This window comes from Microbacterium sp. BE35, from assembly GCF_031457705.1.
GTDB lineage: Bacteria > Actinomycetota > Actinomycetes > Actinomycetales > Microbacteriaceae > Microbacterium > Microbacterium trichothecenolyticum.
Map to the genome: position 1 here is coordinate 1 of NZ_JAVDXD010000006.1, position 112661 is coordinate 112661.

Genomic DNA, 112661 nt, shown 5'->3' on the forward strand with positions numbered 1-112661 from the left:
GTTCAACCATGACCAAAAACGAATATCAAACTGACATCCATGAATTGATCCAAAAAAGACCCCCACCAACCAAAAAATGGTCGACAGAGAAAAAATTGGCATTTGACAAGTGCACGCTGTTGAGTTCTCAAAGATCGGACGCACCAACGATCCGGCTTCACAGCCATCACCGCAGGGCAACTTCACCATCTTACACATCCGGTTCTGCTTGTCAACTCGACTCAGTCAGGCGCAAGACCTCACCGCAGCCGGAGGCCAGCAGTCACAGAAGTGGAAGAAACCCATCCTAAACCGGAACCCGGCTCGCTCGCCAGGAGCAGTTCGGATGGGGTGGTTCGCTACTTGAGGGGAGACAGACCCTGAGGCCTTCCGCTCTACCCTTTGGGGCGAACAGCAAGAAGATTACGCGGATCCCACCCGGCGGTCGAATCAGCCCCACATCCCGGGCGTGTCGCGCCGCTCCTCGCCCGGAAACACGCGGAACTTCAGCTGGCCCCGCGCGCTAGCGTTGAAGGCATGACCGATGAACGATGGGTGTGGGGCGTCGGCCTCGCGACGACCGCCGAAGACGGAACCGTGCTCGACACGTGGTTCCCCTCCCCCGCTGCCGGACGCATTCCACTGGGCTACGACCCTCAGATGCCGCCGGACGAACTCGACCGCCTCGCTGTGGCCGACGAACGACGCGCCGTCACGGCGGAGGTCGTCGCGATCGAGACGGACCTCGATGCCGCGCCGACCTCGACTCCGGACGCGTATCTGCGCCTTCACGCACTCTCGCACCTGCTCGTGCGACCCAACGAGGTGAACCTCGACGGGATCTTCGCGCACCTGCCGAACGTGGCGTGGACCAATGCGGGACCCATCCATCCCGACGCGCTGACGCGTCTGCGTCCGTTTCTCGCTCGCGAGGGCATCCAGGTGCAGGGACTCGACAAGTTCCCCCGCCTGCTCGACTACGTCACGCCGCCCGGCGTCCGCATCGCCGACGCGTCCCGCGTGAGGCTCGGTGCATACCTGTCGCCCGGCACCACGGTCATGCACGAGGGCTTCGTGAACTTCAACGCCGGCACCCTGGGCCAGAGCATGGTCGAAGGACGCATCTCGCAGGGGGTGGTCGTGGGCGACGGCAGCGATATCGGCGGCGGCGCCTCGATCATGGGCACGCTCTCCGGCGGCGGCACCCACAAGGTGTCGGTCGGCGCCCGCACGCTGCTCGGCGCGAACGCCGGCATCGGCATCTCGCTCGGCGACGACTGCATCGTCGAGGCCGGGCTCTACGTGACCGCGGGCACCAAGGTCGTCCTGGCGGACGAGCCCCGTCGGGCCGACGGGACGCTTCCCACGGCGAAGGGTGCGGACCTGTCCGGCAGCGATGGGCTGCTCTTCCGCCGGAACTCGCTCACCGGAGCGGTCGAGGCCGTGCGCCGCGCAGGCGTGGGCGTCACGCTCAACGAGGCGCTCCACGCCTGAGTCCTGCACGCCGAGACCGCTCCGTCACCCACGACGGGGCGGTCTCGTCGTTGCGGGCACTGGTCGACACGCACGCACGTGGGCCGGACACCTCAGCGGCGGATGGCGTTGATCGCGAGATTGAGAACGCGTCGGCGCTGAGCCTCGTCGTCGAACGAGGCTACCGCCGCGACCCCGGAGACGAGCTTCACCACGTCGCCGATCGAGATGTCGGGGTCGACGTCGCCTGCCGCCTGCGCCCTCTCGAGCAGCGGCTCCCCTGCGGAGAGCATGATGGTGCGGCACTCCGCGAGCACGGGTGAACGTCGGTTCAGCCCATCGAGCAGCGCGTGTTTGGTGCCGACGTACGCGACGAACCGGTCGAGCCACGCGCGCAGCGCCTCCCACGGCTCGAGGGCGGAGACCTCGTCGGCGGCCCTGACGAGCGCGTCGACCTCGCCCAAGTAGAGCGTCTCGATGAGGTCGTCGCGGGTCGGGAAGTTGCGGTACAGCGTCCCGATCCCGACGCCGGCCCGGCGGGCGATGTCTTCGAGCGACGCACCGGATCCCTCTTCGGCGAACGCCTCACGTCCGGCGGCCACGAGCGCATCGAAGTTCCTGGCGGCATCGGCCCTCTGCGGACGACGTGCATCCAGCGCAGACACCCCTTCGACCACTGCCATGACTGCACCATTCCGATCTGTACCCGAGCCGCGCCCTCCGGCGTCGGCGAACCTCGTGGTTGCGAAACGGAGGGCCCCTCCGCTAATGTCAAAAAGCGGAGGCATCCTCCGTTCGGAGACCTCCCTCCACTTTATCCCGCATTCATCGGATCCGCACCCATCGGAAGGCCCGTCGATGCCCACCGTCCCGTTCACACCACGCGCGGCGTTCGCGGCGATCGCTCTCAGCGTCGCGTCACTCGCACTGCTCCAGAACCTCGTCATCCCCGTCATCCCCCTCATCGCCGCCGACTTCGGCGTCACGGCGGATGCGGCATCCTGGACCAACACGTCCTGGCTCATCGCCGCGGCCGTCGCCACTCCCCTGCTCGGACGGATCGGCGACCTCCGTGGCCGCCGCAACACGTTCCTGGCGGTCCTCGCCGTCGTCGCGATCGGCGACGTCGTCGCATCGTTCGCTCCGACCCTCGAGGTGCTCATCCTCGCCCGCGTGCTCCAGGGCGTCGGCGGCGCGCTGTTCCCGCTCGCGTTCGGCCTGCTCCGCGATGTCATGCCCCGCCACCAGCTCACCGGCGCGATCGGCGCCACCAGCGCCATCATCGGCATCGGCGGCGCGGCGGGCAGCGTGCTCGCAGGCCCCCTCGCCGAGCTCCTCGGGTGGCACGGGATCTTCGCCGTCCCGTTCGTGGCAGCGGTCGCTGGCATCGTGCTCACCATGATGCTCGTCCCGCCGGCGGGCCTGCGGGCAGTCGGCCGCGTCAACGTCCTGTCGGCCGTTCTGCTGTCGGGCTGGCTCATCGCGCTGCTCGTTCCGCTCAGCTCCGGTGCACGCTGGGGCTGGACCGCGCCGCTCACCCTGGCGCTGTTCGCTGCGGCCGCGCTCCTCATGATCGCGTGGGTGGTCTCCGAGCTCCGGTCTTCGGAGCCGCTCGTCGACCTGCGTCTGATGGCCTCGCGCGCGATCTGGCCCGTCAATGCCGCCGCGCTCCTCATCGGCGCAGCCGCGTTCGGGTTCTGGGGCTACCTTCCCCAGTTCCTCGAGACGCCGGTGAGCTCGGGATGGGGTCTCGGCCTCGGCGTCCAGGGCGCCGGAGTGGCACTGCTCCCGCTCCTCATCGGAATGTCGAGCGTCGGATTCGCAACGGGTGCGATCGCCCGGGTCATCCCGCTGCGGCTCATGATGGGACTCGGTGCGCTGCTCATGGCGGGCGGCGTCGTGTTCGCCGTCGTCGACCACCAGACCCTTGTCACGCTGGCGATCGCGGGCGGCGTGTTCGGGCTGGGCATCGGCCTGGCGTACGCGTCGACGGCGAGCATCATCGTCGAGAGCGTGCCCGCCGACCGGACTGGGATCGCGACCGGCGTCAACGCCAATCTGCGCACCATCGGATCGGCGATCGGCTCCGCGTTCACGACCGCCGTAGTGTTCGGCGCGGTCGAACCCGGCGGCACCCCCGCGCTCGACGGCTACGCCGTCGCCTGGCTGACCCTGGCCGCGGGAGCGGTGGTCGCCGCGGCCCTGGTGCTGACCGTTCGGCCACGTGCACGGACGGATGCCGCGGCCCAGGGCTCGCTCGAGAACGCCGACGAAGCGGCGCTCTCCGAGGTCGGCTGACTCACCGGATCACGACCCCGCTCGACGACGATGCCGCGCCCCCACTCGGGGGCGCGGCATCCGTCACTTCCTGGTCAGGAAAGACCCGGGTAGTTGCGCTCCGCTGCGCCGATGTACAGCTGCTGCGGGCGGCCGATCTTGGTCTGCGGGTCGCTCGCGGCCTCGCGCCACTGCGCGAGCCAGCCGGGCAGGCGCCCGATGGCGAACAGCACCGTGAACATGCGTGTCGGGAAACCCATCGCCTTGTAGATCACGCCGGTGTAGAAGTCGACGTTCGGGTACAGGCGGCGGTCCTGGAAGTACGCGTCGTTGAGCGCGATCTCTTCGAGCTCCTTCGCGAGGTCCAGCAGCGGGTCGCTCACGCCGAGAGCCGACAGCACCTCGTCGGCCGACTCTTTGACCAGCTTCGCGCGCGGGTCGTAGTTCTTGTAGACGCGGTGCCCGAAGCCCATGAGCTTCACGCCGTCTTCCTTGTTCTTGACCCGCTCGACGAAGCGCTGCACGCTCTCACCGGAGTCGCGGATGCGCGCCAGCATGTCGAGCACGGCCTCGTTCGCGCCGCCGTGCAGCGGACCGTAGAGCGCATTGATGCCGGCCGAGATCGACGAGAACTGGTTCGCACCGGTCGAGCCGACGAGGCGAACCGTCGACGTCGACGCGTTCTGCTCGTGGTCCTCGTGAAGGATGAGCAGGCGCTCGAGAGCACGCGACATCACCGGATCGACCTCGTAGACCTCCGACAGGACGCCGAAGTTGAGCTTGAGGAAGTTGTCGACGAACCCCAGCGAGTTGTCGGGGTACAGGAACGCCTGGCCGATGCTCTTCTTGTGCGCGTACGCCGCGATCACAGGCAGCTTCGCGAGCATGCGGATCGTGTTCAGCTCGACGTGCTCGGGATTGTTGGGGTCGGACTGGTGCTCGTAGTACGTCGAGAGCGCGGAGACCGCCGACGACAGCACCGACATCGGGTGCGCGGTGTGCGGCAGCGCCGAGAAGAAGCGCTTGAGGTCCTCGTGCAGCAGCGTGTGCCGCCGGATCTTCTCGTCGAACTCGGCCAGCTGGTCGGCGGTCGGGAGCTCGCCGTAGATGAGCAGCCACGCGACCTCGAGGTACGTGCTGTTCTTCGCGAGCTGCTCGATCGGGTAGCCGCGGTAGCGCAGCACGCCCTCGTCGCCGTCGATGTACGTGATCGCGGACTTGGTCGCCGCGGTGTTCACGAAGCCGTAGTCGAGAGCCGTGTAGCCGGTCTGGCGGGTGAGGGTGGAGAGGTCCACGCTCGGTGTGCCGTCGGTGCCCCGCAGAAGCGGGAACTCGGCGGTGCTGCCACCGATCGTGAGGGTGGCCTTCTCCTGGTGGGTGCCCGCGTCGCTCACGGCGCCTCCTCGCGATTTCTGGTCGTACCGGGGGTGTCGTCCAGTCCTGTGCGGCGCCATGGAACGGGCTGCAGCAGAACGGAGGGGCGGGACGGGGGATGCCGCGTCGCCGCGTTCTTACAGCCTAGTGCGCCGCCGCGCCTACTGTTGACACGGCCAAAGGCCTGCGGCATCCGATAGAGGAATCCTCAGATCGAGATGTCTGATGCCGCGCGCAGGCGTTCGGCGGCCGCGGCGATGCGTTCGTCGGTCGCCGTGAGGGACAGCCGGACGTGCTGCGGGAAGTGCGTGCCGTAGAAGTGGCCGGGGCCGGCGAGGATGCCGAGATCGGCGAGACGCCCGAGGCTCTCCCACGCGTCGCGCCCCTCGGTCGCCCACAGGTACAGACCCGCCTCGCTCGCGTCGATGCGGAATCCGGCCGCCTCGACCGCGGGGCGCAGCACGTCGCGTCGCCGTCGGTACAGCTCCTTCTGCGCCGCGACGTGGACGTCATCGTCGAGGGCGGCGGTCATCGCCGTCTGGACCGGGAGCGGGAGCATCAGTCCGAGGTGCTTGCGCGCCGTGAGCAGGCGCGCGATCACGACGGGATCGCCGGCGAGGAACGCCGCCCGATAGCCGGCCAGGTTCGACTGCTTGCTCAGCGAGTAGACCGAGAGGATGCCGCGCAGGTCGCCTCCGGTCACGCGAGGGTCGAGCGCCGAGGGCACCGGTTCGGCGTCCCACGGGGCATCCCACCCCAGTTCTGCGTAGCACTCGTCGGACGCCAGCACGGCCCCGAGCTCACGGGCACGTCCCACCGCCGCGCGCAGGGTGTCGACGTCCAGCACGCGGCCGTCGGGATTGCCCGGGGAGTTCACCCACACCAGACGGGTGCCCTCGGGCCACTCCGCGGGATCGTCGGCGGCGACGGGCGTGGCGCCGACCAGCCGCGCGCCGACCTCGTAGGTCGGATAGGCCGCGCGGGGATGCACGACGACGTCGCCGGGCCCGAGGCCCAGCAGCAGTGGGAGGAGCGCGACGAGCTCCTTCGATCCGACGGTCGGGAGCACGTTCTCGGGGGTCAGCCCGGGGACGCCACGGCGACGGTCGTACCAGTTCGCGATGGCCGCCCGCAGCGCGGGGGTGCCGACCGTCTGGGGGTACGCATGCGCGTCGGTTGCGGCGCGAAGCGCGTCCGCGACGACGGCGGGCGTCGCATCGACCGGTGACCCGATCGACAGGTCGACGAGGCCGTCGGGGTGGGAGCGCGCGCGGGCGGCATACGGCGCCACGGCGTCCCAGGGGTAGTCGGCGAGGTCAGCGACCCCCACGTCAGTGTTCCTGCGGCGGGAGCGCCTCGATGATCGGGTGATCCTTGTGGATGACGCCGACCTTGGCGGCGCCGCCCGGGGAGCCGATGTCGTCGAAGAACTCGACGTTGGCCTTGTAGTAGTCCTGCCACTCGTCAGGCAGGTCGTCCTCGTAGTAGATCGCCTCGACGGGGCAGACGGGCTCGCAGGCGCCGCAGTCCACGCACTCGTCGGGGTGGATGTACAGCGATCGGTCGCCCTCGTAGATGCAGTCCACGGGACACTCGTCGATGCAGGCGCGGTCCTTGACGTCCACGCAGGGAAGGGCGATCACGTACGTCACCTGGCCAGTCTAGCCGCGACCTCCGATCAGGATCCGCCGTGCGACGAGCTCACTCCGTCCGGGGGATGCGATCCGGCCAGGCCACGGCCAGCGCCACGAGGATCGGAACCGCGATCGTCCACACCAACCCGAGTTCGGACTGCGGCACGACGACCGAGCCGCCGGGGCCGCTGCCCGAGAAGACGAGGGTCGACAGCATCATTCCGGCGCCGGTCGCAAGGGTCGCCCAGCGGTCGGAGGTGAGCAGACGGACGGCGACGAGCAGGGCGCCGGAGCCGATCACAGCGAGGATCAGGCCCAGGGGGAACCAGCCGATCGCGTACGCGTGGGCGACCGTGCCGGCGACGCCGTACACCAGTCCCACCAGCAGGGCGACGATCCAGCTGCCGATGCGGGCGGGGACGGAAGGGCGCATGCCCTGATCGTACCGACCTCACCTGTGCGCCTCTCCCCTCTCGACGGCGATCGGGGCCGAGGCGCCCGCTACGCCGCCCAGCCCCAGAGGCGCAAGAGTGCCGCGACGAGCGCCGCTGCGACCACCACGACGAGGAAGGGCGCCCGAAGCATCAGCAGACCGGCGGCGACGAGCACCGCGGGGACGCGTGCATCCACCACCACCGCCTGCCCTGCGCCGAGGGTCTGCACGGCGACGAGCGCGGCGAGCAGCGCCACGGTGAGGAGATCGGCGATGCGCATCGGCGTGGGGGCCTCGACCCACCTCGCGGGAATGAGGTACCCGACGGTCTTGAGCGCGACGCAGATGATCGAGGCCACGAGGATGGCCGTCCACATGTTCACGGCAGCCCCTCCCTCTCGGCGACGTCGTCGGGTTCGGACTCGACCCGGTCGTCCTTGCCGAGCCAGTTCGTCCAGCCGACCACGATTGCGACGAGGGCCGCGATGATGACCGGGAGACCGGGCATGAGCACGGGCGTGAGGACGGGCGCGACGACAGCCGCTGCCACGCCCACCACGATGGGCTGGCGGGCGCGCAGGCGCGGCCACAGGAGGGCGAGGAACGCCGCCGCGGCGGCGGCGTCGAGTCCGTACGCCCGGACGTCGCCGAGCACGTCGCCGAGCAGCGCGCCCGCGAGCGTCGACAGGTTCCAGCCGATGTAGATCCCGATGCCCGTCACCCAGAACCCCAGGGTCCGGGCGTGCGGTGAGCGCTGAGCGAGCGCCACCGCGGTCGACTCGTCGATGGTGAACTGCGCCGCCGCGGCGCGGCGCCACAAGCCCGCACCGATCACCGGAGACATCCGGATGCCGTAGGCGACGTTGCGAACCCCGAGGAGCGCCGCGGATGCGATCGCCGCGGGCACGGCGGCCAGTCCTCCGGCGCCCACGATGCCGACGAAGGCGAACTGGGATCCGCCGGTGAACATCACGAGGCTCAGGACGCATGTCTGCCAGACATCGAGCCCCGCCGTGACCGCGAGAGCGCCGAACGAGATGCCGTACGCACTCGTCGCCAGCGCGACACCCAGCCCCTCGCGGACGGCCCTGCGGCCTTCGCCGACGCTGGGGGCATCGTCGAAGTGCGGGTCGAGGGTCACCTCGTCATGCTACCGACCGTCCCACACGGGGCGCCGGGCCGCGCTCGGGTCGGTGGCCTCGTCTGGCGGGACGGCCGCCCACGGGGAACTCTCGGGGACGCAGCATCCGGGGATTGCGCTTTCCGATTTGGCTTGCCATGCTGGGCGGTGAACCGCAGAAAACGCTTCCTCAGCTTCACAGCCGCCCCGCGTCGTCCTCATCACGGATTCTGCACAGGACGAGGGAGTCCCATGCGAACACCGTTCCCCCTGCCCGAGCGCGCCGCGCCGTCGCCCTTCCGACGACCGCGGGCACTCTCCGTCGTCGCCGCCGTGGGCCTGGCCGCAGCGCTCGCGCTGCCCGCCTCACCGGCGACCGCTGCAGCCGCGGAATCCGGTACGGCACCGTCCGTAGACCTCGGCCGTCAGGTCATCGCGCCCGACGATGGCTGGGCCTCGTGGAGCGGCGACACGTACCCCGAGCGCGCACAGCGCCTCGCCGCGCCGACCACGGGGGGCTCCGCCGCCTCGCCCGCGGACGTGTACGTCGCCGGCACGTGGCAGGAGCTGCGCGACGCCCTCGCCGGCAGGGCGAGCGGATCGCAGAACGACGCGCGCTACAACACCGTGCCGCGCATCGTTTACATCACGGGCACGCTCGACCCGTGGCTGCGCTCCGACGGCACGCGGACGACCTGCGACGACATCGCCGCGCAGATCACCGTCGCGGGATCCGGCGCGCCCTTCTCGATGGACGACTACATCGCCGCGTTCGGACCCGGGGTCGATCCCTCCGGCCCTCTCGAGGCCGCTCGCGTAGAGGCCGCGGCGCTGCAGGCGAGGCTCACGCTGCAGCACATCGGCTCGAACGTCACTCTTGTCGGCGTCGGCGACGACGCGCATGTCGTCGGAGCGTCGCTGCGAATCCGCGACGCCTCGAACGTCATCGTGCGCAACCTCTCGCTGTCCGACGCGTACGACTGCTTTCCCCAATGGGATGCCAATGACGCGGGCGGCAACTGGAACTCGGCGTACGACAACCTCTCGGTGTGGACATCGACGAGCGTGTGGATCGATCACAACACGTTCGGCGACGGCGACCACCCCGCGGCGAGCCTCGACACGGTCTACGGGCGTCCGTTCGAGGTGCACGACGGGCTCGTCGACATCACCCACGGCTCCGACCTCGTCACCATGTCGTGGAACTGGCTGCAGCATCACGACAAGACCGACATCATCGGCTCGTCGGACTCGCGCCTGCAGGATCGGGGCCAGCACCGCGTCACGCAGCACCACAATCGGTGGACCGACATCGGCCAGCGCGGCCCGCGCGTGCGCTTCGGCGACGTGCACGTCTACAACAACCTGTACGAGCAGACGGATGCCACGACCCGGGGCTCGTCGGAAGGCTACGACTTCTTCCAGTACTTCTGGGGAGCGGGTCGCGAGAGCAGCATCGTCGCCGAGTCCAACGCCGTCGAGCTGATCGACCCCGCGAGCGCCTCGCGGATCATCGCCGGCTGGGGCGGCACCGAGCTGTCCGCCACCGACACGCTCGTGAACGGGGAGATCGTCGACGTGCTCGCGGCGTACAACGCCGGCGCCGCCGCCCCGCTGTCCCCCGCGGTTCGGTGGGATCCCGCTGACGCCTACGCGTACACGCTCACACCGGTCGGCGACGTCGCCGAGACGGTGCGTGCGGGAGCCGGCGCGGGCGTGCTCGCCTCGGGCACGCCCGTCGCCACCGGCGCGCCGGGCGCGTTCACGCTGTCGCACGACAGCGGCTGGGACACGGGCCTGCGCGACGGCGACTACCGGGTGACGGCCGACCTCTGGTGGGGTCAGAACGCCACGGTGGTCAAGCTCTACGAGAACGGCACGCTCGTCGGCGCGCAGTCGATGGCCGGGGCGTCCCCCGCCGCGCAGCGCACCGCGTTCGACATCGCCGGCAGGACGAACGGCATGTACGCGTACGAGCTCGTCGCGCTCAACCCCCACGGCGAGTCGCGGTCGCGGAAGCTCACGGTGACGGTGACGGATGCCGCACCCGCCATTGCGGCACTGAGCGTCTCCGGCGTCCGGACCGGCGACGTCACGATCACGGCGAACCTGTGGTGGGGCACCAACGCGAGCGAATACGTGCTGTTCCAGGACGGCGTCGAAATCGATCGTCAGGCTCTCACGACCGCGACACCCAACGCCCAACGCGCGACGACGTCGCTCGGCGCACTGTCTCCCGGCACGTACGAGTTCACGGCGGTGCTGTCCAACGCCGCGGGATCGACGACGGCGCGACCGATCACGGTGACGGTGAAGGGCTGACAACGACGGATGCCGCGACCCCGCGCATCGAAAAGGCGCAGGGCCGCGGCATCCGTGTCACTGCTTACGCGTTGGCGTCCTGGCGCTTGAGGCGCGAGGCGGCGCGGCCGCGCTCGGTGGCGTCGAGGATCACCTTGCGGATGCGCACCTTCTCGGGCGTCACCTCGACGCACTCGTCGTCGCGCGCGAACTCGAGGCTCTCCTCCAGCGAGAGCAGGCGCGGCGGAGTCATCGACTCGAACGCGTCAGCGGTCGACGACCGCATGTTCGTGAGCTTCTTCTCCTTGGTGATGTTCACGTCCATGTCGTCGGCGCGCGAGTTCTCGCCGACGACCATGCCCTCGTAGACCTCTTCGGTGGGCTGCACGAAGAAGCTCATGCGCTCCTGCAGGGCGATCATCGCGAACGGCGTGACGACACCCGAGCGGTCGGCGACGATCGAGCCGTTCTGGCGGGCGACGATGTGGCCTGCCCAGTCGTCGTAGCCGTGCGAGATCGCGTTGGCGATGCCGGTGCCGCGCGTCATCGAGAGGAACTCGGTGCGGAAGCCGATGAGACCGCGCGAGGGAACGATGAACTCCATGCGCACCCAGCCCGTGCCGTGGTTGACCATCGTCTCCATGCGGCCCTTGCGCGACGCCATCAGCTGGGTGATCGCGCCGAGGTACTCCTCGGGGGCGTCGATGGTGAGGTGCTCGAAGGGCTCCTTGATCTTGCCGTCCTCACCCTTGCGCGTGACGACCTGGGGCTTGCCGACCGTGAGCTCGAAGCCCTCGCGGCGCATGTTCTCGACGAGGATCGCGAGGGCGAGCTCACCGCGACCCTGCACCTCCCACGCGTCGGGACGGCCGATGTCGACGACCTTGAGCGAGACGTTGCCGATGAGCTCGCGGTCGAGGCGGTCCTTCACCATACGGGCGGTGACCTTGTGACCCTTGACCTTGCCGACCAGCGGCGACGTGTTCGTTCCGATGGTCATCGAGATGGCGGGGTCGTCGACGGTGATCGCCGGGAGCGGGCGGACGTCCTCGGGGTCGGCGATCGTCTCGCCGATCGTGATCTCCTCGATGCCGGCGATGGCGACGATGTCACCGGGGCCGGCCTCTTCGGCGGGGTAGCGCTCGAGGGCGCGGGTCTTGAGCAGCTCGGTGATGCGGGCGTTCGAGTGCGTGCCGTCGTGACGCACCCACGCGACCGTCTGGCCCTTCTTGAGCGTGCCGTTGAAGACGCGAAGGAGGGCGAGGCGGCCGAGGAACGGGCTCGAGTCGAGGTTCGTGACCCACGCCTGCAGCGGCGCCTCGTCGTCGTATGCCGGAGCCGGAACGTGCTCGAGGATCGCCTCGAACAGCGGCTCGAGATCGGCGTTGTCGGGCAGCTCGCCATTGGCGGGACGGGTGCGGGATGCTGCGCCCGCGCGCCCGCTCGCATACACGACGGGCACGTCGAGCAGGGCGTCGATGTCGAGGTCGGGCACATCCTCGTGAAGGTCGGACGCGAGGCCGAGCAGCAGGTCGTGAGCCTCTTCCTCGACCTCGGCGATGCGCGCGTCGGGGCGGTCGGTCTTGTTGACCAGGAGGATGACGGGCAGCTTCGCTTCGAGCGCCTTGCGCAGCACGAAGCGGGTCTGCGGGAGCGGGCCCTCGCTCGCGTCGACGAGGAGCACGACGCCGTCGACCATCGACAGGCCGCGCTCGACCTCACCTCCGAAGTCGGCGTGGCCGGGCGTGTCGATCACGTTGATCGTGACCGGGACGTCGGTGTGGGCGCCGTTGTAGGTGATCGCGGTGTTCTTCGCGAGGATCGTGATGCCTTTTTCGCGCTCGAGGTCGTTCGAGTCCATCGCGCGCTCTTCGACGTGCGCGTGCTCGCCGAACGAGCCGGTCTGGCGGAGCATCGCGTCGACGAGGGTGGTCTTGCCGTGGTCGACGTGAGCGACGATAGCCACGTTGCGGAGGTCCGGACGGAGGGCGCGCGCCATGAGGGAATCCTTGAAAGAGAATGGGGATGCCGGAATGCCGGCATCCCCATTCTATTGGGCGCTGCTGTGTATCGCCTTTCGGCGGCGGATCAGCCCTCCAGGCCCGCTTCGAGCAGCGCTGCACGCGCCTCGCGGCGCACGCGCTGCTCCTCGGGGTCGGGCACCGGGATGGCGGCGATGAGGCGACGCGTGTAGTCCTCCTTGGGCGCGCGGAGGATCTGCCCGGTCGCACCCTGCTCGACGATCTTGCCGTGGTGCATCACGATGATGCGGTCCGCCAGCGAGTCGACGACCGCCAGGTCGTGGCTGATGAACAGGCACGCGAAGCCCATGTCGGCCTGGAGCTGGCGAAGCAGCTGCAGCACCGTCGCCTGCACCGACACGTCCAGCGCCGAGGTGGGCTCGTCGGCGATGAGCAGCTTGGGCTGCAACGACAGGGCGCGCGCGATGCCGACGCGCTGCTTCTGACCGCCCGACAGCTCGTGCGGGTAGCGGTTGCGGTAGGAGCGCGGGAGCTCGACCGAGTCCAGCAGCTCCTGCACACGCACGTCGAGCTGGCGGCCCTTCGCGACGCCGGCCAGCAGCATCGGCTCCCCGATCGACTGGCCGATGGGCAGACGCGGGTTGAGCGACGACGACGGGTCCTGGAAGACGATGCCGACATCCTTGTGCACCTTGTGGAGGAGGCGCCGGTCGGCCTTGGAGATGTCGGAGCCGACGACCTCGGCCCTGCCTTCCGCGATCGGCAGCAGGCCGATGGCGGCGCGACCGACTGTGGTCTTGCCCGAGCCGGACTCGCCGACGAGGCCCGTGACCTCACCCGGGTAGATCGAGAAGTTCGCATGCTCGACCGCCCGGAAGGCGGGCACGCGCCCGCGCTTCGGGTAGTCGATCGCAACGTCCTGGAAGTCGAGCACGGGGGCGCCCAGGCCCTGGCGGCGCTCAGCGTCCTGGCGCGCGGCGACCTCGGCCAGGCGGATCACCGACGTGTCGCCGGCGAGGGCGGCCGTGGTGTCGATCGACTCCCCCTGCGCGTCGCCGATGCGGGGCACCGCTGCGAGGAGCTGCTGCGTGTAGGGGTGCGTGGGGCGGTTGAACACCGCATCGACCGAGCCGCGCTCGACGATCTCGCCCTTGCGCATCACGACGATGTCGTCGGCGATATCGGCCACCACGCCCATGTCGTGCGTGATGATGAGGATCGCCGAGTCGAGGCGGTGCCGGAGGTCCCGCATGAGGTCGAGGATCTCGGCCTGCACGGTCACGTCGAGGGCCGTGGTCGGCTCGTCGGCGATCAGCAGCTGAGGATCGCACGAGATCGACTGCGCGATCATGGCGCGTTGACGCTGACCACCCGACAGCTGGTGCGGATACGAGTTGAACGCCTTCAGCGGATCGGGCAGCTCCACCATGTCGAGCAGCTCCAGCGCGCGGGTGCGCGCGGCACTCGGCGTCATGCCCTGGTGGATGCGCAGGGTCTCGATGATCTGGAATCCGACCGTGAACACAGGGTTCAGCGCGGTCATCGGCTCTTGGAAGATCACCGCGATCTCGCGGCCGCGCACACGACGCAGGTCGTCCTTGCGGAGGCCGAGGATCTCGCGCCCGGCGAGCTTGACGCTGCCGGTCACCCGGGCGTTGGACGGCAGGAGCCCGAGCATCGCCATCGAGCTCGCGCTCTTGCCGGAGCCGGACTCGCCGACGATCGCGAGGGCCTTGCCCGACTCGACGGAGTAGTTCAGCTTCTTCGCTGCCGGCACCCAGTAGTTGTCGACGGCGAAGTCCACGGACAGGCCGCTCACTTCCAGCAGCGGACTGCCGGTCACGGGAGTGGGGGACGCGTTCATTTCATGGTCCTTGTGGGATCGATTGAGAGAATGAGGGGGTGACCGACCGTGCGATCCGCATCGACTCCCGTTTCAACCGCATTGCTGCCGTCATCGTCTGGAGTCTTGCGGCGCTCGCAGTGATCACCGCCGTATGGAGCGCGGACCCGCGGCTGACGTGGGTCTACGCCGCAGCCCCGCTGGCGGCTCTGCTCGGCTGGATGGCGCTGTGGCGCCCCTGCGTCGAGGTGTCGGATCGCGGTGTGCGCATCGAGAACGTGAGCCACGACGTCGATGTGCCGTGGGAGGCCCTCGTGCACGTCGAGACGGCACGCGCACTGACGCTGCACACGCCGTCCGGCAGCTTCACTGCCTGGTCGGCGCCGGCGCCCGGCTTCTTCACCACGATGATGGGCAACGCGAGGGCCCGCCGCGAGGCGAGCGCCGCCGGTGGCGACGCCCGCCCGAGCGACCGCATGGGCACCGACTCGGGCAACGCGGCTCTCGTCGTGCGAGAGTCGTGGCGCAGCCGCCTCGATGCCGGTCAGGTGGAACTCGGCGTGGCCGATGAGACGCCCGTCAAGCGCCACTGGCACGTGACGTTCCTCATCGCGTCGATCGTGCTCGCCGCGGCGTCGATCGCGCTGATCATCGCCACCGGCTGAGAGCCTGGCGCGCATCATCCGCGGCGATCCGGGTCGGGCGCGATCTCGTCGTCGAGGACATCGTCGGGGCGGTCGCTCGTGACGCCCTCGACGATCGCCGCACCGCCGGCCGTGACCAGCGCACCCTCGGGCACGTCGGCGGTCGTGCCGGCCACGATGACCGCATCCTCCGGGAGATCCTTGACCTTGCGGAAGACGATGCGCTTCTGACGCGGGTCGAACGCATCACGCAGGCCGTCGCCGACGAAGTTCACGAGGAGCGACAGGATCACGATGAACGCCGCCGGCCACCAGAACAGCCACGGGCGCGTCTGGAACGCCGACTCGTTCGCCGAGATCAGCAGACCCAGCGACACGTCCGGCGCGCGCACGCCGTACCCGAGGAACGACAGGGACGTCTCGAGGATGATCGCTGCAGCGATCAGCAGTGTCGTCGCCACGATGACCACGCCGATCGCGTTCGGCAGGATGTGCTTGAAGATGATGCGGACATCCGATGCGCCGGCCACGCGTGCCGCCTCGACGAACTCGCGCTCACGAAGCGTCAGGAACTCCGCGCGCACGAGTCGGGCGATTCCCGTCCAGACGAAGAATCCGAGGAACAGCGCCAGCAGCAGCGGACCGAGGTTTCCCACCGCCGATCCGACGACCGCGCCGATCACGATCACCGGGATCACGATGACGATGTCGGTCAGGCGCATCAGCACCGCGTCGACCCACCCACGGTAGTAGCCCGCGAGAGCACCGACCACGACGCCGAGGAAGGCGCCGATGAGGCCGATGATGAACATCATGTAGGACGAGTTGACGAGGCCGCGCATGACCATCGCGAAGTAGTCCTTGCCGACCGTGTTCTGGCCGAACGGGTGATCGCCGAGCGAGAACGGCCAGAGCGTCAGCGTGGGCTTGCCGCCGTTGCTGATCGGGATCAGCTCTTCGTAGTTCCACTTCCACCAGCCCGGGATGGGGCCGATGCCGGTCGCCGAGATGGCGAAGCCGACGATGAGGACGAAGAGGATCGCGCTGACCACTGCCGGCTTGTGGGCGATGAAGCGCCGGAACGTCAGGCGTCCCTGGCTGATGCCGCGTTCGTCGGCGGTCTGGACGTGCACGCCTCCGTCGGAGGGGGCGGTAGGTGGCTCGAGGGCCGGATCGATGGGGATCGACATTACTTGACCCTCACTCTCGGGTCGATCGCCGAGTACGCGAGGTCGGCGAGGAAGTTGAACGTGATGGCGAACACTGCGATGACGACGAAGTACGCCATGACGGGGTTCGGGTCGGCGTGCTGCAGACCCTGGTTGAACAGCGCGCCCATACCGCTGAACGCGAAGATGCGCTCGGTGATGATCGCACCACCGATCAGCGCGCCGACATCGGCCGCGACGATCGTGGTGATCGGGATGAGCGAGTTGCGGAACGCGTGGCGCACGACCACGGTCCGTTCGGGGAGACCCTTCGCGCGAGCCGTGCGGATGTAGTCCTGGTTCAGCGTCTCGAGCATGCCGCCACGCGCATAGCGCGTGTACGCCGCGAACGAGATCAGCATGAGGCTGATGGTGGGCAGCAGCAGGTGGGTGAAGGTGTCGATGCTCTGAATCCACCAGTCGCCCTGCAGGTTGGGCGTCTGCGAACCGATGGTCGCGATCGGGCGCCCGTTCACCTTCGGGTTGTTGACGTACGAGTTCCAGTTCTGCATGAACTGATCCAGGACGATCACGCCCATACCGAGCAGACCCGAGAGCACGCCGATGCGGATCGCCTGGCCCTTGTCGTACTCACCGAGGAACCAGCCCGCCGCCGCGCCGACGAGAGCCGCCGCCACGAACAGGGCGAGGACCCCCCAGCCGTTGAACGACTTGAGGAACGGCTGCAGCACGAAGTACGCCGCGATGAGCACGATCGCGGTGACACCGGCGGTGCGCCACGCGTAGCGCGCACGGGGTCCGGCGATGATGAGGACCATGCCCGCCGCGAACGCCGCGATCAGCAGCGGCGTGAGGATCGGTCCGAGCGACGGGTTGAGGAACCACGCCGTCACACTCATGCCGTAGAGCATCGCTCCGCTGGTCACCACGGAGGCGGCGAAGACGATCAGGCGGCGCTGCCTGGGTCCGCCGATGATCGCCTGCCAGAAGACGCCGGAGACGAGACTGAGTGCGATGATCCACGGCCATGTGAACACCGGACTGTCGAGCCAGTCGTTGAAGCCGAGGGCGAAGAAGACCTTGAGGAGAACACCCATCACGAACGACGGCAGCGAGTAGAACAGGAAGCTGGCGAACGTGAACGAGTAGTCGATCGCGCTGTACTGGCGAAGCGCCGACACGATGCCGACGAGCACGCCGAGGACGATGGCGAGGATCGTCGAAGCGGTGACGAGCTGGAGCGTCGCGCCCATCGCACGTGCGAGGACGATCGTCACCGGCTGGTTCTGGATGGTGACGCCGAGGTCGCAGCCGCCGAACGGGATGACGCAGCGTGCGGCGCCGAGCAGCCAGTTGAACCAGCGGACGGGGATGGGCTGGTCGAGGTTCAGCCACGCGATGCGCTGTGCGATCAGCGCGTCGCGGTTCGGGCTGTTGGAGGCGTACAGGTCCTCGAGCGGGTCTTTGGCAAGAGCCACGAGGGTGTACATCAGGAAGGATGCGGCGATGAGGATCAGGATCGAAACCCCGATGCGCCGCAGAACGAAGCTAAGCACTGGGCTGGCCCTTCATGCAGAAAAGGTAGCAGGCGGGCGACGACGGCAGCAGAGGCCGGGCGTCGGGTTCGCCGGCTGGGGACGGGAAGACACACGCACGGGGCGCCGGGCTGTTAGCACCCGACGCCCCATGGCGTGGTGTTTCAGATCGTCACCGGATTAACCGGTGACCGTCCACTCCCAGAAGTTCCAGAACACACCGGTCTGGTTGCCCATGAAGGTGATGCCCTCGACGCGGTCGGTGTGCGCCTCAAGGCCGGGGCCCTGGAAGAGCGGCAGACCGTACGCGTCGGAGAACAGCTCGGTGTCCGCCTCGATCGTCATCTCGTCGATCTTGTCGGTGTCGAGCGTCTGCGGGATCGTGCGAGCGATCTCGTCGACGGTGTCGTTGGCGTACTTGTTGAAGTTGCTGCCACCGAAGCTGGCGAAGATCTGCGGGATGGTGCCGTTGCCGACACCGGGCGAGATCCAGCCGAAGATGACGGCGTCGTAGATGTCCGAACCGAGCTGCGCGCTCCAGTCCTCACGGCCCACATCCTCGATCACGAAGCCGGCCTGCGAAGCCGAGGCCTGGATGGCCTCGAACGCCGCGACGCGGTTCGGGTTGTTGATGTTGTACATGAGGCGGATCGTCGGGGTCGCACCGGCGAGGAGCTCCTTGGCGCCCTCGATGTCGACGTCGGCGTACGCGTCCGAGCCGTTGGCCGCGACAGCGTCCTCGTACGGCTTCTGGGCCGGGATGAAGAGGTTCGAGTTGAGAACCTCAGCCTCGGGGTTGACGGGCTTGATGAGCGTGTCGACGAGCTGCTGACGCGGGATCGTCTTGAGGAACGCCTCGCGGACGTTCTTCTCGGCGAAGGGGCCGGCGAACGTCAGGTCGAGGTGGTCGTAGTTGAGCGCATCGCCCTGGAGGACCTCGACGCCGTCGATCGCCTGCAGCGCGGTGAGGGTGTCGCCGCTCGCCTGCGGGGCGATCACGTCGACCTCGCCGTTCTGGAGGGCGGTCACCTGAGCCTGAGCGTCACCGATGAAGCGGATGACCATCTCGGAGAACTGCGGCTTGAGGTCACCGGTGTACTTGTCGTTGAGCTTCAGCGTCATCGACTGCGTGGGCTCCCACGAGTCGATGATCCACGGGCCGCTCGAGAGGTACAGCGACGGGTCGTCCGGCAGCGACGTCATGTCGAAGCCCGAGTTCCAGAAGTCAGCCGCAGCCTTGAGCGTCTCGTTGACCGGAGCCGGAGCAGCGGCGTCGCCGCGCGGGCTGGTCAGGATCGTGTCGATGAGCTCCGCCTGGTCGACGCCGGCCTTCTCGGCGACGACGTGGACCGGCTGGTCGATGAGACCGACGATGTTCCAGTCGACGAAGGGGACGTCGTACTCGAGCGTGAGCGAGAGCTTGTCATCGGCGACATCCGTGATCGTCGAGGCGTTGACACCCTCGGTGCTGCCCGCGTACGCGAAGTACTTCGTGCCGCTGACCGGCTCACCCGACTCGGGGTCGAGCGTCGCGTCGTCGAAGATGCCCGAGGTCGCAGCCCAGCCGAAGATCAGGTCGTCGGTCGTGATGGGCTCGCCGTCGGACCACTCGAGGCCGTCGTTGAGGGTGTACTTGACCTGGAGGGGGTCCTCGCTGACGACCTCCATCTTGCCGAACGACTCGTCAGGGACGACCTCGTAGGTGTCGCTGACGTAGTAGAAGCCGGCGCGGGTCAGGTAGTTGACCTTGCCGTTGATGTCGAGGTTGCCGTTGTCGCTGTTCGAGTTCGTACCCGTGAACTCGTTCACCTCAGCGATGGTCACCGCGGCGTCGGCGGTGTCCCCGGTCTCCTCCGTCGCCGGTGGGGTCGTCGAGCAGCCGGCGAGGACCAATGCGGTCACGCCGACGCCCGCCGCGACTCCGAGTGCGCGCATGCGCCACGTCGTCTTGTCAGACACTTGTGTCTCCTCTGTGCAGGGTAATGCGCGCGGATCCGGCCGGAAGCCGGACCTGCGCGCGGATGGGAAAACGATAAGCACCGGTTGTGAGATGGTCAAAACGATCGGCGAAAACGTTACAGAGCCTTAACTCAATCGACGCGGAGTGTGACAATCTGACAAGATGACGCCGCCGAACCGGCCCACAGGTCAGAGGGATTCGACTACCCTTTCGCCCCTCACGCCGTATGACCGCCGACGCCTCACGTGGGAGGTCTGGATCGTCCTCGCGATCACGGTCGGCCAGTCCGCGCTGTACTCGGTGCTGTCGCTCGTGCGCAAACTCCTCGCGCCCGTTCCGCTCGGCCAGCAGCAGACCCAGGTGAACCCGTCGAGGGACGCGCAGGCGGTCTGGGATGTCGTGTACCAGGTGCTCGCCGTCTTCTTCGCGCTCGCCCTCGTGGCGCTCGTCGTGTACCTGCTGTGGGAGCCCGGCAGCAATGCGCTGCGCCGCATCGGGCTGGACTTCTCGCGGTTCGGCGGAGACCTCGGCCGCGGCATCCTCCTCGCCGCGGTCATCGGCGTGCCGGGGCTCGCGCTCTACGCGGCCGGGCGCGCGCTCGGGATCACGGTCGCAGTGGTCGCCTCTCCCCTCGACGCGGCGTGGTGGACCGTGCCGTTGCTGGTGCTGTCGGCACTGCGGGCGGGATTGACCGAAGAGGTGATCTTCATCGGCTACCTCTTCGACCGGCTGCGACGGTTCGGCTGGAACGACTGGGCCATCATCCTGACCTCCGCCGGCTTGCGCGGCGCTTACCACGCCTACCAGGGCATCGGTGCGATCGTCGGCAACTTCGTGATGGGCGTGGTCTTCGGCTGGTGCTATCGGCGCTGGGGTCGCATCATGCCGCTCGTGATCGCGCACACGCTCCTCGACGTCGTCGCATTCGTGGGGTATCCCCTGGCCGCGGCGCTGTGGCCCGGCGTCTTCGCCCCGATCCCGGCCCCCACCCCCACCCCGACGCCCACCCCGACCCCGACTCCTGTGTCCTGAGCTCTGCGCGAGCCCGGCCCCGCAGCATCCGTCCGCGCTGCCTCATCTCCGCGAGAATCCATCGGGAGGACGAGAGCTCGGGCAATGCCCACAGCTTCGTCCGCCCGTTGGATTCTCGCGCTGGGGGCGATGGTGCGCAGGGCCTCCTCCACAGGGGGCGGGGAGGCGGCGGGGGCCCACAGGTAGGCGTTCACCGGCGCGCGAGACCGCCGGGGGACGCGATCGTGGACGGATGCCGATAGTCGAGGGCGCGCTCGCTGCCCGGCCCAGTCCGGTACCGCTGTTCCGAACTGAGGAGGTGCCCCATCCGGAACGTGCGATCGCGCGGGGCGAGCTCCAACGTGTGCGGGCAGGGGTCTATGTGCCTGCCGGCGCGTGGGCCCAGCTCGCACCATGGGATCGTTACCTCGCCCGAGTGCACGCCGCGCTGCTCCAGCACCCCGGGCTGATCCCGACGCACGAATCCGCCGCCGCACTCTACGGCGCAGCGGTCTTCGGCGATCCCCTCGTCGTCCATGCTCTTGCGGCCTCGCGGACATCCTCGCGCCTGGTCGGCGGCATCCGTTGGCACACGACGACCGACGAGCGCGAACTCGCCGAGATCGGCGGGTTCACAGTCTCATCGCTCGCGGAGTGCGCCGTGGATCTCGCCCGCGCACGGCACCCCGCGATCGGTCTCGCGGTGGCGGATTCGGCGCTTCGCCTCGACTCCGCATTGGACCGGGCGGGTGTCGAGAGGCTCAACGAAGCGCGCGCGAGCAGCCGCGGCCGACGGCTCGCGCGTTGGCCGCTCTCTCGGGCGACGTCCTCGTCGGAGACGCCCTTCGAGTCGGTCAGTCGCGCGGTGATCGAGTGGCTCGGGTACCCGGCGCCAGAGCTCCAGCGGACATCGATGTCATCGTCAGGAATCGAAGACCGGGCGGACTTCGCATGGCCGATCGAGTCGGTCCTCGCAGAAGCGGACGGCGATCTCAAGTACGACGGCCGATTCGGCGACCCGCGTACCCTCCTCCGGCGTCAAGCAGCCAGGGACACGCGTCTTCGCGAGCAATGGCGCGTTGTCGTCCACTGGGGCTGGACCGAGGCCACCACCATCTCGCCGCTGCGCGGCATCCTTCGCGGAGCGGGCCTGCGACCGTGCGCCCCCGAGAACGCTGCGGCGCTGCTCTCGCTGAAGCGGGCCATCGCATCGCGCGCGCCTCACCCGACATCCCCGACCCCCGACGCCTGAACGCCCGCCCTCGCTCCGCTGCGCGGCCGTCGCCGTCGTCGTCGCCGTCGTCGTCGTCGCCGTCGTCGTCGCCGTCGCCGTCGTCGCCGCCACCGTCGTCGCCGCGAGAATCCATCCGGAGGACGAGACCTTGGGCGTTCTCCGAGGTCTCGGCAATCAGATGGATTCTCGCCGCCCGGGGGGGGTGGGGCGGACCCAGCGTGAGCGGGCGGGCCCGGTGCGCCGGTGCCCAGGCCCGGGCACCGGCGCACCGGCGGGCCGGCGCGGCGGAGGCGCCGGCGGCCGCCGCCCGGGCCCGAGCGGGCGGCGGGCGCGTGGGTCGGGGCAGGGCGGCGGCCCACGGCCCACGCCTAGGCACGGACACCGGTGGGAGGGCGCGAGCGCGAGGGGACAGGGGGACGACAGAGCGACGGGATGCCGCGGGCACCGGCATCCCGTCGCTCGGGGTTCGTCAGGCGAAGGCCTCGATGGGCGGGCAGGCGCAGACGAGGTTGCGGTCGCCGTAGGCCTGGTCGATGCGGCGGACGGGGGGCCAGTACTTCGTGCGGACCAGGGTGTGGATCGGGTACACGGCGGTCTCCCGCGAGTACGGGTGGTCCCACGAATCGGAGACGACAGACTCGGCGGTGTGCGGGGCGTTCGCGAGGGGGTTGTCGCCCTGGGGCCACTGGCCCGCGGCGACGCGGTCGGCCTCGGCCTTGATCGCGATCATCGCCTCGATGAAGCGTTCGATCTCGCCGAGGTCCTCGGACTCCGTGGGTTCGACCATGAGCGTGCCCGCGACCGGGAACGACATCGTCGGGGCGTGGAAGCCGTAGTCGATGAGGCGCTTGGCGACGTCGTCGACCGAGACGCCGGTCGCCTCCTTGAGTGGACGGAGGTCGAGGATGCACTCGTGGGCCACGAGCCCGTCCTCGCCGGTGTAGAGCACCGGGTAGTGGTCGCGCAGCCGCACCGCGATGTAGTTCGCGGCGAGCACGGCAGCCGCGGTGGCGCTGCGCAGGCCCTCGGCGCCCATCATGCGGACGTACGCCCACGAGATCGGGAGGATGCCGGCCGAGCCGTGCGGTGCGGCCGAGATCGGTCCGCCGTCGAAGACGCCGCCGGCGTGGTCCTTGCGCTGCGACAGCGGATGCGACGGGAGGTGGGGCGCGAGGTGCGCCTTCGCCGCGACCGGCCCGACGCCAGGACCGCCGCCACCGTGCGGGATGGCGAACGTCTTGTGCAGGTTGAGGTGCGAGACGTCGCCGCCGAGGTCGCCGAAGCGCGCGTAGCCGAGCAGTGCGTTGAGGTTCGCGCCGTCGACGTAGACCTGGCCGCCGGCGTCGTGCACGGCCTGCGTGATGTCGAGCACGTCGTGCTCGTAGACGCCGTGCGTCGACGGGTACGTGATCATCAGCGCCGCGAGCTCGTCGGCGTGCGCCGCGATCTTCGCGCGCAGATCGTCGAGGTCGACGTTTCCGGCCTCGTCGCACGCGACGACGACGACGCGCATGCCCGCGAGCACCGCGGACGCCGCGTTCGTGCCGTGCGCCGACGACGGGATGAGGCACACCGTGCGGTCGAGGTCGCCGTTCGCACGGTGGTAGCCGCGGATCGCCATGAGGCCGGCGAGCTCGCCCTGCGAGCCCGCGTTGGGCTGCAGCGAGACCGCGTCGTACCCGGTGACCTCGGCGAGCCACACCTCGAGCTGCTCGATCATCGCGAGGTAGCCGTGCACGTCGTCCTCGGGTGCGAACGGATGCACGCGCGAGAACTCGGGCCACGACACGGCGGCCATCTCGGTCGCCGCGTTGAGCTTCATCGTGCACGAGCCCAGCGGGATCATGCCGCGGTCCAGCGCGTAGTCGCGGTCGGACAGCTGGTTGAGGTAGCGCATCATCGCCGTCTCGGACCGGTGCGAGTTGAACACCGGGTGCGTGAGGAACTCCTCCACGCGGTGCAGCCCGGCCGGCACGCCCGCCAAGGGCGCAGCATCCGTGAAGGAGAGCACGCGCTCGCCCTGCTCGCCCGCACCGAGGAACTCGTTCTCGGGCAGGCCGAACGCCCACGCGACCGCGGCGAGATCGTCGGCCGTGGTGGTCTCGTCGACCGAGACCCCGACCGTCGCATCGTCGACCCAGAAGAGCTGGTAGCCGCGCTCCCGGGCGCGATCGATCACGCGGCGAGAGGCCCCCGGCGTGGCGACGCGGATGGTGTCGAAGAACGCGTCCGACCGCAGCGACAGTCCGTACGAGCGCAGCCGGGCGGCGAGCGCCTCCGCCTTCTTCGCGACATCGGTCGCGATCGCGCGGAGGCCGTCAGGGCCGTGGTAGACGGCGTACATCGAGGCCATGACGGCCAGCAGCACCTGCGACGTGCAGATGTTGGACGTGGCCTTCTCGCGGCGGATGTGCTGCTCACGGGTCTGCAGCGCGAGGCGGTAGGCGGGGTGCCCGGCGGCGTCCTGCGAGACGCCGACGAGGCGGCCGGGCAGCTGCCGCTCGAGTCCCTGGCGCACGGCCATGTAGCCGGCGTGCGGACCGCCGAAGCCGAGCGGCACGCCGAAGCGCTGTGTCGTTCCCACCGCGACGTCCGCGCCGAACGAGCCCGGCGAGCGCAGCAGCGTGAGGGCGAGGAGGTCGGCTGCCGCGACGACGAGCGCGCCGGCGACGTGGGCGGCGTCGACGACCCCGGAGGGGTCCCACACGTGGCCCGACGCGCCCGGGTACTGCACCAGCACGCCGAACAGCTCGTCGGGAAGGGTCGCACCCCGGGCGAGGTCGAGCTCGACGAGCTCGATCCCGACCGCGGCGGCACGATGCGCGAGCAGCGCCCTCGTCTGCGGCAGCGCGTCGGCGTCGACCACGAACACGTTCGAGGCGGACTTCGAGCCGCGCCGCGCGACCAGCATGCCCTCGACGACGGCGGTCGACTCGTCGAGCATCGACGCGTTCGCGGTCGCGAGCCCGGTGAGGTCGGTCACCATCGTCTGGAAGTTGATGAGCGCCTCCAGACGCCCCTGCGAGATCTCCGGCTGATACGGCGTGTACGCGGTGTACCACGACGGGTTCTCGAGCACGTTGCGGGCGATCACCGACGGCGTGAGCGTGTCGTAGTAGCCCAGCCCGATCATCGGCCGCGCGGCGCGGTTCTGCGACGCGAGCACGCGCAGCTCGGCGAGAGCCTCGGCCTCGGTCGCCGCAGGCGGGATGTCGCTCGTGGCACGGGGCTTCACCTGGATGGATGCCGGAACCGCCGCCTCGACGAGCGCGTCGACGCTGTCGTAGCCCAGGGCGTCGAGCATGATGCGCTGGGCCGCGGCATCCGTCCCGATGTGACGGTCGGCGAACAGGCCCGTCATTCGGCGCCGCCCGTGAGCGAGATGTACGCGTCGCGGTCGAGGAGGTCGGCCACGGACGCGGGGTCGACCGTGATCTTGACGAGCCAGCCGGCGCCGAACGGGTCCGCGTTCACGAGCGACGGATCGTCGACGACGGCGTCGTTGACCGCGACGACCTCGCCGGTCAGCGGCGCGTAGAGCTCGCCGACCGACTTCGTGGACTCGATCTCGCCGACGACGGTGGCCGCGGTCACCGAACTGCCCACGGCCGGCAGCTCGACGAACACGACGTCGCCGAGCTTGTCGGCGGCGTACGAGGTGATGCCGACGGTCGCGACGTCGCCGTCGAGGGCGACCCACTCGTGCTCGGCGGTGTACTTGAGGGCGGTGAGATCGGTCATTTGTTCCTCCGGTAGAAGGGCAGGTCGGTCACTGTCGCGGGGATGCGGGTCCCCCGCACGTCGATGAAGAGCTCGGTGCCGGGAGCGCTCGCGGCCGGCGAGACGAACGCCATCGCGATGGGATGCCCCAGGGTCGGGCTGAGCGCGCCGCTCGTGATCTCGCCCACCGGGGTGGCGGTGTCGGCGCTGTCGAACACGGCGTAGCCGGCGCGGCCGGCGCGGCGTCCCTCACCGGCGAGCCCGACGAGCACGGGGGCGTCGGATGCGACCACCGCGGACAGGCCCGCCTTGCCGACGAAGTCCTCCTTGCCGACCGCCACGACGCGGCCGAGGCCGGCCTGGGCGGGGACGATGTCGAGCGACAGCTCGTGGCCGTACAGCGGCATGCCGGCCTCCAGGCGCAGCGTGTCGCGCGCGGCGAGTCCTGCGGGGACGAGGCCTCGCGGCTCGCCGGCGGCGAGCAGGGCGTCCCAGAGCGCGGCCGCGGCACTGTTCGGCACGAGGAGCTCGAAGCCGTCCTCGCCGGTGTACCCGGTGCGCGCGATGAACAGGGGCTCGCCATCGAACGTCCCGGACGACCACGCGTAGTAGCCCAGGTCGGCGAATGCGGGGGCGACACCGGCGATGCCCGCCGTCGCCTCGACGATCTCCCGCGCGGCGGGTCCCTGTACGGCGATGAGGGACATGTCGTCGGTCTGGTCCTCGAGCTCGACCTCGAAGCCGTCGATGCGGTCGGCGAACGCCGCGGCGACGGCATCCCGATTCCCGGCGTTGGCGATCACGAGGAACCGGTCCTCGGCGAGGCGGTAGACGATGACGTCGTCGACGATGCCGCCGGACTCGGCGAGCACCAGCGAGTACTTCGCCTTGCCGACGCGCATCGGCGAGAGGGCGCCGGCGAGCGCGTAGTCGAGGAACGCGCCCGAGCCCGACCCGCTCACGAGGAACTCGGCCATGTGCGAGATGTCGAACAGGCCCGCGCCGGTGCGCACGGCGTGGTGCTCGGCGAGGTCGGAGCTGTAGCGCACGGGCATGAGCCAGCCGCCGAAGTCGGTGAAGGAGGCGCCGAGCGCCTCGTGGCGGTCGTGCAGGGCAGTCGTACGGAGTTCCGTCATGAGTTCTCCCGGTCGCGGACGGGCAGACGCCGAGCGACGTCTGTGAACTCCCCCTCTGTCATGGGCCTGAGAGTTTCACCCGTCCTGCGAGGGAGCGGGTTTTCACCGTCGGCGGATTCATCACGACGAGCTGGAGACGCGGAGCGCTCATCTCACGAGAGTGGTTTCGATGCGGCGCCGGGGCGCCTTACTCAACCGGATTCTCGCTTCGCTGGAATCACTTTCCAGAGTCGGCCTGCCCGAACGGTACGCGTACCTGAGAGATTGGCGGGGAGGCTTGCTCCTTCGGTGCTCGGCGATCACGCTGCCGAGGCTCTCCCGCCCGGGTGATGGGCCGTTATTGACTTGCGCAGCAAGCATACCGGTCGGCGCCGTCAGCCGACGCACGAGCCCGTCGACACGGTGTTCGTGAGCGAGGGAGCACGATCGGCGACCGGGGTGAGCTCGGCCATCGTCATGGCGTAGCCGACGTCGTCTTCGTCCTCGGCGCGCGCGAACACGACCCCCGCGACTTCGCCGTCGCCCGTCAGCAGCGGGCCGCCCGAGTTGCCCGGGCGCACGACCGCCTGCAGCGAATAGATCTCGCGCGGGTTCCACGATGTGTCGTACACGTCCGGCACGTTGGCGACACCCACCGACTGCACGCTCGCCGGCACCATCGTGAACGGGCCGCCGTAGGGGTAGCCCTGCACGACCGCGGCGGCACCCGCCGCGAGTGTGGGCGAGAACGGCAGGGCTGTTCCGCCGAGGTCGTCCACGGCGATCACCGCGAGGTCGTCGATCGGGTCGAAGTAGACGATGCGCCCCTCCCGTGCGGGCACCCCCGGCAGCTCGACGATGGGCGTGTCGACGCCGGCGACGACGTGGGCGTTGGTGACGACCCGGTCTTCGGCCACGACGAAGCCGGTGCCCGAAGATCCGCGCCCGCACGCGTACGCATTCCCCGACACGCGGGCGACGGATGCTGCCGCCCGCTGCAGCTCGGGATCGTCCAGGGCGACCGGGGGCGCGGGCTCCGCGGTCCCCGGTCCGAGCAGCAGCCCGAGCCCCGGCAGGCCGTCATCGAGCACGGCGCCGCGCAGCTGTGCGAGGGCGGCGGCGACGGGGTCGGGGGTGGCGGCCTCGATGCCGCGCAGGATGGCCGAGGACGCCACGGCCGACGAGATGACGGGGATGCCCGCCACCGCGATCGCCGGTGCGACGAGCGCCAGGGCGAGGATCGCCGCGACGACCGACGCGATGCCGCCGAGAAAGCGCTCGATCCCCCGGAGCTTCAGCCGGTCGGCGCCGGAGCGCAGGGCCGAGCCGATCGCCGAGCCGACCGCCGCGCCGGCGAAGACCAGCCCGAGGGCGGTGAGGAGCACGGCGGGACCGCGCCACACCGGCGACGGCACCCACGCGCTCACCAACGGGGTCAGCCAGAAGGCCGCGAAGGCGCCCGCCGCGAGGCCCGCCAGGGTGCCGATGCTGGCGAAGAAGCCACGCTGGACACCGGCTACGCAGGCGGCGACGAGGAGGAGGACGACGATCACGTCGACGACGATCATCCCCACCCCTTCCGCCCGACGGGATCCGTCTCGTCAGGCTACGCATCGAGGCTGGGAGAGGACCCCGATCGGCCGCCCGGGCGTGTCGGGAGCGCCAGCGCGCGAGGGCGGGTCAGCGGCGCTCGGCGGCGAGCTCCCTCCGCACCTCGTCGCGCAGCATCCCCTGGTTCTCGGGATCGGGCGCGGCGCCCAGGAGCGTGCGTGTGTACTCGTGCTGCGGATCGAGGATCACGTCGTCCGCGCGTCCTCGCTCGACGATGTCGCCGCGGTACATCACCAGGATCTCGTCGGAGAAGTGCCGGGCCGTGGCGAGGTCGTGCGTGATGTACAGCACCCCGAGATGGTCCTCGCGCTGCAGCTGCGCCAGCAGGTTCAGCACGCCCAGGCGGATCGACACGTCGAGCATCGAGACCGGCTCGTCGGCGATGATGAACTGCGCTCCGGGCGCGAGCGCCCGCGCGATCGCCACGCGCTGGCGCTGACCGCCCGACAGCTCGTGCGGACGCCGCTCGGCCATCTTGTCGGTGGGCGTGAGGCGCACCCTCTCGAGGAGCTCGAGCACGCGCTGACGCACCTCGTCCCTGCCCATCCCCGGGTTGTGGATGCGCAAGGGACGCTCCAGGTGGTGCTCGATCGAATGGAACGGGTTCAGCGACGCGAACGGATCCTGGAAGACCATCTGCACGTCGCCGCGATACGCGGCGACGTCACGGCTGCGGCCGCCGGCGGGTGTCCCGTCGAGCAGGATCCGCCCGCTCGTGGGCGTCTCGAGCCGGGCGAGCATCTTCGCGATCGTCGACTTGCCCGACCCGGACTCCCCCACCAGCGCGATGGTGCGGCCGGCTTCGAGCGTGAACGACACGTCCTTGACCGCGTGGAGGGTGGAGAACTTCAGGCCGCTGCGCAGCCGGAAGTCCTTGACCAGGTTCCGCGCCTCGAGGGTGCGCGGTGCCCGCGCGGCCGGGTGGTGGGCGCTCATGCGGCCCCTCCTTCTGCTGAGGCCGCGCCCAGCGTCGCCGAGATGGGCTGATGGCCGGTGCGCACGAAGTCGCCGCGGTCGCCGCGCAGGCTCGGGAAGCTCGACAGCAGCTTCTTCGTGTAGTCGTGCTGCGGCGTGCGGTAGATGTCGGTCGCGGTGCCGAGCTCGACGATCTCGCCCTGCAGCATCACCGCGATGCGGTCGGAGATCTCGATCAGCATCGGCAGGTCGTGCGTGATGAAGATGACGGCGAAACCGAGCTTCTCGCGCAGGCGCATGATCTCGCGGATGATGCCGCGCTGCACCACGACGTCCAGTGCGGTGGTCGGCTCGTCCATGATCATGACCTGCGGGTCGAGCGCGAGCGCCATCGCGATCATTACGCGCTGTCGCATGCCGCCCGACAGCTCGTGCGGGAAGCTCGTGAGCCGTTCGGGGTCGACGCCGACCAGTTCGAGGAGCTCCTCGCTGCGCCGCTGCTTCTCGCGCTTCGACATCCCCGGACGGTGCGTCGTGAACACGTCGAACAGCTGCGCCCGCACGTTGATGACCGGATTCAGTGAGTTCATCGCCCCCTGGAACACCATCGACACCTTGTCCCACCGGAACCGGCGCAGGTCCTCGTCGGCGAGGCCGACGACGTCGATGTCCTCGCCGGAGCGGTCGTGGAACACGATGTCGCCCGCCGTCATCAGCGCCGGCGGCTTGAGCAGCCGGTTGATGCCGTACGCGAGGGTGGACTTGCCACAACCGGATTCACCGGCGAGGCCGAGGATCTCACCGCGGTTGAGGGTCAGCGAGACGTCGCGCACCGCCTTGACGGGCGGATCGACCTCGTACTCGATCGAGACGTTCCTCGCGGTGAGGACGGCGTCGCCGCTCATGCCTCGGCTCCGTTCGTGAGATGGACAGACTCGACGCCCCGCCCGGCGCGCTTGGCCCTGCGCACCCGCCGGGCGTTCTCGGGTGCGAGCCGCAGCTTCGGGTTGATGATCTCGTCGATCGAGAAGTTGATAAGCGAGAGCCCCGCGCCGAGCAGCGCGATCATGAGGCCGGGCGGCACGAACCACCACCACGCACCGGTGCCGAGCGCCTGGCCGGTCTGCGCGTCGTTGAGCATCGTGCCCCACGTGATCGAGCCGGTCGGCCCGAGTCCCATATACGACAGGCCCGCCTCGCCGAGGATCGCGAAGATGATCGCGAAGAGGAATTGGGCCGCGAGCAGAGGCAGCAGGTTCGGGAGGATCTCGACGCGGATGATGCGCGCCGTCTTCTCCCCCGCGACACGGCTGGCCGCGACGTAGTCACGCGACCGCAGCGAGCGCGCCTGCGCGCGCAGCACCACCGCGGACCCCGCCCAGCCGGTGATCCCGAGAACGAGGGCCACCAGCACCCAGCTTCTGCCGGGGATGTAGGTGGCGATGACCATCACGAGCGGCAGACCGGGGATGACGAGCATGATGTTCGTGAAGAGAGAGAGGACCTCGTCCCACCATCCGCCCTTGTAGCCGGCGATGATGCCGAACACGATCGACAGGATCAGGGCGATCAGGCCGGCGACGATGCCCACCATGAGCGATCCGCGCGTGCCCCACGCGAGCTGCGCGAACACGTCGTAGCCGAGCTTGGTCGTCCCCAGCCAGTGCTCGGCGCTCGGCGGCGAGAGCGCCGGGTTGTCGGAGTCGGTCGGATCCTGGCAGAACAGCGGCGCGAGGATGCCGAACAGGGTGATGCCGATGACGATGGTGAGGCCGAGCGCGAGCTTCAGCGACATCCGCGGCAGCAGCTGGCGGAAGCCGCGGCGCGCGGCGCGCGCCTCGTCGCGGGCTGCCTCGACGTCGGCGCCGACCGGCGGCGACATCATCGCGCCCGGTGCGATGAGTGCAGGGTCGATCGTGCGGTCGGAGAGGGTCTCGGGGACGCTCTCGTAGTCGGTCGACGTGTCGGTCACTTCGAGCCTCTCAGACATTGTGGCGGGCCCTCGGGTCGATGAATCCGTAGACGATGTCCATGATGAAGTTCGCCGCGAGCACCGCGATCGTGATCACCAGGAAGACGCCCTGCATCAGCGCGTAGTCGCTGTTCTGCACCGACTGGATCATGAGCTTGCCGATGCCGGGATAGGTGAACACCTGCTCCATGACGATGGAGCCCGCCACGACGAAGCCGAGCGAGATGCCGAACCCGGCGATCGACGGAATCGCCGCGTTGCGGGTCGCGTAGGTGCGCAGGATGCGCACGGGCTTCAGCCCCTTGGCCTCGGCGGTGACGATGTAGTCCTCGGAGACCGTGGACACCATCATGTTGCGCATGCCGAGGAGCCACCCACCCACCGAGCTCAGGACGATCGTCAGGGCGGGAAGGAACCCGTGGTAGACGGCGCTCCCGATGAAGGCCCAGCTCCACTCCGGGCCTTCCGGGAAGGCCCACACGTCGTAGCCGCCGAAGATCGGGAACCAGCCCAGCGCGACCGAGAAGATCGCGACGAGCACGAGCGCGAGCCAGAAGTAGGGAATCGACTGCAGCACCGTCGTGAACGGCACGAGGTGGTCGACCCACGTGCCGCGGCGCCACCCCACCCAGGCGCCGATGCCGACGCCCAGGACGAACGAGATGACGGTCGCGAGACCGACCAGGATCACCGTCCACGGCAGCGCCGCGGCGATGAGGTCGGTGACCGGGGCCGGATACTTCGTGATGGAGACGCCGAGGTCTCCCTGGAGCATCCGGCCCCAGTACGCGAGGTACTGGTCCCACATCGACGACGAGTCGCCGCCGAGCAGGGTCTTGATGTTGCGGACCGTGGTCTCGCTGAGCTCCCCGCCGGCGCGCTGCATCTTCGCGAGCAGGATGTCGGCGGGGTCGCCGGGCAGAAGCCTCGGCAGGAGGAAGTTGAGGGAGATCGTCGCCCAGAGTGTCACCACATAGAACGCGATCCGCCGCGCATAGAACTTCATCGCAGCCCGCTCCTCCGTGCCGCGGCCTCTGCCCGGTTCCGCATTACTTCACCGGCTCCAGGTGCTGGAGGACGTAGCCGGCCGCCACCGAGCCCCAGGCCGGCGGGAAGGCGTACAGGTCGTCCTCGGTCGGCCAGCCCGTGAAGTCCTTCGTGTTGAAGAACGTCTGGGTGGCGTTGATCACCAGCGGGATGTACGGAAGGTCGCGCACGATCTCGGTCTGCAGGGTGGCGTACGCCTCCTGCTTGACGGCCTCGTCGTCGGTGGCGGCGGCCGCGGCGACGGCCTCGTTCACGATCGCGTTGTCGTAGCGGCTGAAGTTCCAGCGGCCCGCGGGGACCTCCTGGCCGACCTCGGAGGTCGACTCGCCGGCGAACCAGTCCTTGTAGATCTGGAACGGGTCGGCGACCGACGTGCCGATGACGCCGCCCATGATCAGCTGGTACTGACCGGTCTGGCGGGCGTCCGAGAACTCCTGCCACTGCACCGTCGACGCGTTGACCTTGATGCCGGCCTCTGCCGCCTGCTCGCTGATGAGCTTGGCGGCGTCGTTGTAGTCCGTCCAGCCGTCGACCGAGATGAGGCTCAGCTCGATCGGGGCGCCGTCCTTGCCGTAGAAGCCGTCGCCGCCCTTGGTGTAGCCGGCGGCCTCGAGGATCTCACCCGCGGCCGCGGCGTCGGGCGACTGCGGGCTGACCTCGGCCGTCGGGTCGGCGACCCACTTCTGGTCGCGCGGCAGCAGCGCGAAGGTGGGCGAGATGTCGCCGGTCAGGCCGACGAACGCCTTCTCCTTGATGGTCCCGCGGTCGATCGCGACGTTGAGCGCCTGGCGCACGGCCACGTCGGTCTGCGGACCCGTGCAGCCGAGCTCGGCGTTCGAGCAGGTGTAGAGCACGGTCGGGTCCTGCGGCGTGTTCAGCATGCTGATGACGCCGTTCGAGGTCACCGAGTCGGGGTTCGGCACGAACATGCCGGTCCAGTCGAGTTCGCCGGCGGTGAGCAGGTCCTGCGCGGACTGGTTGGCGTCGATGCCGATGTACTGCACCTTCTTGATCGCCGGCACGCCCTCGTCGCGGAACTCGTCGTTCGCGACCACCGTGTACGAGGCATCCGTCACCTTGTCGACCACGTACGGACCGGTGCCGACCGGCTCCTCGTCGGTGAAGGTCGTGTAATCGTCGACCTCCGACCAGATGTGCTCGGGCAGCATCCAGGTGGTGCCGAGGATCTGGAACTCATTCGTGAACTGCGGCGTCTCGTACGTGAGCACGACGGTGGTGTCGTCTGTCGCCTCGGCCGAGATGAGACCGTCGCGGTGGTTCGGCTCGTAGTTGAACGTGAACGCGGCGTCTTCGGCGGTGAAGTCCTCACCGTCGTTCCACTTGACGCCGTCCTTGAGCGTCACCGTGATGACGGTGCCGTCCTCGTTGTACTCGAAGCTCTCGCCGAGCATGGGCTCGGGCGCGTCGTCCGCGGTCTTGTTGTAGAAGAACAGCGGCTCGTAGATCGGGCCGAGCGCGGCGTGGAGGACACTCGGCGAGAACGGGTTGAAGTTCGCCTCGATGGGGGTCTGGCTTCCTGCCCAGACCCGCAACGTGCGGCCCTCTGAATCGCCGCTGTCGTTGCCGCCGCCGGTGGCGCAGCCCGACAGGCCGAGACCGAGGATGGCGGCCCCGGCGACGGCGATGAGCGCCGCTCGGCGCTTCGCGTTTCGAATCATCGTTGGTTCTTTCTCTCGTGCGGCATTGCAGGGAGGAGGTGCGCGGGCACCCGTGCATCCATTAAGTACTGAGTCTTAACAAATGTTTGAACGTAAACCTAACAAACATTCCCGCTCCTGCGCATCCTGGGAACCCGCTGTATACGTCACGTCTTGGCAACGGTTCAGGTGAGGACGGGCGCCCGAGGGGTGTTACGGCGGGGGTTTGGCTTCTGGTCAGAGTGACACTATGATCGGACCAGACAGTTAGAGTCACCATGACCAGAACAGCATCTGAACCCCACTCCCCCGGCGCCCCGGCCGAGACCGACACGATCCGCGTGGCGGTGTCGACGGTCATCTTCACGCTCCGCCGGCTCGCCGGAAGCGACGCCGTGCAGGTCGTGCTCCCGCTCGTGCGACGCACGCGCGACCCGCACGAGGGCCAGTGGGCACTCCCCGGCGGATGGCTCGACGCGACGGAGGGACTGGATGCCGCGGCATCCCGTACCCTCGCCGAGACGACAGGGCTGGCACCGAGCTATCTCGAGCAGCTGTACGCGTTCGGCGCCGTCGACCGCTCGCCCACGCGGGTCGTCTCGATCGTCTACTGGGCGCTGCTGCGCGCGGACGAGATCACCGACGGCTCGGTCGAGAACGTGCAGTGGTTCGACGCGGCCGCCCTTCCGGAACTCGCCTTCGACCACAACGAGATCGTCGGCTACGCGCTGTGGCGCCTGCGCAACAAGGTCGGCTACAGCCGCATCGCCCACGGCCTCCTCGCCGACGAGTTCACGCTCGCCGACCTGCGAGAGGTCTATGAGGCGATCCTCGGTCGGCGCCTCGACCCGGCGAACTTCCGCCGTCAGGTCGAGAACTCCGGCACCCTCATCCCCACCGACCGCTTCCGCACCGGAAGCCACCGCCCCGCGCGGCTCTACCGCTACAACCAGGACGTCGAACTCGCCGACCGCGGCCCGCTCGACGCCCGCCACTGACCCCCGAACGGAGCACCCGACATGCCTGCCGTGAACATCACCCTCCAGCCCCGCCCCGAACTGGATGCCTCGGTCGACCATGCCATCCAGGCGATCGTCGCGGGCGCCGTCGTCGGCGAGACCTGCAACACAGATCTCGCCGCCGGGCCCTGGGACTTCGACACCCGTCCCGGCTATGGCCCCGGCTCGTCGATGGGCGACGTCATCCCCACCGGGTCACCGCGCCAGGGCGAGCTTCTCCGCGAGTACCGCGAGGCGTCCGAGGCCGAGCTCGACGAGCGCATCCGCGCCGCGAAGGCCGCACTCGGCGACCGCGTCGTCGTGCTCGGGCACTTCTACCAGCGCGAAGAGGTCGTGGTCCACGCCGACTACGTGGGCGACTCGTTCCAGCTCGCGAACGCGGCGCTGGAGCACCCCGATGCCGAGGCCATCGTGTTCTGCGGCGTCCACTTCATGGCCGAGACCGCCGATCTGCTGTCGCGTCCCGAGCAGGCCGTGATCCTCCCGAACCTCGCCGCCGGCTGCTCGATGGCCGACATGGCCGACATCGATCAGGTCGAGGAGTGCTGGGAGCAGCTCGCCGAGGTCTACGGCGACATGGATGCGACGGATGCCGAAGGCCTCGTGCCCGTCATCCCCGTGACGTACATGAACTCCTCCGCCGCCATCAAGGGCTTCGTCGGACGCCACGGCGGCATCGTGTGCACGTCGTCGAACGCCCGGACGGTGCTGGAGTGGGCGTTCCAGCGCGGACGCCGCGTGCTGTTCTTCCCCGACCAGCACCTCGGCCGCAATACGGCCAAGGCGATGGGCGTGCCGCTCGAGCAGATGCCGATGTGGAATCCGCGCAAGCCCCTGGGCGGGGCATCCGTCGGCCAGCTCGCCGATGCCCGCGTCATCCTGTGGCACGGCTTCTGCTCGGTGCACCGCCGCTTCTCGGTCGACCAGATCGACAAGGCCCGCGCCGAGCACCCCGGTGTGCGCGTCATCGTCCACCCCGAGTGCCCGATGGAGGTCGTCGACGCCGCCGATGAGGCCGGCTCGACGGATTACATCCGCAAGGCGATCGAGGCCGCGACCGAGCCGACCACGTTCGCGATCGGCACCGAGGTCAACCTCGTGCAGCGGCTCGCCGCCGACCACCCGCAGCACACGATCTTCTGTCTCGACCCGGTCGTGTGCCCCTGCTCGACGATGTACCGCATCCACCCCGGCTACCTCGCGTGGGTGCTCGAGGGACTCGTCGCGGGAGAGGTGCGCAACCGCATCACGGTGCCGGCCTCCGTCGCGGATCCGGCACGCGTGGCGCTGGAGCGGATGCTGGCGGCCAAGCCCCCGGCGGCACCCTCGGCGGCGTGGGAGAACGCCTCATGACGGTGCACGAAACCGCGGGCGGGCCGGGCACCATCGTGGTCGGCTCGGGCATCGCCGGGCTCCTCACCGCCCTGCACGCGGTGGAGCGCGGCTGCCGCGTCACGCTCGTGACGAAGGACGTGCTCGAGCACGCCAACACCCGCTTCGCACAGGGCGGGATCGCCGGGGTGATGTTCGACGACGACCGTGCCGACGACCACGTGCGCGACACGCTGGTCGCGGGAGCCGGCCTGAGCGATCCGGCCGCGGTGCGCGTGCTCGTCGACGAGGGGCCCGCGCGGATCCGTGAGCTCATCGCTCTCGGCGTCGCGTTCGACCGCGACGACACCGGCGGATTCGTGAAAGGGCTCGAGGCCGCGCACTCCTACCCGCGCATCCTCCACGCCGGCGGCGACGCCACCGGCACGGCCATCGAGAAGGCGCTCGTCGCACGGCTGCGCGCCAGCGACGTCGCGGTGATCGAGCACGCATTCCTCGTCGACCTCGTCGTGACGGACGGTCGCGTCAGCGGCGTCGAGCTGATCGTCGGAGAGACGGATGCCGAGCCCGGTCGCCGCGAGATCATCACTGCCGCCGCGGTCGTGCTCGCGACGGGCGGCGCGGGCGAACTGTACGCGCACTCGACCAATCCCGAGGTGGCCACAGGCGACGGCATCGCCGCAGCCATCCGTGCCGGCGCCGACGTCGCCGACCTCGAGTTCTTCCAGTTCCACCCGACGGTCCTGGCGGTGGGCGACTCGTTCCTGGTGTCGGAGGCGGTGCGCGGCGAGGGCGCGACCCTCGTCGACGAGCGCGGCCGCCGCTTCGCGTTCGACGCCCACCCCGACGGCGAGCTCGCGCCCCGCGACGTCGTCGCCCGCGCGATCGCGCGGCAGATGGAGGCCCAGCAGGGCCGCCCGGTGTTCCTGGACGCGACCCATATCCACTCGGAGGACGCCGCCGAGCGCGCGGCGTTCCTCGCGCGCCGCTTCCCGACGATCGATCGTGCCGTGCGCGAACGGGGCCTCGACTGGGCGCGCGAGCCGATCCCGGTGACCCCTGCCGCCCACTACCTGATGGGCGGCGTCCGCACCGACCTGTTCGGCCGCACCACCCTGCCCGGGCTCTACGCAGTGGGCGAGGCCGCCCGCACCGGCGTGCACGGCGCCAACCGCTTGGCGTCGAACTCGCTGCTCGAGGGCGCGGTCTTCGGCGCGCGTGCCGGCGACGTGATCGCCAGGGATGCGGCTTCCGGATCCTGGCCGGCCGCCCCTGGGCGTCGCCCTGCTCCGCAGTCGCAAAGTGCGATTGCGCAGGCGACCGGCTCGCCATTCGTGACTGCGGAACGCCAGGACCGGGGCGTCGACGCGCCGGCGTTCTCGCGGGCGGCTCTGCAGGAGCTGCTCTGGGACGACGCCGGACTCATGCGGGATGACGCGGGCCTCGGGCACGCAGCATCCGTCATCTCGATCTGGCGGGCCACGCAGCGCACCCCGGTCACCGAGCACGACTTCGAGGACGAGAACCTGCTCCTCGTCGCCGAGCACCTCGTCGCCGCCGCCATCGCGCGCCGGGAGTCTGTCGGCGCGCACTTCCGCTCCGACGGCACGCCCGCCGAGGCTCCCGCACACCTCGCGGAGGTTCGCAGCGCGAACGCCGCCTCGCACTCCCCCTCCCCGCACCTCTCGAAGGAGCCCGTCGCATGCTGACCCGCGCCGTGATCGACCGCGCCGTCGCCGCCGCCCTCGAGGAGGACGCACCGTGGGGCGATCTGACCAGCGAGGCGCTGATCCCTGAGAACGCGCTCGCCCGCGCCGATCTCGTCGCGCGCGAGCGCGGCGTGTTCTCGGGTGGCGAGGTGTTCGCGGCGGCATTCCGGCTCACCGACCCGACGATCGACGTCGAACTCGTCGTCGACGACGGCGAGTGGTTCGAACCCGGCGCGGTGCTGGCGGTCGTCACAGGTCCGGCGCGCGGGGTGCTCACGGCCGAGCGCATCGGCCTCAACTTCGTGCAGCGCATGTCGGGGATCGCGACCCTCACCGGGACCTATGTGGCCGAGGTCGCGCACACCGGCGTCCGTATCGCCGACACGCGCAAGACGACGCCGGGGCTCCGCGCGTTCGAGCGCAAGGCCGTGCGCGACGGCGGGGGACGCAACCACCGCCACTCGCTGTCGGACGCCGTCATGGCGAAGGACAATCACCTCGCCGTTCTCGCGCAGAAGGGTGTCTCGCCGACGGCCGCGCTCCTCGGCGCGAAGGACCTCCTCCCCCACACGACGCACATCGAGGTCGAGGTCGACCGGCTCGAGCAGATCGAGCCCGTGCTCGCCGCCGGCATCGGCACGATCATGCTCGACAACTTCTCTCTCGACGACCTCCGCACGGGCGTCGCGCAGGTCGCGGGCCGGGCGACGGTCGAGGCGTCCGGCGGTGTGTCGCTCGAGAGCGTGCGCGCGATCGCCGAGACGGGCGTCGACGTGATCTCGGTCGGCGCGCTCACGCACTCCGCCCGCGCCCTCGATCTCGGGCTCGACGTGCGCATCGGCGCCGCCTGATCCACCCGGGAGCATCCGATGAGCATGCTGTACCTCGACAACGCCGCGACCACGCCGGTGCGACCCGAGGTGCTCGAGGCGATGATGCCGTACCTGACCCGCTGGTACGGCAACGCCTCGAGCCACCACACCGTGGGCGAGGCGGCCGCCGACGCCCTCGCCGACGCCCGTGCGCGCGTGGCGCGCGTGCTCGGCCTCCGCGCCGGCGACGTCGTCTTCACGTCCGGCGGCACGGAGGCCAACAACCTCGCGATCAAGGGCATCGCGATCGCCGCTGCCCAGCGCCGCGATGATCGTCGCGCACACGTCGTCACCACGCCGATCGAGCACGAGTCCGTGCTCGAATCGGTCGACTATCTCGAGCGTGTGCACGGCTTCTCGGCGACGCGCGTGCCCGTCGACGAGCACGCGCGCCTGTCGACGGACGCCGTCGCGCAAAGCCTTCGCGACGACACGGTCCTGGTGAGCATCGGCTACGCGAACAACGAGGTGGGGACGGTGCAGGATGCTGCGAGCCTGGCCGCCGTCGCTCGGGAGCGGCGCATCCCCCTGCACCTGGACGGCGTCCAGGCGGCGGGCTGGCTCACGCTGTCGGCGGACGAGCTCGGGTATGACGCGATCTCCCTGGCCGGGCACAAGCTCGGCGCGCCGAAGGGCTCGGGCGTGCTGGCCGTCCGCGGCAGGATTCCGCTGGAGCCCCTCATGCACGGGGGCGGTCAGGAGCGCGGCCGTCGCAGCGGCACCGAGGACGTCGCCGGCGCGGTGGGTTTCGCGACCGCGCTGGAGCTCGCCGAAGCCGAACGGGTCGAGGCATCCGCTCGCGTGTCGGCCGTTCGCGACCGTTTCATCGCCCGCGTGCTCGAACGGGTCCCGGCGGCGCGTCTCACGGGCGACCCCGTGCATCGCCTTGCCGGCACCGCGAGCTTCACGTTCGCCGGGACGAGCGGCGAGGCCGTGCTGCTCGAGCTCGAGCGCCGCGGCGTCGTGTCATCGAGCGGCTCGGCGTGCGCGGCGGGCAGCAACGAGCCCTCCCACGTGCTGTTGGCGATGGGCATCGCCCCGGAGGTCGCGCAGACCGCGGTGCGCTTCACCTTCCCGCGCTGGCTGAACGCGCCGCTGGATCTCGTCGCCGACGCGGTCGAGGCATCCGTCGCCGCCGTCAGCGGCACGCAGCACTGACGCAGCGGAGCCCGGCCGTCCAGGCCGCCCGTAGGATCAGGACGTGACCCCCGCCGTGACCGTCATCGTCCCGGGCTACGACGTGGCTCTCTATGCCGCCGAGGCGCTCGACTCCCTGCGCGCGCAGACGCGCGACGACTGGGTCGCGATCCTCGTCGACGACGCGTCGGGGGACGAGACGGGTGCGCTGTTCGACGCCGCCGCCGCGGCGGACGAGCGGTTCCAGGTCGTCCACCACCGCGTGCAGAGCGGGCTCGGCGCCGCGCGCAACTCCGCCCTCGACCTCGTCCGCACCCCGTTCGTGGGGTTCCTCGACGCCGACGACCGCCTCACCCCCACCGCGCTCGAGCGGCTCGTCGGCACCGTCGCCGGCAGCGGCAGCGACTTCGCGCTCGGCGCCTATGTGCGCCTGCGCCCCGACAGCGCCGGCGGTTATGAGGCCGGCAGCGTGCAGCCCTGGGTCGCGGCTGCGACGGATCCTGCACGCGTCGGCGTCACCCTTGAGCAGCATCCCGAGGCATCCGGCAACATCGTCGCGTGGTCGAAGGTGAGCCGCACGGACCTGTGGCGGCGCACCGGTCTGCGGTTTCCCGAGGGCAAGGCTTACGAGGACCAGATCGTCGCGCAGCAGATGTACACGCGGGCCCGTGCGTTCGACGTGATCCCCGACGTCGTCGTCCAGTGGCGCGAGCGCGCCGACGGATCCTCGATCACCCAGCACAAGGGCGAGCTCCCCGTGCTCCGCGACTACCTCGAGGCGCTCACCGGCGGCATCGCGGTGCTGGATGCGGCGGGCCAGCCGCGGGCCGCGGCATCCCGCGTCCGCCTCATCCTCGCGATGGACCTGCCACCGCTCGTCGACCTCGCGCGCGTCCACGTCGACGACGCCTACCGGCGAGAACTGGGCGCGTTCGCGCGCTCGCTGTCGTCGCGCGCGGACGGGGTCGCGCTGTCGGAGCCGGCCGCGACGGCGCTCACCGCCGCGCGGCTCTGGTGACGACGCCGCGGCCGGCCGCGCGGGAGCTCAGTCCTCGCGCCACTCCAGGTCGCCGACACTGCCGCGACCGGCAGCCATCACCTCTTCCGAGGTGAGGACGGGCGCGTCGGGCGGGCTGTCGGCTCGCCGATCGGGGTGGTCGGCGGGCGGCTCGGCGTCCTCCGCCTGGAGGATCCTCGTCGTCGCGAGCTGCTGAGCCGCGAGTTCGGCGTACAGTCCCCCTTCCGCGAGCAGCGAGGCGTGCGTGCCGGACTCGACGATGCGCCCCGCCTCGACGACGTGGATGACGTCGGCCGCGATCACCGTCGACAGGCGGTGTGCGATCGACAGCGTCGTGCGGCCTCGCGCGGCCGCATCCAGCGCCTCCTGGACGACGCGCTCCGACACGGTGTCGAGAGCCGACGTCGCCTCGTCCAGAAGCAGCACGGGCGGGTCCTTCAGGAGCACCCGCGCGATGGCGATCCGCTGCTTCTCACCGCCCGAGAGCCGATAGCCGCGCTCGCCGACGACGGTGTCGTAGCCCCTCTCGAAGCGCTCGATCACGTGATGGATGTTCGCGGCGCGGCACGCAGCCTCGACCTCGGCGTCGGTCGCGTCCGGCTTCGCGTAGCGCAGGTTCTCGCGGATCGTGGCGTGGAACAGGTACGTCTCCTGCGAGACGATTCCGACGTTGTCGATGATCGACTCCTGCGTGAGACGCCGCACGTCCTCACCGGCGAAGAGGACGGAGCCGCCGGATGCCTCGTACAGCCGCGGCGTGAGGTACAGCACGGTCGTCTTGCCCGCACCGGAGGGCCCGACGAACGCGACGTGCTGACCGGGCTCGGCCGTGAACGACACGCCCTGGAGCGTCGCGCGGGTGTCGGAGGCGGCATCCGGATAGCGGAACTCCACATCCCTGAACTCGATGCGACCGAGCGGGCCGGGGGCGTCGGCGACGTCGATGGCGTCGCGGGCGGCGCGGATGGCCGGCACGAGATCGAGGTACTCGAAGATGCGGGCGAACAGCGCCGACGACGTCTGCAGATCGAGCGAGACGCGCATGAGCCCCATGAGGGGCATGAGCAGACGCGCCTGCACGGTGGTGAACGCGACGATCGTGCCCGCCGTGATGGCGTCGGTGCCGCCGCCGATGAGGTAGCCCGACACGAGGTAGATGATGGCGGGCACGCTCGCCATGATGACCTGGACGACGGCGAAGAAGCCCTGGCCGCTCATGGCGCGACGTACCTGCAGCCGCACCTGGTTGACGTTCTCGTCGGCGTAGCGCGTCGACTCGGTGCGCTGGCGGTTGAACGACTTGGAGAGCAGGATGCCCGATACGCTCAGGGTCTCCTGCGTGATGGCCGTGAGCTCCGACAGCGACTCCTGCGTCTCTCCCGCTATGCGCGCGCGCACCTGGCCGACACGACGCTGCACCAGGATGAGGAACGGCATGAGCACGACGGCGATGATGGTCAGCCGCCAGTCGATGATGATCATCGCGACGAGCGAGGCGACGACCGTGACCGTGTTGCCCAGAATGCTCGTCACGGTGTTCGTGAGCACGCCCGAGACGCCGCCCACGTCGTTCTGAAGTCGCGATTGGATGACGCCGGTCTTGGTGCGCGTGAAGAATCCGAGCTCCATCGACTGCAGGTGGTCGAACAGCTTCACCCGGAGGTCGCCCGTGACCCGGTTGCCGACGGTGGAGGTGAGCCACGTCTGCACGACACCGACGGCCGCCGAGAGCAGGAAGAGCGCGATCATCGCGAGCACGAGCTTCCACAGCAGCGAGAGGTCCGGCGGCGAGCCGTCGACGGGGAACAGCGCATCGTCGAACACGCGCTGCACGAGCAGCGGGGGGATCACCGCGATGCCGGCGCCCGCGACGACGAGCACTCCGGTGATGACGATCGACCACTTGTACGGCCGGAAGAGGGCGACGACCCGCCGCCCGAGATCCGGGATCTGCGGCGCCTCGGCGTTCGCCCGCCGCTGGGCCTCGGTGTCGACCGGGCGGAAGCCGGGGTGTCCTCCCCCGCCCCCACCGCCGCGCATGCTCACGTGGCCAGCCTAACCAGCGCCGCCGACGCTAGGCTCGGGCCATGACCTCGACGCCCGACCTCCCCGAACACGACGGCAGCGACCTCGCGGAGCTCCGCGAAGAGATCGACGCCCTCAAGGCCATCCCGCACGAGGAGATCGTGAACCCCCTCCCGAAGAACCTCGAAGAGCGCGAGCCCGAGGCAGAGCCGACCGACGCGATCGGCTCCGAGAAGTGGGACGACGCGGAGCCCGAGCCCTCCGACAGCTGACCCTCGGGTCCCATTCCCGCCGATATCCGTTCCCCGAAGCGGGAATGCGATGTCTGAACCTGTGGTTATCCTGAAGGCTTGCCATCCTCGGGTGGTATTTCGCTGCCCATCCGAGCCTCGAGGAGACGACCTATGGCCGCCATCGAAACGAACCCCGGAACCGGCAGCATCCCCGCTGCTGCGGGCAATGCCGGCGCCGTCCCCACACTGCGCCCCGAAGAGAGCCGCGTCATCTGGCTGCTCCTCGCGGCCGCCTTCGTCGCCATCCTCAACGAGACGACGATGGGCGTCGCGATCCCGCACCTCATCACCGACCTCGGCATCACGGCGCTCGCCGCGCAGTGGCTGACGACCGCATTCATGCTGACGATGGCCGTGATCATCCCGATCACGGGCTTCCTGCTGCGCCGCTTCACGACGCGCACGATGTTCGTCGCCGCGATGGGGCTGTTCTCCCTCGGCACGCTCATCGCGTTCCTGTCACCCGGCTTCCCCATGCTGCTCGTCGCCCGCGTGGTGCAGGCGTCCGGTACCGCGATCATGATGCCGCTGCTGATGACGACGCTGATGACGGTCGTGCCCGCCGCCATCCGCGGCCGCATGATGGGCCGCGTCAGCATCGTGATGTCGCTCGCACCGGCGATCGGCCCGACGCTCGCGGGCGCCATCCTCAACAACTTCGAGTGGCGCTGGATCTTCGGCATCGTGCTGCCGATCGCCATCGTGGCGCTCGTCGTCGGCGCGCGCTGGATCCACAACCTCGGCGAGACCACGCGCGCCCCGATCGACGTGCTGTCGGTCATCCTGTCGGCCCTCGGCTTCGGCGGCCTCGTCTTCGGCCTCAGCCAGCTGGGCGGCGGTGGGCACGGCAGCGGAGCGGATGCCGCGGCCGCGAGCGCAGCGTCGACCACGACGCTCATCGTGTCGCTGGCGGTCGGCGTCGTCGCGCTCGGCCTCTTCGGCTGGCGTCAGGTCGTGCTGCAGCGCAAGGACGACGCGCTGCTCGACCTGCGCGTGTTCCGCAGCGCCAACTTCTCCCTTTCGATCGGCCAGATGGCGATCATGTCGATGGCCTTCTTCGGTGCGATCACCGTCGTCCCGCTCTACCTGCAGGACGTCCTGGGCGTCGACCCGCTGACCACCGGCCTGGTCGTGCTGCCGGGCGCCCTCGCGATGGGCCTCGCCGGTCCCTTCATCGGTCGCATCTACGACCGCTGGGGCACGACGGTGCTGCTCGTCCCGGGCGCCGTGATCACGAGCGCGATGCTGTGGTTCTACACGACCTTCGGCACCGAGACGCCGGTGTGGCTGATCGCCGTGGCGCAGACCGTGCTCTCGGTCGGCCTCGCGCTCTCGTTCACGCCGCTGTTCACGGCGTCGCTCGGCTCGCTCCAGCCGCGGTTCTATTCCTACGGTTCGGCCGTGGTCGGAACCGTGCAGCAGGTCGCGGGCGCCGCGGGCATCGCGCTGATGTTCGGCGTCATGGCGGCGGCCACCTCGGCCGCGGCGTCGTCGGGCGCCGACACCGTGACCGCCGGCGCCGCCGGCACGCACGCCGCGTTCCTCACGGCGGCGTTCCTGTCGCTGCCGCTGCTGGTCGGCGCGTTCCTCATCCGCAAGCCGGTCGACGCACCGATGGGCGCGCCCGCCGGTCACTGACAGAGGTATCACCCGGATGCCCCACCCCTCGACAAGGGGTGGGGCATCCGCGATTCTGGATGCGCCCGAAACCCGACGGGAAGGCAGCACCATGATCGTGAGCACTCCGGACCTCGACGCAGCCACCGGCCACGTCGCCGAGATGTACGACGGCGACCTCCGCAGCGACGGCTTCGTCTTCGGGCACACGCGCGCGATGGCGATCAACCCCGAGGCCCATGCGGCCTTCGAGACGCTGGTCCGGACCATCGTCCCGTCGATCGGGCTGCGCAACTACGAACTCGCCACGCTCGGCGCCGCGCGCGCGATCGGGTCGGATCACTGCCTCCTCGCACACGGCCGCAAGAGCCTGCGGGCCGGCCTCCTCGATGAGGAGGAGCTCGCCCGGCTTGCGCGCGAGGGCGCGGACGCCGGCCTCGACGAGACGGACACGGCGGTGGTCGCGTACGCCGAGAAGGTCTCGACGGATGCCGCGACCATGACCGACGCCGACACGCAGCGCCTCCGCGATCTCGGGTTCACCGATCGGCAGATCGTCGACATCACGCTCGCCGCCGCCGTGCGGAACTACTTCAGCCGGGCGCTGCTGGCCCTGGCGGTCCCCGTCGACGACGTACCGGGCCTCAACCCCGCGCTGGTCGCGGCCCTGCTCGCGCCGGCGCAGGCCGCACGCGGCGACGTCAGTGGTGGATGACGGCCTTCAAGAGGATGAGCACTCCGCCGAAAGCGGCGGTGATGAGTGCGCTCAGGATGCGCGGAAGCCAGTGCGTGCTCCAGCGCGCGACGGCGATCCAGCCCAGGGCGCCGAGCAACACGGTGTTGGCGATGAGCGCCGCCCAGAGCGCGGCGGTGTCTTCGATGACGCGCGTCGCACCCAGCAGCAGGATGATGAGCGGCGGCACGGACGCGATGAGCATGCCGCCGGATTGACGTGCGGACGCGCGGAGACTGGCGCGGAGCCCGGCATGACCATCGGTGGCGGCCAGGCGACCGAGAGTGCCGGCGAACACGTGAGCAGCGAAGAAGACGATCACCGTGACCGTGACGGTGACGAACGCCTCCCAGGAGGTGCCCCGCGCCGAGACGACGATCATCCCCGATACGAGGATCAGGCCGTAGATCGCCTCCTCCGACATGAGGATGCGGCCGACCCGCGGGGTGATGTGAAGCTGTTCGTCGGTCATCGCCGGCGCGTCGTGGCGTGAACGGGAGGGCGGGTCAGTCGATGCTGCAGCTGCCGCCGCCGCAGCACGAACCGGCGGACTCGACCACCGTCAGGAGGTTCTTCTCGTCGGGGACGGGTGCGAGGGTGATCGGGGCCGGCTGCTGCGAAGTCGTCATAGCGACCATGCTACCCACGGGAACACCGACGTCGGCCGCCCGGATCGCGGATGGCTCCCACTCAGAGCGGCACTCCCCCGTTCTGGCAGGTCGGGCAGTACTGCGCCGACGTGCCCGCGAACGTCAGATCGCGAATGATGTCGCCGCACACCGGGCAGGCCTCGCCCGTGCGACCGTGCACGCGCATCGCCGCCACCTTGTGTGCCTTGAGCTGGTCGATGGGAACACCACGGCGGGCATCGATCGCACCGCGAACGGTCGTCAGCGTCGCGTCGAACAGCCGGTCCGCCGAGCCATCGTCTAGAGCGGCCGCGTGCGTCACCGGCGAGACCTTGGCGAGGTGCAGGATCTCGTCGGAGTAGGCGTTGCCGATGCCGGCGAGCGACTCCTGCTCCTGCAGGATTGCCTTGATCTGCTTCCGGCGGCCGCCCAGCGCGCCGTCGAACTGGTCGCGCGTGAACGCGGAGTCGGCGGGATCCGGGCCGAGCTTCGCGATCGCGGGAACTTCACCGGCGTCGCCGACCACGAACAGTCCGAGCGACACCCAGCTGCCGGCGTCCGTCACCTGCAGGCTGCGGTCGCCCGACAGCTCGAAGGACGCCAGAGCCGGCGGCGCGTCAGCCGAGAGGGAGACCGCCTCGTCGGGTGCGGCATCGAGCCACCGCATCCATCCGTGGCGCCCCAGCGAGACGACGAGGCTCGCCTCGTCGAGCACGAGCTCCACATGCTTGCCGTGGCGGCGCGCACCGGTGATCGTGCGTCCAGTGATGCTCGCCGGGGGCGCGGCGCGCGTCTTGATCGTGCGGAACTCGAGCACATCGACTCCGCGGACCTCTCGCCCGGACGCCTCTTCAGCGAGGAACCGCGCGAGAGCCTCGACCTCCGGCGACTCAGGCATGGCCCCATCCTGCCATCGAGCCCCGACACGCGCGCCGTGGCACCCACCCATCCCCTCCTACGCCACGGACTTCTCGAGGGCGGGCGAGGCGGTCGCCGGCGGACCCAGCGGGTGGATCTCGTCGAGCTCGAGGATGAGGCCGGCGTTGGAGTTGGCCCCAGCAGCGAGGCGAGACAGCAGAGCGGGGTCGATCCGAGGCTCGTCGACGCTCTCGAAGGTGAAGCGGAGCGGGATCGACTGCTCCAGCCAGACGGACGAGCGTCCTGAGCCGTCGGTGTGACGCCACGACATCATGAAGCTCTCGTGGCGGCGCAGTTTGGTCGTGACGACCACCTTGACGTGCGCGAGGAGGTGCTCCGGGATGTAGATGGGGGTGCCTTCGGCACCGTAGGCGAGTTCAGCCATGTGGACCGCTCCTCTCGGAGACGTGCTTCCAGAATAGTTTGATATCTGACTTTTTACTAGTGAATCATTCATCATCAGACGTTGATTGCACTTACAGTTCGCTGACAGAAGGTTTCGTATGCAAGATTTCTGTGGTCGAATGAAACGCATCCTTTCGCTCTCCCGTGAGCGGGGGACGGACGAGGGAGTGCACTCGTGACGGAGATCGCGACGCCGTCGACGGCGACCGCCGATGGGCGCGGACCCGATGTGGCCGGGCTGCTCGAGCGCCTTCGACTCGCTGAAGCGAAGCTCGCGCGTCGACGCGAGCAGCAGACCGGCATGAATGAGACGGACCGGGCAGCGATGCGCTACCTGCTCGAGCAGGTGGAAACGGCGGAGATCACGCCCTCCATGATCGTGAGGGCGCTTCACCTCTCCCCCGCTTCCGGCACCGCACTCATCGACCGTCTGGTCGGACGCGGACTCGTCGTCGTGGAGGCGCACCCGCACGACCGACGCAAGAAGATCGTCCGGCCCTTCGATCGGAACATCGACCCGGATCGCCTCGACCCGCTCACGATGCAGCTGCGCAGCCTCGCATCTGGACTGCCGGCGAGCGACGCCCGCATCGTCGCCGGCTTCCTCGAGGACGTTCTCGCGATGGTCTCGGAGACCGCCCTCCCCGCGAGCTGACGACGCGGGTCAGAAGGCCACAGGCGCGAGATCTGCTCGAGTGCGTGGTGGATCGATCCGGACTCGCACCGCCGGGGATTCCGCGACCCACACCACCTGGACACGGACGAGCCGAGGAGGGCGTCTTAGGCTGATCCAGATGCGCGAGTTCATCAGAGGGGTCGGCCTGCTGGGTCATGGCTTCGCGCAATGGCGGCGCAGGCCGGGCCTCATGGCGCTCGGTCTCGTCCCCGCCGCGATCGTCGGGGTGCTGTTCCTCGGCGGGCTCATCGCACTCAGCGCCTCGTTGCCGGCGCTGACCGAGGCGATGACGCCGTTCGCCGACGGCTGGCCGGGCGTGTGGGCAGCGGTCTTCCGCGTCGCGGTGGGCACCGCGCTGCTCGGGGCCGCGCTCGTGCTGGTGGCCGTCACGTTCACGGCGCTCACGCTGCTGGTGGGAGAGCCGTTCTACGAACGGATCTGGAGAGCGGTCGAGGAGGATGCCGGTTCCCCGCAGCTCGACGGCGACTATGGGTTCTGGCGCTCGGTCGCGGACGGGCTCTCGCTCGTCGCACGCGGCGTCGGCACGGCGCTGGTCGCCGCGCTGATCGGCCTCGTCCCCGTGGTCGGAGCGGTGGCGAGCACCCTCTTCGCGGTGCTCTTCACCGGATGGCTGATCGCCGATGAGCTGAGCTCGCGCGCGCTGACCGCCCGCGGGCTGACGAGGCGCGCCCGTAGAGAACTGCTGCACCGCAGACGCTTGCGCGTGCTGGGGTTCGGCGTCGCGACACAGCTGTGCTTCCTGGTCCCGCTCGGCGCCGTGGCGACGATGCCGGCAGCCGTGGCGGGAGCGACGCTGCTCGCGAGGTCGCTGCAGGATCCCGTCCCTCCGCCCAGGCAGGCTCAAGCGTGACCTGAAGGCAGGCGACGCGACATCCCCTCCGCCTCATTCGGTCCGGTCGTGGTCCGCGGCCACCTCCAGGAGGTGCGGGATCGCACGGTCGATCATCGTCATGGTCGCCGTCAACGAGATCCGGAAATGATGCGGCTGCTCGAACAGGGAGCCGGGCATGACGTACACGCCCCGCTCCTCGAGGGCGTCGCAGAACGCCTGGGCGTCGCCGCCCGGCGCGCGGCCCCACAGATAGAAAGTTCCCTCCGGCCGCGTGACCTCGTAGCCGGCGCCCGCGAGTGCGCCGTACATCCGGTCGCGCTTGCGCGTCAGTTCGGCCATATCGAGCGAGAGGGTCTCCAACTCCGGTACCGAGTACTGCATGACCGCGTCGGGGAACCCCCAGCCGATGGCGAGCCCGAGGGGGAAGAGCGCGTCGCGCAGCTCCTCCCGCTCGACCGCGGGGATCAGGGGGGACAGCGCGAGGTAGCCGAGCCGCGCGCCGGGGGCGAGCAGGACCTTGCCGTAGCTGTAGTCGATCACCGTCCAGGGGTAATGCGCGGCGGGGCTCGTGAACTCGATGCCGTCGAAGCGGATGCGACGGTACGGCTCGTCCGACAGCAGCCAGATGCGGCGTCCCTGGGCATGCGACGCCTCCTCGAGGACCGCGCTGAGCGCCTCCCAGGTCGACCGCGGATAGACGCGACCGGTCGGGTTCGCCGGCGAGTTCACGACGACGATCCTCGTGCGAGCGGTGATCGCGCGCGCGATGGCATCGACGTCGAGGTCGAACGTCACGGGGGCGAGGTCCACGCCGACCGGGACGAGGTCCGCGGCGTGCAGCATCGGCGCGTAGCAGAACCAGCCGGGTACCGGGATCACGACCTCGTCTCCCGCGTCGGCCAGCAGCGCGAACGCGAGCGAGATGGCACCGAAGGCACCCTGCGTCATGGCGATGTCCTGGGGATCGAACTCCAGCCCCAGCTCTCCTGACAGCGCGGCAGCCACGACCTCCTGCGCAGACCGCTCGCTGCTCTTGTACGCAAACCAGTCGACGGTCAGCGGCTCGGCGTGCCTCTGGATCGCCGCCGGCAGACCGGGCAGAGCCATCTCATGCGGATTGCCGAACGCGAAGACCAGCGCCTCCGGGTCGGACGCGACGACCTGCATGCGGGAGAAGTAGGAGCCGACGACATCCACCGCCTCCTTCGCCGCCGTCGCCCGTGTCGACATCGCCATGGCAGTCACCTCTCGCCCCAGTGCCGATCCGTGATCCCGCCCAGGATCCCAACTGACGCGTGACGCGTCAATCTCCTCGGCGATCGGCACACGTCACAGGCGTTGCCCAACGCGCAGTGCTACCTTCGCCCCGTCGCAACGAGTGGAGGACGGATGATCGACGACCCTGAGCTGGGGCTCGTACTCGGTGGCGGTGGCGCATTCGGCGCCGCTCACGTCGGCGTGCTGCAGGTGCTGGCCGAGCGTGGCATCCGTCCCGGCATCGCGACCGGAACGAGCTCGGGAGCCCTCGTCGCGGCCGCCTACGCCGCAGGGCTGGAACCGCATGTCATCGAGCGCGCCGCGCGCGCGTTCCGCTGGAGCACGATCGCGCGTTGGTCGATGACGCCGCGCTGGGGTCTGCTCGACACCACCGCGATCGTCGATGCCGTCCCGCGTGCCCTCGGCGAGGACCCGCACATCGAGCACCTGCCCCGCCGGTTCGCCGCGTACGCCACCGACCTGCGCACGCGCCGCGGGATCATCCTCGACGAGGGACCGCTGAGCGCCGCCCTCCGTGCGACGGTCGCCGTGCCGGGTCTGCTCCCCCCGATCCGCCGCGGCGATGCGCTGCTCGCGGACGGCGGCATGATCGACAACGTCCCTGTCGCCGCGGCGCGGGCCCTCGGCGCCACCCGTGTGATCGTGGTGCGGCTGCACGCGAGGTGGGAGAACGTGCGAATGATGCGCACCGTCACCCGCACTGCGGATCTCGTCGCCGATCCGTCGGTCGTGCTGGTCCAGCCCGAGATGGAGGGCATGGCGCAATGGCGGATGACCGACGTGCCGCGCCTGATCGCAGAAGGGCGCCGCGCGGCGGCGGCGGCGTTGGATGCTGCGGCCCTGCGCGAGACCGCCCTCCGGTCGGGTGCGGGGCTGGTGGCCGAGTAGTCGCCCCGCGGTGCTCACATCCGTGCGTAGCGTGCGCGGGCGAAGCAGAAGACGCCGTAGATGATCAGTCCCGCCGCGACCACCCACAGGATGACCGATCCGAGCGGCAGGCCCGCCAAGGTGTGCAAGGCGCCGTCCAGTCCACCCGCCGCCTCGGGATCGTGCGTGAAGGCGGCGACCACGAACAGCGCTCCCGTCACCGCCACGGCGACGCCCTTCGCGACATAGCCGACGACGCCGAACGTCACGATTCCCTTTCGCGCAGCCCCGGCGGGGAGGTCGAGGCGCTTCTCGAAGGCGCGGGTGAATCCGCGCACGATGAACGCGATGCCGATGGCGAGCACGATGAGCCCGATCAGGATGAGCACGAACAGGCCGCCCGGGCTGTCCATCAGCTGCGCGCTCAGAGACTGCGAGGACTGCGAGGAGTCCGAGCTGCCCCCGAGCGCGTACACGAGCGCGGTGAACGCGATGGCGAGATAGGCGACCGCGGTGCCGATGTACTTGACGCGGTAGCCCCACTTCTTCTTGGCGTCGGAGTTCCGCTCGAGAAACGCCTCGGCGACCTGCCAGACGGCGAGCGCCGTGAGCCCCAGCACGATCGCCCACAGCAGGAGCACTCCGGCGGGGGTGTCGCGGATCTTCTCCATGGCACCGCCCTGGTCCGCTTCACCCGCACCGCCGGTGGCGACGGATACGGCGATGGCGCCGATCACGATGTGCACGATGCCGAGCACGACGTAGCCGATGCGGGCGATCGTCCGGAAGACGGGTGAGTCGGTCGCGGCCCGCGCCGCACCTTTCGCAGTGGTCATTCGCGAAGCGTATCTCCGGCGCAGCTGCGCGGGATGGGGCTTGCACTCGGGCGGGGAACCGTGCTCACGCAGCGGGCGGCGCGGACCGCCTGGCGCGCCGGATCCGATAGGCCTGGGCTGCGCTCCACACGAGGCAGGCCACGGCGATGCCCTCCAGCAGCCCCGCAAGCACGTCGCTCGCCCAGTGGGCGTGCAGGTAGGTGCGGCTCCACATCATCCAGGCGACCCAGAGCGCTCCGAGCGTCCAGACGTACCAGCGGCGCAGCAGCAGCCCGAGCGTCACGGCGATGGTCGTCGCCACGGCGGTGTGACCGGACGGGAACGAGGTGGCCACGCTCTCGGCGAGCGAATCAGCCGGCCGCACCCGCGCGATGATCGCGGCCATCGGTGCACCGATCGCCGTCACGGTCACGATGGCCACCGCGAGGGTCGCAGCTTCCCATCGCCGCCGCCGCCAGAGGAAGATCGCGATGATCAGGATCCCGACCACAGGCGCACCCACCACGCCGCCGATGACGGAGGGCACCCAGGCGATCACCAGCCCCACGTCGGTCAAGCCCGCGAGCATGACATCGTCCCACCAGAGGTCGACAGCGAGCGGATCGTGCCCGCCCAGCGCCACCGCGAAGCGCAGCATCACGAAGAGCACCGTGGCCACCACGCCGACCACCAGGACGGTCGCGCGGTGGGGGTCGGGGTGCGCAAGCGGCTCATCGGACGGCGCCGCGAGCGGCGCGGGACCGACCTGGGGTTCCTCGTTCTCGCCCACGCGACCATTGTGCGTGCGGAGCAGTCTTCGCCGCGCCCTCTTGCCGTGCACGGTCTCGGTATCGTATGGGGGCCATTGACGGGCCGCACGCGCACTGCTCTGATGAGCGCATGGAGGCGATCGTCGACGTCGACTACGTGGTCGTCGGGGCGGGGGCGATGGGGATGGCGTTCGTGGACGCCCTCACCACGGCCGCCGATGACGTGTCGGTCGCGATCGTCGACCGCCGACACGGGGCGGGCGGTCATTGGCTCGATGCGTACGGATTCGTGCGGCTGCATCAGGCGTCGGCCTTCTACGGCGTCGCCTCGACTCTGCTCGGCGGCGGGCGGCTGCAGGACGACGGTCCGGAGCGGGGACTTCACGAGCGCGCGAGCGCCGCGGAGGTATCGGAGTACTACGCTCGCGTGCTCGCACGACTCGTCCGGTCGGGCAGGGTCGCCTTCCACGGCCGCAGCGAGTATCTGGGTGATCGCCGGTTCGTGTCGCTGCTCAGCGGCGCGCGCTTCCATGCGCCCCGAGCCCGGCTGGTGGACGCACGGTACCTGTCCCCCGACATCCCGCTGCTCACTCCCCCGCCCTTCGCGGTCGAGGACGGCGCCGACGTCGTGGCCGTCAACGACCTCGTCCGCCTCGCGGAGGCTCCCGGCCACTACGTCATCGTCGGTGCCGGCAAGACCGCGACCGACACGTGCGTGTGGCTGCTGCAGAACGGCGTCGGCGCGAACGCGATCACCTGGGTCCGTCCGCGTGACCCGTGGCTGCTCAACCGTGCCGTCGTGCAGCCCGATCCGGCGATCTTCCTCGGCATGGCGGCCGACACGATGGCCGCCGCGGCGGCGGCTTCGGATCCCGATGACGTGTTCTTGCGGATGGAGGATGCCGGGATCATGCTGCGCTTCGATCCCGCTGTGACGCCGACGATGGCGAAGACGCCGACGCTCGCCACGTGGGAGCTCGACCTCGTCCGCACGATCGACGACGTCGTCCGCCGCGGGCACGTGCAGTCGGTCGGCCGTGGACGCCTGACGTTCGCAGACGGCGACGTGCACGTGCCTGCCGATTCTCTCGTCGTGCACTGCGCAGCCGAAGGGCTGAAGTACCCGGGCCTGCGGCCCATCTGGACCCCGGAGGCCATCACCCCGCAGCCGGTGCGCGTCGGCTTCCCCTGCTACGGCGCCGCGCTCTCCGGCTACGTCGAGGCGACCCGCGGCGACGACGCCGAGAAGAACCGTGTGTGCCGCCCCTCGCCGTACTCCGACACCCCCGCCGACTGGGCCACGATGCAGACGATCGGCGGCGACGCGTCGCTCGCGATGTCGAAGGAGACGGACCTGCGCGCGTGGTCGAACACCACGTCGCTGAACCCCGCGCGGGTTGCTCCGGAGCGGGCGGATGACCCGGCCGTGCTCGCCGCCGCGGCGAGGTTCAAGGAGAACATCGGCGCGGGGCGGGCGCGTCTCGCGCGATTCGCGGGGATCGCGTAGGCGGTGCGCCAGAATGTCGCCATGAACCAGACGACCGTCTACCAGCCCGGCGTGTGCAACATCGGTCCCGCCGAGATCCGCAGGCGCCGGGCGTCGGGGTGGTGGGGGCTCGCGATCGCCGTCGTCTTCCTGGGCGTCGCGTTCGCCCTCGGGTGGGCGGCTCCGTGGCGTCTGCTGGTCGCGCTGCCGGTGTTCCTGTCGGCCCAGGGGTTCCTGCAGGCCGCGTTCCACTTCTGCGTCGGGTTCGCCAGCCGGGGTCTCTACAACTTCGGCGACCTCGGCGGAGAGGAGAGCATCCAGGATGCCGAGTTCCGGCGGAAGGATCAGCGCAAGGCGCTGTTCATCAGCCTGCTGGCGTTCGCCATCGCGGCCGTCGTGGGCGTGGTCGCGTACCTGATCCCGATCGGCTGACGCGTCCGGACCTCAGTCCCAGTCGAGGTACTCCTCGACGATGACCGCCGTTTCGACGGGGTGAGTGAGCGGGAAGAGGTGACCGGCACCGTCGAGGTTCTTGACGCTCGCGCGCTCGGGCGCCGTCGCCTGCAGGCTCTCGCCGTTCGCGCGCGGGGTCACCTCGTCGTCCGCACCCTGCACGATGAGCACGGGGATCACCGGGGCGAGCGCGATGTCTTCGTCCTCGACGCCCAGCAGCAGCAGCCCGTTGACGCGATCGGGGTGCGCAGCGACCAGCGCGCGCGCGACGGTGCCGCCGCGGCCGTGGCCGCCGACCCAGGTGCGCTCGATTCCCAGCTCATCGATGACCGCCACGACGTCGTCGGCCTGATCGCCTGTCGACGCCGCATCGACGTTCGCGCGGTAGCCGACGCGGATGATGTGGAACCCCGCCTCTTCGGCGAGGTAGTGCCCCACCACACCCAGAGCGTCCTGCCCGGGTTCGGCGATCAGCACCAGGCCGATGGGCCCGTCGCCCTCGACGATGTACGGGATCGCGCGTCCGTCGGGCTCGAAGATCTGCGTGGTGTCGGTCATGGGAAGCCTTTCCGAGGAGCGTTCGTCAGACGTTGAAGCGGAACTCGACGACATCGCCGTCCTGCATGACGTAGTCCTTGCCCTCGAGCCGGGCCTTGCCCTTCGATCGGGCCTCGACGACCGAGCCGGTCTCGACGAGGTCGTGGAACGAGATGACCTCGGCCTTGATGAAGCCCTTCTCGAAGTCGGTGTGGATCACGCCGGCCGCCTGCGGGGCCTTCCAGCCCTTGCCGATGGTCCAGGCGCGGGCCTCCTTCGGGCCGGCTGTCAGGTAGGTCTGCAGCCCGAGCGTGTCGAAGCCGATGCGCGCCAGCTGGTCGAGACCGGACTCGTCCTGCCCGGTCGAGGCGAGCAGCTCCGCCGCGTCCTCCGGGTCGAGGTCGATGAGCTCCGACTCGATCTTCGCGTCGAGGAAGACGGCCTTGGCCGGCGCGACCAGAGCCTCGAGCGAGGCCTTCTTCGCAGTATCCGTCAGCACAGCCTCATCCACGTTGAAGACGAAGATGAACGGCTTCGCGGTCAGCAGGCCCAGCTCCTTGATCGGCGAGAGGTCGATGCCCGAGGCCGACAGCAGCACCCCGCGCTCGAGGGCGTCCTTCGCCTCGATCGCCGCGGCGAGCACCGAGGGGTCGAGCTTCTTGCCCTTGACCTCCTTCTCGTACCGTGTGATCGCCTTCTCGAGCGTCTCGAGGTCGGCGAGCTGCAGCTCGGCGTTGATGGTCTCCATGTCGCTCTGCGGGTTGACCGCGCCGTCGACGTGCACCACGTCGTCGTCGTCGAAGCCGCGCACGACCTGGGCGATGGCGTCGGCCTCGCGGATGTTCGCGAGGAACTTGTTGCCGAGGCCCTCGCCCTCGCTCGCGCCGCGGACGATGCCGGCGATGTCGACGAACGACACGGCGGCGGGCAGGATCCGCTCGGAGTGGAAGATCTCGGCCAGCTTGTCGAGCCGCGGGTCGGGCAGGTTGACCACGCCGATGTTGGGCTCGATCGTCGCGAACGGGTAGTTCGCCGCGAGCACCTGGTTCTTGGTCAGGGCGTTGAAGAGGGTCGACTTGCCGACGTTCGGGAGACCGACGATTCCGATGGTGAGAGCCACGGGCATCCAGTCTAGGCGAGGTGGGCCCCGCGCCTTGGCGGGACGGATGCCGCACCCCGCGGCATCCGTCCCTCCCAGGATCAGTCCGGATCGACGCGCCATCGCATCAGCACGTTGCCCGATTCCTCCCACGACCGGGTCTCGAGCAGCTTCAGGGCCACCGCCGGCCGTTCGTCGAACAGCGGCACGCCGGACCCGGCGATCAGCGGGAACGTGACGAGGTGCAGCTCGTCCACGAGCCCGGCGCGCATGAGGTCGTTCCACAGCACCCGGCCGAGGAGCACGAGGATGCCGCGCCCCTCGCGCTGCTTGAGGGCCGCGACCTCTTCCCGTGCGTCGGCGACCCGCACGATGCGGATGTTCTCGTACGACGCGATGTCGTCCGCGGTGATCGTGTCGGACACGACGACCTTCTCGACCCCGAGGATCAGCTCGGCGAACTGGTGACGGATGTCGGTCGCATCGGGGTCCGACCGGACGCCCGTCCAGTAGCCGAGGTTGCCGAGCGTCGATCGGCGGCCCGCGAGCAGCAGGGTGTCTGACGCGCGCAGGAGCGCCGTCGTGTAGTGGTCGAAGGTGTCGGCGCCCTGGTAGTCGGGATGCCAGTGCTCGAAGAACGAGCCGATGTCGTGATCGTCGTCCTCGTAGCGGCCGTCGACGGTGACGAAGTTGCAGACGGTGAGAGTGCGCACCCGCGCCACGGTACGCCGCCCCGTCGACACCGCGGCGCCGCGACGCTCGCCCGTTGCCGGGCGTGTCGTGCGACGCGATACTGAGCGCGTGGACGAGTGCTGCGCGCCGAGAGTGCCGGAGGGCTACGACCGGGAGTTCAACGCCCGGTTCGCCCGTCGGCTCGCGCGCCAGTACCGGAACGGCGGTCTCACGCCGAGCGCGGCGCTGGTGCTCGACTTCGCGGGCTCGGTCGGGCTCGAGGGGGCGTCTCTGCTCGAGATCGGCGGGGGGATCGGCGACATCCAGCTGGAAGCGCTCAAGCGGGGCGCGTCCCACACGACCAACGTCGAGCTGTCCGCGGCCTACGAGTCCGAGGCTGCGAGGCTGCTCGACGAGGCCGGCCTGCGCGATCGCGTGACACGGATGCTGGGGGTCGATCTCGCGAGCACGCCCGAGGCGGTGGAGCGGGCCGACATCGTCGTGCTGCATCGCGTCGTCTGCTGCTACCCGGACTACGAGCGTCTGCTCGGTGCGGCCGCCGGACGGGCCGACCGCGCCGTCGTGTTCAGTCACCCGCCGCGCACAGTGCTCGCCCGGTTCTCAGCGCGCGCGATCAACACCCTCTACGCCCTGACGGGCAATCCCTACCGGGCGTACGCGCACATGCCGGACGCCATGATCGCGGTGCTGAGCGGGCGCGGGCTCGAACCGCGCTACCGCGAGGCCAGCGGGCCATGGCACGTCGTGGGCACCGTCCGCGCGTGACCCGCCGAGATCTCAGGAACGATCCTCACGCCCCCTCGACGCAGCGCTGGCGCGCTGCGCAGGCCCTCGGGGCGCGTGGGCCCGGCCCCGGAACGCGTGCGTCACGTACGGCAGGTCCACGACCTCGGCGCCGGTCGCCTCGGTGACCCGGCGTTCGTCGAACAGGTCGCTCACCGCTGCCAGGATCTCCGTCCGGTCGGCGTCCGACGCGGTGATGACGTAGCTGCGCGAGGCGACCATGTCGATGAGTGCTGCACGCGTGATGGAGCGCGTCCATCTCCACGAGCGGGGCTCGAGTCCGTCGAAGGGCTCGGCGACCCGGGGGCCGTCGCCCGCGAGCATCTCCTCTGCGTGGCTGCCGTGCATCGCGGCCGTGAGACGAGCGACCCACGGATCCGTCTCGTCGCGGATGTTCCAGACGAGCCCGAGCACACCTCCCTCGCGAAGCGCCCGCCCGACCTCGGCCGAAGCAGCGACGGGGTCGACCCAGTGCCACGCCTGGCCGAGCAGCACGGCATCGACGGAAGCGTCGGGAAGCGGCATCCGTTCCGCCGTCCCCACGAAGGTCGGCACGCCGTGGACGTGCTCGCGGAGGCTCGAGAGCATGTCGGCGTCGGGGTCGATCGCCACGACCTCGGCCCCGGCTTCGACGATCGTGCGGGTGAGCTTGCCGGTGCCCGCCCCGACGTCGGCGACGCGCACAGCGCGGCCCGGCTCGCGGACCGGAGCGAGCATCCAGTCCACGGCTTCGCGCGGATAGTCGGGCCGGCCCGACTCGTACGCGCCGGCGGCGGCCCCGAACGAGCGCGACATCTCTTCGCGACTGGCCATGTCTCCGACCCTATGACGAGAGCGCGCGCTCGGCGCGCCTTCCGTCCGCGCAGCCGGGCCGGGGTGAGTCTGGGGATGTGCCTCTGGACTTCACCGCGATCGACTTCGAGACGGCGAACTCCAGCAACGCCTCGGCCTGTGCGGTCGGACTCGTGCGGGTACGCGATGGCGAGATCGTCGACCGGACAGGCTGGCTGATCCGCCCACCGGCGGGGCACGACGTGTTCTTCGAGCTGAACGTCCGCATCCACGGCATCCGGCCGGAGGACGTCGTCGACGCGGCGCCGTGGAGCCGCCAGCTCGCCGACATCGTCGCCTTCGCCGCAGACGACATCCTGGTCGCCCACAACGCCGGCTTCGACATGGCGGTGCTCAAGCGGGCGTGCGACGCGACCGGGGACGAATGCCCGCCGTACCGTTACGCGTGCAGTCTCCAGGTGGCCCGCAGGGTCTACCGTCTCGAGTCCTACCGGCTGCCGTTCGTCGCCGCGGAGGCCGGATTCGCCGACTTCCCGCACCACAACGCCACCGCCGACGCCATGGCCTGCGCGCACGTCATGATCGACGCGGCGCGGCGCGTGGGCGCCGGCGACATCGACGCCCTCGCCGAGGCGGTCGGCGTCCGGGTGTCGCAGATCGCGGCCGCCGAGGCTCCCGCGGTCTCATTCGCCGTCGCATGACGCGGAACCGGATGCTGCGGCCCGCCGCACGGGCGATGTCCGAGGCATCCGGCACCCTGGAGCCATGGACGCAGTCGTGATCAGTGTGGTGGCAATCGCCTGCCTCCTCGTCGGCGTGATGGCCGGCTGGGCGGCGGGTCTCGCCCGCGGCGCGGCACGGGCCGCACGCGAACAGGCCGACCTCACCGCGCGGCTCGCCGGCTCGGAGGCCGCGCGGCAGGGCGTGCAGGCCCAGCTGGAGCACCAGCAGGTGCTCTACCGCGAGCTCGCGAGCCAGGCGCGCCACGACCAGGCGGCCCGCGAGGAACGCGAGCGTCGCGAGCAGTCGGTGCTGCGGGCGCTCGCGCCCGTGCAGGAGACGCTGGCGGCCATGCACACGAAGGTCGACGATCTCGAGCGGGACCGGCACCTGCAGTTCGGCACGCTCGCCGAACAGCTGCGACGCGCACACGAGTCCGACGAGGCGCTGCGGGCGACAACCGAGTCGCTGGCCGGCGCCCTGCGTTCGGGCAGCACCCGCGGCGTATGGGGCGAGACGCAGCTGCGGCGCGTCGTCGAAGCCGCCGGGCTCACGCGCCACGTCGACTTCGACCTGCAGGCATCGATCACGTCGGATGCCGGCGCCGGCCGCCCCGACATGGTCATCCGCCTCCCCGGCGACAAGGCGATCGCCGTCGACGCCAAGGTCCCGCTCGACGCCTTCCTGGAGGCGAGCGCCATCCCGCTGACGGCGCAGGGAGCGGAGGCCGCCCGTCGGCGCAGCCTGCTCGACAAGCACGTCAAGGCGGTGCGGGCGCACGTCGACGCCCTCGCCCGCAAGACCTACTGGGCGGGGCTCTCGTCGAGCCCAGAGTTCGTCGTCTGCTTCGTGCCGAGCGAGTCGCTGCTCGCAGCCGCCCTGGAAGAAGACCCGTCGCTGCTCGACTACGCCTTCGGCAAGCGCGTCGCACTGGCATCGCCCGTCAACCTCTGGGCGGTGCTCAAGACGGTCGCGTACACCTGGACCCAGCAGGACGTCTCGCAAGAGGCCCGTGCGCTCTTCGATCTCGGCAACCAGCTCTACGAGCGGCTCGGCTCTCTCGCGTCGCACGCCGACGACCTGCGCCGAGCGATCGAGCGCACCGTCGACAGCTACAACCGGTTCGCCGGATCGCTCGAGACGCGTGTGCTGGTGAGCGCGCGCAAGTTCCCCGGCATCGACGCGACCAAGCTCGACGCCGTCAACGAGCCCGCCGCCATCGAGAAGAGCCCGCGCCGCCTCACGGCGCCGGAGATGCTCGACGAGACGCTCCCCGGGCTCGAAGAGCGGCGTGGGTCGGGCGCAGGCGACGACGTCGACCCGCCGCGTCGCTCCGCGACCGCGGAGCTCGGCGAGGTGCGCGCACGCATCGCCTCTCCGAACGAGTGAGGCTCAGGCGCCGCCGGGAACGAAGCTCAGGAGCACGATGACCGCGGCGGAGACGCCGACGAACGCGCCGATCATCCACCAGGCGCTGATCTCGTGACCCTCGTCACGACGGACCCGCAGGAGCACGTCCGGCCGGCGGGCGGGATCGATGGCGTTCGCCACCACCGCCTGCGCGCCCGTCTGGGGCGACGACGGATCGGCTGAGTACGCAGACATCGTCAACTCCTCGAGTAGGGAACACAGTCGTGTCTCCATCGACACCACTGAAGATTCTGCCAGAGTTCCCTCGGAGGCCGGTCACGAAACGGTCACGGCGGCATCACGTGTCGCACCACCGCGGCCGTTCAGCGTCAGACGGTCAGAGCCACTTCGAGACGAGGTGCTCCGACGAGATCCGGCGCAGCGTGCCCGACGCGCCGCGCAGCACGACGCTCTCGGTGTAGACGTACCCGCCCTCGCGTCGGACGCCGGCGACGAGCGCGCCGTCGGTGACGCCGGTCGCGACGAAGATCGTGTTGTTGCCCTTCACGAGGTCATCGGCCTCGTAGACGTAGCCGTCGAGTTTCAGGCCTGCGTCGATGCCGCGCTGCTTCTCGTCGTCGTCGCGGGGCCAGAGGCGGCCCTGGATGTGACCCCCGAGCGCCTTGATCGCGCACGCGGTGACGATGCCTTCGGGGCTGCCGCCCACGCCGACGCACATGTCGGTGCGGGCGTTGTGGCGCGCGGCGTTGATGCCGCCTGCGACGTCGCCGTCGCTCATCAGTCGCGTGCCCGCGCCGGCCTCGCGGATCTCTTCGATGAGGCGCTCGTGGCGGGGGCGGTGCAGCACGGAGACCACCAGCTCGTCGACGGGCTTGTCGAGGGCCTTCGCGAGCCGGCGGATGTTCTCGCCGATGGGCAGGCGGATGTCGACGACGCCCACGCCCGCGGGGCCGGTGACGAGCTTGTCCATGTAGAAGACGCTCGACGCGTCGAGCATCGTGCCGTGGTCGGAGACGGCGATCACGGAGAGAGCGTTGTTGCGCCCGGCCGCCGTGAGAGAGGTCCCGTCGATCGGATCGACCGCGACGTCGGCCTGCGGTCCACGGCCATTGCCGACACGCTCGCCGTTGTAGAGCATCGGCGCTTCGTCCTTCTCGCCCTCGCCGATGACGATCGTGCCGTCGAAGTTCACGGTGGTGAAGAAGGCGCGCATCGCGTCGACGGCCGCCCCGTCGGCCGCCTCCTTGGCGCCGCGGCCGATGAACGGCACCGCGCGGATCGCCGCCGCTTCGGTCGCTCGCACGAGCTCGAGTGCGAGGTTGCGGTCGGGGTGGAGGGGACTCATGTCCGCGGTCAGGCTCACCATGCGGTCAGCCTATGCCAGCATCCCGCCCGATTCACGGGAATTTCACGCGACGGAAAGCGAAGGAATCGCCTTTCTTTCCGCTAGTGCAGGGACGTGGTTTTCCCGCGATCGGCCGGGGGGGCGGCATCCGTTCCGACTTCCGGCCCTTGGGTAGAGTTTCCGTGAACCCCACTCGATCAAGGGAGCACTCATGCCCGTCGCCACCCCGGAGCAGTACGCCGACATGCTGGACCGCGCGAAGGCCGGTGGCTTCGCGTATCCCGCCATCAACGTCGCCAGTTCGCAGTCGATCAACGCGGTCCTCCAGGGACTGACCGAGGCCGGCTCGGACGGCATCATCCAGGTCACGACGGGCGGCGCGGACTACTTCGCCGGCCACACCGTGAAGAACCGCGCCGCCGGTGCGCTCGCGTTCGCGAAGTTCGCCACCGAGGTCGCCAAGAGCTACCCCATCACGGTCGCCCTCCACACCGACCACTGCCCGAAGCCGGCGCTCGCGGACTTCGTGCTCCCCCTCATCGAGGCGTCGGAGGAAGAGGTGAAGGCCGGCCGCAACCCGATCTTCCAGTCGCACATGTGGGACGGCTCAGCGGTCCCGCTCGACGAGAACATCGAGATCGCGAAGGACCTGCTCCCCCGCCTCAAGAACATCAACGCCATCCTCGAGGTCGAGATCGGCGTCGTGGGCGGCGAAGAGGACGGTGTCCAGCACGAGGGCTCCAACGAGGCGCTCTACACGACGGTCGCCGACGTGACGAAGGCCGTCGAGGCACTCGGCCTCGGCGAGAACGGCCGCTACATCTCAGCCCTCACCTTCGGCAACGTGCACGGCGTGTACAAGCCGGGCAACGTCAAGCTCCGTCCCGAGCTCCTCGGTGAGATCCAGGAGGGCATCGCGGCGAAGTTCGGCACCGGCCCGAAGCCCCTCGATCTCGTCTTCCACGGCGGCAGCGGCTCGACGGACGAGGAGATCGCGCTCGCGGTCGCCAACGGCGTGGTGAAGATGAACGTCGACACCGACACGCAGTACGCGTTCACGCGCTCGGTCGCCGGCTTCATGTTCTCGAACTACGACGGCGTCCTGAAGGTCGATGGCGAGGTGGGCAACAAGAAGGCCTACGACCCGCGCGCCTGGGGCAAGATCGCCGAGTCGGCGATGGCCGCCCGCGTCGTCGAGGCCACGAAGCAGCTCGGCTCGGCCGGCAAGAGCCTCGGCGCGTAGACAGCAGATTCGACGGATGCCTCGGCAGCGGCCTCGCGGGGCAGGTGCCGGGGCATTCGCGCATTCCAGGACCCCGAGGGTGGGCTCCCGCGCCCGAGGCTCCGTACGCGGCGCGAAGCGACGCGCACGGAGGCGTGAGGATTATTCGGGGTCGGCGTAGCGGTCGAGCAGCCCGGGAGCACCGTCGGGCCGGTGGACCACCACGATCTCGTCGCCCGCCTGCACGCGCCCGCCCCGGACGACGCGCAGATAGGGTCCGAGGCGGCGTTCGTTCGAGAAGCGCTTGACCCACCCGCGCGCGTCGTCGCCGCCGACCCAGCGCGCGAACGTCTGGCACGGAGTGCGGGGCATCGTGACCTCGACCTCCACGCGGTCGCCGATGCGCCACCGCTCGCCGATGAGCGCCGCGTTGACGTCGATTCCCTCGACCCGCAGGTTCTCGCCGAACCAGCCGGGCGGAAGCTCCCGGCCGAGCTCCGACTCCCAGAACGCGGCATCCTCGTCGGCGTACGCGTAGAGGGCCTTGTCGAAGCCCCCGTGGTGCTTGCGGTCGGCCTGCACGTCGGCGTACACACCGTACGGCCCGACGCGCACGGGTCCGTCCACAGGGCCTTTGTCGATCGCGGTGACGCCGACCGAGCCGGCATCGGGACGCAATCGTCGGACGGCGCAGACGGCGACCAGGCGAGGCATCCGCTCATCCTAGCGAGCGTCCATGCCCGCCACGCTCACTCCCCCGGCGGCGCGGGTTCGCCTCGCAGCAGCACACGGCCGTCCGAGACGGCCCGCACCTCGATCGACGCGATGTCGGCGCGGTCCAGCGCCGTGCCGGCGTCGAGGTGGGCCGTCGTCCCCGGCCCGGCTCGCCAGGAAGACAGCTCGCTCGTGGTGCCGTCGGTCGAGGTGACGACGAGCACGTACGGCCACTCCTGATCGGCCGTGTAGGGATCGCGACTGGGAGGGTAGTGGCACGTCATCGCGATGCGGGTACCCCATGCCACGTCGGTCAGTTCCACTTTCGCGGTCAGCGGCACGTCCGTCACGGCCTGGAGCGCGACGACCTCTTCGGGCACGCTCGCCGGAGCGACCGCCGTCGTCACCGCGAAGGCGATCACCACGGCGACGGCGGCCGCTGCCGCGAGGCCGCTGCCCCAGGCGATCATGCGGCGCCGACGGCCGTCGCGCGTGCCGCGGACGACCATGCGCTCGCGTGCAGCGGGATCAGGGCCGTCATGGTCCGACGGCTCGAGCAGCGTCTCGGCGCGTTCGGGTGCGACCCTCGCCAAGAGCCCCATCGTCGGCGCCAGGTCCGCGATCGCCTCGCGGCAGACGGGACAGCTGTCGAGGTGGGCCTCGAATCGACGGCGGTCGTCGAGGCTGAGAGCGCGCACGACGTATGCGGCGTCCCAATCGGCGAAGCGGCCGTGATCCGTGGTGGTCATCGCGTCACCCCCTTCTCCTGCAGGGTGAGCCGGAGGGCGCGCAGCCCGTAGTGGAGACGCGACTTGACGGTGCCCTCCGGGATGTCGAGTTCGTCGGCCATCTCGGCCACGGAGAGGCCGCGGTAGTAGGCGCGCACGACGACGGCGCGGTGGTCCGTCGTGAGCGTGGCCAGCGCCTCCTCCACGAGGATCGCCTCGAACAGCGCGTCGGTGGCGTCCGGCGCGGTGCGCTCGGGGACTTCGGCGACGTCGATCTCCCGCCGACGCCGCGCGCTGCGCGCCTCGTCGATCACGAGGTGGCGCGCGACGGTGAACATCCACGAGCGCGTGGTCGAAGGATCCTGCTCGAGGATCTTGGGCGTTCGCCACGCCCGCAGCAGCGTTTCCTGCACGATATCGTCGGCACCGGCGCGATCGCCGGTGAGATGCACGACATAGCGCCAGACCGGCGCCGCGTGTGCGTCGTACAGAGCGGCCAGGCGCGCGGCATCGCGTCCGGCGGCACTGTCTCGACGCTCCACGTCGTCGTGCGGCATCCATCACCTCCCGCAGGAGACACGAGACACACCACCTGCGGGTTCACGTGAATCCGCAGCACGCCCGTGTCGTCACCTGTGAGTATGGACCCGCCGTTGCGGGACATCGCGGCGCGCGATCCGCGCGCCGCGGAAGGTCAGAGCCGCGCGCTGTCGAGGAGCGCCTGCCAGACCGCGGGGTCGTTCGTCAGCGGCGCGACCATCAGCGCGCCCGCGATCAGCGAGAAGACGATGCCGCCCACCAGCGGGATCCACCATGTCAGGCGGGCGCGGCGGATGTTCCAGACCGAGAGGGCCGCCGTGACGCACCAGCCGGCCACGAGGACGAGCACTGCGGCGATCGCCCAGGGTTCTCCGGCGGCGGGATCCGAGAGCTGCACGTCGGCGCCCATCAGCCCGAGCATCGTCTCGGCGTACGAGCCGTAGTCGAGGAACGCCGGCACCGAGGTGATCACGTTGACGAGGCCGTAGGCGAGCAGCGCGAACGTCACGATGCGGTCGACGGGGTGCGGACGCTTCTCGGCGACGGCAGGAGCGGGTGGGATGCCGTCTGCCGGGGCATCCGTCATGATCGGCGCGATCGGCTCCAGCTGCCACGGAGCCGGCTCCTGGATGCGTGCCCGCTGCTCCTCCGGCGTCGCGTACTCGCCGAACTGGGGACGGGGACGCGAGCGCGGATCGGGCTGGGCGTCGACGGCGTCGCTCACGAGCGGGTCCGTCCACCCAGCGCGCGGTCGTCGCGCTTGCCGGCGGCATCCGTTCGCAGCTCCTTCGGAAGGGAGAACTGCAGATCCTCCTCGGCGGTGCGCACCTCTTCGACGTCGCGGTAGCCGGCCGCAGCGAGGTCGTCGAGCACCTGCTGCACGAGCACTTCGGGCACCGACGCGCCGCTGGTGACGCCGACGGTCTCGACCCCCTCGAGCCACGCCTGCTCGACCTCGTCGGCGTAGTCGACGCGGTAGGCGGCCTTCGCGCCGTGCTCCAGCGCGACCTCGACGAGTCGGACACTGTTCGACGAGTTGGCCGACCCGACGACGATCACGAGATCGGCATCCTTCGCGACCTTCTTGATCGCGACCTGGCGGTTCTGGGTGGCGTAGCAGATGTCGTCCGACGGCGGATCCTGCAGCTCAGGGAAGCGCACCCGCAGACGGCGCACGGTCTCCATCGTCTCGTCGACCGAGAGCGTCGTCTGCGACAGCCACACGACCTTCGAGGGATCGCGAACCTCGATGGTGTCGGCCTCCTCGGGCGAGTTCACGATGGTCACATGGTCGGGAGCCTCACCCGCGGTGCCTTCGACCTCCTCGTGGCCGACGTGGCCGATCAGGAGGATCTCGAAGTCGTCCCGCGCGAAGCGCACGGCCTCGCGATGCACCTTCGTGACGAGCGGGCACGTGGCGTCGATGGCGCGGAGACCGCGATCGGATGCCGCGTTCACGACCGCGGGCGACACCCCGTGCGCGCTGAACACGACGTGGGCGCCCGAGGGGACCTCATCCACCTCTTCGACGAAGATGGCGCCCTGTTTCTCGAGCTCGGTGACGACGTGGATGTTGTGCACGATCTGCTTGCGCACGTACACCGGTGCGCCGTAGCGCTCGAGCGCCTTCTCGACGGCGATCACGGCGCGGTCCACCCCCGCGCAGTAGCCGCGCGGGGATGCCAGGAGCACCCGCTTGTGTCCGGCCCCGGCGATATCCTTGAGCGGTTCGCGCCGCCGCGGGATCCGCGGGACGGGCATGCTCACAGGGGCCTGACTCGCTCGGGTCTGTCCCGCGGTGCTGATGCTCACCCCTCGATTCTACGGGCGGGCTCCTGAGCGCGGCCTCCGACCGGGAGCCCGCGGCGCCCGCCGGCCGACCGGCGAGAGCAAGCCCTTCCCGGGCACGAAAGGACCGCATGACGAGTTTCCAGCCCGCCACCGTCCCCGGCGAGCCGCCGCCCCCGGACTCGGTCGCGCCGCGTGACTCCACGGCGCAGGCGCCGACCTCCGTCGCCCGGCTCAACGACACGATCCGCGGTTTCGTCCAGACATGGGGCTCGGTCTGGGTCGAGGGCGAGATCACGGGGTGGAACCAGCGCGGCGGCAACGTCTTCGGCCGCCTGAAGGATCTGGTGACCGACGCCACCGTCTCGTTCCGCATCTGGTCGTCCACGCGAGACCGGCTGCCCGGAGACCTGAAGGTCGGCGACCACGTGATCGCGTGCGTAAAAGCCGACTACTTCGTGAAGAACGGCGACTTCAGCTTCGGCGTCTCGGCGATGCGTCACGTGGGACTCGGCGACCAGCTGGAGAAGCTGGAGCGCCTGCGCGTGCAGCTGCGGTCCGAAGGTCTCTTCGACCCGTCCCGCAAGAAGCCTCTCCCCTTCCTGCCCCACCTCATCGGCCTCATCACCGGCGAGAACTCGGATGCCGAGAAGGACGTCCATCGCAACGCCGAGCTGCGCTGGCCGCAGGTGAGGTTCCAGACGAAATACGCCGCCGTGCAGGGCGACCGGTGCGTTCCTGAGACGATCGCGGCTCTGAAGGCGCTGGATGCCGCACCCGACGTCGACGTCATCATCATCGCCCGCGGCGGCGGCGACCCGCAGACCCTGCTCGGCTTCAGCGACGAACGCCTGATCCGGGCGGTGGCGGCGGCATCCACTCCCGTCGTCAGCGCCATCGGCCACGAGAACGACCATCCGCTCCTCGACGACGTCGCCGACCTGCGCGCGTCGACCCCGACCGACGCCGCCAAACGCGTCGTGCCGGATGTCGCTGAGCAGCGCGCGCTCGTCGGGCAGCTGCGCGCCCGTATGAACACACGGCTCACGCAGCGCATCTCGCACGACATCGCCCAGCTCGAGCAGCTGCGTTCCCGCCCGGTGCTGCGCGACCCCGAGACACTGCTGACCACCCGCTCGCACGAGGTCGAGCTCCTCGCCGCGCGCGGGCGCGATCGCATCGACCGGTCGCTGCGCATCCAGGAGCAGCGCACGGCCGAGCTCCGCGCGACGCTGCGCGCCCTCTCCCCCGCATCGACGCTGGCCCGCGGCTACGCGATCGCGCACCTCGCCGACGGTGTCATCGTGCGCGACGCGACGCAGGCTCCGCCCTCCACCCCCATCGTCGTCACCGTCGGACGCGGCTCGTTCGCGGCACGCTCCGAGGGCGAGATCGCGGAGGACGAGGGCCGGGCGGGCGACGTCGTCTAGCCGAATCGGGCGGGGCGCGGGCCGGTCCTGCGTCCGAACGAGCGGCGCGCGGGGCGGACCCCGCAGCCGAATAGACTGTGACTATGACTGAGACGAGCGGCGCCCTCACGGACGTCGCGACCCTCTCGTTCGAGCAGGCGCGCGATGAACTCGTCCGCGTCGTCGCCGAACTCGAGCAGGGCGCCCCGACCCTCGAGCACTCCCTCGCTCTCTGGGAGCGCGGCGAGGCGCTCGCCGCTCGTTGCGAGGAATGGCTGCTGGGGGCCAAGCGCCGGCTCGAGGCCGCACGCGCCTCCGCCGATCGCGCGCAGGGCGAGGTGCACTGATGGCACGCGGACCACGGATCGTCGCCGAACTCGGTCGCCCCGAGACGCCCGAGGAGACCGCCGACCGCAAGGCCGAGTCGTCGCGGATCTACCGCTCGAGCCAGAACGTGCGCAATCTCATCGCGGCGCTGCTCGCGACGCTGGCGGTCGTGATCGTAATCATCGCCGCCGTGCCCCGCGGCACCCCGCCGCCGCGCGAAGCGATCGACGTCGCCTCGGTCGCAGCGGGCGTCGCCGCCTCCGAGGGGCGCACGGTCATCACTGCGGAGATGTCCGATGCGTGGATCGTGAACCGCGCCGGCATCGAGGGCAACGGCGGGGTCCGCGCGTTCACCGTCGTCTACGCCCCCGCCGAGGAGGACGAGCGCGGCTTCCTGCGCGTCGCGCAGGGATTCGATGCCGACGAGGCGTGGCCGGCCCGCGTGCTCTCGGGCTCCGCCCCGCAGGACACCGTCACGATCGACGGCATCACCTGGGAGCGCTACGAACTCGACCCCGACCGCACCGGGAACATCTCGGTCGCGCTCGCCACCGACGCCGGCACCGACACGGTGCTCATCTACGGCGCCGCCGGCGAGACCGCCCTCGAAGAGACGGCACGCTCCGTCACAGACCAGATCACCGCACTGCGCCAGGAGGCCGAGTGACCGATCAGCCCACCCCCGCGAAGGCCTGGCGGGAGATGCAGCGCGGCAACGCGCGCTTCGTCGCCGGCGAACCCCGCCACCCTCGGCAGGACGCCGACACCCGGCATGAACTCGCGGGAGGGCAGCGACCCCGCGCCGCCCTCTTCGGCTGCGCGGACTCGCGTCTGGCGGCGGAGATCATCTTCGACAAGGGCCTCGGCGACCTCTTCGTCGTCCGCAACGCGGGCCAGGTCGTCTCCGAATCCGTCGTGGGCAGCCTCGAGTACGCCGTCGCGGTGCTCGAAGTGCCCCTCATCGTGGTGCTGGGCCACGACGCCTGCGGCGCAGTCCGCGCGGCGATCGACAGCACCAGCCCCGACGCCGATCCGCTGCCCCCGCACATCTGGCGGCTGATCTCGCCGATCGTGCCCGCGGTGCGCCGCGTCCAGCGGGCGTCCGCCGTGGACGGCGTGTACCCCGACGTGATCGACGCCGAAGAGGTGGGTCGCGAGCATCTCCGCGACACCGTCGGCGAGCTGCTGCACTCCTCCGAGCTGATCAGCTCCGCCGTCGCCGAAGGGCGCCTCGCGATCGTCGGCGCCAACTACCGCCTCGGCGAAGGCACCGCGGTGCCCGACGTCATCGTCGGGATCACCGACACCGCCTGAACACAAAAAAGCTCTGCCAAGACACCCCTGTACCGACACGTGAGGAACAACGACGTGACCGACATCGAGTACCGCATCGAGCACGACACCATGGGCGAGGTGCGCGTTCCCAAGAACGCGCTCTACGCTGCGCAGACGCAGCGCGCCGTCGAGAACTTCCCGATCTCCGGCGACCGGCTCGAGCCCGCCCAGATCGTCGCGCTCGCGCGCATCAAGAAGGCCGCGGCGCTCGCGAACAAGGAACTCGGCACGCTCGACGGCGTCATCGCCGACGCCATCGCCGGCGCCGCCGACCGCATCATCGCCGGCGAGTTCGCCGACCAGTTCCCGATCGACGTCTACCAGACCGGCAGCGGCACGTCGTCGAACATGAACATGAACGAGGTGCTCGCGACCCTCGCCACCCAGGCGCTCGGCGCGACCGTGCACCCGAACGACCATGTCAACGCCTCGCAGTCGTCCAACGACGTGTTCCCGACCTCGGTGCACATCGCCGTGACGCAGGAGCTCATCGACGACCTGATCCCCGCGCTCGACCACCTGGCCGTCGCCCTCGAGGCGAAGGCCGACCTCTGGAAGACCGTCGTCAAGTCCGGCCGCACCCACCTCATGGACGCGACTCCCGTGACCCTCGGGCAGGAGTTCGGCGGCTACGCCCGCCAGATCCGCCTCGGCATCGAGCGCGTGCAGGCCGTACTCCCGCGCGTCGCCGAGGTCCCCCTCGGCGGGACCGCGGTCGGCACCGGCATCAACACTCCGCTCGGCTTCCCACAGCGCGTGATCGAGCTCATCGTCGCCGACACCGAGCTGCCGATCACCGAGGCCAAGGACCACTTCGAGGCCCAGGCCAACCGCGACGGCCTGGTCGAGGCATCCGGCGCCCTTCGCACCATCGCGGTGTCGCTGACCAAGATCAACAACGACCTCCGCTGGATGGGCTCCGGCCCGAACACGGGCCTCGGCGAGCTGCACATCCCCGACCTGCAGCCCGGATCGTCGATCATGCCGGGCAAGGTCAACCCGGTGATCCCCGAGGCCACGCTCATGGTGTGCGCCCGCGTCATCGGCAACGATGCGACCGTCGCATGGGCGGGCGCCTCCGGTGCCTTCGAGCTCAACGTCGCCATCCCGATCATGGGCAGCGCGGTGCTCGAGTCGATCGAGCTGCTCGCGAACACCTCACGGGTGCTCGCCGACAAGACCATCGACGGTCTGGAGGCGAACATCGAGCGCGCCGCGGCGTACGCCGGCATGTCGCCGTCGATCGTCACGCCGCTCAACAAGCTCATCGGCTACGAGGCCGCCGCCAAGATCGCCAAGCACTCCGTCGCGAAGGGCATCACGGTGCGCGAGGCCGTGATCGACCTCGGCTACGTCGAGCGCGGCGAGCTCACGCTCGAGCAGCTCGACGAGAAGCTCGACCTTCTCTCGATGACGCACCCGGGCTGATCCGCCCACCCCATGCCGCCAGCCGTGCGTCGGCGGGATAATCAGGTCATGGCCCGAACGCCCCGCCCGGTTCCCGCGCGCGTCAGGATCCTCGCCGCGATCCTGGCGGTCGCGTGCGTGGGTCTGGCGATCGTGGGCAGCGTCACGTTCCTGGTGCAGCGCGAACAGGCACTCGGCGACGTGAACGAACGTCTCAAGGACCAGGTGAAGGTCCTCGAGGACGTCGCGACCGGTGAAGCGGTCGACCCGACCGACGGTACCTCCGCGGCGGTGGAGGATCTCGACAAGAACGACTTCCAGAACGTCGACGATTACCTGAACGCGGTGGTGGCACGCTTGGTCCCTGCTCGCAACGAGGCGTCGCTCGCTCTGATCGACGGAGTTCCGCGATGGGCGCCGCAGACGTTGTCGGGCTTCAGCATCGCTGAGAACAAGCAGCTCATCGATCGGGTCGTCCGGGAGACTGCGAAAGGCGACACGAAGCGGGGCACCGCCGTCACCGACCAGGGTTCGCTCCGCTACATCGCGATCCCGGTGAGCATGGCCGGCGATCCGCGACAGGGCCTGTACGTCCGCGCGGTCGATCTGAGCGCGGAGCTGCAGCCGGTGACCTTCGCCATGACGACGTACGTCATCGCAGCGGTCGCCGTGCTGTTCGCGATCGGGATCGTGGGGTGGTTCGTCACCGGCCGGCTGCTGTCGCCGATCCGCCGCCTCCGCGAGACGGCCGACGCCATCTCGATCACCGACCTCTCGCATCGACTCGAGCCCCAGGGCAATGACGACATCGCCGACCTGTCGCGCACGGTCAACTCGATGCTCGATCGCCTGGAGGATTCCGTCGATGTGCAGCGACAGCTTCTCGACGACGTGCGCCACGAGCTGAAGACGCCGATCACGATCGTGCGGGGTCACCTCGAGCTCATGAATCCGCAGGATGCGGCGGACGTGGCGTCCGCCCGGGACATCGGCATCGCGGAGCTCGACCGGCTCACGCGGCTCGTCGAGGACATCGACCTGCTGGCCACCGCCGAGGCCGACTCCTACAGCCTCGGAACGGTCGACCTCGCCTCGCTCACCGAGCGGGTGGGCGAGCTCGTCGCCGTCATCCCCGGGCACCACTGGACGATCGAGGCCCGTGCCGAGGGCGTCACGGTCGGCGACCAGGACCGCCTGCTGCAGGCATGGCTGCAGCTCGCCGACAACGCCGCCAAATACACGCCCGAAGGCAGCCCCATCGAGATCGGCAGTGCCCACTCCGATGACGGCTCACGCCTCTGGGTGCGCGATCACGGGCCCGGCATCCCACCCGGAGCGCGGGCCAGGATCTTCCGCCGCTTCGACCGCGCGCACGTGAAGCGCTCGGTGGGCGGGTCCGGTCTCGGCCTCGCCATCGTCGATGCGATCGCGAAGGGCCACGGCGGGCACTGCGTCGTCACCGATACGCCGGGCGGCGGCGCGACATTCACGATCCACCTGCCTCCCACAGAGGCCGAACTGCCGGCACCGGTTCGTGCCGGAGACGTGCTGCAACGGGAGGCCGCCGGATGACCAGGATCCTCATCGTCGAGGACGAACCTCGGATCGCCGCGTTCGTGAGTCGCGGCCTCGAGGCCGCCGGCTACGAGACGCTCGTCTTCGAGGACGGCCCGGAAGGACTCGAATCGGCGCTGCGCGGGGATGCCGATCTCGTGCTCCTCGATGTCGGCCTGCCCACGATGGACGGCTTCGAGGTGCTGCGCGAGCTGCGGGCCCGAGGTTCCGCGGTGCCGGTGATCATGCTCACCGCGCGTTCCAGTACGCGGGACACGGTCACCGGGCTGGACGCGGGCGCCAACGACTACGTACCGAAGCCGTTCACGTTCGAGGAGCTGCTGGCACGCGTGCGCTCGCGCCTGCGTGAGAGCGTGCCGCAGCCCGGCGTCGCGATCTCGCACGGCGACGTGGTGCTCGACATCCTCGCCCGCCGCGCGACCGTCGACGGCCGCGAAGTCGATCTGTCGGCGCGCGAGTTCTCCCTCGCGGAACAGTTCCTGCGCAACCCCGGCCGCGTGCTCAGCCGGGAGCAGCTGCTGAGCCGGGTGTGGGGTCTCGACTTCGACCCCGGTTCGAACGTGGTCGATGTGTACGTGCGGTACCTGCGCGGCAAGCTCGGCGCCGACCACATCGTCACGGTCCGCGGCGCGGGCTACCGCTGGGAGTGAGCCGCCACCGGGTCAGCCATGATCCGGGGTGCACACGCGCCGCAGGCAGGAAGAAGCCCCCGGCGCTGGGGGACGCCGGGGGCTGTGAAAGGCCGGACTGGGGGATCCGGCCGTTGTCAGTCGCGCCTGTCTGGGGAATTGCGCGACTGGTCCTTCTTCCCGTCGTTGCCGGCGCCGTTGCCGTTTCCGACGTTCGATCCCGCGTGCGCGGGAGGCTTCTGACCGGTCCACTGCTGACCGGACTCCTTCTGCTGCTTCTGGGGCCGCTGCTGTGCGGGGACCTTATGCCCCGGTGCGGGAGCCTGGACGACGCCCTGCCGCTGAGCGGTGGAGTCGTTCGATTCACTCGAACTGTTGGCGCCGCCCGACTTGTTCCCCTCGTCCAGGGGGTTCTGGTCGGTGATCTCGCGCTCCAGCCGTGCGATCAGCGCATCGAGCCGGCCGCTGGGCCAGCCGTGCGAGTCCGCCCAGGTGCGCAGCGCGTCCCAGGTGCCTGCGGCCTTCGCGGCGGCGATGGCCGAGTCGATGTCGCCGGTCGCTGCGGGAGGTGCCGGAGCGGCGGGCGCATTCTCGGGCGCTGCGGTCGCCGGTGTGCGCGGGCTGATCGACGGGGGCGGCACGACCTCGACGGGTTCGGGCGCCTGGACCACTTCCGGCTCGGCCGAGGGGGTCAGGGCGTCGGGTGTCGTGGCCTGCGCAGGCTGGGGCGCCGCCGACGGGGCTCCCGCCGCGGGGACGACGACGCGCTTGGACGCGATGCTCGTGCCCGGCGAGTCGGCCAGGGCCGCGGTGTTCGCGAGGGCGACGGCGGTCACGACCGCGACGCTCGCCGCGACAGCGGTCATGCCGCCGATCACGAGCCCCGTGCGTACGTGCAATTCTCGCCTGCCCTCCCTGTGCGCGGAATCGTTTCCCCTCATCCATGGTGACAGACCGATCGCGCGGTATGCGCCGCCGGCGATGAGACTTTCCTCATGCGCGCACGACGCAGCGGGCCGGGATCCGGCACCCCGACCCGCTGCATCGTCAGCTGATGGCAGTGGCGCTCAGGCGAGTTCTCCCGCCTCCAGGAGGTCGGTGACGAGCGCGGCGATGGCCGACCGCTCCGACCGCACCAGCGTCACGTGGCCGAACAGCGCATGGCCCTTGAGCGTCTCGATGACCGAGGCGACACCGTCGTGGCGCCCGACCCGCAGGTTGTCGCGCTGGCCTACGTCGTGGGTGAGGACGACGCGCGAGTTCTGCCCGATGCGGCTCAGCACCGTCAGCAGCACGTTGCGCTCGAGCGACTGCGCCTCATCGACGATCACGAACGCGTCATGCAGCGAACGACCGCGGATGTGCGTCAGCGGCAGCACCTCGAGGAGGCCTCTTTCGACCACCTCGTCGAGCACGTTGGTCGACACGACGGAGCCGAGCGTGTCGAAGACCGCCTGGCCCCACGGGTTCATCTTCTCCTGCTGGTCCCCCGGCAGGTAGCCGAGCTCCTGCCCGCCGACGGCGAACAGGGGCCGGAACACGATGATCTTGCGCTGCTGCTGCCGTTCGAGCACCGCCTCCAGCGCCGCGCACAGGGCGAGCGCCGACTTGCCGGTGCCGGCGCGGCCACCGAGCGACACGATGCCGACCTCGGGGTCGAGAAGCAGGTCGATGGCGATCCGCTGCTCGGCAGACCGCCCGTGCAGGCCGAACACCTCGCGGTCGCCGCGCACCAGACGGTACTCGCCGTCACCGACCACGCGACCCAGCGCCGAGCCTCGCTCGGAGTGGATGATCAGGCCCGTGTTCACCGGGAGTCCCTGCACGTCCTCACTGGAGGCGACTTCGCTCTCGTAGAGGTCGCTGATGTCGTCGCCCGACACATCGAGCTCGGAGATGCCGGTCCAGCCGGAATCGACCGCCTGCTCGGCGAGGTACTCCTCCGCGGTGATGCCGAGCGACGCCGCCTTGACCCGCATCGGCAGGTCCTTCGAGACGACGGTGACCTCCTGCCCGTCCTGGGCGAGGTTCATCGCGATGGCGAGGATCCGGCTGTCGTTGTCACCGAGCCGCATCCCCGAGGGGAGGACCGTCGCATCGGTGTTGTTCAGCTCGACGCGGAGCGTGCCGCCCTGACCGACCGGAACGGGGAAATCGAGGCGTCCATGCTCGACGCGGAGTTCGTCGAGATGGCGCAGCGCCTGCCGGGCGAAGTAGCCGATCTCGGGATCATGCCGCTTGCCCTCCAGCTCCGTGATCACCACGACGGGGATCACGACGCTGTGCTCGGCGAAGCGGAAGAACGCCCGCGGATCGCTCAGCAGCACCGAGGTGTCGAGAACATAGGTCCGCAGATCCTGATCGGAATCGGCGACCCGCTCGAGGTCCTGACTGCGCTGCTCGTGTGGTGCTCGTGTGGTCACAACCCACTCCCGCCCCGGGTGCTTCACCCGGCAGTCACGAGTCGACCATGGGTCACGAGTCGCGATCCGGAAGGCCGACTCGACCGGGCTCCTTGCCCGATGCGCTCACGCTAAGGCCGCCCTGCGACAACGGACGCGCCCGACACGCAAGATCGCGTGACATGTTGGTTAACGGATGCTGCACACGCCGCATCCACGTCACCAGACGCGTGAGGACGAAAAGGCCGCGAGCGCGTCGCCGAACAGCCGCAGCGTGTCGGCACCGGTGCCGACGTGCGGGGCGACCCGGATGCGACCGCTGCGCGTGGTGACGGTCAGGCCGTGGTTCGCGAGCGAGGCGGCGAGCGGGGCCGCATCCTGCGCGGCGGGCTCCAGGGTCACGATGCCCGCGTGCCGCCCGGGTTCGCGGGGAGTGACCACCGGCACCTCGTACCGGTCGGCGAAGAACATGACGTCCGCAGCGCGCGCCGCCAGGAGCGCCTCGATCTCGGCGACGCCCACGTCGACCACCTCGCGAAGCGCCGTGGCCAGGCGTGCGGCAGCCAGCGTGTCGAGGCCTGCCACCGAGAACGCCTGGGCGGAGGCCGACGGAGCCGGCACTGCGTCGACGGGCAGTTCGCCGTCGACGCCCTGGAAACCCGACAGCACGGGCGCGATGCGCTCGAGCGCGCGGTCGCCGAACCAGGCGAACCCGGTGCCGCGGCCGGCGCGCAGCCATTTGTAGCCGTTCGCGCAGACCACGTCGGCAGCGAGGTAGTCGGCCTCGACCATGCCGAAGCCCTGGACGGCGTCGACGATGAGAAGGCGATCGCCGATCACCTCGCGGATCGCCGACAGGTCGGTGCGGTACCCGGTGCGGAAGTCGACGAGGCTGACCGCGACGGCGCGGGTGTCGTCGGAGAGTGCCGAGCGGATCGCATCGGGTGTCATGAAGCCGTCAGGCGGCTCGACCCACTGCAGCTGCACCGATCCGAACGCCTCCGAGGCGCGTGTGGCCGCGACCGTGAGACTCGGGAACTCGCCGCGACCGAGCATGAGCCCGCCGGCGAGCCCGTAGATCGCGTGCATGAGCCCGTACGTGGTGGATGGCTGCAGCACCACGTGCGAGGCATCCGTCCCGATCAGCTCCGCGACCAGCTCGCGGGCCTCACGCACGTGCTCGGCGACGAGCTCGATGCTCGTGCGGCGGCCAGAGCCGAGCAGCTCGGTGTCCCCCTGCGCCTCGCTGCGGACCGCAGGAGAGAGCGGCCCGAACGCCGCCCAGTCCAGATACCCCGGTTCCCCATCGAACGACGCCAGATATGAATCCAGATCCGTCACGCGGATCATTCTGGCAGAGGTGCGAACCCCGGTGTGACAGGCCGATCAGCCGCCGTATCGGCGGTCCCGCGAGGCGAAGTCGCGGATGGCGCGCAGGAAGTCCACCTCGCGCAGATCCGGTCCGAGCGCCTCGACGAAGTAGAACTCCGAGTGCGCCGACTGCCACAGGAGGAAATCGCTCAGCCGCTGCTCTCCCGAAGTGCGGATGACGAGGTCCGGATCGGGCTGGCCGCCGGTATAGAGGTGCTCGCCGATCTGCTCGGGCGTGAGACTCGCCGCCAGCTCCTCGAGCGACCCGCCACGCTCGTCATGCTGGGCGATGATGCTGCGCACGGCGTCGACGATCTCACCCCGGCCGCCGTAGCCGACCGCGAGGTTGACATGCATCCCTGCGTTGTCCTTCGTGCGGGTCTCGACGTCCGCGAGCACGCGCCTGAGGTCCTCCGGCAGTGGGTCGGCCCGCCCCACGTGCTTCACGCGCCAGTCGCGCTCGTGCGAGAGCTCATCGGCGAGCTCGGCGATGATCTCGATGAGGTCGGACAGCTCCCGCGAATCGCGTTTGCGCAGGTTGTCGTTCGACAGGAGGTACAGCGACACGACACGGATGCCCACGTCGTCGCACCAGCGGAGGAACTCCTTCATCTTGGCCGCGCCCGCGCGATGGCCGTGCGCGGCGGAGTCGTAGCCGAGCTGTTTGGCCCACCGGCGGTTGCCGTCGATCATCATCGCGAGGTGGCGGGGAACGGATGCCGGGTCCAGACGTCGACGGAGGCGGTTGATGTAGAGCCGATACAGGGGCCCCCTGCCCTCGTTCGTCTCGCCGCGCGCCACACGCCTACGCTACCCCGGTCGCGACGTCGACCCTAGCGTGCGACCCAGTACCGCTTCCCCCGCGACCGGGCATGTTCCCCTCGCGGCATGCACCCCCCTCTACGCTGGGCACATGAGCCGTCGTCGCAGTCTTCCCCGGGCCCCTGAGGTCCCCGTGCTGCCGCTGATGGATGCCGCGGCCGTCGACGCCTCGACGCCCGATCTCAAGCCGACGTGGCGCGGCTGGATCCACGCGGCGACCTTCCCCATCGCGATCGCGGCCGGCATCGTGCTCATCGTCCTCGCGCAGGGCGCGCCGGCGAAGTGGGCGTCGGCGGTGTTCATGGCCACCTCGCTGCTGCTCTTCGGCAACTCCGCGCTGTACCACCGGTTCGACTGGAAGCCGAAGACCAAGGCGATCCTCAAGCGCATCGACCACGCCAACATCCTGCTGCTGATCGCGGGCACCTATACTCCGATCGCGGTGCTCGCACTGCCACCCCAGCAGGGAGCGCTTCTGCTGGTCCTCGTCTGGAGCGGCGCGCTGCTCGGCATCCTCTTCCGCGTCTTCTGGATCCACGCCCCGCGTTGGCTCTATGTCGCCCTGTATCTCCTCCTGGGATGGGCGGCCGTCATGTACATCGTGCCGCTGTTCCGGGCCAGCGCGGCCATGATGGTCCTCGTCGCCATCGGCGGCCTGCTCTACACCGGCGGCGCCGTCGTCTACGCGCTCAAGCGCCCCAACCCGTGGCCCGGCCACTTCGGGTTCCACGAGATCTTCCACGTCTGCACGGTGCTGGCATTCCTCTGCCACTGGACGGCGTGCCTCATCATCGCGCTGCACCCGTACTCTCCGTCACTGGGGCTTGCGAACTGAGGACGAGACGGTCCCCGCGCCCCTCGGGCGCGCGGGTCCGGCTGCGGGCCGCAGCATCCGTCGCCGCCACCGCTCGGGCGGCTCAGCCCTTGGGCGGCGCCGCGGCGTCCCCGCGCCCCTCGTCGGCCGCCGGGTCGATGCTCTGGTCGTCGACCTCGGTGGCCTCCGTGGCGCGCGCCGCCTGCTCCTCGGCGTCCAGCTGCTCCTGGATGTCGGCGCGCACGCGGCCCCGGCGGATGCGACGCATCATGTCCCAGATCAGGAAGATCACGGCGATCGCGATGAGCGCGGTGAACAGGAATCCCACGACTCCCGGGCTCACGAGGTTCGGATCGACCGCGGGAGTGGGAGTCGGCGTCGGAGTCGTCGCGGCGGAAAGGAGTGCGACGATCGCGTGCTGCATGGGGTCCTCGCTCTGCCCGCGGGGCGGGCTGTGTCATCGGGGGTGCGCGCGAGCGCATAGCCTGGAGTTCCAGCCTAATCTTCCGATCCGACCCGACGAGCCCGAAGGAGCGGCATGACCACGCAGGACATGCTCGACGAGCGGTACGGCCGCCGCCGCTCCCCCGCACGGGCGTGGCTCATCGGCGCCGGCATCGTCGTCGCGGTCGGCGTCGTCGGCCTCTTCGGCTGGTTCACGGTGCGGGGGTCGCTCAACTCCGTCGACTCGGACACGACATCGTTCGAGGTCGTCGACGAGCACTCCGTGATGCTCGGATTCCAGATCAGCAATCCCCCCGGCGCCGCGGTCGCATGCGCGATCGAGGCGCAGGACGAGGAGCACGGAGTGGTGGGCTGGCGGATCGTCGAGCTGCCGGCATCCGACCTCCACGCGCGCGCTTTCCGCGAGGCGATCCCGACGACCGCGCTCGCCACCACCGGCTTCGTGAATTCGTGCTGGGTGCTGCCCGGATGAGTTTGTCCGAACAGGCGCCGTGACGTAGTCTGGCGGGACATCAGTAGAATCGCGCCCTGGCCGTGAGCCGGGGCGTTCGGTTTATGCCCGTACCGCTCCGGTCGGCAGCGGGCCCAACGAAGGAGTCAGCCGTGTCCACCGACGCCCCCGTGACCTTCCTCACCCAGGACGCCTACGATCGCCTGGCCGCCGAGCTCGAGCACCTCTCCACCACCGGCCGCGAGGAGATCGCCAAGCGCATCGAGGCCGCGCGCGAAGAAGGCGACCTCAAGGAGAACGGCGGCTACCACGCCGCCAAGGACGAGCAGGGCAAGCAGGAGGCGCGCATCCGCACGCTCCAGCACCTGCTCAAGACCGCGACGGTCAGCGAGGCGCCCGAGAGCAACGGAGTCGTCGAGCCCGGCACCGTCATCACCGCGATCGTGGCGGGCGGCGAAGAGGTCTTCCTGCTCGGCAACCGCGAGATCGCCGTCGGCTCGGAGCTCGACGTCTACAGCGAGGCTTCGCCTCTGGGCGTCGCCATCCTTGGCCGCAAGGAGGGCGAGAAGACGTCGTACACCGCCCCCAACGGCCGTGAGATCGCCGTCGAGATCGTCAAGGTCGAGACCTACAACGGGCAGTGACCCGACTGCGGCCCCAGCGGGTCCTCTGAGGCCGCCGGACGCGGCTTCGCCTAGTCCGGAACGACCGTGGGCGCGTAGCCCGCATCCTCGAGCACCGAGATGACATGCGCGCGGTGCTCCTCGCCGCGCGTCTCGACGCTCAGCTGCAGGATCACCTCGCTGATCTGGATGCCCTGCCCGTGGCGGGTGTGCAGCACCTCGATGACGTTCGCCCCGGCGATCGCCAGCAGCTCCGACACGCGCGCGAGCTGACCGGGGCGGTCCGGCAGCGGGATGCGCAGCGTCATGTACCGACCGGATGCCGCGAGCCCATGCGCGACGACGCGCTGCAGCAGCAGCGGATCGATGTTGCCGCCCGAGAGCACCGTGACGGTCGGACCGGTGGCGACGACCTTGCCGGCCAGGATCGCCGCGACACCCACCGCGCCCGCGGGTTCGACGACCTGCTTGGCGCGTTCGAGCAGCACCAGCAGGGCGCGGGCGATGTCGTCCTCGGTCACCGTCACGACCTCGTCGACGAGATCGCGGATGATCTGGAAGGGCAGGTCCCCCGGCCGGGCGACCGCGATCCCGTCGGCGATCGTCGGCGATGTCGGGACCTCGAGCGGATGCCCCGCCTCGAGCGACGCCGGATACGCGGCGGAGTTCTCGGCCTGCACGCCGATCACCCGAACCGTACGGCCCTCCGCCGCGGCGCGCGCCTTGACCGCGGCGGCGACGCCGGCGACGAGTCCTCCCCCGCCGATGCCGAGGACGACGGTGTCGAGGTCGGGCAGCTCGTCCATGAGCTCGAGGCCCAGGGTCCCCTGACCGGCGATGACGTCGTGGTGGTCGAACGGGTGGATGAAGACGGCGCCCGTGCGCTCGGCGAACTCCGCTGCAAGGCGCAGCGGCGTCTCGACGGTGGCGCCCTCCAGCACCACGTCGGCGCCGTACCCGCGCGTGGCGAGGAGCTTCGGCACCGGCACGCCGAGGGGCATGAAGATGGTCGCATGGATCCCGAGCGCCTTCGCCGCGAGCGCCACGCCCTGCGCGTGGTTGCCTGCCGAGGCGGCCACGACGCCGCGGGCGCGCTCCTCGGCGGTGAGCCGCGACAGGCGGTAGGTCGCCCCGCGGATCTTGAACGACCCGGTGCGCTGCAGGTTCTCGAGCTTGAGGTGCACCGGCACGCCCAGGACGTCCGACAGGTGCAGCGAGGCGTCGAGCGGGGTGTGCGCGATGACACCCTCGAGGGTGGCGGCAGCATCCTCGAAGTCCGCGAGCGTCGGAACGGCCGAGGCGAGCGCCGCCGGGGCGGGCGCGGTCTGGGCGGCCTGATCGGCGGATGACATGGCGGTGGTCACGAACGGACTCTCCTCTGCCGGGGGACGGTACTCCAGATGAGATCCCCGGTGGGTCTGGCGCCGGTCTCCCACGCGCGTTCGGCCAGGTAGACCGCCACGACGTTCACGAACGCGGCGAGCGGCACGGCGAAGAGGGCTCCCGGGATCCCTGCGATCATGGCACCGCCCGCGACCACGAGCACCACCGCGAGCGGGTGGACCTTGACGGCGGAGCCCATCAGGAGCGGCTGGAGCACATGACCTTCGAGCTGCTGCACGCCCAGGACGACCACGAGCATCCACAGCGCGATCCACGGACCGTTGTAGACGAGCGCGAGGAAGACGGCGACCGTTCCGGTGACCACGGCACCGACGATCGGCACGAACGCGCCGAGGAACACGAGCACGGCGACGGGGATCGCCAGGGGCACCCCGAGGAGCGCGGCGCCCAGACCGATGCCGACGGCGTCGATCGTCGCGACGAGAAGCTGCGTGCGCGCGTAGTTGACGACGGTGATCCATCCCGCGCGGCCGGCGCCGTCGGCGGCGGGTCGCGCCTTCTTGGGGAACAGCCGCAGGGTCCAGCGCCAGATGCCTGCGCCGTCGGCGAGCAGGCACAGCAGGATGAAGAACGCGAGCACGGCGCCGGTGACGACGTGGCCGATCGTGGAGCCGATGGCGAGTGCGCCCGACCACAGCAGCTCGGCCTGCTGCTGCAGGAAGGTCCAGCCCTGTGCGAGGAGGTCGTCGATCTGGTCCTCGCTCAGGTGGAGGGGGCCGTCGATGAGGTACTGCCGGAACTGCTCGATCGCCGCGACGGTGCTCGCCTGCACCGAGCCCCACTGCTGCATGATCTGCCAGACCACGAGCCAGAGCAGCCCTGACACGATCGCGATGGTGCCCACCACTGCGATGACGATCGCCAGCCAGCGCGGCACGCGGCGCCGCAGCATCCAGGTGAAGGCGGGCCACAGCAGTGCGGTGATGAGGATGGCGATGAGGAGCGGGATCACCAGCAGCTTCAGCTGTATGACGAGCCACACGCCGACCCCGATCGCGGCGGCGACGACGATGAGCCGCCACGAGTAGGCGGTCGCGACGCGGAGGCCGTGCGGGACCGCCGCGGACGTCTCGGTCGACACGACTCTGCTGCGGTCGCGGACGGCGTCGAAGAGGGAGCCGCGGGGCTTTTCGTCGGGGCCGCTCATTGACCCAGTCTAGGCGCGTCGCATTCCGCGCCGGTCATGAACGGCCGTCGGCGCGATGTCCGCGCCCCGGGCTACGCTGGCGCGCGTGAAGTCCTCACTCAGCGCCGCGGAGGCGCGCCGCGTCGCTCTCGCCGCCCAGGGGTTCGGGCGACCCCGACCCACCGCCGCCGGCACCCGGCAGCTGAACGGCGCACTGGCACGCATGGCGACGCTTCAGATCGACTCGGTCAACGTCTTCGCCCGTTCCCACTACATGCCGTTGTTCTCGCGCGTCGGCGCCTATGACACCGCCGCGCTCGACCGCCTGCTGTTCGCGCGGCGCTCACCCTACGTCGAGTATTGGGCTCACGTCGCCGCCTTCATCCCGGCCGAAGACTGGGGACTGTTCGATTTCCGCATGCAGGCCTTGCGTGCGAAGTACGGCAAGCCCGGTGGCTGGTTCGACGCGAACCGCGACATCGTCGACTGGGTGCGCGCCGAGCTCGCCGATCGCGGTCCGCTTCGCCCGGCGCAGATCGAGCACGACGCCAAAGAGAGCGCGCGCGGCCCCTGGTGGGACTGGGACGTCGTCAAGCAGGCCCTCGAATATCTCTGGATGTTCGGCGAGGTGGCGATCGCCGGCCGTCGCGGCTTCGAGCGACGGTACGGCCTCGCCGAACAGGTGATCCCACGCCACGTGCTGGAGGCGCCGGTCCCCCGTGATGACGCGGTGCACGAGCTCACCCGTCGCGCGGCGCGCGCGTACGGGGTCGCGACCGCCGCCGACATCGCCGACTACTGGCGTATCGCCGACCGCAAGGCCGTGACGACCGCCCTGGGCGACCTGGTCGACGCCGGCGAACTGCACCCGATCACCGTCGAAGGGTGGACGACCGCCGGTCGCCCGGCCAAGGCGTGGCTGCACGCCGACGCCGTCGTGCCCCGCAAAGTCGACGCCGCCGCGATCCTGACGCCCTTCGACCCGGTCGTGTGGTTCCGCGATCGTGCCGAGCGGCTCTTCGACTTCGAGTACCGCATCGAGATCTACACACCGGCACCGCGTCGCCGGTTCGGGTACTACTCGCTGCCCGTGCTCATCGGCGACGACATCGTCGGCCGCGTCGATCTGAAAGCCGACCGCGCCGCCTCGAGACTGCTCGTGCAGTCCGCGTGGTGGGAGCACGGCGGGCCTCCCGATGCTGCGCCTCGCCTCGCCGACGAACTCCGGCTCGCCGCAGCCTGGCAGGGCCTCGAGTCCCTCTCCGTCTCACGCTGGGGCGATGCCACCGACGACCTCGCCCGGGTCCTGCCCGAGGCGACGCGCCACGAGGCGGGTCCAGCGGAGCCGGTGCCGCTCGCCCCGGACGAGCCCGTCGCAGGCGCACGAGACCTCGACGTCGAGGCGCTCGCGGGCTGATCCGGCGATCGACCGGACTCAGGCGCCCGGACCGACCACCTCGAGCCCGAGCCAGCGGGCGAGGTCCTGGATCTCGGCGTCCACGGACTCTCTGACCTCGTCGGTGAACGGCTCGTCTTCGTGCACGGCATGCACGCGGAGCAGGCCCGCCCGGCGGTCGGCTTTGGCGTCGAGCTTTCCGACGAAGCGGTCGCCGTGAAGGATCGGCAGCGCGAAGTAGCCCCACCGCCGCTTCGCAGCCGGCTTGTACATCTCCAGCAGGTACTCGTAGCCGAAGAGCTCTTCGAGCCGCCGCCGATCGAACACGAGACGGTCGAACGGCGACAGCAGTGCGGTGCGCCCCACGAAGACGTCGGCCGCGGCCAGGGCGTCCGCGTCGACGCGCCAGACGCCGTCGACCCCGTCGACGACGGCTTGTTCGCCGATCTCACCGACGTCGATCGGTTCGAACGGCTGGGCGATGCCCTTCACCCTCGCGATCCCGAGCGACGCGAGCCGACGCTCTGCGCGCTCGCGCCCGGCGTCCTCGTCGGTCAGATGCGGCACTTCCCTCGGGTACACGCGATCGGCCACGTCGAACAAGCGGCCCCGGGCATCTCGCGACGACACGGCCACATCGCCGCACAGCACCAGCATCTCGAGGAGCTGCATCGAGTTGCGGTTGTTCGTCCAGCCTGACGAACGCCACGACACCTGCGCGGCGTCGGGGATGTCAGCCGCCCGCAGCGGCCCCTCGGCACGAAGTCGCGCGAGGACCTCGCGCCGGAAGGCCTCGTTCGCCGCGAGCCACTCGCGCGCCTGCGCGGATTCGGGTCGGCGCCGCATCTCGGGGATGAGCAGGGCGAGGTCGGTCATGGCGCGGTAGAAGCCGCCCCATTCGAACACCGCCCGGTCCTCTTCGCACAGACGCACCAGGTCGGCAGGCTGATAGGGCCACCCGAGCCGGCTCCACAGGATGAGGTCGGCACTGGGCGCGATCGCGGCGGTCGGCTCGATGTTCACCACGGTGAGCGCGTCGATCGTCTCGACGATCCCCGCCGGCCTCTCAGCCGTCAGAAGCTGCCCGCGCAGCGCGACGCGGCGCGCCTGCTCGCGGCTCAGCCGATGGACCATGTCCCGACGCTATCGCCGACGTCCGACGTCCGACGTGCGTCACGCGGTTTCGACCCGCTCCGCTCGCTCAACCTTGAATCGAACCGCATCAACGCTGCCTCGTCGCATTGACCCGGCCCCGACTCAGAACTGAACGCGCGGGGGCTCCGAGATCGCGGCGCCGTCGATCACCTCGAAGAACTCGCGCTCATGGAATCCCAGGTTGCGCGCGAACAGGTTGTTCGGGAAGACCTTGATCTTCGTGTTGAGCTCGCGGACGCCGCCGTTGTAGAACCGGCGCGAGGCCTGGATCTTGTCTTCCGTGTCGACGATCGACTGCTGCAGCTGCAAGAAGTTCTGGCTCGCCTGCAGCTGCGGATAGGCCTCGGCCACCGCGAACAGCGACTTCAGCGCCTGCTGCAGATGTCCCTCGGCGACGCCCGCCTCAGCGGGGCCCGACGCCGACAGCGTCTCTGCGCGGGCCCTGGTCACGTTCTCGAACACCGCCTTCTCGTGAGCCGCGTAGCCCTTGACGGCCTCGATGAGGTTCGGCAGCAGGTCCGCGCGTCGCTTGAGCTGCACCGTGATGTCGCTCCACGCCTCGTCCACCCGCACATTCAGCTGGACGAGCGAGTTGTACGTCGCCCAGAGATAGATGCCGACGATGACGACGAGCGCCAACACGATGAGGACTGGGATCAGCCATTCCATTGCCGAGGCTCCGTTCGATAGTGCCCTCATCCTACCGACGAGAAACCCCCTCGCACGTGGGGTATTCCCCGACTCTCAGCCGTTACCCACCGAGCACGCGATCGAGGTACGCGTTGCGGAACAGCCGCTCCGGGTCGAGGCGGTCGCGCAGAGCCACGAAGTCGTCGAACCGGGGGTAGCGCGACCGCAGGGCGTCGGCGCCGAGGGTGTGCATCTTGCCCCAGTGCGGCCGGCCGTCGAAGCCGAGCATGATCTCTTCGACCGCCTCGAAGTACTCGGTCGGGTCCTCGCGCCAGTACCGGTGCACCGCGATGTAGCCCGAGTCGCGGCCGTGAGCCGTCGAGAGCCAGCGGTCGTCGGCCGCCGCGACCCGCACCTCGATGGGGAACCCGATCCGCCAGCCGCGCTCGTCGACGAGTGCGCGCATCGCCTCGAACGCCGGCTTCAGGTTCTCGACGGGTACCGCGTACTCCATCTCGCGGAATCGCACGGACCGGTTCGTCGCGAAGACGCGGGCCGAGGCATCCGTGAATTCCCGATTCCCCCAGATCTTCGCCGAGAGCCGATTGATCGGCGGCACGAGCGCCGGGATCGCCGCGCCGGCCGCGCACGCGACCTGGTGGACGCCCGTGCCGACGAGGGTGTCGTCGATCCACTTGCCCACGGCGGGCAGCGGATGCCGTGGCGCGCTCTCGGGGAGCCGCGTATTGGTCTTGGTCATCGCGCGGTCGGTGTGCGGGAACCAGTAGAACTCGAAGTGATCGGCGGCCGCCGCGCGCTCGTCGAAGCCGCCGAGGACCTCTTCGAGGTCTTCGGACTGCTCGACCGCGTGCAGCACGAAGGCGGGCACGCACTGGATCGTCACCTCGACGAGGATGCCGAGTGCGCCGAGCCCGAGCGCCACTGCCGGCACGAGTTCCGGATTCTCGTCCTCGCTCACGGTGAAGAGGTCGCCCGAGGCCGTCACCAGCTTTGCGCCGACCACCTGGCCCGCGATGCCGGTGAAGCGCTCCCCCGTGCCGTGCGTGCCGGTCGAGATCGCGCCTGCGATGGACTGGCGGTCGATGTCGCCGAGGTTCTCCATGGCGAGGCCGAACGGCGCGAGGAGCGATGGGACCTCGTGCAGGCGCGTGCCCGCGAGGAGCGTCACCTGGGCGCGGTCTACGTCGACCGATACGAGCCCGCTGAGGTCACGGAGCTCGAGGAGTGCGCCGGGCGCCACCGCGATGCCGGTGAAGCTGTGGCCGGCGCCGACCGCCTTGATCGGCATCCGCTGCGCCGCCGCCGCGACGACGGCGCGCTGCACCGCATCGACCGTACGGGGGAACTCCGTGCGCTGGGGCCGCACCGACTCCGTGCGGCCCCAGTTGCGCCACACTGCTCCGGGGCGGGTCACAGGAACGCCTTACCCTCGCCGCGGTAGGTCGCCACCTCTCCCGCCCTGGCGTCGCCGTCGACGAGGTGGTAGCGGTCCACGCGCTCCGCGAGCTCGCCGCTCTTGGAATGCCGGAACCAGACCCGGTCGCCCGCTCGGAGACCGCGCGCGGCGTCGCCGCGAAGCGGCGTCTGCACTTCGCCGGCGCCCTCGCGGGGCGCCATGCGCAGGCCGGTGGGCCATACGGCGCGGGGCTGACGCGATTCGAGTGCCGGGCCGGAGGCGATCCATCCGCCCCCGAGCACGGTCGCGACATCGGGGGCCGGCTTGCGCACGACCTCCAGCGCGAAGGCCGCTGCCGGCGCGGGATCGAATGCGCGGTAGCCGTCGAACAGGTGGCCGGCGAGCAGGCCGCTGCCGGCGGTGACCTCGGTGACCGCCTGATCGGATGCCGTGAGCTCGAGGGATCCGGTCCCGCCGCCGTTGACGAACTCGAGCGGGGCGATGTCGCGCAACGACGCGACGATGGCGCCGCGCCGATCGAGGAGTTCGGCGGCCGACCGGCGCTGCATCCAGCGGATCACGGCATCGCCGGATCCGGTGGCATCGCCTTGGCCGGCGATCTGGGCTTCGTACATCATGAGGCCCACGAGGCGGAATCCGGGGCGGGCGGCGATCGAGCGCGCGAGCGCGGCCACCTCAGCCGCTTCGTGCACGGGCGAGCGGAGCACGCCGATGTGCCCGAGGGCGGGCGCGCGCCACGAGGCGTCGGCGTCGATCGCCACGCGGATCTCGGGCCGCGCGCCGGGTGCGGCGACAGTGTCGACCAGGTCGAGCTGCGCCAGGTCGTCGACCATGAGTGTGATGCGCGTCGCCGCGGCCTCGTCGGCGGCCAGGGCGGCGATCGCGGCGCGGTCGGCCGTCGGGTAGCCGAGCACGATGTCGTCCATCGTCTCGGCGAGCCACAGCGCCTCCGGAAGGGTGAACGCGAGGATGCCCCGGTAGCCGGGCAGAGCCAGGACGGCGTCCAGCACCTCGCGCACGCGGACCGACTTGCTGGCGACGCGGATCGGCACGCCGCCGGCGCGCACCACGAGGTCGAGGGCGTTGTAACGCAGCGCCTCGGCGCTGATGGCGGCGACCGGGCCACTCACGTCCGCCAGGGCATGGCTCATGGCGTCCCAGTAGGACGCGGGGTGGTCCCACGGCTTCGTCGCCGTGGGCGTGGACAGAAGATCGAGACTCATACGGCTCGCTTCGGGTGCGTGCACATCGCCCCAGCCTAGAGCGCTGGGAGCGGTTCCGATGACCGCATGTGGAAGGCCGTTCGCAGCCGATCGGGCCACGTTGTCCTGGGGTCAGTCCTTCGCCCTCGCGGCGCGCTCCTGCTCGACGTCGGATTCAGCGCCGTAGACCGCGATCGGCGGGGCGCCCATGAACAGCGCCGTGAACTTCCACCCCCAGGTGTTCTTCGGTGCGCTCGTGGCGGCCTCGCCCTGCCTGTCCGCGCTGTGCCCGCTCATGCCGGAATCCCCTCGCCGGTTTTGCCCAGGCTAGCGGGCCTTCTCGGGGAACGCGAGGGTCTGGCGGGAGTACCCCCGGTGGGATTCGAACCCACACTTGAGCGAGTTTAAGTCGCCTGCCTCTGCCGTTGGGCTACGGGGGCGGGTCGCGTGCCGCCGGGAACGCGGATGCCGCAGGCTCATCTTCTCAGACGAGCCTGCGGCATCCGGCGTTCGACGTCAGTTCGCGGCGACCTTCTCGGCGTCGGCCGCGACCTTCGCCGGAGCCTTGCGCGCGGGCGCCTTCTTGGCCGGCGCGGCCGCGGGAGCAGCCGTGTCGGCGGGCGCCTCGACCGGCTGCGGCGGTCGCGGGCGCGCGGCGAACTCTTCGAAGACGTAGCGCGGGTTCTGGACGGTCGACAGGTTCACCATGTCGCGGCCGAGCCAGAAGTTGTTCCACCAGCCCCACAGCACGCGCCACTTGCGCTCCCACGAGGGCATGGCCAGGCCGTGGTAACCGCGGTGGGCGAGCCACGCGATCCAGCCCTTGAGGGCGATGTTGCCGGACTGGAACACGCCGACCCAGAGGCCGAGGCCCGCGACAGCGCCGAGGTTCTTGTGGATGTACTCGCGGGGCAGCTCGCCGCGCAGGACCGCGACGAGGTTCTTCGCGAGGAGCTTCGCCTGACGCACCGCGTGCTGGGCGTTGGGCACGCAGTAGCCGCCCACACCGCCGCCTGTGAGGTCGGGCACGGCCGAGACGTCGCCGGCGGCCCAGGCGCCCTCGACGACCTCGTCCTCGGTGCCGACACGGAGGTCCGCGCGGGTGCGGATGCGACCGCGCTCCTCGACGGGCAGGTCGCCGCCACGCACCACGGTGGGGTTCGCCATGACGCCGGCCGTCCAGATGATGAGGTCGCTCGGGATGGTCTCGCCGGTCGACAGCTCGATGTTGCCGCCGACGGCACCGGTCACCTGCGTGTCGAGGTGCACCGAGGCGCCGCGCTTCGCGAGGTTCTTGAGCACCCACTCGCTCGTCTTCAGCGACACCTCGGGCATGATGCGCCCCATCGCCTCGATGAGGTGGAAGTGCGTGTCGTCGAAGGTCAGCTGCGGGTAGCTCTTGACCAGCGAGGAGGCGAGCGAGCGCAGCTCGGCGAACACCTCGATGCCCGCGAAGCCGCCGCCGACGACGACGACGGTCAGCAGACGGTCGCGTTCGGGACCGGCGGGCAGGGTCGACGCCTTGTCGAAGTTCGACATCAGCTTGTCGCGGATCGCGACAGCCTCTTCGATCGTCTTCAGGCCGATCGCGTTGTCCGCGATCCCGGGGATCGGGAAGGTGCGCGAGACGGCACCCGCGGTGACGACGATCTGGTCGTACTCGAACTCGTACGGCTCGCCGGCGATCGGCGTGATCGTCGCGACCTTGTTCGCGTGGTTGATGCCGGTCACCTTGGCGGCCACGACGTTGGTCTTCTTGAGGTGACGACGCAGTGCGACCACCGAGTGGCGGGCTTCGATCGAGCCGGCGGCGACCTCGGGGAGGAACGGCTGGTACGTCATGTAGGGCAGCGGGTCGACGATCGTCACGTCCGCTTCACCCTTGCGCAGATGCTTCTCGAGCTTCCAGGCCGTGTAGAAGCCTGCGTATCCGCCACCGACGATGAGGATCTTGGGCACGGTGTTGGTCACGGTTTGGAGTACTCCTCCTGTGTCAGCGGCTCGGCGCGCGGGACGCCAATCGGATGCGTCGGACAGCAGCGGTGACGCCGAGCGCCACCAGTATAGCCGTCGCAGTGACCAGCAGGAGCGGGAGAGTGCCGTAGATGACGGTGTCGCGATCGGGAAGAAGGGGGGATGCGGCGCGCGTCGCCGGATCGGCGTCCGGCAGCGGCGGAACCTCCACGGGTACGGCCGGCTCCTCCGGCAGAGGCGCGACCGGCGCCCGCCGGTACAGGCGCACCCAGTCCTCGAGACTGCCCATGGGGTTCGCGGTGACGCTCGGGATGCTCGCGGTGACGGCGGCCGCGGCATCCACCAGTCCATAGCCGTAGAGGACGTCCGGCACGTCCTTCGCACCCGCTGCGGGGTGAGCGGTCTTGATGATGCGGTTGATCACGTTGTTCGCGTCGAGCTCGGGGTGCGCCGCACGCACGAGCGCCGCGATGCCGGCGACGATCGGTGCTGCGCCGCTGGTGCCGTCCCACGAGACCAGCGTCGAGTCGGCGGACACCCCGATGAGCTCCTCACTCGGCGCGGTGACCCCGATCGTGATGCCCTGCGTCGACGCCTCGACGCTGGCCTTGCCCGATCGGTCGACGCCGCCCACGGTCAGCACGCCGGGGATGGTCGCGGGCGCGCCGACGCGGGTGGTGCCGCTTCCCCGGTTGCCCGCGGCGACGACGATCACGACGTCGTGCTCGAAGGCGTAGAGGAAGGCGTCGTCCCAGCTCTCAGGCCAGTCCGGCACGTTCGTCGTCAGCGACATGTTGATGACGCCGGCGCCGTTGTCCACCGACCAGCGGATCGCGTCGGCGATCTGGTCGGAGAACGGCCGCGGCGCCGAGGACCCGAACGCGACCGACACCGACAGCAGCTGCGCCTCGGGCGCGACGCCGATCATGCCGGTCTCCGGGCCGGTGCCCCTGCCCGCGGCGAGGGAGGCGACCCAGCTGCCGTGGTCCTTGTCGACGGCGCCGACGGGCGTGCGCCCATCGGACGAGCCGGCGCCCGAGACATCCGTCCCCCCGGCGACCGCACCGTCGAAGGCGACGGGTCCGCGGCCGATCCCCGTGTCGATGACCGCGATCTTCACACCGGCGCCGCGCGTGGTCTCCCACGCCTTCTCGATGCCGTAGTCGGTCAGCCAGTACTCGGCGCTGCGCACCGGGTCGTCGGCGGGGGCCGCCTGCGCGGCCGCAGGCCCGGCCACGACGAGGGTCGTCGCGACGGCGGCCGCGGCGACAGCCGCGAGCAGGCGCCGGATCATCCGCCCGATCCCGGCTGCGCGCAGACGCAGCGCTCGGGCGACCACGACGACATCGCCAGCGCGCGATCGCCGATCGGGTTGACGCCTGGGCCGGCCGCGAGCGCGTGGCCGGCGAGCGCGTGCAGGCACTTCACGCGCGTCGGCATGCCGCCGGCGGAGATGCCGGCGATCTCGTCGACCTCGCCGAACTCGGCGCGGTCCCGCAGGTAGGCCTCGTGCGCGCGCCGGTAGGCGGCGGCGACGTCCTCGTCGGCTGCCAGCTCGTCCGAGAGCTCGCGCATCACATGCTCGGCCTCGAGCACCGACATCGCGGCGGTCGCAGCGGGGTGGGTCAGGTAGTAGAACGTCGGGAACGGCGTGCCGTCGGGAAGGCGCGGCGACGTCGCCACCACCGTGGGGTTGCCGCACACGCAGCGCGCGGCGATCCCGACGACACCGCGCGCGGGACGACCGAGCTGTTCCCGGAGCACGGCGAGGTCGGCGTCGCTGACAGGGGGGTACGGCGGGGTCGTCACAGAGGTGCTCCTTGGTCGGGCCCAGGCTACCGGCGCCACCTGGGACGGTCCTGGGCCGCGCCGCGGGCGAACGCGCCGCCGTCATCCCGGCGGCGCGACGCTCACGGCGTCGGGGTGGTCGAGGGTTCGGGATCGGGCACGCCCACGGTCACAGGCGCCACGGTCTGCGCGAGCCCCGCCTCGGTGACCGAACGCACCAGCTTCGCCATCCAGTCCGCATCGGCGGCCCGGAGCTCGTCGCTCACCGGGGCCTGCTCCTGCGGCGCGAGCTCGGGCGGCAGATCGTCGTCGACGAGGTACACCACCTCGCCGGGCTTCACGTAGTACAGCCGCTCGCGCGCCTGCGTGGTGATGTACGCGGGGTCCTGCCAGCGGTCGCGCTGCGATTCGAGTTCGGCGACGTCGTCGCGGCTGACCTGCACCGCCGCCTCGAGGGCGGCGACCTGCTGGCGCTGGTCGACGTAGGTGCCGATCGTGGGCACGAGCACGAAGGCCGCGAGCACGACCAGGCCCATCATGATGACCATGAAGCCGGAGAGACGGATGCCTCCGAGCCACGCGCGCACATCGACCGGGCGTCGTGCGCTCACGGGGCGGCGACGGGGCGCACCGGCACCGGCACCGGCGCCCGCCGCCGGGGTACGAGAAAGGGGAGCCGTCGTCTTGGCCACGGCTCCCCCTCTCTTACAGCGTCTTCAGTGCATCAGCCCTTGAAACGGGGGAAGGCTCCGCGGCCCGCGAACACCGCGGCCTCGCCGAGCTCCTCTTCGATGCGCAGAAGCTGATTGTATTTCGCGACGCGCTCGCTGCGGGCGGGCGCGCCGGTCTTGATCTGACCCGCGTTGACGGCGACCGCGAGGTCGGCGATGGTGGTGTCCTCGGTCTCACCGGAACGGTGCGACAGCATCGAGCGGTAGCCGTTCTGGGTGGCGAGGGCGATCGCGTCGAGCGTCTCGGACAGCGTGCCGATCTGGTTCACCTTCACCAGCAGCGCGTTGCCGACGCCGAGGTCGATGCCGCGCTGCAGGCGCTCCGGGTTCGTGACGAACAGGTCGTCGCCCACCAGCTGCACCTTCTTGCCGATCTTGTCGGTGAGGTCCTTCCACGCGTCCCAGTCGTCCTCGGCGAGGGCGTCCTCGATCGTGACGACAGGGTAGTTCGCCACCAGGTCGGCGTAGTAGTCGGTCAGCTGCTCAGCCGACCAGGCCTTGCCCTCGACGGTGTAGACCCCGTCCTTGAAGAACTCGGTCGCCGCGACGTCGAGGCCGACGCCGATGTCCGTTCCGGGGGTGAAACCGGCCTTCTCGATGGCCTTGATGAGGAAGTCCAGGCCCTCGCGGTTGCTGGGCAGGTCCGGCGCGAAGCCGCCCTCGTCGCCCAGGCCGGTCGAGAAGCCGGCGGCCTTCAGCTCGCCCTTGAGGACGTGGTAGACCTCGGTGCCCCACCGCAGCGACTCGGCGTAGGTCTCCGCGCCGATCGGCGCGAGGAAGTACTCCTGGAAGTCGATGCCGTTGTCGGCGTGCTCGCCGCCGTTGATGACGTTGAACAGCGGCACGGGCAGAACATGCGCGTTCGGGCCGCCCAGGTAGCGGAACAGCGGCAGGTCGGCCGAGTCGGCGGCAGCCTTGGCCACCGCGAGCGACACGCCGAGGATGGCGTTTGCTCCCGTGCGCGACTTGTTCTCGGTGCCGTCGGTGGCGATGAGGATCTCGTCGACGAGACGCTGCTCGCTCGCCTCGACGCCCTCGATCGCGGGGCCGAGCTCGTCGATGACGGCCGCGACCGCCTTCAGCACGCCCTTGCCGCCGTAGCGGCTCTTGTCGCCGTCGCGCAGCTCGTACGCCTCGAAAGCGCCGGTCGACGCGCCCGAGGGGACGGCCGCGCGCTGGACGATCCCGTCGTCGAGCAGCACCTCCACCTCGACGGTCGGGTTTCCGCGCGAGTCGAGGATCTCGCGGGCGCCTACAGCCTCGATCTGTGCCACAGGGGGTCTCCTTGCTTGGTGGAGGGTGGTTCGTCGGAGCGTCGTCGGTCCGCCCACGAGTCTAGTGATGACGGATGCCGAGACCACAGGCATCCGTCATACGACGAGCGCGATCGCGATCCCGTCGTAGCCCTTGGCGTCGAGCGTCTGGATGGCGGTCGCGTCGAACCGCGGGTCGCGTCCGAGCATCTCGAGTCCGCGCTGCACACCGATGACCTGGGGATTCTCTGTCGCAGGGTTCGCCACCTCGCCGCCGCGGACGGTGTTGTCGACCATGACGACGGTGCCTGGCCGTCCGAGTCGGGCCGCCCAATCGAGGTAGATCGTGTTCGACTCCTTGTCGGCGTCGATGAAGACGAGGTCGAAAGGCTCGCCGCCCTCCAGTGTGGGCAGCACGTCGGCGCCGCGGCCGAGCCGGATCTCGACCTTGTCGCCGACGCCGGCGCGGTCGACGTTCGCGCGGGCGAGCTCCGCGTTGAGAGGCTCGGCCTCGATGGTGACGACCTGGCCGCCGGCGGGGATGCCGCGCGCCAGCCAGATCGTCGAGTACGCGCCGAGCGTGCCGATCTCGAGCACCCGTCTCGCGCCCGACATGCGGGCGATCAGGTGCAGCAGCTTGCCGTTGACCGGCGCGACCTCGATCGCCGGGAGGCCCGCATGGTTCTGGTCGGCGACCGCCCGCTCAAGACCGGGGTCGTGCCCGATCAGCAGCTCGGTGAGGTAAGCGTCGACGCGGCGCCAGGTATCGGGGGTTGGATCGGCCATGCCCTCAGCCAATCCGGCCACCCACCGGGCGTCAAGACCTGGCGGCCACCCGCGCGACGAGCGCCTCGAGGAGCGCCGCCCCGGTGCCGGCGTCGTCGACGGTCACGACGAACCGCTTGCCGCTGCGGCGGAGCACCTCGATCGCCTCCCCTGTGCGCAGCACGACGCCAAACCGGCGCCCGGTGCTGAGGCGAAGCCCCCAGCCGCCGAACTCCCCCATCGGGTTCACCTCCACGCGCGCCGCCGAGACGACGTCGGCGAGCGGCACGTGGAACCGCGGGATGCCGAGCACCGAGTCGACGTGCAGGCCGGTGTCGTCCACGCGGACGTGGAAGGCGAGCGTCGTCGCCGCCAACACCAGGAGCAGGAGCGCGATGCCGGTGACCAGCCACGCCACGAGCGGCTCGGCGCCGGTGAGCCAGGCGACGGCGGCCGCGACGGCGACGGCGAGCACGGCGGTGACGATGGCGATCGCTCCGCCCGTGTTCATCGCGGTCGCCCGCACCCACACCGCGCGCTCGTTCGCGGCGAGCGCGAGCGGAGCGCCGGGCACCGGCGCGGCATGAGCGGTCTGCTGCTGAGGCTGGACGAGCCAGGCGGCCACGCCGATCAGTGCTGCCGCTGCGAGCGCCGCGGCGAGCGCGGCCCACACGGCGGGCGCGTCGTCGGCGCTGTCCAGGCCCGCCTGCATCGCGAACGTGACGGTGAATGCCACCGTCGTCAGGGCGCAGGTCGCCGCCGCCGTCGCACCCATGAGCCGGTACGTCGCCCCGCGCTCACCGCGACGCAGTCCCGGCATCGTCGTCGCCGCGATCAGGAACGGGACGCCGAGCCCGAACCCCACGGTCATCAGCGGCTGCGTCCACGCGGGCGCGAAGCCGTCGGCCTCCCCCGCCGCGTTCCAGTGCACCGCGACCGTCGACGGCACCTGCGGGAGAAGCAAGAGCTGCACGCCGACCGCGAGGGCGACGAGTGCGACGGGCAGCCACACCGCGACGAGCACGAAGCGGCGGACGACCAGGTCGGAGCGGTCAGCGGGGGTGGCGTTCGTCATCGGCGGCGATCTCCTTCACGAGGGCGGCGAGTGCGTCGGACGGGAGCCCTGCCGCGCGCGCCCGCGCGACCAGGTCGTGGATGTCGTGGTGGAGGGACGCCAGGGTCGCGGCCTGTGCAGTGACCACCGCACCCCGTCCTCGCCGGAGCTCGAGGAGCCCTTCGTCGCGGAGGTCCTGATAGGCGTGCAGCACCGTGTGGACGTTGACGCTGAGCGCGGCCGCGATCTCACGGGCCGCGGGAAGGCGGTCACCCGTCTGCACGCGGCCGGCCGCGGCATCCGCTCGCACGGATGCGGCGATCTGCGCGAACAGCGGTGTATCGCTCTCTGGATCGATCCTCACCAACACACGTTAATTCTATGACAACTAGAACAAGTTCACGACCCGATTGTGGAGATCGACCAATCGAATACGACCCACCGGGCGAGGGCAGCGATGCTGATGCCCATGCGCGTGACCCCTCGACGCCTCGCCGTCGGCATGAGCCTGTGGATCCCCAACCTCTTCAGCGGCATCCGCGTGCGGAGGTTCGCCGAGGACTGGACGAGCGCCACGGTCGAGCTGCACGTCAACGTCTTCACTCGCAACTACGTCAGAACGGCGTTCGGCGGCTCGATGTCGGCGATGACGGACCCGTACTACTTCATGCTGGTGATGCATCAGCTCGGCCGCGACTACGTGGTGTGGGACACCCGCGGCGAGATCGAGTTCCTGAAGCCGGGTCGCGGAGTGCTCACGGCGCACTTCGCGGTGCCGCGCGAGAAGGCGGAGGAGCTCCGCGTGCGGGCACGCGGCGGCGCGAAGGTGCTGGAGTGGTTCGAGACCGACATCACCGATGCCGCGGGAGACGTCGTCGCGCGCGTGCGCCGCGAGGTGTACGTGCGCGAGAAGAAGCGGGTGACCACGGCGTCGGCGAGCGGCGCCTAGCGCTCACAGGTCGGCGCGGTAGTCCGTCGCCGTGAACCCCAGCACTGCGCGGAAGTCGTTCGCGAGGTGCGCCTGATCGGCGTAGCCGAGCTCGGCGGCGATGTCGGACAGCGGCGCGTCGGGGTCCTCGCGCACGCGCTGCGCCGCCTCCTGCAAGCGCCGGCGCCGGATCATCGCAGCCGGCGACAGACCGACCGTGCGGTGCGCGAGCCGCTGCAGGGTGCGCACCGACACGCGCAGGCGCTCGGCCGCGTCGTCGAGCCGGACAATCGTCGGGTCGCTCATCAGCAGGTCCGCCATCGCGTTCGCGAGGCGCGCGTCGGACGTCGGCGGCCCGACGCGTTCCCGGAGCCATCCCGAGACCGCGGCCACCGCCGCACCGAGGTCGGGCATGGCCGCCGACACCGCGACTTGCAGCTCCGGCTCGTCGAGGACGATGTGCGCATCGACCAGCTCGCTCGGCGCGCCGTGCAGACGGGCGAAGGCCGCGGGCTTCAGCAGAGCGCCCACCGCCCAGCCGCTTCTGCGCAGCTCGCGCTCCGAAGCCCGCGTCGTGGCGCCCCACAACGTGACGACATCCGGCTCGACGACGAGGTTCGCGGCCGGATAGCCCAGGACGGGCTGGTGCGACACGACGCCCTCGGGAAGTTCCCACTGCGGGATCCAGAACCACTCGGCGAGAGCGGATGCCTCGCCCTCGGGTCTGAGCCGCGTGAAGCTCGGCAGGCGCTGCGGGTAGAGCACCCCCCGCGTCGGATCGGTCACTCCGTCAAGGTAGTGCGCGGCTGGGACACCCGGGAACCGAGGGTGTCGCGTATCTCCAAGACCGCAGCATCCGTCCACCGCGAGCATGGGCTCATGAGCACTCAGAACACGACAGGCGCCACAGGCGCGCACACGACCGACGGCCGTCCGAACGGCGCGACCAGCCTCACCCCCTTCCTCGCGATCCGCGGGGCGAAGGAGGCGCTCGACTTCTACCGCGACGTATTCGGCGCGCGCGTGACCGACGTCACCGAGTTCGATGGGCTCGTCGTGCACGCCGGGCTGGACTTCGGCCTCGGCATCCTCCAGATCGGCGAACCGTCCCCCGCGTACGGGCTCGTCCCGGCGCCGGAGGGCGACGACGACTGCTACTCGATCGGCATCTACGTGCCCGACGCCGACGCGGTGACCGCTCGCGCCGTCGCCGCCGGTGCGACCGTGCGCGAAGAGCCGTCCACCTTCGTGTCGGGCGACCGCTACGCGAGCGTGCGCGACCCGTTCGGCGTGCGGTGGTCGATCATGACGCGCGTCGAGGATCTGTCGGATCAGGAGAGCGCCGCGCGCGTCTCGGAGTGGGCCGCCTCGGTCAGCGGGGGCTGACCGCATCCTCCCGCGCGGCGGCGAGCTCGGTGAGGAGCGCGGGCAGCAGCGCCTCGGCGGTGCGTCGGTAGCCCAGGGCGCTCGGGTGGAACCGGTCGAGGCTGAACATCTCGTCGGGCTGGGTCACGAAGAACGGCCCGACGGTCCGGCCGAGCGACACGGCACGCGCACCGGTTCGGGCGGCGGCGACGGCCTGAGCGTCGGCGAGCTGGCGGGACAGGCGCGAGCCCAACGCCCGCAGCGGCTGCGGCACCGGGCGCAGCGCACCGAGGTCGGGGCAGGTGCCGACGACGACCACGGCGCCGCGTGCGCGGAGGCGCACGATCGCCTCCTCGAGGTGGGCGACAGACGTCGACACGGGCACGCGGTGCGTGATGTCGTTGCCTCCCACGACGATGACGGCCGCGTCGGGGCGATAGCCGGCCGGAAGGGCGTCCACCTGAGCGGCCAGCACGGACGACTCCGAGCCCACGATCGCCGCGGTGCGCAGCCGCACCGGCCGGCGCTCGGCGCGCGCGAGGCCCTTCGCCAGGCGGGCGCCGAGCGTGTCCTTGCGCCGCTCCGCGCCGAGCCCGGCCGCTATCGAGTCGCCGAGCACGACGAACTCGATCGGCGGCCCGTCGAAGCGTCGGGCCCACACACGGTCGGCGTCGAGCGCCTCCTCACCGAGCGGCTTGCCGATGCGGCGCCTCGCGACCGCCGCCTGTCGCTTCAGCACCGCACGTCCGGCGAGCAGAACGAGCCCCGCGCCCAGCGCGATCGCTGCCGTGCCGACGACAGCGGACCGTGGCACCACGTCAAGCGAACGACCCATGACCCCCATGCGACAACAGCAGGGTGAACGGACTCTGACGCCCGACGGGCGCGCCGGTGCGGCGCGCCGTGCCCGATCCGACGCGATCGTTCACCGGGCCGGCCCGCCTCCGCGCACAAGCACAGCGCGAAGTCCGGACTTCGCAGCGAGACCCGCAGGCGGGCTGCGTAACCCGGACCGCAGCCGGGCGACCCTCTTACGAAGCGGAGACCTCGTCCACGGCGGCGGCGACGCGCCGCTCGCGGGTCTCGGGACGCTTCGCCTCGGTCACGCCGCGGGCGAGCTCCTTACGGCGGGTGAACGTCAGGGCGTCGAACGCGGCCCTCACCCCCGCAGCCTCGAGCGCGGCGGCCAGGTCAGCGGGAACCTCGACCTCGCGCTCGTCGGTGTCGAGATCGATGGTGGCGTCGACCTCGTCGCCGATCTCGACACCGAGCTCAGCACGCACGGCCTTCGAGAACCCGATGAGGTTGCGCCCGCCCATCACGCCGAGACGCACCCGCGCGGTGCGCCCGCCGATCCCGACGACGACAGCGGCGCGTTTGCCGCCGCCGAGCTCGGCGACCTGCTCGTCGGTCAGTTCGATGGCGGTGGCCGGGCCCATCGGCGCGAGCACGGTGTGGATCTGCAGCGTCATGGCCCCATCCTCGCGGGCGCGGGCGCCGCACGGGAACCCCGGACCGGCGGTTCTCCCCCGCGGGCTAGAGTTCGCCCGTGACCTCCCCCGCGCTCCAGCGCCGCCTCGGGCTCGGCGATGCCGTGTTCATCGGCCTCGGCTCGATGGTCGGCGCAGGCGTCTTCGCCGTGTGGGCGCCGGCAGCGGATGCCGCAGGCACCGGTCTGCTCATCGGCCTCGCAATCGCCGCCATCGTCGCGTTCGGCAACGCGACGTCGTCGGCGCAGCTGGCCGCCGCGTACCCGACGTCGGGGGGAACGTATGCGTACGGACGCGCGGAGCTCGGCCCCTGGTGGGGGTTCGTCGCGGGCTGGGGCTTCGTCATCGGCAAGATCGCGAGCTGCGCGGCGATGGCGCTCACCTTCGCCGCGTACGCCGCTCCCGCGGGGTGGGAGCGGCCCGTCGCCGTCGCTGCCGTTGGCCTGCTGACCGCCGTCAACTGGTTCGGCGTCACGCGCACCGCCGGCGCCGCGCGCGTGATCGTCGTGATCTCGCTCGGCGCGCTGGCCGCGGCCATCACCGCAGGCTTCTCGGCGGGCTCCGCCCCGGACTGGTTCACGGCCGAGACGGTATGGGCGGGCGGCGGCTACGGCATCCTGCAGTCCGCCGGTCTGCTGTTCTTCGCGTTCGCCGGATACGCGCGCATCGCCACGATGGGCGAGGAGGTGCGCGATCCGCGCCGTGTGATCCCGCGGGCGATCGTGATCGCGTTCCTCATCGCGCTCGCCGTGTACGCCGTCGTCGCCGTCGCGGTGCTGAGCACGCTCGGGCCGGACGCCGTCGCCTCGTCCACCGCACCGATCGCCGACGCCGCTGCGCAGTCGGGCTGGGCGTGGATCGACGTCGTGGTGCGCATCGGCGCCGCGGCTGCCTCGCTCGGCGCGCTGCTCGCCCTCATCGCGGGAGTCAGCCGCACCGCGTTCGCGATGGCGCGCGAGCGGGATCTCCCGGGCTTCCTCGACGCGGTGCACCCGCGATGGCATGTGCCGCATCGCGCCGAACTCGCCGCGGCGGCGGCCGTCGTGCTGCTCGTGGCGCTCGTCGACCTCCGCGGTGCGATCGGCTTCTCCTCGTTCGGAGTGCTGCTGTACTACTTCGTCGCCAACGTCGCCGCCTTCCGCCAGCGCGGCGACGCGCGGCGCTACCCGGTCGCGCTGCAGATCATCGGCGGGATCGGCTGCCTCGTCCTCGCGGTCACGCTGCCGTGGCAGTCCGTCGTTGCGGGCGTCGTCGTCGTCGCGATCGGCGTCCTGTATCGGGCGCTCCGCCTCCGCGGGCTCAGGCGAGCGGCTTGACCTCGAGCGACGCCGGCGTGGTTCCCTGCGCCACCGTGGCGAACGCGGTGTAGCCGTCGGATGCCGCGCGCTCGAGAAGCGCCTTCAGGTTCTTGGTCCGCTGCTCCAGTCGCACGCGCGAGCCCTCGCGCACGAGCGCGGCCTTGAGCGCGAGGAGCTCCCCCTCGGGCACGTCGCGGTCGTGGACGAGGACGACGGCCGGGGCCGCAGCATCCGTCCGCTCCGACACCAGGTCGACGATGCGCTCGAAGCCGATCGAGAATCCGACGGCGGGGACGTCCTGCCCGAGGAAGCGGCCGATCATGCCGTCGTAGCGGCCCCCGCCGCCGAGGGAGTAGTCGACCGAGGGGTGCGCAAGCTCGAAGATCGTGCCGGTGTAGTAGCCCATTCCACGCACCAGGAACGGATCGAAGACGAGCGGGATGTCGCCCTCGAGCTCGGTCGCCGAGCCGCGCGCCGCGGCCACCGCCGCACCGATGCCGACCAGGTGCGCGACGATGTCGTCAGGCGCGCCGTCGGGCAGTGCCTTGCGGATCTGCCGCTCGCCGTACGGGTTGTACTCGATGGTCGTCGGGCGGCGCAGGAACGCCGCGAACGCGTCGACCGCGCCGGCGGTCGCGCCGCGCTCGCGCAGCTCGGCGACGATGCCGTCGGGACCGAGCTTGTCGAGCTTGTCGATCGTGATGAGCACGCCGGGGCGCTCGTCGGACGTGAAGCCGAAGCTGTCGAGCATCCAGTCGAGGACGCGCCGGTCGTTGATGCGGATGCTGCCGCCCTCGAGCCCGAGCGCGTCGAGGGTGTCGAGCGTGGCCACCGCGAGCTCGGCCTCCGCGCGCGCGGACGCGTCGCCGATGATGTCGATGTCGCACTGCACGAACTGGCGGTAGCGGCCCTTCTGCGGGCGCTCGGCGCGCCAGACGGGCGCGATCTGGATGGAGCGGAACACCGACGGCAGCTGGCCGCGGTTGGTCGCGTAGAACCGGGCGAGCGGCACCGTGAGGTCGTACCGCAGGCCGAGGTCGGTGAGGGCCGCCGGGTCGCCGGCCGCGCCGCGGATCGCGTCGGCGTCGAGACCGCGCTTGAGCACGTTGTAGGCGAGCTTCTCGTTGTCGCCGCCGATGCCCGCGTGCAGCCGCGAGTACTCCTCCATGACGGGCGTCTCGATCTCGTCGAACCCGTGCGCGCGGTAGCGCTCGCGGATGACGGCGAGCACGCTCTCGCGACGGGCCTTTTCAGCGGGGAGGAAGTCGCGCATGCCGCGCGGCGGATTGACGGATGCCACGCACCTATCTTTCCAGGTCCTCCGGGGTGTCTTCGGCGGCACGGATGTCACGAGCGAGCCCGCGCAGGCGCTCGCGCAGCGCGCGCTCCGCATCCCACCCGTTGGCTCGGGCGATCTCGACGAGCGCGAGGAGCGCGTCCCCGAGCTCCGTCTCCGTCGCGGGTTCCCGGCGCCGACCACCGCGAGAATCCATCTGAGCGACGAGACCTTGGGCGTCACCCGTGGTCTCGTCGCCCCGTTGGATTCTCGCGGGGGACGCGGGGGACGCGGGGGACGCGGGGGACGCGGGGGACGCGGGGGACGCGAGGGACGCCTTCGACAGGAGCTTCTGGGCGAGCGCGAGGCTCGGCATCCGTTCGCTCACGCCGTCGAGGACCGAGCGGCGCTGGTGCTTCTCTGCGGCCTTCGCGGCGTTCCAGTGGATGAGCACCTCCTCCGGCGTCGTCGCGACGGCGTCGCCGAAGACATGCGGATGCCGCCGCACCATCTTGTCGGTGAGTCCCCGCGCGACGTCGTCGATGTCGAAGGGGTCGTCGTCGTCGCGTGAGGCGATCTCGGAGTGGAACAGCACCTGCCACAGGAGGTCGCCGAGCTCTTCGCGCAGCTCCTCACGTGAGCCGTCCTCGACCGCGTCGATCAGCTCGGCGCTCTCCTCGACGAGGTACGGCACCAGGGCGCGGTGGTCGATCTGCTGCGTCCAGACGCAGCGGTCGCGCACCGCGCGCATGACGTCGGCCGCCTCGCGGAGCGGATCGGGCGCACCCGGCGAGCGGGGTTCGGTCACGTCGTCACGGATGCTGCCGCCGTCCGGCGTCGATGGTGCCATGCCCGCCACGATACGAGCCCTGCGGCCAGGAGGAGCGAAATCACGGAACCTGCGAGCACACCCAGCGTCGCCTGGTCGCGGTACGCCTCATCGTCGGAGAACGCGAGCTCGGAGAGCAGGAGCGACACCGTGAACCCGATGCCGCCGAGGGCGCCGGCAGCCAACAGGTCCGAGAAGGCGAGCGGCGGCGCGCTCCCCCGGCCCCCGATGCGCAGCGAGATCCACCCGAACAGCGAGATGCCGACGACCTTGCCGACCGGCAGCGCGACGAGCACGCCCCAGAACGCCGGCGACAGCTCGGACAGCGGCACCGACGGGATCGGCACGAGCGCCGCCGAGAACGCGAACACCGGGAGCACGATGACGTTGACCCACGGCTCGAGCTCGTGCCGCACGCGCAGCGCCGGACGCTGCGCCATCGCGAGTCCGAGCGCCACGCCCGCGATCGTGGCGTGCACGCCCGAGAGGTACACCAGCACCCAGGTGGCGATCGCGAGCAGGGTGAGCAGGACGGCGAGCGGCATGCGGGCGCGCGTGTCGAGCTGTCTGCTCAGGATGCCGAACGCGACGACCGCGACCGCGGCTCCTACGAGCGCGGCGACGTTCACCCCGGTCGTGAAGAGCACCGCGATGAACACGATCCCGACGATGTCGTCGAGGATCGCGAGCGCGAGGAGGAACACCCGCAGCGCCGACGGCAGCCCCCGGCCGAACACCGCAAGCACTCCGAGCGCGAACGCGATATCGGTCGCGGTCGGGATCGGCCAGCCCGCCGTGGCGCCCGATCCCCACGCCATCGCGGCATAGATCGCGATCGGGATCAGCACGCCCCCGGCGGCCGCGATCGCGGGCTGCAGAGCCTTTCGCGCCGAGTTGAGCTGCCCGGCGGTGAGCTCGTACTGCAGCTCGACCGCGACGACGAAGAAGAAGACCGCGAGCAGTCCGTCCTTGATCCAGTGGGAGAGGCTGAGCTCGAACACGCCCGGGATGCCGAGGTGGGCGTGCATCGCGTCATCGACGGCAGGGCCCCACGCCGAGTTGGCGACGAACAGGCCGAGACCTGCCGCGACGAGCAGGATGATCGCGGGAAAACGAGCGGAGCGGAGAAGCGACATCTGGCCTCCGGGAGGGGATCGCGGGTCGACGAGGACGTGCCGACCAGACTTCCCGGCGCTCCACGGTCAGTGTAGCGAGCCGACTTGCGGCATCGCCGAGCGGGGCGCCCCGACCGATCGTCACACAGCGTCGACCGTCACTTCGGGGAAACACCGCGCCGTTAGCCTGGAGAGATGCGTGAACTCACCCACACCGAAGCGATCGACCTCGTCGGGCGGTACGAGGCGGAGCAGGCGATCCCCGAGCAGATGCGCGGCGACGTCCGCATGCTCGGGACACTTCTCGGTCAGGTGCTGCGCGAGAGCGGTTCGCCGGGACTGTACGAGGACGTGGAGCGTCTGCGCACGGCGACGATCCAGGCGTACACCGACGAGACGCCGGAGGCCTTCGCCCGCGCAGCCGCCATCGCCGACTCGTTCACGATCGCCCGCGCCGACGAGGTCGCCCGGGCGTTCACCGCGTACTTCCACCTCGTGAACCTCGCCGAGGAGCACCAGCGCGTTCGCGTGCTGCGCGAGCGCGACGGGCGCCCCGACCGCGAGCAGGCGACCGACTCGGTCGCCGCGGCGTTCGTGCGCCTGGCTGCCGAGGTCGGCGACGACACGGCCCTGAAACGCCTCCAGGGCATGCGGTTCCACCCGGTGTTCACCGCCCACCCGACCGAGGCTCGTCGCCGCGCGGTGTCGACCAGCATCCGCCGCCTCGCGACCCTCCTCGAGGAGCACGACGCGTCGCTGCGCGGCGGCGCGGACGAGCGCCGTGCCGAGCGCCGCATGCTCGAGGAGATCGACACGCTGTGGCGCACCGCGCCGCTGCGGCCCGAGAAGCCGGCCCCCACCGACGAGGTGCGCGCGGTCATGGCCGTGTTCGACGACACGCTCTACACGGCGGTCCCCCACGTGTACCGCCGCGTCGACGACGCCCTGCAGGGCCCCGCCGCCGGCGGCCGTGCGCCGGTCGTGCGCCCGTTCGTGCGCGTCGGCTCGTGGGTCGGCGGCGACCGTGACGGAAACCCGTTCGTCACGGCGTCCGTCACCCGCAAGGCCTCCGCGATCGCGAGCGAGCACGTGCTCATCGGCCTGGCGCGCACCACCAGCCGTATCGGGCGCACGATGACGCTCGACGCCTCGACCACGCCGCCGAGCGATGCCCTCCTCGCGCTGTGGCGGCGCCTCAAGGCGGCCGACGAGGACGCCGCGAAGGACATCGCCAAGCGCTCCCCCGACGAGCCGCACCGGCGCATCCTGCTGCTGATCGCCCGCAAGATCGAGGCGACCCGCGCGCGCAACGCCGACCTCGCGTACCGCGACCCCGAGCACCTTCTGGCCGACCTGCGCGTGGTGCAGGAATCGCTCGTGCAGGCCGGGGCCCCGCGTCAGGCATACGGCCACCTGCAGCAGCTGCTGTGGCAGGTCGAGACCTACGGCTTCCACCTCACCGAGCTGGAGGTGCGCCAGCACTCGGCCGTGCACGCCAAGGTGCTCGCCGAACTCGAATCGGGCGCGCCGCGCAGCGAGCTCGCCGAAGAGGTGCTCGACGTCATCCGCACCGTCGGGTTCCTGCAGGAGCGCTACGGCCCGCGCGCCGCCGGTCGCTACATCGTGTCGTTCACGCAGTCCGCTGAAGACCTCGCCAACGTGCACAAGCTCGCCGCCTACGCGGTCGGCCCCGACGGCACGCCGCCCGTGCTCGACGTCATCCCGCTGTTCGAGACGTTCGCCGACCTGCAGGCCGCGCCCCGCATCCTCGCCGAGATCGTCGAGCACCCCGAGTTCGCCGCGCGCCTGGAGGCCACCGGCCGTCGCCTGGAGGTCATGCTCGGCTACTCGGACTCCTCGAAGGACGTCGGCCCCGTCGCCGCCAACCTCGCGCTGTACGAGGCGCAGGCGAAGATCGCCGCGTGGGCTGACGAGAACGGCATCGAGCTCACCCTCTTCCACGGCCGCGGCGGCGCCCTCGGGCGCGGCGGCGGCCCCGCGAACTCCGCGATCATGGCGCAGCCGCCGCACTCCGTCGACGGCCGGTTCAAGCTCACCGAGCAGGGCGAGGTCATCTTCGCCCGCTACGGCGACCCCGCCATCGCCATGCGCCACATCGACCAGGTCGCCGCGGCGATCCTGCTCGCATCGTCGCCGTCCAACGAAGAGCGCAATCGCGCCGCGGCGGCGAGGTACGCCGACGTGGCCGCGACGATGGATGCAGCCTCCCGCGAGCGTTTCTTCTCGCTCGTGAAGGCGCCCGGCTTCGCGCCGTGGTTCGCCCGGGTGACGCCGATGGAGGAGATCGGCCTGCTCGCCCTCGGCTCGCGACCGGCCCGCCGCGGTCTGTCGGTCGAGTCCCTCGAGGACCTCCGCGCCATCCCGTGGGTGTTCGCGTGGACGCAGGCGCGCATCAACCTGGCCGGCTGGTTCGGCCTGGGAACGGCGCTGCAGGCCGTCGGTGACGAGCCGCTGCTGCAGCGGGCGTACCAGGAATGGCCGCTGTTTCGCACGCTCATCGACAACGTCGCCATGAGCCTCGCCAAGACCGACGACCGCATCGCGCTGCACTACCTCGAGCTCGGCGACCGCGACGACCTCGCGGCGCTCGTGCGCGACGAGATGCACCTCACGCGCGACTGGGTGATCCGCATCACCGGCGGCACCGAGCTGCTGGGCAACAAGCCGGTGCTCCAGCGCGCCGTCAAGATGCGCAGCCCGTACGTCGACGCGCTCTCGCTGCTGCAGCTGCGGGCGCTGCGGGCGCTGCGGGAGGCTCCGGAGGGCGCTCCGGTCGATCCCGAACTGCAGCGCCTGCTGCTGCTCTCGGTCTCGGGTGTCGCGGCCGGACTGCAGAACACCGGCTGACCCGGACGCCGCCGCGCGTCGCAACCGGGATCGCCGAGACCCCGGCGTACCGTGGCGCGCATGGCACGGATCGTCGTCGCCGAAGTCTGCCCCTGGTGCGGGTCGCTCGATGTGCGGGCGAGCGAACCACGGTGGTTCCGGATCGAGTGGGAGCGTCGAGGCCACCTCGACGACGGCTCGGTCGACCACCTCGAGTTCCGCTGCCGCGACTGCGGCCTCGCCTGGGACTGACGTCGAAGATCCACGGATGCTGCGGCCCGCGGCATCCGTGATCCTCGTCGTCCGGGCGGGCGGGTCAGTCGAGCCGGCGGTCGTCGGCGTGGCGCGCGAGGCTGCGGCCGTAGCGTTCGGTGAGCTGCACCATGAGGTCGGGGGTCTCGCGGTCGAGGCCGAACACGTAGCCGGGGAAGTCGAGCTCGCGCTGTGCGGCCCAGATCTCCTCGTGGCGGTCGGGCGGCAGGATCTGCACCGGGTCGCCGACGGCCACCCAGCCGATCGGCACCGTCGACTCGGCGGGGAGCGTCGTGCGCAGGTGCACGACGGCGTTGATGCGCACTTCGCTGCGGGCACCGATGTGCGCGCCGTTGAACACGCGCGTGCCGGTCGCCAGGAAGACCTCCTCCTCGACGACGGCGCCCGAGATGCTCGCCATCGGGCCGACCAGCACATGGTCGGCGATGTGCACCGGGTTGGTCGCGGTGGCACGCACGAGCGCGTTCTCCATCACGATGACGTTCGCGCCGAGGGTGATGGCGCCGCCCTCGGCCGTGATCACCGCGCCGTGCAGGATCTGGCAGTCGGCGCCGATCTCGACATCGCCGCTGATCACCGCGGTCGCCGCCACGACCGCGTCGGGATGGATGCGGGGCTGTGCCCCGAGGTGCTCGAACCGCATCGTTCCTGTCTCCCGCCTTCGTGGATGGGGCCCAGCGTAGCCCGCCGTCACACGTCCGATCGACGCCCCGACCGTGGATAGGGTGAAGGAGCGCCACCCCCGCGCACCGCTCCACCCCGAAAGCTCCACCATGCCCTCTGCGCCCTCGACCGCGTCCGCCACCGGATCCCTCACCTCGGCGGAATCCATCCGGCTCGTCCTCGACACCGTCGAGGCCCGCAATCCGAACGAACCCGAGTTCCTGCAGGCCGTGCACGAGGTGCTGGAGTCGATCTCGCCGGTGCTCGAGGCGCACCCGCAGTTCGTCGACGGCGGCATCCTGGAACGGCTCGTCGAGCCCGAGCGCCAGATCCTGTTCCGCGTGCCGTGGGTCGACGACGCCGGAGGCCTGCAGGTCAACCGCGGCTTCCGCGTGCAGTTCTCGTCGGTGCTCGGCCCGTACAAGGGCGGCCTCCGCTTCCACCCGTCGGTGAACCTCTCGATCATCAAGTTCCTCGGCTTCGAGCAGATCTTCAAGAACGCGCTCACCGGCCAGGGCATCGGCGGCGCCAAGGGCGGCAGCGACTTCGACCCGCACGGCCGCTCGAACGCCGAGATCATGCGGTTCTGCCAGTCGTTCATGAACGAGCTCTACCGCCACCTCGGCGAGCACACCGACGTGCCCGCCGGCGACATCGGCGTGGGAGCCCGCGAGATCGGGTACCTGTTCGGCCAGTACCGCAAGGTCACCAACCGCCACGAGTCCGGCATGTTCACCGGCAAGGGCGTGCAGTGGGGCGGCGCCGAGGTGCGCACCGAGGCGACCGGCTACGGCGCCGTGTTCTTCGTCGAGGAGATGCTCGGCGTCCACGGCGAGACGCTGCGCGGCAAGCGCGTGGGCGTCTCGGGATCGGGCAACGTCGCGATCTACGCCATCGACAAGGCGCGCCAGCTCGGCGCGACGGCGGTCACGGCATCCGACTCGTCCGGCTACGTCGTCGACGACGCCGGCATCGACGTCGACCTCCTCCGCCAGATCAAGGAGGTCGAGCGCGCCCGCATCTCCGAGTACGCCGCCCGTCGACCCGGCGCCCGCTACGTCGAGGGCGCGCGCCCGTGGGAGGTGCCCGTCGACGTCGCGATCCCCTCCGCGACCCAGAACGAGCTCGACGCCGACGACGCCCGTGCCCTCATCGCGAACGGCCTGCGCGCGGTCGCCGAGGGCGCGAACATGCCGACGACCCCCGAGGCGATCGAGCTGTTCCAGTCTGCCGGCGTGCTGTTCGGTCCGGGCAAGGCGGCGAATGCCGGCGGCGTCGCCACCTCGGCGCTCGAGATGAGCCAGAACGCCGCGCGTCAGCGCTGGAGCTTCGACGACAGCGAGGCCAAGCTCCGCGCGATCATGGCCGACGTGCACGCCGCAGCCTTCCAGGCCGCCGAGCGCTACGGCCGCCCCGGCGACTACGTCGTCGGCGCGAACTCCGCGGGGTTCGAGCGCGTCGCGCACGCGATGCTCGCACAGGGCGTCATCTGACCCTCCGCATGCGCTCCGAGATCAGGAGATCTGCGCACGGCGGGACGATCGCACACGAATCGTCCTGCCCCCGCCGGATCTCCTGATCTCGAGGAGAGCCCGGCTCAGCCTGCGGCGGCGGCAGCGGCATCCGCCTCGGTCTTCTTCTCGGGCCACAGCTGCTCGATCAGCTGCGCCACCCACGCGATGATCTCGTCGTCGCCCAGCGGTTCGCCGCCCGCCGACGGCAGCGGCACGACCATCGCCTCTCCCCCGGCGACGACCTTCGCCTTGGGGTGCAGGCGCTGCAGGCGCACGCGCATCGAGTCGGGAAGGTTCGCGGGTGCGATGCGCAGGTTCGGGCCCATCGCGACGACATCCGCCAGCCCGGCCTGCCCCGCCCTGCGCCGCAGGCGCGCGACCGCGAGCAGCCCCTCGACCTCCGACGGCGGCTCGCCGTAACGGTCGGTGAGCTCCTCGATGACGAGGCCGATCGCCTCGGGCGCCGCGGTGACGGATGCCGCGGCCGAGAGCTTCTGATAGGCCTCGAGACGCAGCCGCTCGCTGTCGATGTACGACTCGGGGATGCGCGCCTGCACCGGCAGCTCGAGCCGGAGCTCGGTCGGGCCCTCGGTCTCCTCGCCGCGGAACGTCGCAACGGCCTCGCCGATCATGCGCAAGTACAGGTCGAAGCCGACCCCGGCGATGTGGCCGGCCTGCTCGGCACCGAGAAGGTTTCCGGCGCCCCGGATCTCGAGGTCCTTCAGCGCCACCTGCATGCCGGACCCGAGGTCGTTGTTGACGGCGATCGTCTCGAGGCGGTCGGCCGCCGTCTCCGACAGCGGCTTCATGTCGTCGTACAGGAAGTACGCGTACGCGCGCTCGCGCGCGCGGCCCACCCGGCCGCGCAGCTGGTGCAGCTGGCTGAGGCCGTACTTGTCGGCGCGATCGATGATGATCGTGTTCGCGTTCGAGATGTCGAGACCGGTCTCGACGATCGTCGTGCAGACCAGGACGTCGGAGCGACGCTCCCAGAACGCGTCGACGACCTCCTCGAGCGCGTGCTCCCCCATCTGGCCGTGAGCCACCGCGATGCGCGCCTCGGGCACGAGCTCGGCGAGCTCGGCGGCGACCCGCTGGATCGACTGCACGCGATTGTGCACGTAGAACACCTGGCCTTCGCGCAGCAGCTCGCGGCGGATGGCGGCGGCGATCTGCTTGTCGTTGCGGGGGCCGACGTACGACAGGATCGGATGCCGATCCTCCGGTGGCGTCTGCAGGGTCGACATCTCGCGGATGCCGGTGACCGCCATCTCGAGGGTGCGCGGGATCGGCGTCGCGCTCATGGCGAGGATGTCGACGTTGGTCTTGAGCTTCTTCAGCTGGTCTTTGTGCTCGACGCCGAACCGCTGCTCCTCGTCGATGATCATGAGGCCGAGGTCCTTGAAGATCACCTTCTCCGTGAGGATGCGGTGCGTGCCGATGACCATGTCGACGGTGCCGTCGGTGAGCCCGGCGAGCACTTCGCGCGCCTGCTTGTCGGTCTGGAACCGCGAGAGCGCCTTGACCTTGACGGGGAAGCCGGCGAAGCGCTCGGTGAAAGTCTCGAGGTGCTGCTTGACGAGCAGTGTCGTCGGCACGAGCATCGCGACCTGCTTGCCGTCCTGGATCGCCTTGAACGCGGCGCGCACGGCGACCTCGGTCTTGCCGAAGCCGACGTCGCCAGACAGGAGCCGGTCCATCGGGATCGGCTTCTCCATGTCGGCCTTGATCTCGTCGATCGTCTGCAGCTGGTCGGGCGTCTCCGCGAACGGGAACGCCTCTTCGAGCTCGCGCTGCCAGGGCGTGTCAGGTCCGAAGGCGTGCCCCTTCGAGGCCATGCGCGCCGAGTAGAGCTTGACGAGCTCGACCGCGATGTCGCGTACTGCGCGGCGCGCCTTGCTCTTGGCCTGGGCCCAGTCGCTGCCGCCCATCTTGGAGAGGCTCGGCGCTTCGCCGCCGACGTAGCGCGACAGCAGATCGAGCTGGTCGGTCGGCACGAAGAGCTTGTCGCCGGGGTATCCGCGTTTGGAGGGCGCGTACTCGAGCACGAGGTACTCGCGCACGCTCTTCACCGCGTTGCGGCCGCCGCTGGACACCTCGCGCTGGGTGAGCTCGACGAACTTGCCGATGCCGTGCGTCGCGTGCACGACGTAGTCGCCGGCCTTCAGCTGCAGCGGATCGACGACGGCCTTGCGCCGCGATGCGAGCTTCTTCACGACGCGCGAGTCGCCGCCGATCGTGCGCCCGTAGAACTCGGACTCGGTGAGCACGGC

At 70.4% G+C, this 112661-nt stretch carries 110 protein-coding genes, 1 tRNA gene and 2 riboswitches (1 of these 113 running past the window's edge); of the genes, 41 read left to right on the plus strand and 70 right to left on the minus strand.

Translation table 11 applies throughout. The features are described 5' to 3' along the window. Positions 1–189 (minus strand): hypothetical protein (locus tag J2Y46_RS17805; RefSeq protein WP_310244130.1); only part of this gene is annotated, 189 nt, incomplete at its 3' end. A 327-nt stretch (positions 190–516) separates the two neighbouring features. Here J2Y46_RS17805 and dapD point away from each other — a divergent pair. After that, positions 517–1473, plus strand: a complete 957-nt coding sequence (dapD, locus tag J2Y46_RS17810; RefSeq protein WP_310244134.1) for a 2,3,4,5-tetrahydropyridine-2,6-dicarboxylate N-succinyltransferase — start codon at positions 517–519, stop codon at positions 1471–1473. A 92-nt stretch (positions 1474–1565) separates the two neighbouring features. Here the strand turns inward: dapD and J2Y46_RS17815 are convergent, their stop codons facing one another. Further along, on the minus strand, positions 1566–2135 hold the full coding sequence (locus J2Y46_RS17815) for a helix-turn-helix domain-containing protein (RefSeq protein ID WP_310244137.1): 570 nt from the start codon (positions 2133–2135) through the stop codon (positions 1566–1568). Between the two features lie 175 nt (positions 2136–2310). Between J2Y46_RS17815 and J2Y46_RS17820 the strand changes: the two genes are divergently transcribed. Then, positions 2311–3750: an MFS transporter gene (locus J2Y46_RS17820; RefSeq protein ID WP_310244139.1), complete on the plus strand. Its 1440-nt coding sequence runs from the start codon at positions 2311–2313 to the stop codon at positions 3748–3750. Positions 3751–3824: 74 nt separating this feature from the next. Here the strand turns inward: J2Y46_RS17820 and J2Y46_RS17825 are convergent, their stop codons facing one another. The 6 genes from J2Y46_RS17825 to J2Y46_RS17850 form a co-directional block, all read right to left on the minus strand. Continuing rightward, entirely contained in the window at positions 3825–5123 is a 1299-nt protein-coding gene (locus J2Y46_RS17825; protein WP_084695376.1) for a citrate synthase, read from the minus strand. A 188-nt stretch (positions 5124–5311) separates the two neighbouring features. Next, the gene (gene dapC, locus J2Y46_RS17830) at positions 5312–6433 is read right to left on the minus strand and encodes a succinyldiaminopimelate transaminase (protein WP_310244143.1); all 1122 of its coding nucleotides are present in this window, start codon (positions 6431–6433) and stop codon (positions 5312–5314) included. A gap of 1 nt (position 6434) precedes the next feature. Continuing rightward, complete coding sequence (fdxA, locus tag J2Y46_RS17835; protein WP_018170155.1) at positions 6435–6755, minus strand: ferredoxin; 321 nt, start codon at positions 6753–6755, stop codon at positions 6435–6437. Between the two features lie 49 nt (positions 6756–6804). Beyond that, complete coding sequence (locus J2Y46_RS17840) at positions 6805–7170, minus strand: DUF6113 family protein (RefSeq protein ID WP_310244147.1); 366 nt, start codon at positions 7168–7170, stop codon at positions 6805–6807. Between the two features lie 68 nt (positions 7171–7238). After that, a complete protein-coding gene (locus J2Y46_RS17845) occupies positions 7239–7553 on the minus strand; it encodes an AzlD domain-containing protein (RefSeq protein ID WP_310244150.1) in 315 nt (104 codons plus the stop codon). After that, entirely contained in the window at positions 7550–8311 is a 762-nt protein-coding gene (locus J2Y46_RS17850) for an AzlC family ABC transporter permease (RefSeq protein ID WP_310244154.1), read from the minus strand. Before J2Y46_RS17850 ends, J2Y46_RS17845 begins: the two co-directional genes overlap by 4 nt. A gap of 231 nt (positions 8312–8542) precedes the next feature. Here J2Y46_RS17850 and J2Y46_RS17855 point away from each other — a divergent pair, with 231 nt between their 5' ends. After that, a complete protein-coding gene (locus J2Y46_RS17855; RefSeq protein WP_310244157.1) occupies positions 8543–10612 on the plus strand; it encodes a hypothetical protein in 2070 nt (689 codons plus the stop codon). 64 nt (positions 10613–10676) lie between these two features. Here J2Y46_RS17855 and typA read toward each other — a convergent pair whose 3' ends face one another. Next, positions 10677–12590, minus strand: coding sequence for a translational GTPase TypA (typA, locus tag J2Y46_RS17860; protein ID WP_310244159.1), 1914 nt, complete (start codon positions 12588–12590; stop codon positions 10677–10679). A gap of 89 nt (positions 12591–12679) precedes the next feature. After that, entirely contained in the window at positions 12680–14437 is a 1758-nt protein-coding gene (locus J2Y46_RS17865) for an ABC transporter ATP-binding protein (protein ID WP_045296159.1), read from the minus strand. Between the two features lie 38 nt (positions 14438–14475). Here J2Y46_RS17865 and J2Y46_RS17870 point away from each other — a divergent pair, with 38 nt between their 5' ends. Beyond that, complete coding sequence (locus tag J2Y46_RS17870; RefSeq protein WP_045296158.1) at positions 14476–15081, plus strand: hypothetical protein; 606 nt, start codon at positions 14476–14478, stop codon at positions 15079–15081. A gap of 14 nt (positions 15082–15095) precedes the next feature. On the opposite strand, the gene J2Y46_RS17875 is transcribed toward J2Y46_RS17870, so the two are convergent. The 3 genes from J2Y46_RS17875 to J2Y46_RS17885 all read right to left on the minus strand — a co-directional run bounded on the left by J2Y46_RS17875 (position 15096) and on the right by J2Y46_RS17885 (position 19723). Continuing rightward, complete coding sequence (locus J2Y46_RS17875) at positions 15096–16250, minus strand: ABC transporter permease (protein WP_310244167.1); 1155 nt, start codon at positions 16248–16250, stop codon at positions 15096–15098. Continuing rightward, on the minus strand, positions 16250–17785 hold the full coding sequence (locus J2Y46_RS17880; RefSeq protein WP_045296156.1) for an ABC transporter permease: 1536 nt from the start codon (positions 17783–17785) through the stop codon (positions 16250–16252). Before J2Y46_RS17880 ends, J2Y46_RS17875 begins: the two co-directional genes overlap by 1 nt. A 159-nt stretch (positions 17786–17944) precedes the next feature. Further along, positions 17945–19723, minus strand: coding sequence for an ABC transporter family substrate-binding protein (locus J2Y46_RS17885; protein ID WP_245619473.1), 1779 nt, complete (start codon positions 19721–19723; stop codon positions 17945–17947). Between the two features lie 163 nt (positions 19724–19886). On the opposite strand from J2Y46_RS17885, the gene J2Y46_RS17890 reads away from it, so the two are divergent. Together J2Y46_RS17890 and J2Y46_RS17895 are read left to right on the plus strand one after the other, a co-directional pair. Next, positions 19887–20756, plus strand: a complete 870-nt coding sequence (locus tag J2Y46_RS17890; protein ID WP_310244170.1) for a CPBP family intramembrane glutamic endopeptidase — start codon at positions 19887–19889, stop codon at positions 20754–20756. Between the two features lie 361 nt (positions 20757–21117). Next, positions 21118–21987, plus strand: a complete 870-nt coding sequence (locus J2Y46_RS17895; protein ID WP_310244173.1) for a hypothetical protein — start codon at positions 21118–21120, stop codon at positions 21985–21987. 451 nt (positions 21988–22438) lie between these two features. Here the strand turns inward: J2Y46_RS17895 and gcvP are convergent, their stop codons facing one another. From gcvP to J2Y46_RS17940, 9 genes are all read right to left on the minus strand, one after another. Further along, positions 22439–25330 carry an aminomethyl-transferring glycine dehydrogenase gene (gcvP, locus tag J2Y46_RS17900; protein WP_310244176.1) on the minus strand — a complete coding sequence of 964 codons (2892 nt, stop codon included), beginning with the start codon at positions 25328–25330 and terminating at the stop codon, positions 22439–22441. Then, positions 25327–25710 carry a glycine cleavage system protein GcvH gene (gcvH, locus tag J2Y46_RS17905; protein ID WP_045296801.1) on the minus strand — a complete coding sequence of 128 codons (384 nt, stop codon included), beginning with the start codon at positions 25708–25710 and terminating at the stop codon, positions 25327–25329. The genes gcvP and gcvH overlap by 4 nt, the downstream gene beginning before the upstream one ends. Further along, complete coding sequence (gcvT, locus tag J2Y46_RS17910) at positions 25707–26825, minus strand: glycine cleavage system aminomethyltransferase GcvT (RefSeq protein ID WP_310244181.1); 1119 nt, start codon at positions 26823–26825, stop codon at positions 25707–25709. The genes gcvH and gcvT overlap by 4 nt, the downstream gene beginning before the upstream one ends. A 45-nt stretch (positions 26826–26870) precedes the next feature. Then, positions 26871–26994, minus strand: a riboswitch (glycine riboswitch). A 65-nt stretch (positions 26995–27059) separates the two neighbouring features. Beyond that, positions 27060–27156: riboswitch (glycine riboswitch) on the minus strand. A 43-nt stretch (positions 27157–27199) separates the two neighbouring features. Continuing rightward, on the minus strand, positions 27200–28372 hold the full coding sequence (locus J2Y46_RS17915) for a MarP family serine protease (RefSeq protein WP_310244184.1): 1173 nt from the start codon (positions 28370–28372) through the stop codon (positions 27200–27202). A 112-nt stretch (positions 28373–28484) separates the two neighbouring features. Further along, entirely contained in the window at positions 28485–29351 is an 867-nt protein-coding gene (locus J2Y46_RS17920; RefSeq protein WP_045296797.1) for an ABC transporter ATP-binding protein, read from the minus strand. Then, positions 29348–30235 carry an ABC transporter ATP-binding protein gene (locus tag J2Y46_RS17925; protein ID WP_045296795.1) on the minus strand — a complete coding sequence of 296 codons (888 nt, stop codon included), beginning with the start codon at positions 30233–30235 and terminating at the stop codon, positions 29348–29350. The genes J2Y46_RS17920 and J2Y46_RS17925 overlap by 4 nt, the downstream gene beginning before the upstream one ends. Further along, a complete protein-coding gene (locus J2Y46_RS17930; RefSeq protein ID WP_396653214.1) occupies positions 30232–31215 on the minus strand; it encodes an ABC transporter permease in 984 nt (327 codons plus the stop codon). The genes J2Y46_RS17925 and J2Y46_RS17930 overlap by 4 nt, the downstream gene beginning before the upstream one ends. Before the next feature lie 97 nt (positions 31216–31312). Then, positions 31313–32308: an ABC transporter permease gene (locus tag J2Y46_RS17935; RefSeq protein ID WP_045296794.1), complete on the minus strand. Its 996-nt coding sequence runs from the start codon at positions 32306–32308 to the stop codon at positions 31313–31315. A 43-nt stretch (positions 32309–32351) separates the two neighbouring features. After that, positions 32352–34028: an ABC transporter substrate-binding protein gene (locus tag J2Y46_RS17940; RefSeq protein ID WP_045296792.1), complete on the minus strand. Its 1677-nt coding sequence runs from the start codon at positions 34026–34028 to the stop codon at positions 32352–32354. A gap of 257 nt (positions 34029–34285) precedes the next feature. On the opposite strand from J2Y46_RS17940, the gene J2Y46_RS17945 reads away from it, so the two are divergent. Genes J2Y46_RS17945 through J2Y46_RS17970 form a run of 6 tightly spaced genes read left to right on the plus strand, consistent with a single transcriptional unit; the run spans position 34286 to position 41094 of the window. Then, positions 34286–35005, plus strand: a complete 720-nt coding sequence (locus J2Y46_RS17945; protein ID WP_084695429.1) for an NrtR DNA-binding winged helix domain-containing protein — start codon at positions 34286–34288, stop codon at positions 35003–35005. A 21-nt stretch (positions 35006–35026) separates the two neighbouring features. Further along, on the plus strand, positions 35027–36379 hold the full coding sequence (gene nadA / locus J2Y46_RS17950) for a quinolinate synthase NadA (RefSeq protein ID WP_310244191.1): 1353 nt from the start codon (positions 35027–35029) through the stop codon (positions 36377–36379). Next, positions 36376–38067 carry an L-aspartate oxidase gene (gene nadB, locus J2Y46_RS17955; protein WP_310244194.1) on the plus strand — a complete coding sequence of 564 codons (1692 nt, stop codon included), beginning with the start codon at positions 36376–36378 and terminating at the stop codon, positions 38065–38067. Before nadA ends, nadB begins: the two co-directional genes overlap by 4 nt. Beyond that, on the plus strand, positions 38061–38918 hold the full coding sequence (nadC, locus tag J2Y46_RS17960) for a carboxylating nicotinate-nucleotide diphosphorylase (RefSeq protein WP_310244196.1): 858 nt from the start codon (positions 38061–38063) through the stop codon (positions 38916–38918). Before nadB ends, nadC begins: the two co-directional genes overlap by 7 nt. 24 nt (positions 38919–38942) lie before the next feature. After that, the gene (locus J2Y46_RS17965; protein WP_310244699.1) at positions 38943–40097 is read left to right on the plus strand and encodes a cysteine desulfurase family protein; all 1155 of its coding nucleotides are present in this window, start codon (positions 38943–38945) and stop codon (positions 40095–40097) included. A gap of 43 nt (positions 40098–40140) precedes the next feature. Continuing rightward, positions 40141–41094, plus strand: a complete 954-nt coding sequence (locus tag J2Y46_RS17970) for a glycosyltransferase family 2 protein (RefSeq protein ID WP_310244200.1) — start codon at positions 40141–40143, stop codon at positions 41092–41094. Positions 41095–41121: 27 nt separating this feature from the next. Here the strand turns inward: J2Y46_RS17970 and J2Y46_RS17975 are convergent, their stop codons facing one another. Next, entirely contained in the window at positions 41122–43134 is a 2013-nt protein-coding gene (locus tag J2Y46_RS17975) for an ABC transporter ATP-binding protein (RefSeq protein ID WP_310244701.1), read from the minus strand. A 47-nt stretch (positions 43135–43181) separates the two neighbouring features. On the opposite strand from J2Y46_RS17975, the gene J2Y46_RS17980 reads away from it, so the two are divergent. The 3 genes from J2Y46_RS17980 (at position 43182) to J2Y46_RS17990 (ending at position 45744) form a co-directional block, all read left to right on the plus strand. Further along, complete coding sequence (locus tag J2Y46_RS17980; protein WP_045296787.1) at positions 43182–43391, plus strand: hypothetical protein; 210 nt, start codon at positions 43182–43184, stop codon at positions 43389–43391. Between the two features lie 132 nt (positions 43392–43523). After that, on the plus strand, positions 43524–45050 hold the full coding sequence (locus J2Y46_RS17985; RefSeq protein WP_310244203.1) for a DHA2 family efflux MFS transporter permease subunit: 1527 nt from the start codon (positions 43524–43526) through the stop codon (positions 45048–45050). Positions 45051–45141: 91 nt separating this feature from the next. Next, entirely contained in the window at positions 45142–45744 is a 603-nt protein-coding gene (locus tag J2Y46_RS17990; RefSeq protein WP_310244206.1) for a carboxymuconolactone decarboxylase family protein, read from the plus strand. Here J2Y46_RS17990 and J2Y46_RS17995 read toward each other — a convergent pair. From J2Y46_RS17995 to J2Y46_RS18010, 4 genes are all read right to left on the minus strand, one after another. Further along, positions 45731–46234 (minus strand): hypothetical protein, encoded by a 504-nt coding sequence (locus tag J2Y46_RS17995; RefSeq protein ID WP_045296782.1) that lies wholly within the window; start codon positions 46232–46234, stop codon positions 45731–45733. The two genes, J2Y46_RS17990 and J2Y46_RS17995, sit on opposite strands and share 14 nt — an antisense overlap. 34 nt (positions 46235–46268) lie before the next feature. Then, a complete protein-coding gene (locus J2Y46_RS18000) occupies positions 46269–46391 on the minus strand; it encodes a hypothetical protein (RefSeq protein ID WP_275426024.1) in 123 nt (40 codons plus the stop codon). A 61-nt stretch (positions 46392–46452) separates the two neighbouring features. Next, positions 46453–47289: a DNA-formamidopyrimidine glycosylase family protein gene (locus J2Y46_RS18005; protein ID WP_310244213.1), complete on the minus strand. Its 837-nt coding sequence runs from the start codon at positions 47287–47289 to the stop codon at positions 46453–46455. A 57-nt stretch (positions 47290–47346) separates the two neighbouring features. Next, on the minus strand, positions 47347–47694 hold the full coding sequence (locus J2Y46_RS18010; RefSeq protein WP_045296780.1) for a hypothetical protein: 348 nt from the start codon (positions 47692–47694) through the stop codon (positions 47347–47349). A 195-nt stretch (positions 47695–47889) separates the two neighbouring features. Between J2Y46_RS18010 and J2Y46_RS18015 the strand changes: the two genes are divergently transcribed. Further along, the gene (locus tag J2Y46_RS18015) at positions 47890–48369 is read left to right on the plus strand and encodes a MarR family winged helix-turn-helix transcriptional regulator (RefSeq protein ID WP_052676669.1); all 480 of its coding nucleotides are present in this window, start codon (positions 47890–47892) and stop codon (positions 48367–48369) included. 139 nt (positions 48370–48508) lie between these two features. Next, positions 48509–49261: an EI24 domain-containing protein gene (locus tag J2Y46_RS18020; RefSeq protein WP_045296778.1), complete on the plus strand. Its 753-nt coding sequence runs from the start codon at positions 48509–48511 to the stop codon at positions 49259–49261. A 33-nt stretch (positions 49262–49294) separates the two neighbouring features. Here the strand turns inward: J2Y46_RS18020 and J2Y46_RS18025 are convergent, their stop codons facing one another. Next, complete coding sequence (locus J2Y46_RS18025; protein ID WP_310244221.1) at positions 49295–50479, minus strand: aminotransferase class I/II-fold pyridoxal phosphate-dependent enzyme; 1185 nt, start codon at positions 50477–50479, stop codon at positions 49295–49297. 153 nt (positions 50480–50632) lie between these two features. Here J2Y46_RS18025 and J2Y46_RS18030 point away from each other — a divergent pair, with 153 nt between their 5' ends. Next, positions 50633–51409, plus strand: coding sequence for a patatin-like phospholipase family protein (locus J2Y46_RS18030; RefSeq protein ID WP_052676668.1), 777 nt, complete (start codon positions 50633–50635; stop codon positions 51407–51409). A 14-nt stretch (positions 51410–51423) separates the two neighbouring features. On the opposite strand, the gene J2Y46_RS18035 is transcribed toward J2Y46_RS18030, so the two are convergent. Together J2Y46_RS18035 and J2Y46_RS18040 are read right to left on the minus strand one after the other, a co-directional pair. Beyond that, entirely contained in the window at positions 51424–52224 is an 801-nt protein-coding gene (locus J2Y46_RS18035; protein WP_045296775.1) for a DUF1206 domain-containing protein, read from the minus strand. Positions 52225–52288: 64 nt separating this feature from the next. Beyond that, on the minus strand, positions 52289–52993 hold the full coding sequence (locus tag J2Y46_RS18040; RefSeq protein WP_045296774.1) for a phosphatase PAP2 family protein: 705 nt from the start codon (positions 52991–52993) through the stop codon (positions 52289–52291). A 110-nt stretch (positions 52994–53103) separates the two neighbouring features. Here J2Y46_RS18040 and J2Y46_RS18045 point away from each other — a divergent pair, with 110 nt between their 5' ends. After that, a complete protein-coding gene (locus tag J2Y46_RS18045; RefSeq protein ID WP_310244225.1) occupies positions 53104–54480 on the plus strand; it encodes a pyridine nucleotide-disulfide oxidoreductase in 1377 nt (458 codons plus the stop codon). Between the two features lie 21 nt (positions 54481–54501). Continuing rightward, positions 54502–54891, plus strand: coding sequence for a hypothetical protein (locus J2Y46_RS18050; protein WP_045296771.1), 390 nt, complete (start codon positions 54502–54504; stop codon positions 54889–54891). Positions 54892–54903: 12 nt separating this feature from the next. Here J2Y46_RS18050 and J2Y46_RS18055 read toward each other — a convergent pair whose 3' ends face one another. From J2Y46_RS18055 to J2Y46_RS18065, 3 genes are all read right to left on the minus strand, one after another. Continuing rightward, positions 54904–55470 carry an alpha/beta hydrolase gene (locus J2Y46_RS18055; protein WP_310244228.1) on the minus strand — a complete coding sequence of 189 codons (567 nt, stop codon included), beginning with the start codon at positions 55468–55470 and terminating at the stop codon, positions 54904–54906. 25 nt (positions 55471–55495) lie between these two features. After that, positions 55496–56569, minus strand: coding sequence for a redox-regulated ATPase YchF (gene ychF, locus J2Y46_RS18060; RefSeq protein WP_310244230.1), 1074 nt, complete (start codon positions 56567–56569; stop codon positions 55496–55498). 80 nt (positions 56570–56649) lie between these two features. Beyond that, positions 56650–57261: a dihydrofolate reductase family protein gene (locus J2Y46_RS18065; RefSeq protein ID WP_045296813.1), complete on the minus strand. Its 612-nt coding sequence runs from the start codon at positions 57259–57261 to the stop codon at positions 56650–56652. An 88-nt stretch (positions 57262–57349) separates the two neighbouring features. Between J2Y46_RS18065 and J2Y46_RS18070 the strand changes: the two genes are divergently transcribed. Further along, positions 57350–58006 (plus strand): methyltransferase domain-containing protein, encoded by a 657-nt coding sequence (locus J2Y46_RS18070; RefSeq protein ID WP_045296812.1) that lies wholly within the window; start codon positions 57350–57352, stop codon positions 58004–58006. Between the two features lie 12 nt (positions 58007–58018). Here the strand turns inward: J2Y46_RS18070 and J2Y46_RS18075 are convergent, their stop codons facing one another. Beyond that, the gene (locus J2Y46_RS18075) at positions 58019–58837 is read right to left on the minus strand and encodes a class I SAM-dependent methyltransferase (protein WP_084695428.1); all 819 of its coding nucleotides are present in this window, start codon (positions 58835–58837) and stop codon (positions 58019–58021) included. Between the two features lie 77 nt (positions 58838–58914). On the opposite strand from J2Y46_RS18075, the gene J2Y46_RS18080 reads away from it, so the two are divergent. Together J2Y46_RS18080 and J2Y46_RS18085 are read left to right on the plus strand one after the other, a co-directional pair. Beyond that, complete coding sequence (locus J2Y46_RS18080; protein ID WP_310244236.1) at positions 58915–59517, plus strand: 3'-5' exonuclease; 603 nt, start codon at positions 58915–58917, stop codon at positions 59515–59517. Positions 59518–59581: 64 nt separating this feature from the next. After that, the gene (locus tag J2Y46_RS18085) at positions 59582–60925 is read left to right on the plus strand and encodes a DNA recombination protein RmuC (RefSeq protein ID WP_045296767.1); all 1344 of its coding nucleotides are present in this window, start codon (positions 59582–59584) and stop codon (positions 60923–60925) included. Positions 60926–60928: 3 nt separating this feature from the next. Here the strand turns inward: J2Y46_RS18085 and J2Y46_RS18090 are convergent, their stop codons facing one another. Together J2Y46_RS18090 and glpX are read right to left on the minus strand one after the other, a co-directional pair. Then, a complete protein-coding gene (locus J2Y46_RS18090; RefSeq protein WP_045296766.1) occupies positions 60929–61141 on the minus strand; it encodes a hypothetical protein in 213 nt (70 codons plus the stop codon). Positions 61142–61283: 142 nt separating this feature from the next. Continuing rightward, a complete protein-coding gene (gene glpX, locus J2Y46_RS18095) occupies positions 61284–62273 on the minus strand; it encodes a class II fructose-bisphosphatase (RefSeq protein ID WP_045296764.1) in 990 nt (329 codons plus the stop codon). Between the two features lie 190 nt (positions 62274–62463). Between glpX and fbaA the strand changes: the two genes are divergently transcribed. Further along, entirely contained in the window at positions 62464–63495 is a 1032-nt protein-coding gene (gene fbaA, locus J2Y46_RS18100; RefSeq protein WP_045296761.1) for a class II fructose-bisphosphate aldolase, read from the plus strand. Between the two features lie 141 nt (positions 63496–63636). Here fbaA and J2Y46_RS18105 read toward each other — a convergent pair whose 3' ends face one another. From J2Y46_RS18105 to J2Y46_RS18125, 5 genes are all read right to left on the minus strand, one after another. Continuing rightward, complete coding sequence (locus J2Y46_RS18105) at positions 63637–64188, minus strand: MOSC domain-containing protein (RefSeq protein ID WP_045296760.1); 552 nt, start codon at positions 64186–64188, stop codon at positions 63637–63639. 35 nt (positions 64189–64223) lie between these two features. After that, the gene (locus J2Y46_RS18110; protein ID WP_045296758.1) at positions 64224–64937 is read right to left on the minus strand and encodes a zf-HC2 domain-containing protein; all 714 of its coding nucleotides are present in this window, start codon (positions 64935–64937) and stop codon (positions 64224–64226) included. After that, positions 64934–65473, minus strand: a complete 540-nt coding sequence (locus J2Y46_RS18115; RefSeq protein WP_045296756.1) for a sigma-70 family RNA polymerase sigma factor — start codon at positions 65471–65473, stop codon at positions 64934–64936. The genes J2Y46_RS18110 and J2Y46_RS18115 overlap by 4 nt, the downstream gene beginning before the upstream one ends. A 137-nt stretch (positions 65474–65610) precedes the next feature. Further along, positions 65611–66180: a DUF6264 family protein gene (locus tag J2Y46_RS18120; protein ID WP_045296755.1), complete on the minus strand. Its 570-nt coding sequence runs from the start codon at positions 66178–66180 to the stop codon at positions 65611–65613. Beyond that, positions 66177–67217 carry a 4-hydroxy-3-methylbut-2-enyl diphosphate reductase gene (locus tag J2Y46_RS18125; protein WP_045296810.1) on the minus strand — a complete coding sequence of 347 codons (1041 nt, stop codon included), beginning with the start codon at positions 67215–67217 and terminating at the stop codon, positions 66177–66179. Before J2Y46_RS18125 ends, J2Y46_RS18120 begins: the two co-directional genes overlap by 4 nt. A 158-nt stretch (positions 67218–67375) precedes the next feature. Between J2Y46_RS18125 and xseA the strand changes: the two genes are divergently transcribed. From xseA to J2Y46_RS18160, 7 genes are all read left to right on the plus strand, one after another. Beyond that, entirely contained in the window at positions 67376–68674 is a 1299-nt protein-coding gene (gene xseA, locus J2Y46_RS18130) for an exodeoxyribonuclease VII large subunit (RefSeq protein ID WP_045296753.1), read from the plus strand. Positions 68675–68757: 83 nt separating this feature from the next. Continuing rightward, positions 68758–69000: an exodeoxyribonuclease VII small subunit gene (locus tag J2Y46_RS18135; protein ID WP_045296751.1), complete on the plus strand. Its 243-nt coding sequence runs from the start codon at positions 68758–68760 to the stop codon at positions 68998–69000. Further along, a complete protein-coding gene (locus J2Y46_RS18140; RefSeq protein ID WP_045296749.1) occupies positions 69000–69647 on the plus strand; it encodes a DUF4245 family protein in 648 nt (215 codons plus the stop codon). Before J2Y46_RS18135 ends, J2Y46_RS18140 begins: the two co-directional genes overlap by 1 nt. A 35-nt stretch (positions 69648–69682) precedes the next feature. After that, positions 69683–70294 carry a carbonic anhydrase gene (locus J2Y46_RS18145; protein ID WP_310244704.1) on the plus strand — a complete coding sequence of 204 codons (612 nt, stop codon included), beginning with the start codon at positions 69683–69685 and terminating at the stop codon, positions 70292–70294. Positions 70295–70348: 54 nt separating this feature from the next. Further along, positions 70349–71743 carry a class II fumarate hydratase gene (locus J2Y46_RS18150; protein ID WP_045296747.1) on the plus strand — a complete coding sequence of 465 codons (1395 nt, stop codon included), beginning with the start codon at positions 70349–70351 and terminating at the stop codon, positions 71741–71743. Between the two features lie 48 nt (positions 71744–71791). Then, positions 71792–73294: a HAMP domain-containing sensor histidine kinase gene (locus J2Y46_RS18155; RefSeq protein ID WP_045296745.1), complete on the plus strand. Its 1503-nt coding sequence runs from the start codon at positions 71792–71794 to the stop codon at positions 73292–73294. Continuing rightward, positions 73291–73947, plus strand: coding sequence for a response regulator transcription factor (locus tag J2Y46_RS18160; protein WP_045296744.1), 657 nt, complete (start codon positions 73291–73293; stop codon positions 73945–73947). Before J2Y46_RS18155 ends, J2Y46_RS18160 begins: the two co-directional genes overlap by 4 nt. Positions 73948–74063: 116 nt before the next feature. Here J2Y46_RS18160 and J2Y46_RS18165 read toward each other — a convergent pair whose 3' ends face one another. The 4 genes from J2Y46_RS18165 to J2Y46_RS18180 all read right to left on the minus strand — a co-directional run bounded on the left by J2Y46_RS18165 (position 74064) and on the right by J2Y46_RS18180 (position 78500). Then, positions 74064–74825 carry a hypothetical protein gene (locus J2Y46_RS18165; protein WP_310244242.1) on the minus strand — a complete coding sequence of 254 codons (762 nt, stop codon included), beginning with the start codon at positions 74823–74825 and terminating at the stop codon, positions 74064–74066. Between the two features lie 168 nt (positions 74826–74993). Further along, positions 74994–76349, minus strand: coding sequence for a PhoH family protein (locus J2Y46_RS18170; RefSeq protein WP_045296741.1), 1356 nt, complete (start codon positions 76347–76349; stop codon positions 74994–74996). A gap of 198 nt (positions 76350–76547) precedes the next feature. After that, a complete protein-coding gene (locus J2Y46_RS18175; RefSeq protein WP_310244244.1) occupies positions 76548–77678 on the minus strand; it encodes an aminotransferase class V-fold PLP-dependent enzyme in 1131 nt (376 codons plus the stop codon). Between the two features lie 36 nt (positions 77679–77714). After that, positions 77715–78500 carry an isoprenyl transferase gene (locus tag J2Y46_RS18180; protein WP_310244247.1) on the minus strand — a complete coding sequence of 262 codons (786 nt, stop codon included), beginning with the start codon at positions 78498–78500 and terminating at the stop codon, positions 77715–77717. Positions 78501–78612: 112 nt separating this feature from the next. On the opposite strand from J2Y46_RS18180, the gene J2Y46_RS18185 reads away from it, so the two are divergent. Next, a complete protein-coding gene (locus tag J2Y46_RS18185; protein WP_211255845.1) occupies positions 78613–79356 on the plus strand; it encodes a hemolysin III family protein in 744 nt (247 codons plus the stop codon). An 82-nt stretch (positions 79357–79438) separates the two neighbouring features. Here the strand turns inward: J2Y46_RS18185 and J2Y46_RS18190 are convergent, their stop codons facing one another. Then, the gene (locus tag J2Y46_RS18190; RefSeq protein ID WP_045296737.1) at positions 79439–79759 is read right to left on the minus strand and encodes a hypothetical protein; all 321 of its coding nucleotides are present in this window, start codon (positions 79757–79759) and stop codon (positions 79439–79441) included. Between the two features lie 114 nt (positions 79760–79873). Between J2Y46_RS18190 and J2Y46_RS18195 the strand changes: the two genes are divergently transcribed. Both J2Y46_RS18195 and greA read left to right on the plus strand, forming a co-directional pair. Next, positions 79874–80272, plus strand: a complete 399-nt coding sequence (locus J2Y46_RS18195) for a DUF4307 domain-containing protein (RefSeq protein WP_045296736.1) — start codon at positions 79874–79876, stop codon at positions 80270–80272. A 131-nt stretch (positions 80273–80403) separates the two neighbouring features. Further along, complete coding sequence (gene greA / locus J2Y46_RS18200) at positions 80404–80895, plus strand: transcription elongation factor GreA (RefSeq protein ID WP_045296735.1); 492 nt, start codon at positions 80404–80406, stop codon at positions 80893–80895. A gap of 50 nt (positions 80896–80945) precedes the next feature. On the opposite strand, the gene ilvA is transcribed toward greA, so the two are convergent. Both ilvA and J2Y46_RS18210 read right to left on the minus strand, forming a co-directional pair. Beyond that, positions 80946–82226, minus strand: a complete 1281-nt coding sequence (ilvA, locus tag J2Y46_RS18205; RefSeq protein ID WP_045296809.1) for a threonine ammonia-lyase — start codon at positions 82224–82226, stop codon at positions 80946–80948. An 8-nt stretch (positions 82227–82234) separates the two neighbouring features. Beyond that, a complete protein-coding gene (locus tag J2Y46_RS18210; protein WP_045296734.1) occupies positions 82235–83425 on the minus strand; it encodes an AI-2E family transporter in 1191 nt (396 codons plus the stop codon). Between the two features lie 85 nt (positions 83426–83510). Here J2Y46_RS18210 and J2Y46_RS18215 point away from each other — a divergent pair, with 85 nt between their 5' ends. Next, positions 83511–84821, plus strand: coding sequence for a DNA glycosylase AlkZ-like family protein (locus tag J2Y46_RS18215; protein WP_310244255.1), 1311 nt, complete (start codon positions 83511–83513; stop codon positions 84819–84821). Between the two features lie 18 nt (positions 84822–84839). Here J2Y46_RS18215 and J2Y46_RS18220 read toward each other — a convergent pair whose 3' ends face one another. From J2Y46_RS18220 to J2Y46_RS18285, 14 genes are all read right to left on the minus strand, one after another. Further along, the gene (locus J2Y46_RS18220; protein ID WP_310244257.1) at positions 84840–85934 is read right to left on the minus strand and encodes a DNA glycosylase AlkZ-like family protein; all 1095 of its coding nucleotides are present in this window, start codon (positions 85932–85934) and stop codon (positions 84840–84842) included. A gap of 123 nt (positions 85935–86057) precedes the next feature. Then, positions 86058–86624 carry a LemA family protein gene (locus J2Y46_RS18225; protein WP_045296731.1) on the minus strand — a complete coding sequence of 189 codons (567 nt, stop codon included), beginning with the start codon at positions 86622–86624 and terminating at the stop codon, positions 86058–86060. An 82-nt stretch (positions 86625–86706) separates the two neighbouring features. Beyond that, the gene (locus J2Y46_RS18230; protein ID WP_045296730.1) at positions 86707–88020 is read right to left on the minus strand and encodes a D-arabinono-1,4-lactone oxidase; all 1314 of its coding nucleotides are present in this window, start codon (positions 88018–88020) and stop codon (positions 86707–86709) included. Further along, positions 88017–89246 carry an alanine racemase gene (locus tag J2Y46_RS18235; protein WP_310244260.1) on the minus strand — a complete coding sequence of 410 codons (1230 nt, stop codon included), beginning with the start codon at positions 89244–89246 and terminating at the stop codon, positions 88017–88019. Before J2Y46_RS18235 ends, J2Y46_RS18230 begins: the two co-directional genes overlap by 4 nt. A gap of 111 nt (positions 89247–89357) precedes the next feature. Next, positions 89358–89522 (minus strand): hypothetical protein, encoded by a 165-nt coding sequence (locus J2Y46_RS18240; protein ID WP_157005331.1) that lies wholly within the window; start codon positions 89520–89522, stop codon positions 89358–89360. A 70-nt stretch (positions 89523–89592) separates the two neighbouring features. Further along, positions 89593–89665: transfer RNA gene (locus tag J2Y46_RS18245), tRNA-Leu, on the minus strand. Between the two features lie 76 nt (positions 89666–89741). Next, positions 89742–91184, minus strand: coding sequence for an NAD(P)/FAD-dependent oxidoreductase (locus tag J2Y46_RS18250; RefSeq protein WP_045296808.1), 1443 nt, complete (start codon positions 91182–91184; stop codon positions 89742–89744). A gap of 34 nt (positions 91185–91218) precedes the next feature. Then, positions 91219–92493, minus strand: a complete 1275-nt coding sequence (locus tag J2Y46_RS18255) for a S8 family serine peptidase (RefSeq protein ID WP_310244263.1) — start codon at positions 92491–92493, stop codon at positions 91219–91221. Then, positions 92490–93008: a DUF501 domain-containing protein gene (locus tag J2Y46_RS18260; RefSeq protein WP_310244266.1), complete on the minus strand. Its 519-nt coding sequence runs from the start codon at positions 93006–93008 to the stop codon at positions 92490–92492. Before J2Y46_RS18260 ends, J2Y46_RS18255 begins: the two co-directional genes overlap by 4 nt. A 101-nt stretch (positions 93009–93109) precedes the next feature. Then, positions 93110–93679: a septum formation initiator family protein gene (locus J2Y46_RS18265; protein ID WP_245619494.1), complete on the minus strand. Its 570-nt coding sequence runs from the start codon at positions 93677–93679 to the stop codon at positions 93110–93112. Between the two features lie 32 nt (positions 93680–93711). Beyond that, a complete protein-coding gene (eno, locus tag J2Y46_RS18270; protein WP_045296727.1) occupies positions 93712–94992 on the minus strand; it encodes a phosphopyruvate hydratase in 1281 nt (426 codons plus the stop codon). A gap of 96 nt (positions 94993–95088) precedes the next feature. Then, positions 95089–95757 carry an O-methyltransferase gene (locus J2Y46_RS18275; protein ID WP_310244268.1) on the minus strand — a complete coding sequence of 223 codons (669 nt, stop codon included), beginning with the start codon at positions 95755–95757 and terminating at the stop codon, positions 95089–95091. Between the two features lie 31 nt (positions 95758–95788). Further along, entirely contained in the window at positions 95789–96811 is a 1023-nt protein-coding gene (locus tag J2Y46_RS18280; protein ID WP_310244270.1) for a DUF1648 domain-containing protein, read from the minus strand. Continuing rightward, complete coding sequence (locus J2Y46_RS18285) at positions 96789–97160, minus strand: GntR family transcriptional regulator (RefSeq protein ID WP_045296721.1); 372 nt, start codon at positions 97158–97160, stop codon at positions 96789–96791. Before J2Y46_RS18285 ends, J2Y46_RS18280 begins: the two co-directional genes overlap by 23 nt. A gap of 99 nt (positions 97161–97259) precedes the next feature. On the opposite strand from J2Y46_RS18285, the gene J2Y46_RS18290 reads away from it, so the two are divergent. After that, positions 97260–97739 (plus strand): DUF4442 domain-containing protein, encoded by a 480-nt coding sequence (locus tag J2Y46_RS18290; protein WP_045296805.1) that lies wholly within the window; start codon positions 97260–97262, stop codon positions 97737–97739. 3 nt (positions 97740–97742) lie between these two features. Here the strand turns inward: J2Y46_RS18290 and J2Y46_RS18295 are convergent, their stop codons facing one another. Beyond that, positions 97743–98504, minus strand: a complete 762-nt coding sequence (locus tag J2Y46_RS18295) for a helix-turn-helix domain-containing protein (protein WP_310244274.1) — start codon at positions 98502–98504, stop codon at positions 97743–97745. A gap of 93 nt (positions 98505–98597) precedes the next feature. Between J2Y46_RS18295 and J2Y46_RS18300 the strand changes: the two genes are divergently transcribed. After that, entirely contained in the window at positions 98598–99104 is a 507-nt protein-coding gene (locus J2Y46_RS18300; protein WP_310244278.1) for a VOC family protein, read from the plus strand. On the opposite strand, the gene J2Y46_RS18305 is transcribed toward J2Y46_RS18300, so the two are convergent. Then, positions 99091–99918, minus strand: a complete 828-nt coding sequence (locus J2Y46_RS18305; RefSeq protein WP_310244281.1) for an SGNH/GDSL hydrolase family protein — start codon at positions 99916–99918, stop codon at positions 99091–99093. The genes J2Y46_RS18300 and J2Y46_RS18305 overlap by 14 nt on opposite strands. 196 nt (positions 99919–100114) lie before the next feature. After that, a complete protein-coding gene (locus J2Y46_RS18310) occupies positions 100115–100555 on the minus strand; it encodes a YdeI/OmpD-associated family protein (protein WP_310244284.1) in 441 nt (146 codons plus the stop codon). 77 nt (positions 100556–100632) lie between these two features. On the opposite strand from J2Y46_RS18310, the gene J2Y46_RS18315 reads away from it, so the two are divergent. Then, the gene (locus tag J2Y46_RS18315) at positions 100633–101889 is read left to right on the plus strand and encodes an APC family permease (RefSeq protein ID WP_310244286.1); all 1257 of its coding nucleotides are present in this window, start codon (positions 100633–100635) and stop codon (positions 101887–101889) included. Here J2Y46_RS18315 and hisS read toward each other — a convergent pair. From hisS to nhaA, 3 genes are read right to left on the minus strand one after another with little or no spacing between them, the layout of a single operon-like run. Then, complete coding sequence (hisS, locus tag J2Y46_RS18320) at positions 101873–103144, minus strand: histidine--tRNA ligase (protein ID WP_310244706.1); 1272 nt, start codon at positions 103142–103144, stop codon at positions 101873–101875. The genes J2Y46_RS18315 and hisS overlap by 17 nt on opposite strands. A 31-nt stretch (positions 103145–103175) precedes the next feature. Continuing rightward, positions 103176–103997 carry a MazG nucleotide pyrophosphohydrolase domain-containing protein gene (locus tag J2Y46_RS18325; protein ID WP_310244289.1) on the minus strand — a complete coding sequence of 274 codons (822 nt, stop codon included), beginning with the start codon at positions 103995–103997 and terminating at the stop codon, positions 103176–103178. Further along, positions 103952–105112 carry a Na+/H+ antiporter NhaA gene (gene nhaA, locus J2Y46_RS18330; RefSeq protein WP_310244291.1) on the minus strand — a complete coding sequence of 387 codons (1161 nt, stop codon included), beginning with the start codon at positions 105110–105112 and terminating at the stop codon, positions 103952–103954. The genes J2Y46_RS18325 and nhaA overlap by 46 nt, the downstream gene beginning before the upstream one ends. Before the next feature lie 174 nt (positions 105113–105286). On the opposite strand from nhaA, the gene J2Y46_RS18335 reads away from it, so the two are divergent. Next, entirely contained in the window at positions 105287–107959 is a 2673-nt protein-coding gene (locus J2Y46_RS18335) for a phosphoenolpyruvate carboxylase (RefSeq protein WP_045299793.1), read from the plus strand. A 60-nt stretch (positions 107960–108019) separates the two neighbouring features. Then, entirely contained in the window at positions 108020–108190 is a 171-nt protein-coding gene (locus J2Y46_RS18340) for a hypothetical protein (RefSeq protein ID WP_157005551.1), read from the plus strand. A gap of 64 nt (positions 108191–108254) precedes the next feature. Here J2Y46_RS18340 and J2Y46_RS18345 read toward each other — a convergent pair whose 3' ends face one another. Next, entirely contained in the window at positions 108255–108854 is a 600-nt protein-coding gene (locus tag J2Y46_RS18345) for a gamma carbonic anhydrase family protein (RefSeq protein WP_310244294.1), read from the minus strand. Between the two features lie 130 nt (positions 108855–108984). On the opposite strand from J2Y46_RS18345, the gene gdhA reads away from it, so the two are divergent. Next, complete coding sequence (gene gdhA / locus J2Y46_RS18350; RefSeq protein WP_310244297.1) at positions 108985–110367, plus strand: NADP-specific glutamate dehydrogenase; 1383 nt, start codon at positions 108985–108987, stop codon at positions 110365–110367. A gap of 104 nt (positions 110368–110471) precedes the next feature. Here the strand turns inward: gdhA and mfd are convergent, their stop codons facing one another. Further along, positions 110472–112661 carry the 3' portion of a transcription-repair coupling factor gene (gene mfd, locus J2Y46_RS18355; protein ID WP_310244300.1) on the minus strand. 1437 nt of this gene lie beyond the right edge of the window, so only the last 2190 of its 3627 coding nucleotides appear in the window; its start codon lies off the right edge, out of view; its stop codon occupies positions 110472–110474.

Excerpts from the sequence above, each read along its gene's own strand:
- dapD (WP_310244134.1), top strand. The coding sequence starts at position 517 with ATGACCGATGAACGATGGGTGTGGGGCGTCGGCCTCGCGACGACCGCC.
- J2Y46_RS17815 (WP_310244137.1), bottom strand. The coding sequence starts at position 2,135 with ATGGCAGTGGTCGAAGGGGTGTCTGCGCTGGATGCACGTCGTCCGCAG.
- J2Y46_RS17820 (WP_310244139.1), top strand. The coding sequence starts at position 2,311 with ATGCCCACCGTCCCGTTCACACCACGCGCGGCGTTCGCGGCGATCGCT.
- J2Y46_RS17840 (WP_310244147.1), bottom strand. The coding sequence starts at position 7,170 with ATGCGCCCTTCCGTCCCCGCCCGCATCGGCAGCTGGATCGTCGCCCTG.
- J2Y46_RS17855 (WP_310244157.1), top strand. The coding sequence starts at position 8,543 with ATGCGAACACCGTTCCCCCTGCCCGAGCGCGCCGCGCCGTCGCCCTTC.
- typA (WP_310244159.1), bottom strand. The coding sequence starts at position 12,590 with ATGGCGCGCGCCCTCCGTCCGGACCTCCGCAACGTGGCTATCGTCGCT.
- J2Y46_RS17865 (WP_045296159.1), bottom strand. The coding sequence starts at position 14,437 with ATGAACGCGTCCCCCACTCCCGTGACCGGCAGTCCGCTGCTGGAAGTG.
- J2Y46_RS17875 (WP_310244167.1), bottom strand. The coding sequence starts at position 16,250 with ATGTCGATCCCCATCGATCCGGCCCTCGAGCCACCTACCGCCCCCTCC.
- J2Y46_RS17890 (WP_310244170.1), top strand. The coding sequence starts at position 19,887 with ATGACGCCGCCGAACCGGCCCACAGGTCAGAGGGATTCGACTACCCTT.
- gcvP (WP_310244176.1), bottom strand. The coding sequence starts at position 25,330 with ATGACGGGCCTGTTCGCCGACCGTCACATCGGGACGGATGCCGCGGCC.
- gcvH (WP_045296801.1), bottom strand. The coding sequence starts at position 25,710 with ATGACCGATCTCACCGCCCTCAAGTACACCGCCGAGCACGAGTGGGTC.
- gcvT (WP_310244181.1), bottom strand. The coding sequence starts at position 26,825 with ATGACGGAACTCCGTACGACTGCCCTGCACGACCGCCACGAGGCGCTC.
- J2Y46_RS17915 (WP_310244184.1), bottom strand. The coding sequence starts at position 28,372 with ATGATCGTCGTCGACGTGATCGTCGTCCTCCTCCTCGTCGCCGCCTGC.
- J2Y46_RS17920 (WP_045296797.1), bottom strand. The coding sequence starts at position 29,351 with ATGAGCGCCCACCACCCGGCCGCGCGGGCACCGCGCACCCTCGAGGCG.
- J2Y46_RS17925 (WP_045296795.1), bottom strand. The coding sequence starts at position 30,235 with ATGAGCGGCGACGCCGTCCTCACCGCGAGGAACGTCTCGATCGAGTAC.
- J2Y46_RS17930 (WP_396653214.1), bottom strand. The coding sequence starts at position 31,215 with ATGATGTCGCCGCCGGTCGGCGCCGACGTCGAGGCAGCCCGCGACGAG.
- J2Y46_RS17935 (WP_045296794.1), bottom strand. The coding sequence starts at position 32,308 with ATGAAGTTCTATGCGCGGCGGATCGCGTTCTATGTGGTGACACTCTGG.
- J2Y46_RS17940 (WP_045296792.1), bottom strand. The coding sequence starts at position 34,028 with ATGATTCGAAACGCGAAGCGCCGAGCGGCGCTCATCGCCGTCGCCGGG.
- J2Y46_RS17945 (WP_084695429.1), top strand. The coding sequence starts at position 34,286 with ATGACCAGAACAGCATCTGAACCCCACTCCCCCGGCGCCCCGGCCGAG.
- nadA (WP_310244191.1), top strand. The coding sequence starts at position 35,027 with ATGCCTGCCGTGAACATCACCCTCCAGCCCCGCCCCGAACTGGATGCC.
- nadB (WP_310244194.1), top strand. The coding sequence starts at position 36,376 with ATGACGGTGCACGAAACCGCGGGCGGGCCGGGCACCATCGTGGTCGGC.
- nadC (WP_310244196.1), top strand. The coding sequence starts at position 38,061 with ATGCTGACCCGCGCCGTGATCGACCGCGCCGTCGCCGCCGCCCTCGAG.
- J2Y46_RS17965 (WP_310244699.1), top strand. The coding sequence starts at position 38,943 with ATGCTGTACCTCGACAACGCCGCGACCACGCCGGTGCGACCCGAGGTG.
- J2Y46_RS17975 (WP_310244701.1), bottom strand. The coding sequence starts at position 43,134 with ATGCGCGGCGGTGGGGGCGGGGGAGGACACCCCGGCTTCCGCCCGGTC.
- J2Y46_RS17980 (WP_045296787.1), top strand. The coding sequence starts at position 43,182 with ATGACCTCGACGCCCGACCTCCCCGAACACGACGGCAGCGACCTCGCG.
- J2Y46_RS17985 (WP_310244203.1), top strand. The coding sequence starts at position 43,524 with ATGGCCGCCATCGAAACGAACCCCGGAACCGGCAGCATCCCCGCTGCT.
- J2Y46_RS17990 (WP_310244206.1), top strand. The coding sequence starts at position 45,142 with ATGATCGTGAGCACTCCGGACCTCGACGCAGCCACCGGCCACGTCGCC.
- J2Y46_RS17995 (WP_045296782.1), bottom strand. The coding sequence starts at position 46,234 with ATGACCGACGAACAGCTTCACATCACCCCGCGGGTCGGCCGCATCCTC.
- J2Y46_RS18000 (WP_275426024.1), bottom strand. The coding sequence starts at position 46,391 with ATGACGACTTCGCAGCAGCCGGCCCCGATCACCCTCGCACCCGTCCCC.
- J2Y46_RS18005 (WP_310244213.1), bottom strand. The coding sequence starts at position 47,289 with ATGCCTGAGTCGCCGGAGGTCGAGGCTCTCGCGCGGTTCCTCGCTGAA.
- J2Y46_RS18010 (WP_045296780.1), bottom strand. The coding sequence starts at position 47,694 with ATGGCTGAACTCGCCTACGGTGCCGAAGGCACCCCCATCTACATCCCG.
- J2Y46_RS18020 (WP_045296778.1), top strand. The coding sequence starts at position 48,509 with ATGCGCGAGTTCATCAGAGGGGTCGGCCTGCTGGGTCATGGCTTCGCG.
- J2Y46_RS18025 (WP_310244221.1), bottom strand. The coding sequence starts at position 50,479 with ATGGCGATGTCGACACGGGCGACGGCGGCGAAGGAGGCGGTGGATGTC.
- J2Y46_RS18030 (WP_052676668.1), top strand. The coding sequence starts at position 50,633 with ATGATCGACGACCCTGAGCTGGGGCTCGTACTCGGTGGCGGTGGCGCA.
- J2Y46_RS18035 (WP_045296775.1), bottom strand. The coding sequence starts at position 52,224 with ATGACCACTGCGAAAGGTGCGGCGCGGGCCGCGACCGACTCACCCGTC.
- J2Y46_RS18045 (WP_310244225.1), top strand. The coding sequence starts at position 53,104 with ATGGAGGCGATCGTCGACGTCGACTACGTGGTCGTCGGGGCGGGGGCG.
- J2Y46_RS18050 (WP_045296771.1), top strand. The coding sequence starts at position 54,502 with ATGAACCAGACGACCGTCTACCAGCCCGGCGTGTGCAACATCGGTCCC.
- J2Y46_RS18055 (WP_310244228.1), bottom strand. The coding sequence starts at position 55,470 with ATGACCGACACCACGCAGATCTTCGAGCCCGACGGACGCGCGATCCCG.
- J2Y46_RS18075 (WP_084695428.1), bottom strand. The coding sequence starts at position 58,837 with ATGGCCAGTCGCGAAGAGATGTCGCGCTCGTTCGGGGCCGCCGCCGGC.
- J2Y46_RS18085 (WP_045296767.1), top strand. The coding sequence starts at position 59,582 with ATGGACGCAGTCGTGATCAGTGTGGTGGCAATCGCCTGCCTCCTCGTC.
- J2Y46_RS18090 (WP_045296766.1), bottom strand. The coding sequence starts at position 61,141 with ATGTCTGCGTACTCAGCCGATCCGTCGTCGCCCCAGACGGGCGCGCAG.
- glpX (WP_045296764.1), bottom strand. The coding sequence starts at position 62,273 with ATGGTGAGCCTGACCGCGGACATGAGTCCCCTCCACCCCGACCGCAAC.
- fbaA (WP_045296761.1), top strand. The coding sequence starts at position 62,464 with ATGCCCGTCGCCACCCCGGAGCAGTACGCCGACATGCTGGACCGCGCG.
- J2Y46_RS18105 (WP_045296760.1), bottom strand. The coding sequence starts at position 64,188 with ATGCCTCGCCTGGTCGCCGTCTGCGCCGTCCGACGATTGCGTCCCGAT.
- J2Y46_RS18110 (WP_045296758.1), bottom strand. The coding sequence starts at position 64,937 with ATGACCACCACGGATCACGGCCGCTTCGCCGATTGGGACGCCGCATAC.
- J2Y46_RS18115 (WP_045296756.1), bottom strand. The coding sequence starts at position 65,473 with ATGCCGCACGACGACGTGGAGCGTCGAGACAGTGCCGCCGGACGCGAT.
- J2Y46_RS18125 (WP_045296810.1), bottom strand. The coding sequence starts at position 67,217 with ATGCCCGTCCCGCGGATCCCGCGGCGGCGCGAACCGCTCAAGGATATC.
- xseA (WP_045296753.1), top strand. The coding sequence starts at position 67,376 with ATGACGAGTTTCCAGCCCGCCACCGTCCCCGGCGAGCCGCCGCCCCCG.
- J2Y46_RS18135 (WP_045296751.1), top strand. The coding sequence starts at position 68,758 with ATGACTGAGACGAGCGGCGCCCTCACGGACGTCGCGACCCTCTCGTTC.
- J2Y46_RS18140 (WP_045296749.1), top strand. The coding sequence starts at position 69,000 with ATGGCACGCGGACCACGGATCGTCGCCGAACTCGGTCGCCCCGAGACG.
- J2Y46_RS18145 (WP_310244704.1), top strand. The coding sequence starts at position 69,683 with ATGCAGCGCGGCAACGCGCGCTTCGTCGCCGGCGAACCCCGCCACCCT.
- J2Y46_RS18155 (WP_045296745.1), top strand. The coding sequence starts at position 71,792 with ATGGCCCGAACGCCCCGCCCGGTTCCCGCGCGCGTCAGGATCCTCGCC.
- J2Y46_RS18160 (WP_045296744.1), top strand. The coding sequence starts at position 73,291 with ATGACCAGGATCCTCATCGTCGAGGACGAACCTCGGATCGCCGCGTTC.
- J2Y46_RS18175 (WP_310244244.1), bottom strand. The coding sequence starts at position 77,678 with ATGATCCGCGTGACGGATCTGGATTCATATCTGGCGTCGTTCGATGGG.
- J2Y46_RS18185 (WP_211255845.1), top strand. The coding sequence starts at position 78,613 with ATGAGCCGTCGTCGCAGTCTTCCCCGGGCCCCTGAGGTCCCCGTGCTG.
- J2Y46_RS18190 (WP_045296737.1), bottom strand. The coding sequence starts at position 79,759 with ATGCAGCACGCGATCGTCGCACTCCTTTCCGCCGCGACGACTCCGACG.
- J2Y46_RS18195 (WP_045296736.1), top strand. The coding sequence starts at position 79,874 with ATGACCACGCAGGACATGCTCGACGAGCGGTACGGCCGCCGCCGCTCC.
- ilvA (WP_045296809.1), bottom strand. The coding sequence starts at position 82,226 with ATGTCATCCGCCGATCAGGCCGCCCAGACCGCGCCCGCCCCGGCGGCG.
- J2Y46_RS18210 (WP_045296734.1), bottom strand. The coding sequence starts at position 83,425 with ATGAGCGGCCCCGACGAAAAGCCCCGCGGCTCCCTCTTCGACGCCGTC.
- J2Y46_RS18220 (WP_310244257.1), bottom strand. The coding sequence starts at position 85,934 with ATGGTCCATCGGCTGAGCCGCGAGCAGGCGCGCCGCGTCGCGCTGCGC.
- J2Y46_RS18225 (WP_045296731.1), bottom strand. The coding sequence starts at position 86,624 with ATGGAATGGCTGATCCCAGTCCTCATCGTGTTGGCGCTCGTCGTCATC.
- J2Y46_RS18235 (WP_310244260.1), bottom strand. The coding sequence starts at position 89,246 with ATGAGTCTCGATCTTCTGTCCACGCCCACGGCGACGAAGCCGTGGGAC.
- J2Y46_RS18240 (WP_157005331.1), bottom strand. The coding sequence starts at position 89,522 with ATGAGCGGGCACAGCGCGGACAGGCAGGGCGAGGCCGCCACGAGCGCA.
- J2Y46_RS18255 (WP_310244263.1), bottom strand. The coding sequence starts at position 92,493 with ATGATCCGGCGCCTGCTCGCGGCTGTCGCCGCGGCCGCCGTCGCGACG.
- J2Y46_RS18275 (WP_310244268.1), bottom strand. The coding sequence starts at position 95,757 with ATGGCCGATCCAACCCCCGATACCTGGCGCCGCGTCGACGCTTACCTC.
- J2Y46_RS18280 (WP_310244270.1), bottom strand. The coding sequence starts at position 96,811 with ATGACGAACGCCACCCCCGCTGACCGCTCCGACCTGGTCGTCCGCCGC.
- J2Y46_RS18290 (WP_045296805.1), top strand. The coding sequence starts at position 97,260 with ATGCGCGTGACCCCTCGACGCCTCGCCGTCGGCATGAGCCTGTGGATC.
- J2Y46_RS18300 (WP_310244278.1), top strand. The coding sequence starts at position 98,598 with ATGAGCACTCAGAACACGACAGGCGCCACAGGCGCGCACACGACCGAC.
- J2Y46_RS18305 (WP_310244281.1), bottom strand. The coding sequence starts at position 99,918 with ATGGGTCGTTCGCTTGACGTGGTGCCACGGTCCGCTGTCGTCGGCACG.
- J2Y46_RS18310 (WP_310244284.1), bottom strand. The coding sequence starts at position 100,555 with ATGACGCTGCAGATCCACACCGTGCTCGCGCCGATGGGCCCGGCCACC.
- hisS (WP_310244706.1), bottom strand. The coding sequence starts at position 103,144 with ATGCGCGACTTCCTCCCCGCTGAAAAGGCCCGTCGCGAGAGCGTGCTC.
- J2Y46_RS18325 (WP_310244289.1), bottom strand. The coding sequence starts at position 103,997 with ATGGCACCATCGACGCCGGACGGCGGCAGCATCCGTGACGACGTGACC.
- nhaA (WP_310244291.1), bottom strand. The coding sequence starts at position 105,112 with ATGTCGCTTCTCCGCTCCGCTCGTTTTCCCGCGATCATCCTGCTCGTC.
- J2Y46_RS18335 (WP_045299793.1), top strand. The coding sequence starts at position 105,287 with ATGCGTGAACTCACCCACACCGAAGCGATCGACCTCGTCGGGCGGTAC.
- J2Y46_RS18340 (WP_157005551.1), top strand. The coding sequence starts at position 108,020 with ATGGCACGGATCGTCGTCGCCGAAGTCTGCCCCTGGTGCGGGTCGCTC.
- J2Y46_RS18345 (WP_310244294.1), bottom strand. The coding sequence starts at position 108,854 with ATGCGGTTCGAGCACCTCGGGGCACAGCCCCGCATCCATCCCGACGCG.
- gdhA (WP_310244297.1), top strand. The coding sequence starts at position 108,985 with ATGCCCTCTGCGCCCTCGACCGCGTCCGCCACCGGATCCCTCACCTCG.